Origin of the sequence: uncultured Tateyamaria sp., assembly GCF_947504105.1 — a bacterium.
Classification (GTDB): Bacteria; Pseudomonadota; Alphaproteobacteria; order Rhodobacterales; family Rhodobacteraceae; genus Tateyamaria.
Genome location: NZ_CANNGP010000011.1, coordinates 1 through 104,186, shown reverse-complemented (window position 1 = coordinate 104,186; position 104,186 = coordinate 1). Strand labels below are relative to the sequence as shown.

Annotated in this window: 106 protein-coding genes and 1 riboswitch; of the genes, 46 read left to right on the top strand and 60 right to left on the bottom strand. The window is 59.2% G+C overall.

Translation table 11 applies throughout. The features are described 5' to 3' along the window. Positions 1 to 507, top strand: a 507-nt coding sequence (locus Q1A75_RS09670; RefSeq protein WP_299592086.1) for a hypothetical protein, incomplete at its 5' end; no start/stop codon positions are given. Positions 508 to 558: 51 nt separating this feature from the next. Here the strand turns inward: Q1A75_RS09670 and trpB are convergent. The 5 genes from trpB to rpsA all read right to left on the bottom strand — a co-directional run bounded on the left by trpB (position 559) and on the right by rpsA (position 5,105). Continuing rightward, positions 559 to 1,806, bottom strand: a complete 1,248-nt coding sequence (gene trpB, locus Q1A75_RS09665) for a tryptophan synthase subunit beta (RefSeq protein ID WP_299547261.1) — start codon at positions 1,804 to 1,806, stop codon at positions 559 to 561. Between the two features lie 57 nt (positions 1,807 to 1,863). Further along, positions 1,864 to 2,511, bottom strand: a complete 648-nt coding sequence (locus tag Q1A75_RS09660; RefSeq protein WP_299547260.1) for a phosphoribosylanthranilate isomerase — start codon at positions 2,509 to 2,511, stop codon at positions 1,864 to 1,866. 9 nt (positions 2,512 to 2,520) lie between these two features. Continuing rightward, positions 2,521 to 2,871 (bottom strand): LapA family protein, encoded by a 351-nt coding sequence (locus Q1A75_RS09655; RefSeq protein ID WP_299547257.1) that lies wholly within the window; start codon positions 2,869 to 2,871, stop codon positions 2,521 to 2,523. Then, positions 2,871 to 3,155: an integration host factor subunit beta gene (gene ihfB, locus Q1A75_RS09650; protein ID WP_039682822.1), complete on the bottom strand. Its 285-nt coding sequence runs from the start codon at positions 3,153 to 3,155 to the stop codon at positions 2,871 to 2,873. The genes Q1A75_RS09655 and ihfB overlap by 1 nt, the downstream gene beginning before the upstream one ends. Before the next feature lie 273 nt (positions 3,156 to 3,428). After that, on the bottom strand, positions 3,429 to 5,105 hold the full coding sequence (gene rpsA / locus Q1A75_RS09645; RefSeq protein WP_299547254.1) for a 30S ribosomal protein S1: 1,677 nt from the start codon (positions 5,103 to 5,105) through the stop codon (positions 3,429 to 3,431). A gap of 459 nt (positions 5,106 to 5,564) precedes the next feature. Between rpsA and Q1A75_RS09640 the strand changes: the two genes are divergently transcribed. The 3 genes from Q1A75_RS09640 (at position 5,565) to Q1A75_RS09630 (ending at position 7,262) form a co-directional block, all read left to right on the top strand. After that, a complete protein-coding gene (locus tag Q1A75_RS09640) occupies positions 5,565 to 6,194 on the top strand; it encodes a hypothetical protein (RefSeq protein WP_299547252.1) in 630 nt (209 codons plus the stop codon). Between the two features lie 120 nt (positions 6,195 to 6,314). Continuing rightward, entirely contained in the window at positions 6,315 to 6,635 is a 321-nt protein-coding gene (locus tag Q1A75_RS09635; protein WP_299547249.1) for a hypothetical protein, read from the top strand. Positions 6,636 to 6,668: 33 nt separating this feature from the next. Continuing rightward, positions 6,669 to 7,262 carry a hypothetical protein gene (locus Q1A75_RS09630; protein ID WP_299547246.1) on the top strand — a complete coding sequence of 198 codons (594 nt, stop codon included), beginning with the start codon at positions 6,669 to 6,671 and terminating at the stop codon, positions 7,260 to 7,262. Positions 7,263 to 7,277: 15 nt separating this feature from the next. Here the strand turns inward: Q1A75_RS09630 and Q1A75_RS09625 are convergent, their stop codons facing one another. From Q1A75_RS09625 to miaB, 9 genes are all read right to left on the bottom strand, one after another. Continuing rightward, on the bottom strand, positions 7,278 to 7,877 hold the full coding sequence (locus Q1A75_RS09625; protein WP_299547243.1) for a hypothetical protein: 600 nt from the start codon (positions 7,875 to 7,877) through the stop codon (positions 7,278 to 7,280). Positions 7,878 to 7,995: 118 nt separating this feature from the next. Then, positions 7,996 to 9,177, bottom strand: coding sequence for a methionine adenosyltransferase (gene metK / locus Q1A75_RS09620; RefSeq protein ID WP_299547240.1), 1,182 nt, complete (start codon positions 9,175 to 9,177; stop codon positions 7,996 to 7,998). A gap of 3 nt (positions 9,178 to 9,180) precedes the next feature. Next, positions 9,181 to 9,230: riboswitch (SAM-SAH riboswitch) on the bottom strand. 9 nt (positions 9,231 to 9,239) lie between these two features. Continuing rightward, positions 9,240 to 10,754, bottom strand: a complete 1,515-nt coding sequence (lnt, locus tag Q1A75_RS09615; protein WP_299547237.1) for an apolipoprotein N-acyltransferase — start codon at positions 10,752 to 10,754, stop codon at positions 9,240 to 9,242. Then, positions 10,751 to 11,638 carry a hemolysin family protein gene (locus tag Q1A75_RS09610; protein WP_299547235.1) on the bottom strand — a complete coding sequence of 296 codons (888 nt, stop codon included), beginning with the start codon at positions 11,636 to 11,638 and terminating at the stop codon, positions 10,751 to 10,753. The genes lnt and Q1A75_RS09610 overlap by 4 nt, the downstream gene beginning before the upstream one ends. A gap of 42 nt (positions 11,639 to 11,680) precedes the next feature. Continuing rightward, positions 11,681 to 12,175, bottom strand: coding sequence for an rRNA maturation RNase YbeY (gene ybeY, locus Q1A75_RS09605; RefSeq protein WP_299547269.1), 495 nt, complete (start codon positions 12,173 to 12,175; stop codon positions 11,681 to 11,683). A gap of 62 nt (positions 12,176 to 12,237) precedes the next feature. Next, positions 12,238 to 13,203, bottom strand: coding sequence for a PhoH family protein (locus Q1A75_RS09600; protein ID WP_299547267.1), 966 nt, complete (start codon positions 13,201 to 13,203; stop codon positions 12,238 to 12,240). Positions 13,204 to 13,375: 172 nt separating this feature from the next. Next, the gene (locus Q1A75_RS09595; RefSeq protein WP_299547232.1) at positions 13,376 to 13,690 is read right to left on the bottom strand and encodes a hypothetical protein; all 315 of its coding nucleotides are present in this window, start codon (positions 13,688 to 13,690) and stop codon (positions 13,376 to 13,378) included. Between the two features lie 10 nt (positions 13,691 to 13,700). Next, positions 13,701 to 14,297, bottom strand: coding sequence for an OmpA family protein (locus tag Q1A75_RS09590; RefSeq protein ID WP_299547230.1), 597 nt, complete (start codon positions 14,295 to 14,297; stop codon positions 13,701 to 13,703). A 199-nt stretch (positions 14,298 to 14,496) separates the two neighbouring features. Beyond that, positions 14,497 to 15,819, bottom strand: a complete 1,323-nt coding sequence (miaB, locus tag Q1A75_RS09585) for a tRNA (N6-isopentenyl adenosine(37)-C2)-methylthiotransferase MiaB (RefSeq protein ID WP_299547227.1) — start codon at positions 15,817 to 15,819, stop codon at positions 14,497 to 14,499. 127 nt (positions 15,820 to 15,946) lie between these two features. Here miaB and Q1A75_RS09580 point away from each other — a divergent pair, with 127 nt between their 5' ends. Then, positions 15,947 to 16,813: a hypothetical protein gene (locus Q1A75_RS09580; RefSeq protein ID WP_299547225.1), complete on the top strand. Its 867-nt coding sequence runs from the start codon at positions 15,947 to 15,949 to the stop codon at positions 16,811 to 16,813. A 258-nt stretch (positions 16,814 to 17,071) separates the two neighbouring features. Further along, the gene (locus Q1A75_RS09575; protein ID WP_299547223.1) at positions 17,072 to 18,412 is read left to right on the top strand and encodes an MFS transporter; all 1,341 of its coding nucleotides are present in this window, start codon (positions 17,072 to 17,074) and stop codon (positions 18,410 to 18,412) included. A gap of 87 nt (positions 18,413 to 18,499) precedes the next feature. Here the strand turns inward: Q1A75_RS09575 and irrA are convergent, their stop codons facing one another. Next, positions 18,500 to 18,919, bottom strand: a complete 420-nt coding sequence (irrA, locus tag Q1A75_RS09570) for an iron response transcriptional regulator IrrA (RefSeq protein WP_299547222.1) — start codon at positions 18,917 to 18,919, stop codon at positions 18,500 to 18,502. Between the two features lie 73 nt (positions 18,920 to 18,992). Further along, the gene (locus Q1A75_RS09565) at positions 18,993 to 19,778 is read right to left on the bottom strand and encodes a 2OG-Fe(II) oxygenase (RefSeq protein WP_299547220.1); all 786 of its coding nucleotides are present in this window, start codon (positions 19,776 to 19,778) and stop codon (positions 18,993 to 18,995) included. A gap of 128 nt (positions 19,779 to 19,906) precedes the next feature. On the opposite strand from Q1A75_RS09565, the gene fabA reads away from it, so the two are divergent. The 4 genes from fabA (at position 19,907) to Q1A75_RS09545 (ending at position 23,670) form a co-directional block, all read left to right on the top strand. After that, positions 19,907 to 20,416 carry a bifunctional 3-hydroxydecanoyl-ACP dehydratase/trans-2-decenoyl-ACP isomerase gene (fabA, locus tag Q1A75_RS09560; protein WP_299547219.1) on the top strand — a complete coding sequence of 170 codons (510 nt, stop codon included), beginning with the start codon at positions 19,907 to 19,909 and terminating at the stop codon, positions 20,414 to 20,416. Between the two features lie 338 nt (positions 20,417 to 20,754). Next, complete coding sequence (gene fabB / locus Q1A75_RS09555) at positions 20,755 to 21,984, top strand: beta-ketoacyl-ACP synthase I (protein ID WP_299547217.1); 1,230 nt, start codon at positions 20,755 to 20,757, stop codon at positions 21,982 to 21,984. A 9-nt stretch (positions 21,985 to 21,993) separates the two neighbouring features. Continuing rightward, positions 21,994 to 22,785, top strand: a complete 792-nt coding sequence (locus Q1A75_RS09550) for an enoyl-ACP reductase (RefSeq protein ID WP_299547215.1) — start codon at positions 21,994 to 21,996, stop codon at positions 22,783 to 22,785. A gap of 516 nt (positions 22,786 to 23,301) precedes the next feature. Then, entirely contained in the window at positions 23,302 to 23,670 is a 369-nt protein-coding gene (locus Q1A75_RS09545) for a hypothetical protein (protein WP_299639697.1), read from the top strand. A 45-nt stretch (positions 23,671 to 23,715) separates the two neighbouring features. On the opposite strand, the gene Q1A75_RS09540 is transcribed toward Q1A75_RS09545, so the two are convergent. Next, on the bottom strand, positions 23,716 to 24,150 hold the full coding sequence (locus Q1A75_RS09540) for a peptidylprolyl isomerase (protein ID WP_299547209.1): 435 nt from the start codon (positions 24,148 to 24,150) through the stop codon (positions 23,716 to 23,718). A gap of 131 nt (positions 24,151 to 24,281) precedes the next feature. On the opposite strand from Q1A75_RS09540, the gene Q1A75_RS09535 reads away from it, so the two are divergent. The 9 genes from Q1A75_RS09535 to Q1A75_RS09495 all read left to right on the top strand — a co-directional run bounded on the left by Q1A75_RS09535 (position 24,282) and on the right by Q1A75_RS09495 (position 33,760). Then, a complete protein-coding gene (locus tag Q1A75_RS09535; RefSeq protein WP_299547206.1) occupies positions 24,282 to 24,968 on the top strand; it encodes a haloacid dehalogenase type II in 687 nt (228 codons plus the stop codon). Beyond that, positions 24,965 to 25,783, top strand: coding sequence for an alpha/beta hydrolase (locus Q1A75_RS09530; protein WP_299547203.1), 819 nt, complete (start codon positions 24,965 to 24,967; stop codon positions 25,781 to 25,783). Before Q1A75_RS09535 ends, Q1A75_RS09530 begins: the two co-directional genes overlap by 4 nt. Continuing rightward, a complete protein-coding gene (locus Q1A75_RS09525; protein WP_299547200.1) occupies positions 25,762 to 26,751 on the top strand; it encodes a threonine/serine dehydratase in 990 nt (329 codons plus the stop codon). Before Q1A75_RS09530 ends, Q1A75_RS09525 begins: the two co-directional genes overlap by 22 nt. Next, entirely contained in the window at positions 26,748 to 27,938 is a 1,191-nt protein-coding gene (locus tag Q1A75_RS09520; RefSeq protein WP_299547197.1) for an endonuclease/exonuclease/phosphatase family protein, read from the top strand. The genes Q1A75_RS09525 and Q1A75_RS09520 overlap by 4 nt, the downstream gene beginning before the upstream one ends. A gap of 4 nt (positions 27,939 to 27,942) precedes the next feature. After that, positions 27,943 to 28,731: a 3-oxoadipate enol-lactonase gene (gene pcaD, locus Q1A75_RS09515; RefSeq protein ID WP_299547194.1), complete on the top strand. Its 789-nt coding sequence runs from the start codon at positions 27,943 to 27,945 to the stop codon at positions 28,729 to 28,731. A gap of 3 nt (positions 28,732 to 28,734) precedes the next feature. Beyond that, complete coding sequence (locus Q1A75_RS09510; protein ID WP_299547191.1) at positions 28,735 to 30,057, top strand: lyase family protein; 1,323 nt, start codon at positions 28,735 to 28,737, stop codon at positions 30,055 to 30,057. Continuing rightward, entirely contained in the window at positions 30,054 to 31,289 is a 1,236-nt protein-coding gene (locus Q1A75_RS09505; RefSeq protein ID WP_299547188.1) for a TCR/Tet family MFS transporter, read from the top strand. The genes Q1A75_RS09510 and Q1A75_RS09505 overlap by 4 nt, the downstream gene beginning before the upstream one ends. Before the next feature lie 74 nt (positions 31,290 to 31,363). Then, on the top strand, positions 31,364 to 32,458 hold the full coding sequence (locus tag Q1A75_RS09500; RefSeq protein ID WP_299547185.1) for a Zn-dependent alcohol dehydrogenase: 1,095 nt from the start codon (positions 31,364 to 31,366) through the stop codon (positions 32,456 to 32,458). 69 nt (positions 32,459 to 32,527) lie between these two features. Further along, a complete protein-coding gene (locus tag Q1A75_RS09495) occupies positions 32,528 to 33,760 on the top strand; it encodes a mandelate racemase/muconate lactonizing enzyme family protein (protein WP_299547182.1) in 1,233 nt (410 codons plus the stop codon). Here Q1A75_RS09495 and Q1A75_RS09490 read toward each other — a convergent pair. From Q1A75_RS09490 to Q1A75_RS09400, 19 genes are all read right to left on the bottom strand, one after another. Beyond that, positions 33,757 to 34,242 carry a CIA30 family protein gene (locus tag Q1A75_RS09490; protein ID WP_299547179.1) on the bottom strand — a complete coding sequence of 162 codons (486 nt, stop codon included), beginning with the start codon at positions 34,240 to 34,242 and terminating at the stop codon, positions 33,757 to 33,759. The genes Q1A75_RS09495 and Q1A75_RS09490 overlap by 4 nt on opposite strands. A gap of 41 nt (positions 34,243 to 34,283) precedes the next feature. Beyond that, the gene (locus Q1A75_RS09485) at positions 34,284 to 34,976 is read right to left on the bottom strand and encodes an RraA family protein (RefSeq protein WP_299547176.1); all 693 of its coding nucleotides are present in this window, start codon (positions 34,974 to 34,976) and stop codon (positions 34,284 to 34,286) included. A gap of 3 nt (positions 34,977 to 34,979) precedes the next feature. Then, complete coding sequence (locus Q1A75_RS09480) at positions 34,980 to 36,104, bottom strand: cobalamin-independent methionine synthase II family protein (RefSeq protein ID WP_299547174.1); 1,125 nt, start codon at positions 36,102 to 36,104, stop codon at positions 34,980 to 34,982. Positions 36,105 to 36,115: 11 nt separating this feature from the next. Continuing rightward, on the bottom strand, positions 36,116 to 36,715 hold the full coding sequence (locus tag Q1A75_RS09475; protein WP_299547171.1) for a class I SAM-dependent methyltransferase: 600 nt from the start codon (positions 36,713 to 36,715) through the stop codon (positions 36,116 to 36,118). Then, on the bottom strand, positions 36,715 to 37,680 hold the full coding sequence (locus Q1A75_RS09470) for a cupin domain-containing protein (RefSeq protein WP_299547168.1): 966 nt from the start codon (positions 37,678 to 37,680) through the stop codon (positions 36,715 to 36,717). Before Q1A75_RS09470 ends, Q1A75_RS09475 begins: the two co-directional genes overlap by 1 nt. Further along, complete coding sequence (locus tag Q1A75_RS09465; RefSeq protein ID WP_299547165.1) at positions 37,677 to 38,213, bottom strand: DUF6653 family protein; 537 nt, start codon at positions 38,211 to 38,213, stop codon at positions 37,677 to 37,679. The genes Q1A75_RS09470 and Q1A75_RS09465 overlap by 4 nt, the downstream gene beginning before the upstream one ends. Next, entirely contained in the window at positions 38,210 to 38,824 is a 615-nt protein-coding gene (locus tag Q1A75_RS09460) for a pyridoxamine 5'-phosphate oxidase family protein (RefSeq protein WP_299547162.1), read from the bottom strand. Before Q1A75_RS09460 ends, Q1A75_RS09465 begins: the two co-directional genes overlap by 4 nt. 3 nt (positions 38,825 to 38,827) lie before the next feature. Further along, a complete protein-coding gene (locus Q1A75_RS09455) occupies positions 38,828 to 39,796 on the bottom strand; it encodes an ester cyclase (protein WP_299547159.1) in 969 nt (322 codons plus the stop codon). Beyond that, complete coding sequence (locus Q1A75_RS09450) at positions 39,793 to 40,812, bottom strand: LacI family DNA-binding transcriptional regulator (RefSeq protein ID WP_299547156.1); 1,020 nt, start codon at positions 40,810 to 40,812, stop codon at positions 39,793 to 39,795. The genes Q1A75_RS09455 and Q1A75_RS09450 overlap by 4 nt, the downstream gene beginning before the upstream one ends. Beyond that, entirely contained in the window at positions 40,812 to 41,573 is a 762-nt protein-coding gene (locus Q1A75_RS09445) for an SDR family oxidoreductase (RefSeq protein WP_299547153.1), read from the bottom strand. The genes Q1A75_RS09450 and Q1A75_RS09445 overlap by 1 nt, the downstream gene beginning before the upstream one ends. Further along, entirely contained in the window at positions 41,570 to 42,205 is a 636-nt protein-coding gene (locus Q1A75_RS09440; RefSeq protein WP_299547150.1) for a glutathione S-transferase N-terminal domain-containing protein, read from the bottom strand. The genes Q1A75_RS09445 and Q1A75_RS09440 overlap by 4 nt, the downstream gene beginning before the upstream one ends. Then, a complete protein-coding gene (locus Q1A75_RS09435; protein WP_299547147.1) occupies positions 42,202 to 43,248 on the bottom strand; it encodes an ester cyclase in 1,047 nt (348 codons plus the stop codon). The genes Q1A75_RS09440 and Q1A75_RS09435 overlap by 4 nt, the downstream gene beginning before the upstream one ends. Before the next feature lie 51 nt (positions 43,249 to 43,299). Continuing rightward, positions 43,300 to 44,628, bottom strand: coding sequence for a histidinol dehydrogenase (gene hisD, locus Q1A75_RS09430; RefSeq protein ID WP_299547144.1), 1,329 nt, complete (start codon positions 44,626 to 44,628; stop codon positions 43,300 to 43,302). A gap of 9 nt (positions 44,629 to 44,637) precedes the next feature. Continuing rightward, positions 44,638 to 45,168, bottom strand: coding sequence for an ester cyclase (locus tag Q1A75_RS09425; protein WP_299547141.1), 531 nt, complete (start codon positions 45,166 to 45,168; stop codon positions 44,638 to 44,640). Positions 45,169 to 45,246: 78 nt separating this feature from the next. After that, positions 45,247 to 46,398, bottom strand: coding sequence for a carbohydrate ABC transporter permease (locus tag Q1A75_RS09420; protein ID WP_299547138.1), 1,152 nt, complete (start codon positions 46,396 to 46,398; stop codon positions 45,247 to 45,249). Further along, positions 46,398 to 47,426 (bottom strand): sugar ABC transporter permease, encoded by a 1,029-nt coding sequence (locus Q1A75_RS09415; RefSeq protein ID WP_299547135.1) that lies wholly within the window; start codon positions 47,424 to 47,426, stop codon positions 46,398 to 46,400. Before Q1A75_RS09415 ends, Q1A75_RS09420 begins: the two co-directional genes overlap by 1 nt. Positions 47,427 to 47,641: 215 nt before the next feature. Beyond that, positions 47,642 to 48,862: an extracellular solute-binding protein gene (locus tag Q1A75_RS09410; protein WP_299547132.1), complete on the bottom strand. Its 1,221-nt coding sequence runs from the start codon at positions 48,860 to 48,862 to the stop codon at positions 47,642 to 47,644. A 94-nt stretch (positions 48,863 to 48,956) separates the two neighbouring features. After that, complete coding sequence (locus tag Q1A75_RS09405; RefSeq protein WP_299547129.1) at positions 48,957 to 50,003, bottom strand: ABC transporter ATP-binding protein; 1,047 nt, start codon at positions 50,001 to 50,003, stop codon at positions 48,957 to 48,959. A 219-nt stretch (positions 50,004 to 50,222) separates the two neighbouring features. Further along, positions 50,223 to 51,446 carry an acyl-CoA dehydrogenase gene (locus Q1A75_RS09400; protein ID WP_299547126.1) on the bottom strand — a complete coding sequence of 408 codons (1,224 nt, stop codon included), beginning with the start codon at positions 51,444 to 51,446 and terminating at the stop codon, positions 50,223 to 50,225. A 227-nt stretch (positions 51,447 to 51,673) separates the two neighbouring features. Between Q1A75_RS09400 and Q1A75_RS09395 the strand changes: the two genes are divergently transcribed. Then, positions 51,674 to 52,024: a hypothetical protein gene (locus tag Q1A75_RS09395; RefSeq protein WP_299547123.1), complete on the top strand. Its 351-nt coding sequence runs from the start codon at positions 51,674 to 51,676 to the stop codon at positions 52,022 to 52,024. On the opposite strand, the gene Q1A75_RS09390 is transcribed toward Q1A75_RS09395, so the two are convergent. Together Q1A75_RS09390 and Q1A75_RS09385 are read right to left on the bottom strand one after the other, a co-directional pair. Further along, positions 52,021 to 52,692, bottom strand: coding sequence for an SOS response-associated peptidase (locus tag Q1A75_RS09390; RefSeq protein WP_299547120.1), 672 nt, complete (start codon positions 52,690 to 52,692; stop codon positions 52,021 to 52,023). The genes Q1A75_RS09395 and Q1A75_RS09390 overlap by 4 nt on opposite strands. 167 nt (positions 52,693 to 52,859) lie before the next feature. Continuing rightward, positions 52,860 to 54,419 carry a bifunctional metallophosphatase/5'-nucleotidase gene (locus Q1A75_RS09385; protein ID WP_299547117.1) on the bottom strand — a complete coding sequence of 520 codons (1,560 nt, stop codon included), beginning with the start codon at positions 54,417 to 54,419 and terminating at the stop codon, positions 52,860 to 52,862. Positions 54,420 to 54,561: 142 nt separating this feature from the next. Between Q1A75_RS09385 and Q1A75_RS09380 the strand changes: the two genes are divergently transcribed. Genes Q1A75_RS09380 through Q1A75_RS09370 form a run of 3 tightly spaced genes read left to right on the top strand, consistent with a single transcriptional unit; the run spans position 54,562 to position 56,374 of the window. Continuing rightward, positions 54,562 to 54,909 (top strand): DUF952 domain-containing protein, encoded by a 348-nt coding sequence (locus tag Q1A75_RS09380; RefSeq protein WP_299547115.1) that lies wholly within the window; start codon positions 54,562 to 54,564, stop codon positions 54,907 to 54,909. Further along, complete coding sequence (locus Q1A75_RS09375) at positions 54,906 to 55,334, top strand: DUF1330 domain-containing protein (protein ID WP_299547113.1); 429 nt, start codon at positions 54,906 to 54,908, stop codon at positions 55,332 to 55,334. The genes Q1A75_RS09380 and Q1A75_RS09375 overlap by 4 nt, the downstream gene beginning before the upstream one ends. After that, positions 55,331 to 56,374, top strand: a complete 1,044-nt coding sequence (locus Q1A75_RS09370) for a quinone-dependent dihydroorotate dehydrogenase (protein ID WP_299547111.1) — start codon at positions 55,331 to 55,333, stop codon at positions 56,372 to 56,374. Before Q1A75_RS09375 ends, Q1A75_RS09370 begins: the two co-directional genes overlap by 4 nt. A 53-nt stretch (positions 56,375 to 56,427) precedes the next feature. Here the strand turns inward: Q1A75_RS09370 and Q1A75_RS09365 are convergent, their stop codons facing one another. From Q1A75_RS09365 to Q1A75_RS09355, 3 genes are read right to left on the bottom strand one after another with little or no spacing between them, the layout of a single operon-like run. Then, complete coding sequence (locus Q1A75_RS09365; protein WP_299547108.1) at positions 56,428 to 57,759, bottom strand: MATE family efflux transporter; 1,332 nt, start codon at positions 57,757 to 57,759, stop codon at positions 56,428 to 56,430. Beyond that, the gene (locus tag Q1A75_RS09360; RefSeq protein WP_299547105.1) at positions 57,760 to 58,260 is read right to left on the bottom strand and encodes a PaaI family thioesterase; all 501 of its coding nucleotides are present in this window, start codon (positions 58,258 to 58,260) and stop codon (positions 57,760 to 57,762) included. It lies immediately after the preceding gene. Continuing rightward, complete coding sequence (locus tag Q1A75_RS09355) at positions 58,257 to 58,685, bottom strand: PaaI family thioesterase (RefSeq protein WP_299547102.1); 429 nt, start codon at positions 58,683 to 58,685, stop codon at positions 58,257 to 58,259. The genes Q1A75_RS09360 and Q1A75_RS09355 overlap by 4 nt, the downstream gene beginning before the upstream one ends. 125 nt (positions 58,686 to 58,810) lie before the next feature. Here Q1A75_RS09355 and Q1A75_RS09350 point away from each other — a divergent pair, with 125 nt between their 5' ends. Further along, entirely contained in the window at positions 58,811 to 59,182 is a 372-nt protein-coding gene (locus Q1A75_RS09350; RefSeq protein ID WP_299547099.1) for a MerR family DNA-binding transcriptional regulator, read from the top strand. 48 nt (positions 59,183 to 59,230) lie between these two features. Here Q1A75_RS09350 and Q1A75_RS09345 read toward each other — a convergent pair whose 3' ends face one another. Continuing rightward, the gene (locus Q1A75_RS09345) at positions 59,231 to 59,677 is read right to left on the bottom strand and encodes a universal stress protein (RefSeq protein ID WP_299547096.1); all 447 of its coding nucleotides are present in this window, start codon (positions 59,675 to 59,677) and stop codon (positions 59,231 to 59,233) included. A gap of 227 nt (positions 59,678 to 59,904) precedes the next feature. Between Q1A75_RS09345 and Q1A75_RS09340 the strand changes: the two genes are divergently transcribed. From Q1A75_RS09340 to Q1A75_RS09310, 7 genes are all read left to right on the top strand, one after another. Beyond that, entirely contained in the window at positions 59,905 to 60,306 is a 402-nt protein-coding gene (locus Q1A75_RS09340; protein WP_299547093.1) for a MerR family DNA-binding transcriptional regulator, read from the top strand. 58 nt (positions 60,307 to 60,364) lie between these two features. Next, the gene (locus tag Q1A75_RS09335) at positions 60,365 to 62,146 is read left to right on the top strand and encodes an acyl-CoA dehydrogenase C-terminal domain-containing protein (RefSeq protein WP_299547090.1); all 1,782 of its coding nucleotides are present in this window, start codon (positions 60,365 to 60,367) and stop codon (positions 62,144 to 62,146) included. Positions 62,147 to 62,197: 51 nt separating this feature from the next. Next, positions 62,198 to 62,410 (top strand): hypothetical protein, encoded by a 213-nt coding sequence (locus Q1A75_RS09330; RefSeq protein WP_299547087.1) that lies wholly within the window; start codon positions 62,198 to 62,200, stop codon positions 62,408 to 62,410. A 21-nt stretch (positions 62,411 to 62,431) separates the two neighbouring features. Continuing rightward, on the top strand, positions 62,432 to 63,589 hold the full coding sequence (locus tag Q1A75_RS09325; protein WP_299547084.1) for an acyl-CoA dehydrogenase family protein: 1,158 nt from the start codon (positions 62,432 to 62,434) through the stop codon (positions 63,587 to 63,589). A 308-nt stretch (positions 63,590 to 63,897) separates the two neighbouring features. Next, positions 63,898 to 64,530 (top strand): glutathione S-transferase family protein, encoded by a 633-nt coding sequence (locus tag Q1A75_RS09320; RefSeq protein ID WP_299547081.1) that lies wholly within the window; start codon positions 63,898 to 63,900, stop codon positions 64,528 to 64,530. 96 nt (positions 64,531 to 64,626) lie between these two features. Next, positions 64,627 to 65,838: an acetyl-CoA C-acetyltransferase gene (locus Q1A75_RS09315; RefSeq protein ID WP_299547078.1), complete on the top strand. Its 1,212-nt coding sequence runs from the start codon at positions 64,627 to 64,629 to the stop codon at positions 65,836 to 65,838. A gap of 15 nt (positions 65,839 to 65,853) precedes the next feature. Beyond that, complete coding sequence (locus tag Q1A75_RS09310) at positions 65,854 to 68,052, top strand: 3-hydroxyacyl-CoA dehydrogenase NAD-binding domain-containing protein (protein WP_299547075.1); 2,199 nt, start codon at positions 65,854 to 65,856, stop codon at positions 68,050 to 68,052. A gap of 80 nt (positions 68,053 to 68,132) precedes the next feature. On the opposite strand, the gene Q1A75_RS09305 is transcribed toward Q1A75_RS09310, so the two are convergent. Further along, positions 68,133 to 68,627: a GNAT family N-acetyltransferase gene (locus tag Q1A75_RS09305; protein WP_299547072.1), complete on the bottom strand. Its 495-nt coding sequence runs from the start codon at positions 68,625 to 68,627 to the stop codon at positions 68,133 to 68,135. Positions 68,628 to 68,828: 201 nt separating this feature from the next. On the opposite strand from Q1A75_RS09305, the gene Q1A75_RS09300 reads away from it, so the two are divergent. Continuing rightward, positions 68,829 to 69,221, top strand: a complete 393-nt coding sequence (locus Q1A75_RS09300) for a GFA family protein (RefSeq protein ID WP_299547069.1) — start codon at positions 68,829 to 68,831, stop codon at positions 69,219 to 69,221. Further along, the gene (locus Q1A75_RS09295) at positions 69,218 to 69,844 is read left to right on the top strand and encodes a LysE family translocator (protein WP_299547067.1); all 627 of its coding nucleotides are present in this window, start codon (positions 69,218 to 69,220) and stop codon (positions 69,842 to 69,844) included. Before Q1A75_RS09300 ends, Q1A75_RS09295 begins: the two co-directional genes overlap by 4 nt. A gap of 9 nt (positions 69,845 to 69,853) precedes the next feature. Here Q1A75_RS09295 and Q1A75_RS09290 read toward each other — a convergent pair whose 3' ends face one another. The 3 genes from Q1A75_RS09290 to Q1A75_RS09280 form a co-directional block, all read right to left on the bottom strand. Next, on the bottom strand, positions 69,854 to 70,417 hold the full coding sequence (locus Q1A75_RS09290; protein ID WP_299547066.1) for a Hint domain-containing protein: 564 nt from the start codon (positions 70,415 to 70,417) through the stop codon (positions 69,854 to 69,856). A gap of 273 nt (positions 70,418 to 70,690) precedes the next feature. Next, a complete protein-coding gene (locus Q1A75_RS09285) occupies positions 70,691 to 71,335 on the bottom strand; it encodes a sulfotransferase family 2 domain-containing protein (protein WP_299547064.1) in 645 nt (214 codons plus the stop codon). Continuing rightward, a complete protein-coding gene (locus Q1A75_RS09280) occupies positions 71,332 to 72,264 on the bottom strand; it encodes a DMT family transporter (protein WP_299547062.1) in 933 nt (310 codons plus the stop codon). Before Q1A75_RS09280 ends, Q1A75_RS09285 begins: the two co-directional genes overlap by 4 nt. Positions 72,265 to 72,340: 76 nt before the next feature. On the opposite strand from Q1A75_RS09280, the gene Q1A75_RS09275 reads away from it, so the two are divergent. Together Q1A75_RS09275 and Q1A75_RS09270 are read left to right on the top strand one after the other, a co-directional pair. Further along, positions 72,341 to 73,960 carry an AMP-binding protein gene (locus tag Q1A75_RS09275; protein WP_299547060.1) on the top strand — a complete coding sequence of 540 codons (1,620 nt, stop codon included), beginning with the start codon at positions 72,341 to 72,343 and terminating at the stop codon, positions 73,958 to 73,960. A 283-nt stretch (positions 73,961 to 74,243) separates the two neighbouring features. After that, positions 74,244 to 75,806 (top strand): DUF427 domain-containing protein, encoded by a 1,563-nt coding sequence (locus Q1A75_RS09270; protein ID WP_299547058.1) that lies wholly within the window; start codon positions 74,244 to 74,246, stop codon positions 75,804 to 75,806. On the opposite strand, the gene ileS is transcribed toward Q1A75_RS09270, so the two are convergent. From ileS to Q1A75_RS09240, 6 genes are all read right to left on the bottom strand, one after another. Then, positions 75,803 to 78,790: an isoleucine--tRNA ligase gene (gene ileS, locus Q1A75_RS09265; protein ID WP_299547055.1), complete on the bottom strand. Its 2,988-nt coding sequence runs from the start codon at positions 78,788 to 78,790 to the stop codon at positions 75,803 to 75,805. The two genes, Q1A75_RS09270 and ileS, sit on opposite strands and share 4 nt — an antisense overlap. 283 nt (positions 78,791 to 79,073) lie before the next feature. After that, on the bottom strand, positions 79,074 to 81,785 hold the full coding sequence (locus Q1A75_RS09260; RefSeq protein WP_299547052.1) for a DUF2339 domain-containing protein: 2,712 nt from the start codon (positions 81,783 to 81,785) through the stop codon (positions 79,074 to 79,076). 114 nt (positions 81,786 to 81,899) lie between these two features. Continuing rightward, a complete protein-coding gene (locus tag Q1A75_RS09255; RefSeq protein WP_299547049.1) occupies positions 81,900 to 83,519 on the bottom strand; it encodes a cyclic nucleotide-binding domain-containing thioredoxin-disulfide reductase in 1,620 nt (539 codons plus the stop codon). A 2-nt stretch (positions 83,520 to 83,521) separates the two neighbouring features. Further along, a complete protein-coding gene (locus Q1A75_RS09250; protein ID WP_299547046.1) occupies positions 83,522 to 84,535 on the bottom strand; it encodes a TIGR01620 family protein in 1,014 nt (337 codons plus the stop codon). Then, the gene (locus Q1A75_RS09245) at positions 84,535 to 84,978 is read right to left on the bottom strand and encodes a GNAT family N-acetyltransferase (RefSeq protein ID WP_299547044.1); all 444 of its coding nucleotides are present in this window, start codon (positions 84,976 to 84,978) and stop codon (positions 84,535 to 84,537) included. The genes Q1A75_RS09250 and Q1A75_RS09245 overlap by 1 nt, the downstream gene beginning before the upstream one ends. Continuing rightward, the gene (locus tag Q1A75_RS09240) at positions 84,975 to 86,387 is read right to left on the bottom strand and encodes a YcjX family protein (RefSeq protein WP_299547042.1); all 1,413 of its coding nucleotides are present in this window, start codon (positions 86,385 to 86,387) and stop codon (positions 84,975 to 84,977) included. The genes Q1A75_RS09245 and Q1A75_RS09240 overlap by 4 nt, the downstream gene beginning before the upstream one ends. A 138-nt stretch (positions 86,388 to 86,525) precedes the next feature. Here Q1A75_RS09240 and truA point away from each other — a divergent pair, with 138 nt between their 5' ends. Beyond that, entirely contained in the window at positions 86,526 to 87,293 is a 768-nt protein-coding gene (gene truA, locus Q1A75_RS09235) for a tRNA pseudouridine(38-40) synthase TruA (RefSeq protein WP_299547039.1), read from the top strand. Here the strand turns inward: truA and Q1A75_RS09230 are convergent. The 4 genes from Q1A75_RS09230 to Q1A75_RS09215 all read right to left on the bottom strand — a co-directional run bounded on the left by Q1A75_RS09230 (position 87,290) and on the right by Q1A75_RS09215 (position 91,670). Further along, complete coding sequence (locus Q1A75_RS09230) at positions 87,290 to 87,784, bottom strand: hypothetical protein (RefSeq protein ID WP_299547036.1); 495 nt, start codon at positions 87,782 to 87,784, stop codon at positions 87,290 to 87,292. The two genes, truA and Q1A75_RS09230, sit on opposite strands and share 4 nt — an antisense overlap. Before the next feature lie 2 nt (positions 87,785 to 87,786). Beyond that, positions 87,787 to 89,430: a hypothetical protein gene (locus Q1A75_RS09225; protein ID WP_299547033.1), complete on the bottom strand. Its 1,644-nt coding sequence runs from the start codon at positions 89,428 to 89,430 to the stop codon at positions 87,787 to 87,789. Positions 89,431 to 89,518: 88 nt separating this feature from the next. Next, on the bottom strand, positions 89,519 to 90,754 hold the full coding sequence (locus Q1A75_RS09220; protein WP_299547030.1) for an acyl-CoA dehydrogenase family protein: 1,236 nt from the start codon (positions 90,752 to 90,754) through the stop codon (positions 89,519 to 89,521). Positions 90,755 to 90,839: 85 nt separating this feature from the next. Continuing rightward, positions 90,840 to 91,670, bottom strand: coding sequence for a 3-keto-5-aminohexanoate cleavage protein (locus Q1A75_RS09215; RefSeq protein WP_299547027.1), 831 nt, complete (start codon positions 91,668 to 91,670; stop codon positions 90,840 to 90,842). 232 nt (positions 91,671 to 91,902) lie between these two features. Here Q1A75_RS09215 and Q1A75_RS09210 point away from each other — a divergent pair, with 232 nt between their 5' ends. From Q1A75_RS09210 to Q1A75_RS09195, 4 genes are all read left to right on the top strand, one after another. Beyond that, positions 91,903 to 93,330, top strand: coding sequence for a circularly permuted type 2 ATP-grasp protein (locus tag Q1A75_RS09210; RefSeq protein WP_299547024.1), 1,428 nt, complete (start codon positions 91,903 to 91,905; stop codon positions 93,328 to 93,330). A 4-nt stretch (positions 93,331 to 93,334) separates the two neighbouring features. Further along, on the top strand, positions 93,335 to 94,276 hold the full coding sequence (locus tag Q1A75_RS09205) for an alpha-E domain-containing protein (protein ID WP_299547021.1): 942 nt from the start codon (positions 93,335 to 93,337) through the stop codon (positions 94,274 to 94,276). A 4-nt stretch (positions 94,277 to 94,280) separates the two neighbouring features. Further along, complete coding sequence (locus tag Q1A75_RS09200; protein WP_299547018.1) at positions 94,281 to 95,081, top strand: transglutaminase family protein; 801 nt, start codon at positions 94,281 to 94,283, stop codon at positions 95,079 to 95,081. Between the two features lie 84 nt (positions 95,082 to 95,165). Then, positions 95,166 to 95,957: a peptidase gene (locus tag Q1A75_RS09195; protein ID WP_366142193.1), complete on the top strand. Its 792-nt coding sequence runs from the start codon at positions 95,166 to 95,168 to the stop codon at positions 95,955 to 95,957. Here the strand turns inward: Q1A75_RS09195 and Q1A75_RS09190 are convergent. Then, a complete protein-coding gene (locus Q1A75_RS09190) occupies positions 95,922 to 96,620 on the bottom strand; it encodes a TetR/AcrR family transcriptional regulator (RefSeq protein ID WP_299547012.1) in 699 nt (232 codons plus the stop codon). The genes Q1A75_RS09195 and Q1A75_RS09190 overlap by 36 nt on opposite strands. A gap of 90 nt (positions 96,621 to 96,710) precedes the next feature. Here Q1A75_RS09190 and Q1A75_RS09185 point away from each other — a divergent pair, with 90 nt between their 5' ends. The 4 genes from Q1A75_RS09185 to map all read left to right on the top strand — a co-directional run bounded on the left by Q1A75_RS09185 (position 96,711) and on the right by map (position 99,129). Further along, on the top strand, positions 96,711 to 97,166 hold the full coding sequence (locus tag Q1A75_RS09185) for a nuclear transport factor 2 family protein (protein WP_299547010.1): 456 nt from the start codon (positions 96,711 to 96,713) through the stop codon (positions 97,164 to 97,166). Next, the gene (locus tag Q1A75_RS09180; protein WP_299547007.1) at positions 97,159 to 98,001 is read left to right on the top strand and encodes an ergot alkaloid biosynthesis protein; all 843 of its coding nucleotides are present in this window, start codon (positions 97,159 to 97,161) and stop codon (positions 97,999 to 98,001) included. The genes Q1A75_RS09185 and Q1A75_RS09180 overlap by 8 nt, the downstream gene beginning before the upstream one ends. 140 nt (positions 98,002 to 98,141) lie before the next feature. Then, positions 98,142 to 98,348: a ParD-like family protein gene (locus tag Q1A75_RS09175; protein ID WP_299547004.1), complete on the top strand. Its 207-nt coding sequence runs from the start codon at positions 98,142 to 98,144 to the stop codon at positions 98,346 to 98,348. A gap of 1 nt (position 98,349) precedes the next feature. After that, positions 98,350 to 99,129: a type I methionyl aminopeptidase gene (gene map / locus Q1A75_RS09170; protein ID WP_299547001.1), complete on the top strand. Its 780-nt coding sequence runs from the start codon at positions 98,350 to 98,352 to the stop codon at positions 99,127 to 99,129. Between the two features lie 79 nt (positions 99,130 to 99,208). Here map and Q1A75_RS09165 read toward each other — a convergent pair whose 3' ends face one another. After that, on the bottom strand, positions 99,209 to 100,129 hold the full coding sequence (locus Q1A75_RS09165; protein ID WP_299546998.1) for an SDR family oxidoreductase: 921 nt from the start codon (positions 100,127 to 100,129) through the stop codon (positions 99,209 to 99,211). A gap of 38 nt (positions 100,130 to 100,167) precedes the next feature. Further along, positions 100,168 to 100,908: an SDR family oxidoreductase gene (locus Q1A75_RS09160; protein ID WP_299546995.1), complete on the bottom strand. Its 741-nt coding sequence runs from the start codon at positions 100,906 to 100,908 to the stop codon at positions 100,168 to 100,170. A 123-nt stretch (positions 100,909 to 101,031) separates the two neighbouring features. Here Q1A75_RS09160 and Q1A75_RS09155 point away from each other — a divergent pair, with 123 nt between their 5' ends. Continuing rightward, on the top strand, positions 101,032 to 101,928 hold the full coding sequence (locus Q1A75_RS09155; protein ID WP_299546993.1) for a LysR family transcriptional regulator: 897 nt from the start codon (positions 101,032 to 101,034) through the stop codon (positions 101,926 to 101,928). Between the two features lie 90 nt (positions 101,929 to 102,018). On the opposite strand, the gene Q1A75_RS09150 is transcribed toward Q1A75_RS09155, so the two are convergent. Further along, positions 102,019 to 102,921, bottom strand: a complete 903-nt coding sequence (locus Q1A75_RS09150) for an SDR family oxidoreductase (protein WP_299546990.1) — start codon at positions 102,919 to 102,921, stop codon at positions 102,019 to 102,021. A 184-nt stretch (positions 102,922 to 103,105) separates the two neighbouring features. Between Q1A75_RS09150 and Q1A75_RS09145 the strand changes: the two genes are divergently transcribed. Next, the gene (locus Q1A75_RS09145; protein WP_299546987.1) at positions 103,106 to 104,032 is read left to right on the top strand and encodes an AraC family transcriptional regulator; all 927 of its coding nucleotides are present in this window, start codon (positions 103,106 to 103,108) and stop codon (positions 104,030 to 104,032) included. Positions 104,033 to 104,186 lie beyond the last annotated feature (154 nt).

Sequence of the window (104,186 nt, the reverse complement as noted above, 5' to 3'; positions counted from 1 at the left end):
TCGAACTCGCAAATGCATTGGTCAAAGCAGACAGGCTATGGATGCAAAACCGTACTTGAACAAGACGGATACTCACTTTTCGATGACCGGCTGCGTGGGCAGGAAGGCAACGATTCGTTGGAAGGCTTTGCAGGCGACGATTGGCTCAAAGGCGGCCGCGGCAATGACCAATTGCTAGGCGGAGATGGTGCCGACCGACTTGAGGGCGGGCGCGGGAACGACCGTCTGTTCGATGGCAAGGGACAGGACACCCTCATCGGAGGGCGAGGATCAGATGTGTTTGTCTTTGCCGCAGACGGCGATACAGACAGGATCGACTCGTTTGAGGAAGGTCGAGACTTGATTGATCTGTCCGCATGGGGCGTGACATCTTTCAATCAACTCAATGTCCAACAGTCGTTCTGGGATGATGTGACCGTGCGCTTCGGTAATGAAACGCTTGTGGTCGATTCCGCAAGCAACAGCGTCTGGTTCAACCTCGAACAAAACGACTTTATCTTTGCCTAAGCAAAAAGGCCCCCTGCGAAGGGGGCCTATATCGACGCTTAAGCGCCGGGCTTAGTCTGTCATTCGCCCTTCTGGCCCTGACATGTCAAAGCCAAGGTGGCGAGCGACCGTGAATATGTCCTTGTCGCCGCGCCCACACATGTTCATGCAAATGATATGGTCCGCTGGCAGGTCCGGGGCGATCTTCATCACATGTGCCAACGCGTGGCTCGGCTCCAGCGCAGGGATAATCCCTTCGGTTGTGCAGCACAGCTGGAACGCTTCAAGAGCTTCGACATCCGTGATCGAAACGTATTCCGCCCGGCCGATGTCGTGCAGCCACGCGTGCTCGGGTCCAATACCGGGATAATCGAGACCTGCTGAGATCGAGAACCCTTCGAGGATCTGACCATCATCATCCTGCAGCAGATACGTCCGATTGCCGTGCAGCACACCGGGCCGACCGCCAGTCAGGGACGCGCAATGCTCCATCTTTGCATTCACACCCTTGCCACCGGCTTCGACGCCGATGATGCCCACATCCTTTTCGTCGAGGAAGGGATAGAACAACCCCATTGCATTTGATCCGCCGCCGATGGCCGCGATCAGGGTATCCGGAAAACGCCCTTCGGCTTCGGTCATCTGTTCGCGGACTTCCTTGCCGATGATGCTTTGGAAGTCGCGGACCATGGCCGGGTATGGGTGCGGACCCGCGACGGTACCGATGCAATAGAATGTATCGCGTACATTGGTCACCCAATCGCGTAAGGCATCGTTCATAGCGTCTTTGAGGGTGCCACGCCCGGAGGTTACAGGGATCACTTCGGCGCCCAGCAACTTCATACGGAACACGTTGGGGGCCTGACGTTCAACATCATGTGCACCCATGTAAACCACACATTTCAAACCAAATTTTGCACAGACGGTTGCCGTAGCCACACCATGCTGCCCTGCCCCGGTTTCCGCGATGATCCGTGTCTTGCCCATACGGCGGGCCAGAATGATCTGACCCAACACATTATTGATCTTGTGCGCGCCCGTATGGTTCAGCTCATCCCGCTTCATGTAAATTTTGGCACCACCCAGATGGTCGGTCAGGCGGTCGGCAAAATAGAGCGGGCTGGGACGGCCAACATAGTGCTTCCACAGGTGGTCCATCTCTGCCCAAAAGCTGTCGTCGGTCTTGGCCTTTTCGTATTCTTCTTCCAGTGACAGGATCAGCGGCATCAGTGTCTCGGACACAAAGCGCCCACCAAAATCACCAAAGCGACCGTTTTCATCCGGGCCGGTCATGAAGGAGTTGAAAAGATCATTGGCCATCGCGCACCTCGCTTGCAGAGCCTTTGACCTAGCGGGGTTAGAGGGCCGGGTAAAGGGTCAGTCGACCGCGCGCGCGGCGGCCATAAAGTCGCGGATCAGGCCGGAATCCTTCTGCCCCGGCGCCGTTTCCACGGCCGAGCTTAGATCAATTTGCCGCGCCCCTGTCGCGGCCACTGCCTGCGCCACGTTGTCCCGGGTCAGCCCACCGGCCAACATCCATGGGACAGGCCAGCGCCGACCGGCAATCAGGCTCCAGTCAAATGCCTGCCCATTCCCACCAGGTCGGTCAGCTTCCTTGGGAGCCTTGGTATCGACCAATAGCTGGTCGGCCACGCGACCATAGGCATCCAGAGACACCAGATCAGAGGTATCCGCCACTCCAACGGCCTTCATCACCGGCAAACCATATCGTTTCTTGATCTGCGTTACACGCTCGGGAGTCTCATGACCATGCAACTGCAACATGTCCAATGGGACCGTCGTGGTCAGCTCATTCAAGAACGCATCATCCGGATCGACCACCAGGGCCACCTTTGCAACGCCCGGCGGTACAGCCAAGGCTAGGGATCGAGCGGTTTCCAAAGTCACATTGCGCGGAGATTTGGGAAAGAAGACAAAGCCAATATACGTCGCACCGGCATCCACGGCGGCAGCAACATGCTCCGGTCGGCTAAGGCCGCAGATTTTCACAGACAACTCTGACATGAGGCAGGCTTAGCTGGCTTCGTCCAGAAGGGCCAGCACCTCATCCTTGCCTTCATGCTTTTCAGACTTCAGACGCTTCACTTCGCGTCCAAGCCGACGCACTTCCCGAGCGTTGCGAGAGTTCTCGGCGCGCACAGCGTGTTCGCGCATCCATTCCCAAACGAACCCAACCAACAGGCCTGCGATAATGCCACCAAATATCACCACAAACAGCGGCAACTCGACGGTCGGGGCGACGGCAAACAGCCCCGCAATCTCGGTCGGCAACAACTTGAGTGTCACCATACCACGATTGGCCAGCGCAACGGCGATCAACGCCACGGCAAAGACAGCTATGCAGGCATAGCGAATGTAACGCATCAGGCTTTCCCGTTCAGACGATCACGCAGCAACTTACCTGTCTTAAAAAACGGCACGTGTTTTTCTTCAACATCGACAGTCTCGCCCGTGCGGGGGTTGCGCCCTGTGCGCGCGTCCCGTTTCTTGACCGAGAAAGCGCCAAAGCCACGTAGCTCGACCCGGTCACCACGCGCCATCGCGTTGGTCACTTCATCGAAGATGGTGTTTACGATCCGCTCCACGTCTCTTTGATACAGGTGTGGATTTTCGTCTGCGATCTTTTGGATCAGCTCTGACCGGATCATTTCAAATTCCTCCCGAAGGACTCTGTTTTTTTCTTTATGCGTCCCGTAACTATAAGAACAAACGGGCCTTTCGGGAATAGGCCCAATCTTGGCGAAGTCAGTTTTTTTACTGTCTCAACCGGGTCATGGCACGAAAATCAGCATTGAACCGCTGTCCCGCCCGACCATGCAGCATTGTGCATAGCCCAACCACAGAATGATTCGACAAACTATTCCGCGCAGCAAAAGGGGCCCCGCAGGGCCCCTCGCTTACTCGCCAAATCAGCGAAGTTCTTATTCGTCGCCCTTGAGCGCAGCGCCGAGGATATCGCCCAGCGATGCACCGGAGTCTGACGAACCGTACTGTTCCACGGCCTCTTTCTCTTCCGCGATCTCGCGCGCCTTGATCGAGACGCCCAGGCGGCGGGTCTTGCCGTCGATGTTGGTGATGCGGACATCAACCTTGTCACCGACAGAGAAACGCTCGGGGCGCTGTTCGGCACGGTCACGCGACAGGTCGGAGCGGCGGATGAAGGACTTCATGCCTTCGTATTCCACTTCCACACCGCCATCTTCGATGGCTGTCACTTCGACGGTCACGATCGAGCCGCGCTTCACGCCGCCCACGGCTTCGGCGAACTTGTCACCACCAACCGCTTTGATCGAGAGCGAGATGCGCTCTTTCTCGACGTCCACTTCGGACACAACTGCGCCGACCATATCGCCCTTGCGGTAATCCTGAATGGCTTCTTCGCCACGCTGGTCCCAAGACAGGTCGGACAGGTGCACCATGCCGTCGATGTCGCCTTCGAGGCCAACGAACAGACCGAACTCGGTGATGTTCTTGACTTCGCCTTCGACTTCCGTGCCCTCGGGGTGCGTTTCTGCAAACACTTCCCATGGGTTGCGCATGGTCTGCTTCAGGCCCAGAGACACGCGGCGCTTGGCACCGTCGATTTCCAGAACCATGACTTCGACCTCTTGCGAGGTGGACACGATCTTGCCGGGGTGCACGTTCTTCTTGGTCCAGGACATCTCGGAGACGTGGACCAGACCTTCGACACCAGGCTCCAGCTCGACGAACGCACCGTAGTCGGTGATGTTCGTGACGCGGCCTGTATGTGTGCTTTCCAGCGGGTACTTCGCAGCCACCAGATCCCATGGATCTTCCTGCAGTTGCTTCATGCCCAAGGAGATGCGGTGCGTCTCTTTGTTGATCTTGATGACCTGCACCTTGATCGTCTCACCGATGGTGAGGATCTCGGACGGGTGGTTCACCCGGCGCCATGCCATGTCGGTGACGTGCAGCAGACCGTCGACGCCGCCCAGATCAACGAACGCGCCGTATTCGGTGATGTTCTTGACCACACCATCGACGTTCTGACCTTCGGTCAGGTTGCCAATGACTTCGGCACGCTGTTCGGCACGCGATTCTTCAAGGATCGCACGACGCGACACGACGATGTTACCACGGCGACGGTCCATTTTCAGGATCTGGAATGGCTGCTTCAGACCCATCAGCGGGCCTGCGTCACGCACGGGGCGGACGTCAACCTGAGAGCCGGGCAAGAAGGCCACGGCACCGCCGAGGTCAACAGTGAAGCCACCTTTGACGCGGCCAAAAATGGCACCCTCGACGCGGGCGTCGTCGGCATATGCTTTTTCCAGGCGATCCCAGGCTTCCTCGCGGCGGGCCATCTCGCGCGAGATGACGGCTTCGCCACGGGCATTCTCGGCGGCGCGCAGGTACACTTCGACCTCGTCACCGACCGAAATTTCAGGCGCTTCACCAGGATTTGCGAATTCTTTGAGCTCGACGCGGCCTTCCATCTTGTAGCCTACGTCGATGATGGCTTGACCCGCCTCGATGGCGAGGACCTTGCCTTTGACAACCGACCCCTCTTCGGGCGTGTCCATTTCGAAGCTTTCTTGCAGGAGGGCTTCGAATTCCTCCATCAATTTATCAGCCATGTGGCGTCGTTTTCCTAACTATGTTCAGTTTTACGGGCCGCGCGGTTGTCTCCGCCGGTCTTGTCGAATTTGAGCTATTGGCCAAAACGTCGTGTAGGGAGAAACGAGTTAAGGGCCACCGATGATCGGGGCCCTATTTTCCTCGTGACTCGACACGGCGCGTCAACACGCGGGGTATAGTGCAGGTCAGTCACAGAGACAACCCACATAGGAAGCTCTGCCTTAAAGTTCCTCACAGCGCTCGCTTCGCGAGACCACTTTCCAAAGAACCTTCGACTACATGCTGATACCAATCTAAGCCCAGCACCCACCAGCATGAAGACAATTATTGACAACCCTGAATTAAAGTCATTATGACTACACTCATTGGTAGATGACCTCTAAAACTCCATAAAAACAAGGGGCCATAAAGGCTCCTCCCGAACCACTATTTTCACATAGACTGCCCTGGGGAAGAAGATGGATTATGAATCGGGATTTGGGCCGGACAATGCTGACTTTTCCAGCGGCTATGGCCACGAAGATTTTTCGACAAGTACGCATGCGCCATCAACATTGGATATGCCCCGCCGGGACAACGTTGTAACTTTTCCTGGTACTGCAAGACAGAGCGGACATCCACTTCGGGATGCACCTCAAGACGTCGACCATCGGGGGTTACTGGGTGCTGACAGCGATCTGTGGGCACGTGATGTATTCCTCATTTGCGAGAATGGTTCGGCAGAATCGTCCACAATGACTGGGCTGTCCGAAAGCATGCAATCTCTGACAATCCTTTACCAGTTTCCATCAGCGCTCCATTTGGCGGCACGCTGTGACGGCTCAGAAGCGTTGCTAGCAGTTAATCTCGACATGATCGAAGATCTTGACGATACCATCGAGCAACTCTCAAAACTCCGAGAGACCAACAGCACACTCGCCGTACTCATAATGTCACGTTCCTTTGCTCAAACAGATTTTCATCCGAAGAGGTCCCACATAGCGGACGCAAGCCTGCGCCTCCCCGCATCAAAATACGAAATGTCGGTTGCACTGCACTTTGCCGTAACAAACGCGTTCTTTCGCACATCGTATGATGGCAGAGACTGAAGTGTTGAACTTTGACTACAAAATGGCAAGAGACGCGGTTTTTTGCCGATTTTTCATTGTCAGGGTGACTATGAGTCGACTAGAATTCCAAGGCGAGGCAGTACGGTATTAAGGTGTAGCGTGGATACAAAAATATTGAGGCAAATAGCACAACTGCGTTCCCTGCTCGAAGAGATGGAAAAGGATTTTGGCATGCACGAGCTGTCACGCAACGAGCGTGACATTGTGTTGGCTTTCTGTGCATGCATCAAAGATAACAAAGCCGGTGATGAAATGTGCTCGACGGAAGTTGTTAGAGCAAATCCGATCGTCAAGAAAATTTCACAACCGACTTTTCACAGGACTCTCAAACAGTTGATCAAACGGGGATTGATTGAGCGGTGCGAGGGTTTTCCAATGGGGCTTTATCGGCTCTCTGATCGCGTGTCAGGCCAGGTTTGAGGGGCTGACTGCCCAAACAACGAAGCAAATCGCTTGTCAAAATCCCTGTATCATTCGAGCCGTCTGACCAACGATTTCGTCTTAAAAACCGCTTTGCACAGCGGCGTTTTAATCATTGCCTACGTCGTTACGTGGGAATTGATCATGCCAGGTCAAAAGCTGTTCATGACGATGCTGCCAACGCTGGCAACATTCTTTTATCTACCCTTCGGAATAAAAGTCATCTCAGCGTTCTTTGAAGGATGGCGTTCAATAATCTACATGATGCCCGGTGTCTTCATCGGCAACCTATTTTGGGTTGGGATGCCTTTTGATACGGTTGTCACCTATATGACGTGGGCAGCCAGCTACGGGACCGCTCCGGCAATGTTCGCGATGTTGGATTGGACGATTCGAGATGACCGTCGCAATGTAACGGCCGGGCAGGCTTGGCGTACCATGATTGCAGGCGGCGCGGCCGCATCAGTGGTGATATCTGTTCTGGTCCATATGATACGTCATCGAAACATCCCGCAGGAGGATTTCATCGCAAGCATGCTCAAGTATATGGTGGGCGACATGCTTGGCCTCTTGGCCATTCTTGCGTTGCTGATGGGTGTCTTCCGTTACATGCGCAAAGCGCGGTAGAAAGTCACGCAAGGTTCAGATCTCTTCACCCAACTCCTGCAGCTCTTTCAGCAGCTCCTGATAGATGCCGTTACTGTCGCCGCCACCAAAAACAGTCGCGCCTCCCGAGTAGGTCTGACCATAGGTCCGTGCCACGTTGATCGTCTGAACCAACGCGGACAACAGTTGATCTTTCTCGAGCGGGCTAAGGGGGTGGATGAAGACACCCCAAAGCCGTCCCTGAGCCACAGCGTAACGCGCGTCGAGCGCGCTATCGAAATTTGCCTGCATCAAACGCATCAGTTCATCTGCGCTTAGTCCATCGGCCGAACGGATCGGCACCATGGCACGCATCCTGTCGGCCACGGGATCGGCGATGACAATCAAGGGGATATCATCAATGGTGAATTGAATGGCATTGCCTGAAGGGACCGCCTCAGGATCAATGGCCCGAATGATCTCGGCCATACGCAAAAGCGTCATTGGCGGTTCAACTGGCGCTTTTGGCAGTGCATCGGCGTCCGGTAGGGCCTCTGCCTCGGAGCCAGTCTCAGGGGTTGTTTTCGCCTGTGCGGCCCCGAAAACAGCCATGCCAGCCAGAACAATTGCCATCAATGAGGTGCGAAGAAGTGCCATGAACCAATGCCTTTTAACTGCGAACAGATCAAAGCTAAGTCAGGGTGCCTTCAAATTCCAAGCAACGTTTGGTGATCAAATGAAACAGGCGCAGTTATTGGCTGCGCCTGAGTAGCATTCAAACAGCAGCCTTCAACGCATCGGCCAAATCAGTCCGCTCCCAGCTGAAGCCGCCATCGGCATCAGGCGCGCGACCAAAATGACCGTAGGCCGCCGTACGCTGATAGATGGGCTTGTTCAACGACAGATGTTCGCGAATACCCCGAGGGGTCAGGTCCATGGCCTGCGCCACGGCCGCCTCGATGGCAGCATCCTCGACCTGACCGGAACCAAAGGTGTCACAATAGATCGACAGCGGTTTCGACACACCAATGGCATAGCTCAATTGAATGGTGCACTTGTCCGCAAGCCCAGCGGCCACGACGTTCTTGGCCAAATAGCGTGCGGCATACGCGGCCGAGCGGTCCACCTTGGTTGGATCCTTGCCCGAGAATGCACCACCACCGTGGGGTGCCGCACCGCCATAGGTATCCACGATGATTTTGCGCCCGGTCAGCCCCGCATCACCGTCGGGGCCGCCGATAACAAACTTGCCGGTTGGGTTTACGTGCCATTCGGTGTCTGCGGTAAGCCAACCTTCTGGCAGCACCTCTTCGATGTAGGGTGCGACGGTGGCGCGGATGTCTTCGCTGCTCAGGCTTTCATCAAGGTGCTGTGTCGACAACACGAGCGAGCTGATGCCCACGGGCTTTCCATCGCGGTAAACGACCGACAGTTGCGACTTGGCGTCAGGGCCAAGTGCTGGCTCGGTGCCATCTTTGCGCACCTCGGCCAGACGACGCAGCATCGCATGCGCGTAGTGGATCGGGGCCGGCATCAACTCGGGTGTTTCATTGGTGGCAAAACCAAACATGATTCCCTGGTCGCCTGCCCCTTCGTCCTTGTCAGCCGCCGCATCGACGCCTTGGGCTATGTGGGCGGATTGTTCGTGCAGAAGGTTCGTCACTTCGCAGGTCGCGTGGTGGAACTTGTCCTGCTCGTAACCGATATCCTTGATGCAGGCGCGGGCGATCTCATCGATCTTGCCCATGTAGTCGTGCAGTTTGTCTTGATCACTAAGGCCGACCTCGCCGCCAATGACAACGCGATCAGTGGTCGCAAATGTCTCGCAGGCGACACGGGCTTCGGGTTCTTCGGCAAGGAAGGCATCAAGCACAGCATCGGAAATGCGGTCGCAGACCTTGTCTGGGTGACCCTCGGAAACGGACTCCGAGGTAAAGGTATAGTTCTGTCGGGACATAAGCGCTCCAGTAGGTTTATCCGCGTCACGTCAGGAAGCCGTTGTGACGGGTCCAAATGGGATTACGCCCCAAGCGCGGGCGCGTCAATGGGCCGAGTACGACGGGTACGTGAACGATGCAATACCGATGCAATTAAGCCAGCCAAGGCCAACAAAACCCAAGGTAAATCGCCTGTCAGACTGTAAAACGTCGGGGTCGAAGGAGCTGGAAGTGTCGCATCCAGATAACCAGCTTGGTTCAATCCAAGTGACGCAATGACGCGACCTTGTGGATCAATCACGGCAGAGATGCCGGTGTTGGCCGCCCGGATCAGGGGCAGCCCCTGCTCAATGGCTCGCATCTGCGCTTGAACAAGATGTTGTTGCGGTCCGGAACGCGTGCCGAACCATGCGTCATTTGTCAGTTGCATCAAGAATGTCGGCCGCTCGGAGGTTCCACCGACGTCATGGGCAAACACGACCTCGTAACAAATCAGCGGCAAGGCCGATCCCAGGGGTCCCATGTCCAGAAGCTGCGGCCCTGGTCCGCGCGTATAGCCTGTGTCCACCCTATCAGCCAAAGCACGAATGCCAAGGACGCGAAACAGGCCCGGCAAAGGCATATATTCCCCGAAAGGGACCAGATGATGCTTGTCATAGGTCTGCGTCACCTGCCCGGCTGCATCCAGCGTGACAAGACTGTTGAAGTATTCTCCATCGCTGCGCCTCTGAATGCCCAGGACAACCGGCGCGCCACGCGCCGCATCGGCAATCACTTCAAAGACGGGTTGTGCGTTTTCAGCCAGGTAGGGCAAGGCCGTCTCCGGCCACACAATCAGGTCAGGCACTGGTCCAGCACCGGTGTAATCAATCTGGCGATTGATGAAGATCGGAATACGTGCCGGATCCCATTTCTCGCTCTGCGGCGCGTTCGGTTGGACCAAACGCACCGTTTGGTCAGTTAACGGGCTTTGGTCGGCCATAGGTGGCAACAGGATCGGCATAAGAACAACGACCAAAAAAGCCGCCTGCAACCACATCCACCTGACACTAAACACCAACGCCATTACCACCAGCAGTGCCAGCATCAATCCGTGCGGACCCCCGAAGGCCAGGGCCTGCCCGGCAAGGCTGCCCACCAATGCTTGCGGTGGCGCGGCCCACGGAAAGCCGGTCAACAGGTAAGCCCGCAGGATCTCGGCCCCTGCCCAGCCGAACACCAGAACCCACAGCTGCCCGCCGCACCACTTCGTCAGCGCAAGCGCTACAGACCAGAACAAGCCAAGCAAGAGTGACAACAAGACAAGCGCAAAGGGTGCCATCCAACCCGTATTGGCCGCGTCGACCTGAAACGGCTCTGTGATCCAGTTGAGCGTCGCGGCAAAGTAACCAACCCCAATGGCCAGTCCCAGCAGGGCGGCATGGCGCGTGCTACGCGCCGCTTTTAGCAGCAGGAACATGACCATGATCGGGACTGTTATAGCCGGGGCAAAGTTCAAAGGCGCATGGGCCAACGCACCGAAAGCGCCGGCTGCCAAGCCCAGTACAGCCTGCGCCCAGATCGGCCATGCCGACACACGGATGCGGGACCCTTTCATTCAGCGGACTCCAGCCCCTTCAAGCGCACGCGCATCCGCTTGATGCGACGGGGATCGGCGTCGATGACTTCGAATTGCGGGCCATCCGGGTGCAAGACCACCTCACCCCGCGCAGGTACCCGCCCCGCCAACATAAAGACCAGACCGCCCAACGTATCGATCTCTTCCTCATCAACCGCGTCGTGGGTGGTTAACGACACACCAATCTCCGCCTCGAATTCGTCTAGCGGCGTCTTGGCAAGTGCAAGGTAGCACCCTGACTTTTCCCTAGTGAACAAAGCGCCTTCATCAACATCGTGTTCGTCCTCGATCTCACCCACCACCTGCTCGATCAGATCCTCAATCGTGACCAGGCCGTCCACCCCGCCATATTCATCAATGACCAGAGCCATGTGGCGCCGTTCGGTCTGCATCTTGGTCAGCAGGACACCGATGGTCATCGAAGGGGGGACGAACAGCAGCGGGCGCAATCGTGCCCTCAAATCAAAATTCGCCGCTCCGCCGTTAAAGCCATGTTGCAGTGCCACATCCTTGAGGTGAGCAAACCCGATGGGTGTGTCCAACGTTCCTTCGAACACGGGCAGCCGGGTGTAACCACTGTCCTTGAATACCTGCACCAATTCATCCAGCGACACAGTGTCGGGTACTGCGGTGATGTCGGCCTTAGGAACGGCAACATCCTCAACCCGCAAACGCCTCAGGTTGATCATTCCGTGGGATTGTGGCCGGGGGCTAGGCGCCTCGGACATTTGAGGAGTGTTGTCTGATGGGCTGAGGGCGCCAATCACGCGCGCCAAAAATCCACCATGCGGCGTAGGTTCGGTCCTGTCAGTGTCTGACTGCGCGCGCTGCGCCGCGTCAGACGATCCGTCGATGTCGCCCATTGGCTCCTATCCAGTTGGTTTGGGCATTGCCCGTATTGCGCCCTAATATGGGTCAGGGACCCCCAGTTTGCCAAGTATTTCGACCTCAAGTGCTTCCATCCGCGTGGCATCCCGGTCACGGATATGATCGTAACCAAGCAAATGTAACGTTCCGTGAACGAGCAAATGCGTCACATGGGCGACAAAGGGCTTGCCCTGCTCGGCGGCTTCCCGCGCACAAGTGTCGTAGGCGATGGCAATGTCACCAAGGCTGATTGCACCAGCCGGGTTTGGCCGCGGCAGTTCGGGTGCGGCGCCATCAAGGACTGGAGACAAATCCTCTTCCGGCCAACTCAGAACGTTAGTCGGCGTGGGTTTGTCGCGGAAATCAGCATTCAAGATCGAAATGCGCGCGTCGTCGCAGGCCAATACGGAAAGTTCCGCCTGCGCAATTCCAAGAACGGACAGGGTTTCGCTCACTGCTGCGTCAGCAAGTACTTCCAGACCCGCATCTTGCCAGCGAGTATCTTCGATCAGGATGTCGATGTCGTGTGGCAGCTGTCAGAACCTGGGGCCAGCCCCCGGCCCCCCCGCGGTTTGTTTAGCGAAACGAAGCAGGATCACGACGTTTCCGTGTCCGCTTCATAGGCTTCGATGATCGCAGCCACAAGCGGGTGGCGTACGACGTCTTTTGATGTAAAGTAGTTGAAGCTGATATTGGGGATGGACGCGAGCAGCCGTTCAGCATCAGCAAGGCCAGAGGCAACGCCGCGCGGCAGGTCAATCTGGGTGCGGTCACCGGTGATGACCATGCGCGATCCCTCACCCAAACGTGTCAAAAACATCTTCATCTGCATGGTTGTGGCGTTTTGCGCCTCATCCAGTACGACAAATGCGCGCGATAGTGTGCGACCACGCATGAACGCGAGCGGTGCAATCTCGATCGTCTTTTCCTCTTTCAGCTTGGCCAGTTGCTTGCCGGGCAGAAAGTCATTCAGCGCGTCATAGAGCGGTTGCATGTAGGGATCGACCTTTTCCTCCTGCGTGCCGGGCAGGAAGCCCAACCTTTCACCCGCCTCAACCGCAGGACGGCACAAAATGATCCGGTCAACATGGCCCGAGATGAACATCGACACGCCCACCGCCACGGCCAGATAGGTCTTGCCAGTGCCCGCCGGCCCGATGCCAAACGCCATCTCATTCTCAAACAGCGCCTGAACATAGGCTTTTTGCGCATCGGTCCGCGGCTCGACCAGTTTCTTGCGGGTCTTGATCTCGATCCGGTTGCCGACGGGCATCTCAAGTTGATCGCCCTGCCGGGTGCCCGTGCCCTCTTCGGATTGGCCCATGCGTAACTCGCGGTCCACATCTGCAGGCTCAACATCCTTGCCACTCTCGAGCCGAAGATAAAGCGCGTTCAACACATCAACGGCGCGCTTCTGTGCGCCCTCCTCACCCATGATCGCCAACACGTTTCCCCGTCTCACGATCTGCACTTCAAGGGCGGACTCGATGGCCGTCAGATGACTGTCATATGGACCACACAGGTCAATCAGCAGACGGTTGTCGGGAAATTCCAGGACCATCTCCTGGGACGGTTGGTCTAGGGTCAAATGCTACTCCTTGAGTCTGTGTTTCTCCCAGCGTGGCAAGTTCAGCTTGGGGGTGCAACGGGATCTTCCGCGTTTTCACGCAATTGAAACAAAAAAGGCCGGAGCGCTCTGAACGCTCCGGCCCTTCCGAGTTTGAAGCTCTGGATCAATTGGGATCGTTAATCTTCGATCCACCTTTGAAATCGCCGACGGTTTGAGTCGGTGGAGCGACACCTGAACAAACGGGCTTTCCATACCGGTCCAAGCGTGCAGACAGATATCCTTCGACACCGTCATCGATAATCCAGTGATCGCAGCCGTTCGGGTCAACCCAGATACCAGCCTGAAGCTGGCTCAGATCCTTCTTATCGCTCCCTCTGTCAACGGTCTTGTCCGCTGGCAGGCCATCGCCGAAGCCATCGGAACAGGCCGTGAGGAACAGACCGGCAACGGCAAGCGGGACGAGTTTCAACTTTGTCATGATACGCCCCTTATTGAATGCAGATGATTTCGACACGGCGGTTTGCAGCCATGCCTTTTGCGGTGTTGTTGGGTTGCGCTGGTAGGCGTTCGCCGTAACCGCGAACGTCGGCGATCCGAGCACCAGATTGCTGCGCGACAGCGGCGACTGCATTGGCACGGTTCAGCGACAGGCGCAAATTATATGCGTCGCTGGCGCGGCTATCGGTGTGCCCGGTGACGATGAAGCTTGTGGCAGTCGAGCTTTGAAAGAATTGTGCCAGGCGTTCGCGCCCTGCCTTGTGGATGCGGAAGCTGTCAGTCTTGAAGAACTGATCCGTATTCATCACGCCGCAGAGGTTGCCACGCCGACATACAGGTATGCCCTTCCGGTTGACGTGGGGCGTCATGTAGCCCTCGGCTCCGTCATCCATTACCCAATGCTCGCAGCCATCAGGATCCACCCAGATGGTCGGAATGTATTGCCCTTTGTCGCGTCCCTCCTGCGAACGCGTTTGCCCGAAGGTCTGCGCAGACACGTCAGACACCATCAGCGACGTCAGTGCCACAGCGGTGGCAGCCGCCGTAGTAAGAAGCTTACTAACTGTTTTCGAAAATATTTTCGCCACAGCCCTGTCCCTTTTTTGTTGGTCCCCCGCAAGGATCACCAACACGCCCGGAACAGGCTGACCCTCGCCACACTGCGAGAAAGGGTAGGCAATTATTAACAGTCTGTGAACCCGCTTTTCACCATATATTGTGCCTAAATTGCGCGGAGTTACAATTGAACCGAGCAATTTGTGCACATTTTTCTGGCAGTTGTCCGGATCAGTCGATCACGCCAGCCAGAGAGTTTGTTCCGGCCTCCACGATTCTCACTGATGCAATGTCGCCCGCCTGCACCTTGGCATCGGCAACGTGGACGGCGTGCAGATAATCGCTTTTGCCACCCATCTGCCCGGGCAGGCGCCCCGGCTTTTCGAAAAGGACGTTCACTGTGCGACCCACCATACCCTCTTGTATGGCGCGCTGTTGACGGGTGATCAGAGCTTGAAGTCGTTGCAGCCTATCATCCGCTTGGGCCGGGTCCACCTGCGACCGCTCAGCAGCGGGTGTGCCGGGTCGGGTCGAATACTTGAAGCTGTAGGCGTAGCCGTAATTCACCTCTTCCACCAGATCGAGCGTGGCCTGGAAGTCCGCCTCGGTTTCCTCCGGGAATCCTACGATGAAGTCACCCGATACGAGGATATCGGGTCGTGCTTGTCGGATGCGTTCAATCAGGCGCAAGTAGCTTTCGGCGGTGTGGCTGCGATTCATGCGCTTGAGGATGCGATCGCTGCCCGATTGCACGGGTAGGTGCAGGTAGGGCATCAGTTTCGAGCACGTGCCGTGCGCCTCGATCAAGTCATCGGTCATGTCGTTGGGATGGCTGGTGGTAAAGCGAATGCGCTCAAGCCCATCCACCTTGTCCAGATCCCAGATCAGCTGGGCCAATGTGTGGTCCGATCCATCAGGGCCGGTTCCATGATAGGCGTTGACGTTTTGGCCCAGCAGCGTGATCTCACGCACTCCGCGTTCAACAAGATCCCGCGCCTCTGTCAAAATGCGATCCACAGGACGACTGACTTCCGCGCCGCGGGTGTAAGGTACTACGCAGAAGGCACAAAACTTGTCGCAGCCTTCCTGCACCGTCAGGAAAGCCGTGGGGCCACGTTGCGCCTTGGGGCGTCCCTTGAGCTTTTCGAATTTGTCTTCTTCAGGAAAATCCGTATCAAGCGCCTTTTCGCCCGCTTGAGTCTTCGCCTCCATCTCAGGCAGACGGTGGTAGCTTTGGGGGCCGACAACCAGATCGACCAAGGGCTGACGGCGCATGATCTCTTGACCTTCAGCCTGTGCCACGCAGCCCGCCACACCTATCTTGAGGTCGGGCTTTTCCGCCTTGAGACCTTTAAATCGACCCAACTCGGAATAGACCTTTTCCGCCGCCTTCTCGCGGATATGACATGTGTTCAACAGGATCATGTCGGCATCGTCTGGCGACTGGGTTTCGACATAGCCCTGCCCACCCAGCGCCTCGGCCATCCGTTCGCTGTCATAGACGTTCATCTGGCAGCCATAGGTCTTGATAAAGAGCTTCTTCGGCGTCGTCATGGGCTTCGGTCTCGGATGATGCGGATGGAATGCGGGCTGTACCAGCCTGTCCAACATCTTGCAATGCGGCGCGGATTAACCGAAATTTGACAGCAAGCAAGCCACAAGAAGCCAACCGGGGCACATTATGCAGTTCGACAGTCTGAGCAGTTTCCTCAAGAACAAGGAGGCGGTTCCCCAAAAGGGGCCCGTGGCCATCGTTATAGCCGAAGATGATGTCGAGGTGGACACGACCCTTCGGCACCATCAGCAAGCCGGATTCAAGCAGGTCATAGCGTTTATGCCCAAGCGGTTCGATCTGGCCCGCGACTTGGCTGAGACCATAATACGGGTGGATTTTGATACATCGGCACCGGACGCACTTGCAACGTCAGTGAACGGTATCATAGGCGCAGTGCCTCCAGGCACTTGGATGTACTACTGCTACAACGCAGAATTCTTGTTCCACCCATTCTGCGAAACCCGTTCAGTTGGGGAAATGCTGACATTTCATACCGAGGAACGTCGCGATGCGATGTTGACCTATGTGGTTGACCTGTATGCAGACGATCTTTGGTCTTCTCCAAACGCTGTGTCACTGGATCGAGCGCATCTGGACCGTTCAGGCTATTACGCGCTGGCCCGTCAAGGTGAAAACGGGCATCCAAAGGAGCGACAACTGAACTTCTATGGCGGTTTGCGCTGGCGGTTCGAAGAACATGTCCCTGAAACACGACGAAAGATTGACCGGATATCGCTGTTCAAGACCAAGCCGGGTCTGGCGCTGCGAAACGACCACACCTTCAATGACGAGGAATACAACACCTATGCTTGCGAATGGCACCATAACCTGACCGCGGCGATCTGCTCCTTTCGGACCGCCAAGGCGCTGAAGCTGAACCCCGGCAGCACCTACGACATCGACACGTTCAAATGGCACAACTCGGCCCCGTTTGAATGGCACTCAAGGCAGTTGTTAGACCTTGGCTTGATGGAGCCGGGGCAATGGTTTTGAAGCCCGGCTTACCACCCATCAGCAACCGTCTGATTTACTAGGCATTACTACTCAAAGCACAGCGAAACGTACGATCACCCAGCTCCATCACTGGCGCATCTGAACCTGCACTTATCGCGTTGGTGCCGTTTTCGAATTGGGCCATGAGACACATCTCGCCTCATCCGCTGGCGATATGCTTTCGCCACCAACGTGGCCCGGTCGCGCTGAGTTGGCAGCCGCAATCTTAGAAAATGAATTGTACAAGCATTGCAGGTCATGGGTCTGCTCGTCACTCTTGCATCCCCCTCCCTTCATGCCGATGCTACACCCATGGCGTCCGACATAGAATTTTCATTCCGGCGACTTACACCCGCCGCTCAGCGGCACATTCGCGTTTTTCAAATACATCAATTCCTGGACCGGTTCGCGATGGGCCTAACCGTGTCTGTGGTTGCGCTGGCATTGGTAGATCGAGGGATGGACTTGTTCCAGATTTCGCTGCTGTTTGCCGCCTATTCAGTCACAGCACTGATCATGGAATTGCCATTCGGTGGATTGGCGGACAACATAGGCCGAAAGCCTGTTTTCCTCACCGCTGTGAGTGCAAGCCTGATATCCCTCGCTCTGTTTCTTTCATCGAGCGATTTTTATGTACTATCCCTTTCTTTTGCCTTCATCGGTTTCGGGCGCGCACTTCGCTCGGGCACCCTCGATGCATGGTTTGTTGAACACTTTCGGGAAAAGGCTCAAAACGTTGATGTACAACCTGCACTCGCGAAGGCGCAGTGGGCAAACGGAATGGGGTTAGCGTTTGGTGCGATTGTCGGAGGTTGGTTGCCCGACGCTTTCGGCACCGTCGCAACTCAATTTGGCTTCAGTGCCTATGACGTCGCCTACATGGCCAGTTTTGCCATGATGACGATGGTTTTGCTTTATACCGTGTTCACCATCACCGAAGAGCCACGCCCGCTGCATCCAAAGGCGCTCTGGCTGGGGTTTACAAACGTTCCGGTTGTTGTAAGAAATTCTGGTTTTCTCGCGCTAAGACATCCCGCACTTTCACTGCTTTTGGCAGCGCTTGGGCTGCTGTTGATGGCAACAAACCCGGTTGAAGTACTCTGGCCAACTCACCTGAAGCCGATGCTGGAAGGCGACCATGCCAACACCGTGATTGGTATGTTGACGGCGGCCTGTTTCTTCTCAATCGCCGTTGGTGCATCATTGTCCCCCCATATCAACCGGCTATTCAAACGTCGGGACGCCGTGACCCTTTCAGTCGCCTTAGTATGCCTTGCTGTCCTTCAGATCGCATTGGCTTTGCAAGGCGACATCGTCGGGTTCGCTTGTATTCTGGTCCTATACTTTGTGTTTCTTGGCGTTGGCGAAACACCTGCCAGCAGCATTCTGCATGCCAGCGTAGAGAACCATCAGCGGTCGACAATGCTATCGCTACGCTCGCTCGTGCAGCAACTGGGGGCAACCATTGGCCTTATCTTTGTCGGCGCCATCGCCGAGGGCTACTCGACCCCGGTTGGCTGGATGGTCGGAACAGCATTTGTTGTCAGCGCCCTGCTTCTGACAGTCCTGTTAGCCTGGAGATTGAGGGAAAGCGGCTGAAAGCGGACATTGGCATGCGCTGCGCCACCGCGGCACCATGCACCATCTCGCGGGGTGCAGGCTAAGTTATTATTCAATTTGAGAGGCTTAACCTTTGCGGCGCAACCGGATGACGACGTCGACCGACGCAATTTCGGCACCTTCGGGCGCGTCAGGCAGTTGTGCGATCACAAGCTGATCAGACGGTGCGTCGGTCAGTTTTGCATCGTCTTCCCAAAAGAAGTGTGGATGATCGTGAGTATTGGTGTCGAAGTAGCTTTTTGAGCCATCTACTGTCACTTCCTGCATCAGTCCGGCATCGCAGAACGCCCGCAGCGTGTTGTAGACGGTCGCAAGTGACACCGCCTCGCCCTGATCCTTGGCTGCTTCGAACAGGCTTTCGGCCGTGACGTGGCGATGCTGGCCATCGCCGATCAACAGAGCAGCGAGCGTCACACGTTGACGTGTCGGGCGCAGTCCTGCCCCCGCGAGCCATTCGGTTCCTACATCATGCTGCGTGTCGGTCATCGGATCCTCTTACTTCCATATCACTTATAAAGGGCCATCGTCCTGCAATTCAATCGCAAAAGGGGATCGTGCATTATGCAACACGACCAAAAAAGCCCATTTGTTCCTTTGCGGAAAAGGATCTGCCGGGGGTGTCGTAGTGCGACAGCACCGCAACGATGCGCGATGTGCCGGGCCCCACTGTCGACACCCGGTGCGCGGTATTGACACCCAAAAACACGTTCAGCGTACCCGCGCCCTGGGTCAACCGAGCAGGCGTGACCCGTCCGGCCAGCAGCTCGGAGATGCCTTCATGATTGGGGTCTTCATCGCTGCGCAGATCCTTGGCATATTCGAACAACCCGCCTTCAGTTGCCTCCTGTAACAACAGGGTCGTGGTGAAGATCGAACGGTCGAAATGCCAGTTCAACGCCTCGCCCTGCCGGTATTCCAGCACATTCAGCCCGGCCAGTGCATCGTCCATCGTATAAAGCTGCGGCTTGTCCATGACCGAGGCCAGAAAAGTGGCAAAGGCAGGCCACTGGTAAATGTCGTCAAGCGCTGTACCTCGCATCTGGTCATGACAGAGCGTGTGATTGGCCGTCTCGACCTTGGTCAGCGCCGGATCATCGGCGGCAAGGCCATCGACGGTGTCCTGAAAATAGATATTGTGCCACCGGCTGTGATGAAAGCTCTCGGCCTTCATCCGCGGGTGCACGTGGTCAAGGACCGAGGTTAGTGCCTGTGGCTGCATGAAGCCCGGCAGATTGAACAGGCCGTCGCGCGCCAAGCCAACCTTCGCCTGAGCGACCAACGCACCCCACTCGGGCGTATGGGGACGGTGCAACGGGTAGCGGTCGAGATCGATAACATCTTGCATGGCGTGACCCTGCCCCAAGCGCCCGGACCTGACAAGGGACGCCCCGCCCTTGCGCCCTTTGCCCGGCCGATGCTAGACGGGCCGGAGCCCCCTGACGGGACCAGACCCACGATCAATACGAGGCCCGAATGGCAGACTACCCCACCAGTTTCGACAAGGACGAATTGTTGAAATGCGCTCGCGGCGAGCTGTTTGGCGTCGGGAATGCGCAGCTGCCCGAGCCACCGATGCTGATGATGGACCGGATCACGGAGGTCTCCTCGGACGGCGGTGCCCATGGCAAAGGGCACATCGTGGCCGAGTTCGATATCACGCCGGAACTTTGGTTCTTTGACTGCCATTTCCCCGGCAACCCCATCATGCCCGGGTGTCTGGGACTTGATGGTTTGTGGCAGCTGACAGGTTTCAACCTTGGCTGGCGCGGCTGGACCGGGCGGGGTTATGCTTTGGGTGTGGGCGAGGTGAAGCTCAAGGGTATGGTGCGGCCAGACCGCAAGATGCTGACCTACAAGATCGATTTCACCAAGGCCATCCAGACCCGCCGACTGACCATGGGTGTCGCCGATGGCATTGTCGAAGCCGATGGCGAAGTGATTTACGAGGTCAAGGACATGAAGGTGGCACTGAGCGAAAGTTGAGTGCACCGTGGTAACAGCCCACTGACCTTTAATCTCCTGGCCGCAGACGACAGTTGCTTTGTAAAACATCCAGTTCCAACAAGCGCGTGATTGCGTATTTGGACGTGCCAGCGCCAGACGATCAACTGGCCGAAACCAAAGCCAGCGACGTGGCGGCGCGGGATCTTTTGTGACCCCTTTGCTTTTCTGATAAGATGTAGTTGCACCGATTTCGCGCAACCCAGATCGCTTTTTAGCGCGATTTAAGGCCGGGCGTGCTTTGACTTCTAAGCCAAGGCGGTTGCACCCACCTGCCCCCCCGTCCTACATACGCCTGACTACAACGAAGGAGTACGCGCATGCGACGCGTCGTGGTGACCGGCCTTGGTATCGTATCATCCATCGGGAACAACACCAATGAGGTGCTGGCATCGCTGAAGGCGGGGCGTTCGGGAATTGAGTCCAGCGCCGAGATGGCGGAGCATGGCTTCCGCAGTCAGGTCGCCGGCACACTCAAGCTGGACGTCAAGGAACACGTGGACAAGCGCGCCTTGCGTTTCATGGGCCCAGGTGCGGCCTATGCCCATATCGCCATGACACAGGCCATTGCGGATGCTGGTCTTGAGGAAAACGATATCGTGAACCCGCGCACCGGGCTGGTCGCGGGCTCGGGTGGGCCTTCTACTTCTGCCATGTTGACGGCGCATCAGACAGTGCTGAAAACTGGCGCCACCAAGCGTATCGGTCCATTTGCGGTGCCCAAGTGCATGTCCTCGACCATAAGCGCGAACCTGGCGACCGGTTTCAAGATCAAGGGCATCAACTATTCCATCACCAGCGCATGCTCGACATCGCTGCACTGTATCGGCAACGCGGCCGAGCAGATCATGTTGGGCAAGCAGGACGTGATGTTTGCCGGTGGCGCAGAGGAACTGGACTGGACACTGTCCTGCCTGTTTGATGCGATGGGCGCGATGTCATCCAAGTACAACGACACCCCAGCACGGGCGAGCCGTGCCTTTGACGCCGGCCGCGACGGATTCGTCATTTCCGGCGGCGGCGGCATGGTTGTGCTGGAAGAGCTGGAGCACGCCCGCGCTCGGGGTGCAAAAATCTATGCTGAAGTGACCGGATACGCTGCTACATCCGATGGCCATGACATGGTCGCCCCCTCGGGCGAAGGTGGCGAGCGGGCGATGCGCGCCGCCCTCGAGACGCTGCCACAGGACCGCTCAGTCAGCTACATCAACGCGCATGGCACATCGACGCCAGTCGGCGATGTCGGCGAGATCGAAGCCGTTCGCCGCGTCTTTGGCGAAGGCACTACACCGCCCGTCAGTTCGACCAAGTCGATGACCGGCCATGCACAGGGCGCGGCAGGCGCGCTGGAGGCAATCTTCAGCTTGCTGATGCTGGATCATGATTTCATCACACCGTCGATCAATGTCGAAACACTGGACCCAGGGCTGAACCCGTCCGAGATCGCGACAGAGATGCGGGCTGATGCGGGTCTTGATTCGGTGATGACCAACTCGTTTGGCTTCGGTGGCACCAACGGATCGATGATCCTTTCAAAGTTTGACGGGTAAGAATTCAATATGACGGCATTGCTCAAAGGAAAACGCGGCCTGGTGATGGGCGTGGCGAACGAAAGGTCCATTGCCTGGGGCATCGCCAAGGCAATGCACGAGGCTGGCGCCGAACTCGCGTTCAGTTATCAAGGTGAAGCATTTGGCAAACGACTTGAACCATTGGCCGCAAGTGTCGGATCTGACTTCATGGTCGATGTCGATGTGACCGATGACGCGTCGCTGGATGCCGCATTTGAGGCGCTTGAAGCACGCTGGCCAACGATCGATTTTGTGATCCATGCGGTGGCCTTTTCCGACAAATCCGAGCTGACCGGCCGATTCCTGAACACCAGTCGTGCCAACTTCAAACACTCCATGGACATCTCGGCCTACTCTTTCATCGAGGTTGCGCGCCGTGCACACCCCATGATGATCGAGAACGGCGGCACGCTGCTGACGCTAACCTACCAAGGATCAAACCGGGTTGTTCCAAACTACAACGTGATGGGTGTCGCCAAGGCGGCACTCGAGTCCGCGACCCGATATCTGGCCAATGATCTGGGTCCCGAGGGGATCCGAGTCAACGCCATTTCACCCGGTCCGATGAAGACCTTGGCCGGATCAGCGATTGCCGGAGCCCGTAAAACCTACAAGCACACGGACCAGAACGCGCCGATGCGTTCTAACGCCACGCTGGAAGCAGTGGGGGGTACCGCCGTCTACCTGTGTTCCGAGGCCGGAGCCTGCACCACAGGCGAAATCATACGTGTCGATGGGGGCTTTCACGTCCTGGGCATGCCGCAACCGGATCACCTCTAGGGGTCAAGGCAACAAACAAGTTGCACCTAGCACGTTCCGTTCAGCTGTGACTCCTGGTGTTGTCATGTTCCGTGCATGCAGCACGACAGGAATGGACAGTATGAGCGCAAATTAAACCGTGTTGAACGGAAACTGCCACTGCTGACGGGTAGGCCGGACGCTCGAAAAACTGCAAAGTCCTTCGCTGCCCACAATTGCGCCATCTGTCCGTGCTACGAGGTCGTACGAGACCAATGCTATATCGCAAAGAATGTTAAACGATCTGGTAACCAAGCACTTGTGAGAGTTGCGATCACAGCGATAGCTTTAAAAAATGCATAAGACATGGTCGACGGGTGGAGGACAGGTGGTTTTGAGACACGCCCACACAACCGCCCCTGAAACTTTATAAATGAATGAATGGCGAACCTGGCTCTACGCTCACAACCTTGGGTCATTAATGAGTTTGTAGCAGAATTCGGCAAAACATGCGCAAAGCGCCCAAAAATCGCCAAGATGCCCATTTATCTTTTATCCATGGCACGCAACCAAACCGATCCCGCACGTCACGCGCGCATTCTGGAACGACGTGAAGCACGCACGCGGCGATCCAAGTGGTTGGGCCGATTGCTGTTTTCGTTGATGGGCATGGGGCTTCTATTGGCGTTGCGGATGAACCCAGGTGTTGTGGAAACGGTTGTAGCCATAGCCCATGATGTGCAGCCGCAGGCACAATTATCAGACTTCGAAAAATCAAAAGATGTACACATTCGGCAGATGCCGCGCGATGTCGTGCCGGTACGCAGAGGTGGCACTTTACCACAAACGAAAACGACCCATGATGACACGCAACAGCAGGCTGATGCGGTTGCAAACGCCTTGCGCGGATTGGCACCCGGAGGCTGATGGAAAGGTGGGCGGGCCGTCGTTGCGCGGCAGCGCCAACGCGCGTCAGCCAGCGTTGACCGACACCACTTCGAAGTCAAATGTGAGATCCTTGCCCGCAAGCGGGTGGTTCGCATCGAGCATTACTTCCTCTTCGCCGACTTCAGCCACCGTCACAGGCATCGGTTGGCCTTGAGGCGTCTGCATCTGCAATTGCAGGCCAATTTCAAGCGGGATTTCATCCGGGATTGCGTCGCGCGGCACACCTTGCATGAGCGCAGGATTGATCGGTCCATATGCCTGGTCGCAGGGGATGTTGACCTTTTTCTTGTCGCCCTCGGCCATGCCGGGCAATGCCTCATCCAGGCCGGGAATGATCTGGCCTGAACCAACAACGAACTCGAGCGGTTCGCGCCCGTCCGAGCTATCAAAGACGGTACCATCCAGCAAAGTCCCCGTGTAGTGGATGCGCACGGTATCGCCGTCCTTGATCGAAGTCATTGTTATCTCCCAACATGCCCGCCTGGCTGACGGATGCCACACCCTGCCCCTCTGCAGCAATGGGGTAAACCCCACCTCGCCCCTTTTCGTTCGTTCCCCTCCGTGCCAGTCTGCACCTCAAGGAGTATCTTATGCCCATAACCACCTGTATTTTCGACGCCTACGGTACGCTTTTTGATGTCGCCGCCGCGGCCCGGATCGCGGCAGCGGAGCCCGCATTTCCGCAACTGGCTGATACATGGCCTGCGGTGGCCGAGCATTGGCGGCTGAAGCAGTTGCAGTACACGTGGCTGCGCGCCATCACCGATGCGCACACCGATTTCTGGCAGGTCACACAACAGGGTCTGGATTGGGCGCTGGAGCGCAACGGGTTGGGAGGCGACGTCGCCATGCGCGAGCGCCTTCTTGCGCTATACTGGGAATTGCAGGCCTATCCGGAGGTGCCCGCGATGCTGCACGCATTGAAAGATGCCGGGATGAACACTGCGATCCTGTCCAACGGGTCTCCCGAAATGCTGAACGGCGCCGTTCAATCAGCGGGCATTGGCGATGTGCTGGATGATTGCCTGTCCGTTGAAAGCGTTGGAATCTTCAAACCAGACAGGCGAGTGTATGACCTTGTCGGCCTACGCTTTGACTGCGCGGCGACCGAAGTTCTGTTCGTGTCCTCGAACGGGTGGGATGCGGCAGGTGCGTCCGGCTATGGATTTACCACCGCCTGGGTGAACCGCGCAGATGAACCGGTAGACCGCTTGCCATGGACGCCACACCACATTCTGAGCGACCTGACCGGTATCCCGGAGCTGTCGCAGGCATGAGCACGTTTGAAACGTCGGATAGCCTGTCTCTCTACTTCGAGGATCAGGGCGATGGCCTGCCGCTGCTGTGCCTGCCCGGCCTGACACGCACCATGCAGGATTTCCAGTACGTCACACCACATCTTCCACCCTGCCGCCTGATCAAGCTGGATTACCGTGGTCGCGGGCAGTCACAATGGGATGACAACTGGCGGAACTACTCTCTGGCGGTCGAGATCCGCGATGTGATGGAGTTGATGGATCGTCTATCTTTGTCTGCACTTGCCATTCTTGGCACGTCACGCGGTGGACTAAACGCAATGGGATTAGCTGCCACCGCACCTGATCGCCTCTTGGGTGTGGCCCTAAACGACGTGGGGCCGGAATTGGACCCAACGGGACTGGCGGGCATCATGACGCATCTGGGGCGCCGCCCTGCCGCCCGCACATATTCCGAGGCAGCCGCGGCGCTGGCCTACGTGCTGAAAGGGTTTGATGACGTGCCACCAGAGCGCTGGATGCAGGAAGCACAGACACACTTTGTCGAGGCTGATGACGGCCTCAATATCACCTATGATCCGGGCCTGCGCGACGCGGTCGAAGCAGGCGGTGACGTGCCGGACCTGTGGCCATTCTTCGATGCATTGGAAGGCAAGCCGCTGGCCCTGATCCGCGGTGCCGGTTCGGACCTGCTGAGTGCCGAGACAGCGCAAAAGATGCAAGATCGTCGCCCCGACATGATCTATGCCGAGGTCCCCGGACGTGGTCACGTGCCATTTCTTGATGAACCCGAAGCCTTGGCGGCGATACGGGAATGGATGGAGCAGCTGAATTGAATATCGAGATGATCCGCGCCGCAGCAGCGCGGTTGAACGGCCATGCCCGCAAGACGCCATTGCTGAATTCACCTTTCTTGGACGAAATCGCTGGTCGTCGTATCTGGATCAAGCCAGAATGCCTGCAACACACCGGCAGTTTCAAGTTCCGTGGGGCATGGTCTGCCCTGTCCGCCTTGGACAAGAACACGCGTAACGCCGGCGTGATTGCCTTTTCCAGTGGCAACCACGCCCAAGGCGTGGCCCTCGCGGCGCGGATGCACGGCGTACCGTCCGTTATCGTCATGCCCAGCGATGCACCAAAACTGAAGATCGAAAACACCAGCGCGCTCGGGGCCGAGGTTGTCCTTTATGAACGCGGTTCGGGCGACCGTGATGCCATCGGCGCGCAATTGGCCGAGGAGCGCGGCCTGACGTTGATCAAACCCTTTGACGAACCACAAGTCATCGCCGGGCAAGGCACGACCGGCCTTGAGATTGCGGAACAGGCGGCGGCAGTTGGTGTGGAGACTGCAGACGTGATCGTGTGTTGCGGTGGCGGCGGTTTGACCAGCGGTATTGCCCTCGCGCTTGAGGTGGAGGCGCCCGGCCTGCGTGTGCGCCCGGCTGAGCCGGAAGAGTTTGATGATGTCGCCCGGTCCCTGCGCTCAGGCGGCATTGAGCGGAACAATGCGGTTTCGGGCAACATATGTGACGCCATCATCACCCCTCAGCCCGGCGATCTGACCTTTCCCATCATGAAACGCCTGTGCGGCCCCGGTCTGGTGGTGAGCGAGGGTGAGGCTTTGTACGCCGTGGCGCAGGCTTTCGTGCGTCTGAAAGTTGTCGCCGAACCCGGCGGGGCGGTGGCCCTTGCTGCCGCCATGTGTCGACAGGACCAAATAGAGGGCGACGACGTGATCGTCACAATCTCTGGCGGGAACGTGGACCCTGACATTTTCAAACGCGCATTGGACACACTTGCATGACCGACTTCACCATCGCCAGTTTCAACGTCAAGAACCTGATCGGTCCGGATAAGGAATACTACCGGTTCCAACAATACACGCCCGAGGAATACGCCTGGAAGGTAGATTGGCTGTCCGAGCAGGTGCAAACCATGGACGCCGACATTGTGGGCTTTCAGGAAATCTTTGAAGAAGGCGCCCTGCAAGAGGTGATCGATGCCGCAGATGCCGAGGGCATCGCGGACAACGCTCAGCACATCCCCGGCCCCAACAAGCGCTATCGGCGCAAGGCGATCTTTCGCAAGCTGGCCTACCGCCCCTACACAGACGCCGCGTTGGCCGTCGCCACGAATGTAAACGATGGCGAGCCCGGGCAGCGCCGTCCGGGTGTGGCGATCCTGTCACGCTTTGGCTTCGAAGGTCAGCCCGAGATCATTCAGGATCTGCCGGAACCCGTGGACATTGACTTTGGCCCCATGGGGCCAGATGGCGGCGGCAGCTTTCGCCTCACACGTCTCAGCCGCCCGATCCTCAAGGTGCGCATCCCCATCGGCAATCATGTCATCACGGTGTTCAACTGCCATCTGAAGTCGAAGCTGGGTGAGTTTGTCACGCCCGAAGGTTCCAACTTTCCGCCGGAAGTGGACTTGACCCGCTATGATCCGGTCGGGCGGGCGCTCGGCGGCCTGCGCGCTTCATTACGCCGCATGGCCGAGGCATGGGTGCTGCGCCGCGCCATTGTCGCCGAGTTACAGGCCGGTTACCCGGTGATGGCCGTGGGCGATTTCAATGACGGCGAACATGCCGTCAGTTCAGAGATCATCAGCGGTGAGCATCCGTTCAAGAATTACGCATGGATGCTGCGCCACGACGCTGAAACCCCGCGCGATCGGTATTCCGAAGATGAAGACGCGCAGATCCGCGAGGCCATTGAAGCTGTACGCCTACACTCGGCTGAAAAGCAGTTTATCCGCAAATCGTCCCGAGACATGGTGTATACGGCGGCGTTTGGCGGTGTTTATGAGAGTATCGACCAGATTTACATGTCCCGTCATTTCCTGCCTGACGCAAAGGGAAGCATCGGGCAGATGGACTATTTCAGCGTGTTGAACGATCATCTGACCGATGGCAGCCATGCCGAGGCCCCGTACAACAAGCTGGCTTCGGACCACGGGCAGATCATCGCGCATATGCGGTTGAAGGATTAAGTTCATGCACATGGCTGATTTGGGTGACGTGCGCCTGCACTACCGTATTGACGGCCCGGACGATGGCGCGCCGGTCGTCTTCGTGAACTCATTGGGTACGGATATGCGGTTGTGGGATCCGATCTTGCCCTTGTTGCCCGATGGTCTGCGCATCCTGCGGTTCGACAAACGTGGCCATGGCCTGTCGACCTGTCCATCTGGGCCTTATTCGATGGGGCTGCTGATCAATGACTGCGAGCAGTTGATGGACCTGCATGGCTTCAAGGATGTGATGTTTGTCGGCCTATCCATTGGTGGCATGATTGCGCAGGGATTGGCCGTGAAGCGGCTCGACCTAATGCGCGCCATGGTGCTGTCAAACACCGGGGCCAAGATCGGTACCAAGGAGATGTGGGCCGACCGCATTCGGGACGTGAACTCCGGCGGGATCGAGGCGCTGGCTGACGCTGTCATGGACCGTTGGTTTTCAAAGGACTTTCATAAAAACGCGGACTTGGAGCTATGGCGAAACATGTTGGTTCGGCAGGAGGATGCAGGATACACTGGATGCTCTGCAGCGATCTCGGGTACTGATTTCTTTGCCACTACGGCAACGCTGCGCCTGCCTACGCTGGGCATTGCAGGGTCGGAAGACGGATCGACTCCACCCGATCTCGTACGTGAAACCGTCGATCATATCCCCGGCAGCCAGTTCCACCTGATCCGCAAGGCGGGCCATTTGCCATGCGTCGAGCGACCCGATGAATTCGCCCGCGTATTGACAGACTTCATGCGCGCGACGGGGCATATCTGATCCATGGCGGCGTCTGTCTTTTCTTCTTCCCTCTACGGGCAGTTGTTCCCCACAGGTGAAGTGGCGCGGTTGTGGTCCGACAGCGCGGAAGTTCGGGCGATGCTGCTGGTTGAAGGTGCCCTGGCCAAGGTGCAAGGCGCACAGGGTCTGATCCCGGAGTTGAGTGCCGCCTTTATCCATCGTTCGTCGCTTGAGGTCCAAATTGATCCAGCGGGTCTTGCCAAGGCGACAGGTCAGAATGGCGTCAGCGTTCCTGCCCTCGTGGACGAGTTCCGCAAGGCGATGGAAGCGCCGGAACATGCGCAATACGCGCACTGGGGCGCGACCAGCCAAGACATCATAGATACCGCGCTGATGCTGCGCCTGCGCCAGACGTTGAACGCCCAGCAAGACGTGTTGAACAATGTACTCAAGGCGATGGGCGCTCAGGCCGAGATGTACGCAGAAACGCCGATGGTTGCCCGTACCTATGGGCAGCATGCGACGCCCACCAGCTGGGGGGCCGTGTTGGCGCAATGGGGGCAGCCCTTGGCCGACGCGATGCAGCAGTTGTCGGCGTTGCGCCAGGGGTCTTTGTGGGTGTCGTTGAGCGGTGCGGCAGGGACGGCATCTGCCTTGGGACCGAGCGCGGATAAGACACGCGCCGAGCTGGCCGACGCATTGAAGCTAAGCGATCCCGGTCGGAGTTGGCATACTGATCGTGGACCCATCCTGCGCATTGCAGATTGGATGGCACGGATCGTGGCGACCTTTTCCGCGATGGGACAAACCGCCGTTGCGCTGGCGGCCACGGAATGCCAGGAAATTGCTCTGGACGTGGCAGGATCATCCTCGACCATGCCGCAGAAGGAGAACCCGGTGGGACCATCGACGCTTGTGGCGCTGGGTCATCAGATGACAGGTCTGAGGGCATCGTTGCAGGCGGCATCAGCGCACCAACACCAGCGCGATGGGGCCGCGTGGTTTACCGAATGGATGGTGATGCCGCAAATTGCGTTGTGTTGGGCTGCATCGACCAATGTTGCCCATGCGCTTGTGCAAAGCTGGAGCCCAAACTTGGATGCCATGTCATCCAAGTTCGACGGCCTGGGGGGTATTCATGCAGAAGCCCTGAGTTTTGCTCTGGCACAACAAATGGCCCGACCTGACGCACAGGCGGCCACCAAGGCATTGATTGCCAAAGCCATCGCATCCGAGCAATCGCTGGAGACTGTTGCACGCATCGCGCATCCTGACTTACCAGAGAGCCTGTTTGATCCTTCTGCCCAAATGGGCGCCGCACCGTCAGACGCACGCGCCTTTGCCAATCGGATGAAACCCCTGTGAAGCTGCCCGTCATTTTCATCCTGCTGACGGTCATGATCGACGCGATGGGCATCGGCCTGATCGTGCCGGTCATGCCCGACCTGATCCAAGAGGTGCAGGGGATGGGGCTGGGGCTGGGCACCGCAGCCCTGTGGGGCGGAGTGCTGTCGACCACCTTTGCCGCCATGCAGTTCCTCTTCGGTCCACTTCTGGGCGCGTTGTCTGACCGCTACGGACGCCGCCCCATTCTACTGGTGTCATTGGTTGTGCTGGCGTTCGATTATTTGGTCATGGCCGTCGCGGGCACCATTTGGTTGTTGTTTTTAGGTCGGATTGTCGGAGGCATCACCGCTGCCACCCAATCCACGGCAAACGCCTATATGGCCGACATCTCGAAACCCGAACAGAAGGCCGCGAATTTCGGATTGATCGGCGCGGCTTTCGGTATCGGGTTCGTGCTGGGCCCGGCCATGGGCGGCCTTCTGGCCGAATATGGCACACGCGCGCCGTTCTACGCGGCAGCGGGACTTGCCGCGGCAAACGCTATCTTTGGCTATATAGTTCTGAAAGAAACTGTCGACGATCGCATTCGCCGCCCCTTCACATGGGCGCGCGCAAACCCGTTTGGTCTGTTCCGCCACTTGGCAAAGTTGCCCGGACTGGGGCCGCTTCTACTGGTCTTTTTCATCTATCAGGTCGCCTTTATCGTCTACCCGGCTATCTGGGCGTATTACACGACCGAACGTTTTGACTGGTCACCTGGCATGGTTGGCCTGTCGTTGAGCCTGTTTGGTTTCTCCATGGCGGTGGTTCAGGGCGGATTGATCCGGCCCATGTTGCGAGTGCTCGGGGAACGTGGCGCAGTGGTCTACGGCCATATCGCGGATGTCGGAGTATTCCTGCTGATCGGCTTTGTCAGTTCCGGGACATGGCTGTTGATCCTGACCCCTCTTGCCGCCCTGCCGGCCGTGATAACGCCCGCATTGCAGGGCATCATGTCCAAAGCAGTTGGCGACGATGAACAGGGCGAATTACAGGGCGCGCTGACCTCTATCGCAGCCCTCGCCATGATCGTGTCACCGATGCTGATGACATCTGTGTTCCACACCTTTACCACGCCGGAGACGGGCGTGTACCTGCCAGGCGCACCGTTCCTTTTGGCTGCCGTTCTGATTGCGGTGGCACTGATGGTCTTTGTTCGAGGCGCGAGGACAGCTGCCTCACCCCGAGTAAGTGGGTCAACTGCGCCCTAGTTCTGTCGTTTTCCGACTTGCCTGCGCACTGTTGCTGCGTCACCGTCACCGGAAAGAGAGGCAGAGGGACGGATATGCAAACAATCAAAGCCGCTGTGTGCCATGAATTCGGTACGCCCCTTGTGGTTGAGGACATTCTGATCCGCGCGCCTGAAACGGGCGAGGTCGAGGTCACGCTTGATGCCGTTGCAATCTGTCATTCCGATATCTCCTATGCCGATGGGGCCTGGGGCGGCAGCCTGCCTGCCGTTTACGGGCATGAAGCCGCGGGTGTGGTGAGCGCAGCCGGTCCCGGCGTGGTGGGCCTGTCAGAGGGCGACAGTGTAGTTGTGACTTTGATCCGGGCTTGCGGCACGTGTCCTTCCTGTGCCAGCGGCAAACCAACGGTGTGCGAGACGCCCTACGACGGGGACAAGGGTCCGATCCGCACTGCCGACGATGGCAAGCTGCATCAGGCGATGGCCTGCGGGGCCTTTGCCGAGAAGGTCGTTGTGGATCAGAAGCAGTTGGTGAAGATTGCGCCCGACATCTCGAAAGAGGCGGCAAGCCTGATCGCGTGCGGTGTCATTACCGGGGTCGGTGCCGTGGTAAATGCAGCCGGTCTGCGCGCCGGTCAAGATGTTGTTGTCATTGGAGCGGGTGGCGTCGGCTTGAATGCCATTCAAGGCGCGCGCATAGCAGGCGCCCGTCGCATCGTCGCTGTTGATATGACCGAGGAGAAGTTGGAGGACGCCAAGGCCTTTGGCGCAACGCATGGTGTATTGGCAACTGGCAAATCGCCGTGGCGCGCCAGCTACAAGGCCCTTGGCGGCAAAGGTGCCGAGGCGGTTATTGTCACCGTCGGCGCCATTCCTGCCTATGAGCAGGCACCCAAGTATCTGGGTCGCGGTGGCAAGGTTGTCATGGTCGGTATGCCCCATTCCGGCGATACCGCCACATATGAACCCGTCATTCTGGCAGCAATTGGTCAAGGCATGGTCGGATCCAAGATGGGTGACGTGGTCATCCAGCGCGATATCCCGTGGATGGTGGATCTTTATCAGCAGGGCCGATTGCAGTTGGACAGTTTGATTTCCAGGCGGTGGTCTCTGGATCAAATCAATGAAGCGATCGCAGATACGAAATCGGGCGCGGCAAGACGAAACGTGATCCTGTTTGACAGGTCGTAAGGGGGCCAGCCCCCTCGGCCTTTGGCCTCGCCCCCGGGATTTTTTGAAACAGAGAAGAGGGACTTTAGGATGAAACTCAAGGACCTCGATATCATCGTTACAGCCCCCCCGGCACCCGGTTGGGGTGGCAGGTACTGGATCCTGGTCAAGGTCACGACCGATGACGGGATTGTCGGGTGGGGCGAATGCTATGCCTCGTCCGTTGGACCGGAAGCGATGCGGGCCGTCATCGAGGATGTCTTTAACCGGCACATGCGTGGGGAAAGCGCGGAAAACATCGAGCTGATGTTCCGCCGGGCCTATTCTTCGGGCTTTACCCAGCGGCCAGATCTGACCGTCATGGGGGCGTTCTCGGGCCTTGAGATTGCGTGCTGGGACATTCTCGGCAAGGCGCGCGAGCGACCTGTCTGGGCGCTGTTGGGCGGTCGGATAAATGACCGCATCCGGGCCTATACCTACCTGTATCCTCTGCCCCATCATGGGCTCGATGCGTTCTGGACATCGCCCGAGATGGCCGCCGAAGCTGCCCTGGATTGTGTGAATCGCGGCTACACCGCCGTGAAGTTTGACCCGGCAGGCCCCTATACCATGCGTGGTGGACATATGCCGGGAATGCGGGACATCTCGCAATCCGTGGCGTTCTGCAAAGCGATCCGAGAGGCCGTGGGAGACCAGGCTGATCTACTGTTTGGCACCCACGGACAGTTCACCACAGCGGGCGCGATACGGCTTGGGCAGGCGTTGGAACCGTACTCACCACTATGGTTTGAAGAGCCGATCCCGCCGGATGCGGTCGAAGAGATGGCCAAGGTGGCGCGCGCGGTGCGCATTCCCGTTGCCACCGGCGAACGGCTCACCACCAAGGCAGAGTTCGCGCCCGTCTTGCGCAGCGGTGCCGCCACCATCCTGCAACCGGCTTTGGGTCGTGCCGGTGGCATATGGGAAATGAAGAAGGTCGCGGCCATGGCCGAAGCCTATAACGCACAGATGGCCCCGCATCTCTATGCAGGGCCCGTAGAATGGGCCGCAAACATTCATCTGGCTGCCTCGATCCCGAACCTGTTGATGTGCGAAACGATCGAGACGCGGTTCCATGACCAACTGATTAAGGGGAGTATTCGCGTCGAAGGTGGGTTTATCACTCCGCCCGAAGCTCCCGGTCTCGGCATTGAGGTAGACGAGGGTCTGGCCCGCGCACATCCATATACTGGCGACGGACTGCATCTGCAGATGCGGGACGCGCCTTGCGATTATGAACAGGGAAACAACTTCGAAGGAGGCGCCCCTGCCCCGCGCGACTAGCGATACAGGCGCACACCCGACACTGCGATGTCTGCCTGCATCTCGCGCCCGATGGCGAGGATGCCCACGCGGCGCAATCTTGCCGCGTTAAATGTGGCATCTGTCCGGTGTGCGCTGAATGCGGCGAAGGGAACTTTGATCATTGTCCACTCCGCGGGTGCGGTGAAATCGGTCCTGAATGATTGCCATGGCTGTGTCAGGGCATCGGTACGCAAGCGCAGATCATAGGTTTCACCGTTGCCGTACACATCGAGCGCGATACCGGTGAACGCGCTGGCATCGAAAACCTCCCCCTCGGCAAGGTCGAACGCGATCTGAACGAAGCCGCCATTGTTGTCGAGGGACACGGTACCAATCAGGCGCGTAGCGTCTTGGCTCTGAATCACGCCGTGAACAGCCTGCCCTTTCGAGACACCGCCCATGACCGTATCGGCCACGTACTCCCATTTGGGGTCTAGATCGAGGGTTTGCGCATGTGTCATTGCTGGCAAACATAGCAGCGCAAATGTCGCCGCCCAGCGTATCATGTGCGCGCAGCCTCGAATGCGGTCCAGGCGATTTCAAAGTCCTCGAAGCTGATCCGCTTGCCTTTTACCGCATCGAACACAGTTTTCTCAGACCGCATAAGCGACGCGATGGCATTTGCCAGCTTGGGCGTCACATCCACCGGCACCACAACTGCGCCGTGCCGATCGGCATGCACCAAATCGCCTGGTTGGATATCGAGACCACGAATGCGAACGGGCTGATCATAGTCGACCACATGCACGAAGCCGTGGCTTGGACCTATGGAACCTGCAACAACCGGATAGCCCTCCGCCAAATCGCCGAGATCCCGCATCACACCGTCAGTGAGCGTGCCGGAGAGGCCAAATGCCCTGTGAATATTCGTATTCACCTCGCCCCAGTAGGCACCGATGGCGTTTGGAACGTCGAGGTCCTGCACGACACAAACCGAGGGGCGATCTCCTTCAGACATGTATTTGTAGTACGCCATACGCCGCGCCTTGATCACCTCCGGCGCTTCTGTTGGCTGGGCCAGTGCACGGATGCGGGCAGTGCGGGCATAGCCGACCATCACACCATCAGGGTCCGAGGCAAGCAGGGTGCCACGCGTGAACGCGTTAAAGCCGCGCTTACCCTGCGCGACTTCGATCGCGTTGCAAACCGTAGGTGTATCGACCGATTTCAAAAGGTCGTGCAGCGCGTCTTCCATGAGTTAACCTTTCACCATCGCCGCACCTTCGCTGAGGGCAGTGAGCTTGGCATAGGCAATCTCGGGATCAACCGACCCAAAGCCTGCAAACGTGCCAAAGCCACAGTCACTGCCGGCAATCACGCGGTCCAATCCGACGATGCCAGTGAACCGTTCGATCCGTTGCGCAACGACCTGGGGGTGCTCGACAAAGTTGGTGGTGGTATCCACGACACCGGGTACCAGCACCTTGCCGTCGGGAATTTCAGTTTTGCGATCACGGAACACCGTCCATTCATGCGCATGGCGCGGGTTCGAGGTTTCGAACAGCAAATAACGCGCTTTGGTGGACATCAGCGTCGGAAACACCGTGTTCATTGCGATATCGCAGGTGTGCGGGCCTTCATAGTTGCCCCAACAGATGTGTATGCGGACCTTCTCAGCAGGGACATCGGACAGGGCGTGGTTCAGCGCCTCAACATGGGCATCGGCGATCTTGATGAACTCCGCATCGCTCAAATCGTTGAACAGCATGTGCCGCGACAGGGCAAGGTCGGGGCAGTCGAGTTGAAGGTCCAGCCCAGCGCCCACGATGGTTTCATATTCCGCTTTCATCGCATCCGCGAGGGCCCCGAGATAGGCGTCACGGGTCGGATAGAAGTCGTTTTGCAGAAAAAGCGAGATCACACCGGGTGAGGCCGCGTTCATGAAACCGCGTTCGACCCCATGCTTGGCCATTGCTGCCTTGAGGTTGGCGATGTCCTTTTCCAGCTCGCCCTGCCCTTTGCTCTGCACCTCGCCCGTACACATGGGCCGCGCATACTTCGGCGTGCCACCATCATCGGCCAAACGCTTGAGAAAACTCGGGAACTGCTTGAGGTCCGCAGGTGCATTGCGCGGGCTGTCGCCAGAAAAACCGGTATAGCGGTCCTTGACGTAGGTCGCGTAGCTGATCTTGGACGTCTCGCCATCGCTGACGATATCCACACCCGCCGCCACCTGCTTGGCGACGGTGTCATCCACGGCATCAGCCATCGCCGCATCAAATGCAGCTTGATCATATGCTTCTTCCCGCTCACGGGCAAAGATGAAGTCGACGACCTTTTGTGTGCGGGGTAATGATCCCACATGGGTGGTGGTGACAGGCATGACGGTCTCCTTCAAGTCTTGCGCGCCATCAGGACAGAATGGCGGTTGGTCTCGGGGTCTTCGGCTAAAAAGCCGGTCAGACGCAAGCCATTTGCCTCAAGGCACGTGGCATAATCGGCAGGCGACAAGGAGGCATGGAACACGGGTTCACCACCGACGGTCCCCTGCACTTCGCCCGCATCCGGGCCAACCGTAAGCATTAGCACGCCATTGTCCTCAAGGTGCTGCGCCATACGCGCGATACAATCCCGATGGTCACTTTCGGTTAGATGGAAAAAGCTGTTCCACGCGATGACGCCATCGAAACGCTCACCCAAATCGAAGTCGCGCATATCACCCTGCCGCCAATCCCCGTCGGGCCAGCGAGAACGGGCGATGTCGAGCATCGGTTGGGAAAAATCGACGCCCGTTACGTCAAACCCCTCGGCCTTGAACCAGCGGGCGATCGGCTCGCCCGTGCCGCAGCCAAGGTCCAGAACCCGTGCGCCAGGTGCTAGTCCAACGGCGAACCGCGCCAGCCAGCGCGCCTCGAACAGTGCGCGCGAGCGTTGCGCGTCGTAGACCGCCGCCTGACGGTCATAGACGCCGCGGATATCATCGGGGTCAGTCATTATCCCATCCAGGTGGGGCCAGCGGGATCATCGGTACCAACGATGTGGTAGAGTGACGCCTCGCCGGTCATCGAGGGCACAACACTGTGCGGCAGGCTTTCCGGCATGCTCATCGTGTCGCCTGGGGCCAGCGTCGTGTGTCCGCCATCCCACGTCACACGCCAATGTCCACGCATGGGCATCAGGACAGAAGGTTTGTCATGAGTATGCATCGTATCCTTGGCGCTGGAACGGGTGATAAGATCCACCTCGAACCCAGGCTTGTCACGGATGATGCCCGTCTCGCCGATCACCTTGCACGGCGCATCCTTGGCAAGGCACACAATGTCCCAATACCGGCGCACGCCCATACCCACGACCTGCATAGGGGACATCTCGGGATACTCTTTCAGCTCTTCGTCCGTCAGAAGCGGCATCGGTTTTACACCATCGGGCAGGCTTTCGCCTTTCTTGTTGTCATATAGACTGCCGTTTTCGCCCAGCACCAGACCGTGATCGGTGGCATCCTCAATGACCTGCGGCGCCCAGATCACGCCGCCTCCCGCGTCATCACCGCCAAGGATCGCCATGATCATTCCGTAGTCGGTGCCGATGTTCTCGAACCCGCGAAAGATGCCCGTGGGAATGTTGATGATGTCGCCTTCTTCAAGGATTACTTCGCCCGCATCCCCCCAACGACCCCAGAAAAAACGCCAGCGGCCAGACAGGACAAAGAACACCTCGGCCGTACGGTGGCTGTGCAAGGAGTTCCGGCACTTCGGCGGCTGGCCTGCGGCTCCGATGTTGAAGCCATGCGGAATCGATATGTGCACGTGCTGGTCCGGGCTTTCCGACACACCACCGCCGATGATGGTGAAGTTTTCCTTTTGGTCCGAACCCGGCGTGTGCGCATCGATGAACGCGGTCTTGCAGGGCATCAGGTCGCCGTAACGCACGATGCGCGGCTCCATCTCGGCGGGGGTCATATGGGGGTCCTTTCATGTGGAAGGGTTGGATCGAACAACGGATCGCCCGGTGTGGTATTGGTGATGTCAGCGTGGACCCAGACCATACGGTCGACGAACCAGACCTTGGGCAGGATGGTCGCGACCAAACCAAGAGCTGCGGCCCACGGGTTCAAAAAGATCAGGCCGTAAATGAGTGGCAACACCCCCAAAGCGGCCAACGTCGTCAGCACATTGGCCGCACGCATGTGATGGGCTGGAACCTCATATTGGCCGCGGGCCAGAAAGATGCGTTCGCCCAAAGTGCCACGCGACGCCCAAGATCCGAAATCGGTGGGTGGCGGAAAGGCGCGCGGATTGATCCATGTCCAAGCTATCGCGAGCAAGATCAGCGGTACGCACCACCCGCCAATCCACTGGCGGGCGTAGATAGCCAAAACAATCAACGGCAGGCACGAGAACCGCGTCCAAACGCTCAACGGATTTGCGTGACGCCGCCAATCGGCATCCTGCATCCCCATCAGGCGTTCGGCGGCACGGTACAGATCGGTCATCCTTGCCCTTTCAGCTTCGCGTTCTCGATTTCCAATTCAGCAATTCGCGCGGTTAGCTTGTCCATCTCCGGGCCAACCAGTTGCGCAATTTCGGCCGCATCAAAACGCGGCGTTATGAATTGAGGACAATTCCAGTCGAAGGCCTCAAGCCTGATTGTCACCAATCGTTCAACACGGCCTTGCCCTTCCACGGCCAGTTGTCCGGCAAGATCAGGGTTGTCCTGCGCCTGCACAAATGTCGCCCGCCCTTGCAGCTTCATCCGCGCCTTGCGCGGGTAGTCCATCAGGAACAGCGACACGCGATCATCGCCTGCAAGGTTGCCTTCGCTGATGTGCTGCTTGTTGCCACGATAGTCCGCAAAAGCGAGCGTGTGGTCATCGAGTACATTGAGAAAGCCCGAAGGCCCGCCCCGATGCTGGATGTAGGGCCATCCGGTCTCGGACACAGTCGCGATGTAGAAAGAGGTGCGCGATGTGACGAAAGCCACCTCGTCCGCTGAAAGGGCATGCGTGCGCGGGCCGTAGCTGCGCGCGTACATGTCGGCAGATCCGTCTGCCTCTTGCAGCGCCTTCACTGCATCGGTGAACATCAGGTGATCGTAGCGATCCATGGGTCACCCCGTCTGTAGCAGGATCTGTTTCCAGATCGCCGTTTCATCAAACAGTGTATATTCCCGGCGGAGCCCCCAAGGCCCGAACTCGGCATGGGAAATGCCCAGCACATAGACCTCTGCCCCCGTAGGAGCACCGAAATAGCCCCAACCGTCGTGCTTACCGTGCAACGCCCAGCGGATGGCGGCGCGAGGCGGCATCATGTCATCGTCTCGTCCAATCTGGTGATTGATGGTGAATGTAGCGTCGGGAAAGGACGCGCGAAGGCCCATCCAGAACCGATCCACCGGGCCGATGCCATGGCTGGTTATGCCTCCGGGATATTCAGATTGCACCGCACGATCATATTCCGATGGGATGGCCGCCATGTCCGCTCCCATGATCCGGTTCAGGATGTCGGCGTATTTTGCACCCCATTCATTGTCATTGCCGCGCCCTTTGTAGGGGCCGGGCCGGTCTGTGGCCGGGGTCAGCGGACACGCGGCCTTTTCCATCCCACCTTCGCGTTCGATCAGGTCAGCGGCATAAGCCTTCGTCTCCCACCCGATTTGGTTCACGATGGCGGTCTGGTCTCGGATCAGCCATTCATCGTCAATCTGATCGTTGATCGCGTGGCAGTCGGCGATGATGCGATACTGCAGGGTCTTTCCGCTGGCCTTGCCATAGACCCCATCAGCCATATGCGTCGCGGTCGATAAGATGCGGTGCGAAGACAGCATTCCCTCTTCCGGCGTCCCGGACCAGATCACGTCCTCTCCCAACAAGGTACGATCCGGAAACTCGGCCAGCGTTGCCATGGTGGCACCAATGACCTTTTCATTTCCAATGACAACCGATCCGGGCGAGCGCACCACGATGTCCGGGCTGTAGTAATGGTGCAGGGTCGCAATGCCGCGATCTTCCCAGATTTCCTTGGTGATACCGATGATGTAGTCGGGGAAATCCTTCCACCGGTTCGAAAAACCCTTCATGAGGTCCATCCTTTGGGAATATGCGCCGACCCGCGCAGGACCAGCGGTCCATCCAGCGCGACGCGGCGGGGTTTGGTGTCGGGATCAGCAAGGCGATCCATCAGAATATCTACCGTGGCGTCGGCCATCTGACCGGCAGGCTGGCGCACGGTGGTCAGGTCATAGCTGGGCCAGGCGGCGAGGGTCACATCGTCGTAGCCGACGACGGACACGTCACTCGGCACGCTGAGGCCCAATTCAAACCGCAGCACGTCCATCACGGCAAAGGCCATGTGGTCGTTCGCGCAGAACACGGCATCAGGGTTTTCAGGCCCTGCAAACATCTCGCGGGCGACAGATTTGGCCTTTTCAAAATTAAAGTCGCTGACGCCACGGGTCGCAAGATGCTGCCCACCCGCTTCAAGCCCTGCAACAAATCCGGCCTCACGGTCGCGCTGGGTGGAGGCGCCTTCCCAGCCAGCAATATGCGCGATGCGACTGTGGCCGCCTGCCAGCAAAAACTCGGCCAGCTTTCGGCCCCCATGGTAGTTGTCAGAGGTCACCGCCGACAAACGGTCATCATCCTGCGCGCGGTTAAACAGGACAATGGGAATACCAGCCGCCTCGCACCGTTGCGTTAGATCGTTGGACATGCCCACGCTCGCCGCGATGATTCCATCCACTTGGTAGTCAAGCAGCTCGGCCATGACCTCATCCGCCTCTTCGCCGCTGTTCGATGAAAGAAAGACAAGCACGTGATAGCCCTGCTCTTGCAGCTTGCGGCTGAGCCTCTCGATGGCCTCGGGGTAAAAATGGTTTTCCAGATAGGCGACAACCAATCCGATGATGCGGCTCCGCCCCGTGATCAGGCTGCGCGCCAGCACGTTTGGGCGGTAACCCAACGCATCCGCCGCCTGCCGGACCTTGTCTGCCGTGCGCTTGGACACGGATGCACCCGGCGTGAACACACGGCTGACCGCCGAGCGGGATACACCCGCCCGGGCCGCTACGTCGAGTGCTGTCACCTTGTCGGGCATCAGTCAGCCGTCCAACCTCCGTCAATCAGCATCGAGGTGCCCGTGACCATCGCCGACGCGTCGGACGCGAGGAAGAGGACTGCGCCCATGATATCCTCGACCTCTGCCACGCGTGGCAACTTGATCTTGTCCATGATCCACGCGTAACGGTCGGGGTCCTGAAATGACTTCTCGGTAAAGGCCGTGCGCACGAAGGTCGGACAGACCGTGTTGATCCGAATATTGGCCTTGCCCCACTCAATGGCCATCGATTTGACCATCCCCTCGACCCCGTGTTTCGTGGCGCAGTAGACGGCCCGGTCGATGCCCCCCACATGGCCCATCTGGGACGAGATATGGATGATCGAGCCCGGTTTGCCGACCATGGTCAAGGCGCGCGCGGCGGCGGTGGACAGGAAGTAAGCGCCCTTCAAGTTGATCCCTACAACGGCATCGAAGTCATCCGGTTGCGTCTCTATCGAAGGACCATGACGCGCCAGCCCTGCCGAATTCAGGACGATATCGTACGGTTGATCAAAGGCCGCGTTGACTGCTTCTATATCAGACTGATCAAGCGGCATCGCCTCGGCGCTCCAGCCTTGCTCAGTCATGGCGTTGACCACATCGGCCAAGGCGTCAGCGCGGCGGGCAGCGCAAACAACGTGTGCGCCTGCCTCGGCCAAAGCCACGGCACAGCCAAGGCCGATACCAGACGACGCACCGGTCACAAGCGCACGCTTTCCCGACAGATCGAATGATGGGGTACGGGGCAGTTCGGTCAAAACGACAGCCTCCCTTTCAGTTCGGAATAATCCACCATCACATGCGTCCGATACCCAGGCCGCGCGGTCAAGGCGTCGTAGTAGTCTTGCGCACCGGACGGCACCCGCCGTTCAAAGTCCAGCGTGAAGTAGCGATAGAGAACATGGCCAGCCCAGATATCAGCAAGACCGGGAGCGGACCCGGACACCCAATCGCGCGTACGTCGTTCCGCCATCGCCATGGAAAGATAAGTTTCGAATTGGCGCAGGGCCGCTTCAACGGCCACCATGTCCCGCTTCGCCTCGGGCGTCCGGTAGAACGTCCAGAACAGCGGAACAGTGAACGACCGACAAAGCGTGTTCTTCGTCCATTCCGCCCACATATCGTCGCGCGGCGAGGTCTTTAGGCCAGCTGCACCATCTTTGGAAACAAGATACCGCAGGACTGCGGCGCTCTCGAACATCACGGTGTCGCCATCTTCCAGCACTGGTACCAGCCCCATCGGATTCATCCGTCGAAAGGCAGGCGTGTCGGCTCCACCAAACCGCCCCCCTACGTCCTTGCGCTCAACGACAAGGCCCAATTCAGCCGCAGCCCACATCACCGCCTGCACATTGGATGACGTCGCGCGCCCATGAACGATCAGGGTCATATCGCCCGCCCTGTTTCAGGATCGAAGCCCACGCGCGCCTTGTTGAACTCTCGCATACGAGCCAGAACGTCGACGCCAATCTGGTCATACATGTGCAGCAGGTCCACCATGACCCAGTTCTCGCGGATCAACCCGTTTTCCAGGCGCCAGAAGTCCAGACTGCGCATCTCGATCCGCTTGTTCACGGGCGGGATGCCTAACCATCCATCGTGGGTAATGGTCTGGTACATATCCGGCCAGCCTGTCACCCCGGTATACGCACCGTCACCAAAGAAGTGGAACGTGATCTCGTCCACGTATGTTCCGCGGTCGGGCATGCCGTTCAGGAACGGGATTTGATGCCAGTTGCGGAACCCCGCGATACCGCGCCCTGACCCGATACCGCTTGGCCCATACCACATCATCTTGGGGTGCCAGAACCGCTCCATCTCCATCACCTCGGGCCCACCCTGGCTGGGGTGCTTCTTGAGATGGTCCAGCATGTCGATGATATGCTGACAGGATGCATCACTGGTCATGTCATCACGCGGCCCTTGCACAAGACCGTCGCAGGTTGCAGGTGCCGGCACATGCCATTCGCGTCCCAATGATGGTACCATAGGCCAAGCACCCGCCTGCATCATGACCTCGGGGATATCCCACAGGGCCTGCATCTCGACAATCTTGTTGTCCTCGAACCGATAGAACTCGTGGAATCGCACATGGACGATATGACCCGTGGGCGGGATATCGAGCCAAGGTGCCCTGAACGTTCCGGTGTAATAACCGCCGCAGCCCACCCAATCCGCGCCTTCGGGTGTCGGGCCCGCGATCACGATGTAATCCCTGCGCTCGAGGTCGGGCAAGGCTGCGGCCAATGGGTCATAGGCGCGGTCCACATACGCATCCACGCCCACGATACTCTCAAACGGAAAAGCGAGACGGAACACCGCGTCTGGCGTACATAACGCATGAAGCTGCGCGCGCACGGTATCCATGTCAAAATCATACAAGGCCCGCCTCAAAGGTGCGATCAAGTCCTTGTGCTGTGAATGGGTATCCATTTATCCGTTTCCAAACATCATTGCCAAGGCGTTGATGAGAGGCACCTGCCCCTATTCCGCAGCATCACGTGCAGGCGCGCCTTCGCCATACGGCACGTTTATTCCGCCATAGCGACGCACACGCAGGTTGCACTGCTCCGCATGACCCACGAAGCCTTCGAGCATACAGAGCCGTGAACCGTAGGCGCCGATCTCTGCCGCAGCCTCGTCCGTCGTGACCTTCTGGTAGCTGTGCGTCTTGAGATACTTGCCAACCCACAGGCCGCCCGTATACCGCCCCGCCTTCTTGGTGGGCAGGGTATGGTTGGTCCCGATCACCTTGTCGCCATTCGCCACATTGGTGCGAGGGCCAAGGAACAGCGCGCCATAGCAGGTCATGTGTTCGAGGAACCAGTCGTCGCGGTCTGTCATCACCTGCACGTGCTCGGACGCCACATCGTCGGCCATTTCCAACATCTCGTCATAGGTATCGCACAGGATAATCTCGCCATAATCCTCCCAGCTTTTTCGGGCGGTGTCAGCGGTCGGCAGAATGCCGAGGATGCGCTCAATCTCGGATGCTGTTTCATCCGCCAGCTTGCGCGAGTTGGTGAGCAGCACAGCAGGTGAGTTGTAGCCATGTTCGGCCTGCCCCAGCAGGTCCGTGGCACACATCTCGGCATCGACGGTTTCATCCGCGATCACCATCGTCTCGGTTGGCCCTGCAAACAGATCAATGCCCACGCGACCAAAAAGCTGGCGCTTGGCCTCGGCCACGAAGGCGTTTCCGGGGCCAACAAGCATGTGGACCGGGTCAATCGTTTCGGTCCCAATGGCCATGGCGCCCACCGCCTGAATGCCGCCCATGACGTAGATCTCGTGTGCGCCACCCAAGTGCATGGCGGCAATCACAGCCGGGTTCGGCTTGCCCCGCCACGGTGGAGTGCAGGCGATGATGCGAGGCACGCCCGCCACGCTCGCCGTCGCCACCGACATGTGGGCAGACGCGACCATTGGGAACTTGCCTCCGGGCACATAACAACCCACGGATTGCACGGGGATATTCTTGTGACCCAAGATGACGCCTGGCATCGTCTCGACCTCTATATCCAGCATGGAGTCCCGCTGTGCCTGCGCGAAGTCGCGGACTTGCTGCTGCGCAAACTTGATGTCCTCCATCTCGCGTGAGGTCAGCTCTGCCATTAGTGCGTCGATGTCGGATTGTGTCAGGCGAAAACTCTCGGGGCTGTAATTGTCGAACTTTTCTGACAAGTCACGCACCGCCACATCCCCACGCGCCTCAATGTCCGCAAGGGTGCTTTCCACGATGGCGCGCGTCTTGGCATCGTCTTCGGCCCGCTCGGCTTCAGGCTTGCCGCGTTTCAGGTATTCAATCGTCATCTCGTCACCTCATGCATCGGGTCGCGGTGGGGTCTTGTCGCCGCGATCGAAGGCCTCCCAGCCTTCACCATCAAAAACGTCGCGCCTCAACTGGGCGAGGACGTGGGGAAAGTCGACCATCACGTAGTTGTCTGTGATACGACCATCTTCGACCTTCCAGAAATCCATGTACCGAATCTCGATCCGCTTGCCGGTGGGGGCAATGCCCATGAATTCACCGGCATGGGTCGCCTCTTGCCGTCCAAAGGCCGCAGCCCATTCGCCCATGTAAAGACGGGCTTCATCCACGCACACCTTGTCGGAGAAGGCGGCCTGGAAGGGGCGTTGCCAGTTGTCCTGAAACTCTTGCAACCCGGTCTTGGTGCCGCAGCCGGTGTTGCATATCCAGCGGAAGCTTTCGGCAAAGAACTGGCCAATGTCGTCAATGCGATGGTCGTTCAGCCCATCCACCATTCCTTCGATCACCGCTCGGGTGTCTTCGGTCTTTGTCATGTCGGTGCCTCGGGTCAGCACCGCTTGTTCCGGTCGGGAACCTTTCATCAGCGTTCTTTCTTTTTTGACAGGGCAGAACCGGGGCTCTGCCCCGGACCCCGTGGTATTTTCAGCCAGAAGAAATCATCAGCCCTTCACCGCCCCTGCCGTCAGGCCCGACACGATCTGCCGCTGGAACACCATGACCAGCAGGAACAGAGGTGCGGTGATCGATACAGCTGCCGCGACCGCTTCAACCTGATCCGTCGTGGTGGTTTCGCGGTTGAAGTAACCAGCGATGGCCGGAACCATCGTCTGGTTTTGCGCGTCCAGCAGCAGGGCCGTGACCAGGAAGTCGTTATAGCCCAGCAGGAAGCTGAACAGGCCTGTGGTAATCACCCCCGGCCACATGACCGGCATGATCACCCGGCGGAACGCCTGAAAGTGGGAACAGCCGTCAACACGTGCCGCCTCGTCCAGTTCGGAGGGGATATTCTGGAAGAACGAGCGCAGCATCCAGATCGTGAACGGCTGGTTGATCGCCACCAGCACCGCGATAATCGCCCAGGGCTGGCCGTAGAGCGTGGGGCTCAGATCACCAAGGATGGGGCGCAGGATTTCAGCCGAATTGATGAACCATGGCAGGTAGCCCGCCACCAGCACCGAGTGTGGCAAGGCGCGGAACACGAGCGCAATGATCAACAGCCAGAACGCCAGGTTCGACCCGGACCGGGCAAGGCCATATCCCGCCAAGGTGCCCACGGTCAGGGAGACAGTCACCACGCCCGCCGTCACGATCATCGAGTTGATGAAGTTGCGGTAAAACTCGTTCTCGCCCCAGACGGCCACATAGTGCTCCGTCGTCAGGCCAAGGATTGGGGTGCCCAATGGACCAGCGATGCTGTTGAGTACGCCAAAGACTACGGGCAGCGCACCAAAGAAGATCAGCACGAACAGCAAGCCATACACTGCCGCACCCACAAGCCAGCCCAGCACGATAAAGCCAGCAGGCGAGTACTGCTCGACCAGTCCGGGCAGGCGTGTAAATGCCCAGCGGATCGCGAAATAGAGAACGACCAACCCCAATGCGATGTCCAGAAAGCTCAACCCATTGCCAGCGGCCCGCGTGGCCGGCCCCGTGATCACATTCCATGCGCTCGCGTCAAAGGCATCGCGCGGGGACTTCACGCTCATCACCGCGATCCACGCTATGGGGAAGGCAGCGATCAGGCACCAGAAGGCGAGGAACGCCCCCGATGCAAGCTTGAGCGACAGCGGCTGTGCGGTGGCTTTTGACATCAGTGTGCCCCTCCTTTGTGGTCACGCCAGGTGCGGCGCAGCGGCAGGATCAGCAGGATCACGATGCCCACCATGGTCAGCATGGCACTGGCCGCAGCCCGGCTGATGGCCCGGTTGCCCGCGTCATCCGGCGTCAGGAAATCGAAGGTCAGCCATTGCAGCGAAATGACATGCGCCTGACTGCGGAAACCGATGATCTCGTCGAAGACGCGGTAACAGTCCATGAGGTGGATGAGCGCGATGAAGATGATCAGTGGCATCAGGTGCGGCACGATAACATAGCGCAGCCGTTCAAAGCGGTTGGCTCCGTCGATAATGGCAGATTCCAGTGTGTCCATGTTCACGGTTTGCAGGCCCGCATAGAAGATCACAAAGGCAAAGGGGGCGACGTGCCAGACCCGGTAGAAATACATCAACAGCTCGATCGTCCACGCCTGCCCGAACATGGCAATGTCCCGATCCAACCAGCGTTCGAGCGTGGCCGTCAGGATGCCGTCCCCCACGAACAGCCAGTAAATCGACAGTGATCCAATCACCGGCGTGATGATGAACGGCAATAGCGAGATGAAGATCACTGGACCGCGCAGCGCCTTGGCTGCATTGTTGACGGCCAGCGCAATCATCAACCCGACACCAACCACAAGCGGCAAGGTGACAAGAGTGAACATCAAGGTAAAACGCAGCGCCTTCCAGAAATCGATCTGCAGGATCTTACCCCAGTTGCCAGACCCAAGGGCCGACCAGACCTTGTCCATCTGCAGAACGTTTCGGTAGCTCTGAAACCCCACCCATTCTGTTGTGGTCTGGGCACGCCCTGTCGCCTCATCAATGACCGGAACGGTCTTGACCTCGGTCGTGCAAGTCTGTGTCAGGAAACCGGGTGTGCAGGTTTCAACCTCGATCTGTTGCATGACCGGTTGTGTGATCTGAAATGATTGAATGAGCACCGAGATCAGAGGTGCCGCAATGAACAACAGCATCATGAAGACCGATGGGGCGACGAACCAGAAGAAGGTTTTGAACTTCATGCTGCTTTCCTTTGTACGGTGCGCAGGGTGCCGCCGATCTTGCATCGCGTCATCATGTACAATGCGCTCGGGCTTGCGTCCGGTCGTTCGGCAAGACGCGCGACCGTCGCGCATCCAGCAGAGCCACCGCCCGCAACCAAATGATCTGTCGTAGGTATCATCTATCCCCCAAAGACATGCGGCTGGCCGGGGTATGCCCGGCCAGCCCAAGGTGCTTACTTGAGTACGCCAGCCTCTTTCGCCGACGTGGTGTAGGCTTCTTCCACAGCGGCCAGAGTGGCAGCCCCGTCGCGATCCCCAGTCAGGAAGGCTGGCAATTCATTGCCAAGTGCGGTGTGCAGCAGGCCCATCTGTGTGGTTGAAGGATAAGCAGGCGGTGCCGGATTGGCGGTTGCTGTCGCGACTGCTCCCTCGGCCAGCGGACCGGGTTGGTAGCCGTTCACAAGCCAGATGGCAGCCTCGTTGTTGGCGGTGACCATCTCGCTGTCCAACCCTTCCATCGCCAGACGGAAGGCCGCATCCGCTTCCTCGTCAGTGATGTTCGTCGCGATCACGATACCGTCCCACCACAAGGTCGTGGCAGGCGCACCACCATCCATCGCGATCGGCGCCGCGGCCATCGAGACCTTGCCGACAACCTGGCTTTCGTTCTCGTCGTTCATCGCGCCTGCGCGTGACGCCCACAGGTTCGCCATGGCGATCTTGCCCTGCTGGAACTGCTGCTGCACGTAAGTCGAGTCGCTGACCAGAACTTCTGGATCCGTATAGTCCAGCGTCTTCTTCATGGTCTCGAGCGCCTTCATCCCGGCGTCAGAATTCACGGCAGCGGTGTTGTCGGCATTGAAGAACGCCCCGCCAAAGCCGGGATACATGTTCACGAATTCCTGGGCCAGGTTCCAACCGGATTTCATGGTCGCGCCAATGGCATGATCGACAACGCCCGCTTCCTTGATCTTGTCCGCAGCGGCGAAGACCTCGTCCCACGTGGTCGGTGTATCGATACCAAGATCAGCCAGAATATCACTGCGATACATCAGGTGCTGGGTGTTCACCATCATCGCCACAGCCATGATCTTGCCATCCACGCGGATCAGCTGGTTCGGCGACAGGTCCTGACCGTACTTGGCAACCAGATCATCCAACGGACGAATGGTTCCCGCGTTCAGCAGCGGCGTAACGGTGCCGTTGGATACACCACCGATGTGATACAGCGACGGGTTGGCTTCGAAGGCCGCAGGTTGCTTGGTGCGGAATTCCTGATCCAGCTCAGCCTGGAAGTTCCCGCACTCAGCCATAGCGTCAGTTACGGCTTTCCATGCCTCGAACCCGGCTGTGAGCGACTTCAGCGGCACGTCGTTTTCGTAAGAACACGCAGCAAACGCTGTAGTCCCCAGAAGCGAGACAGCGCCCGCCAGTGCCAATTTCTTTAGATACATTTACAAACTCCCTGTTGTGTTAGACGCCAGTGCATCTTGCAAGGCTGCACTGGCCGGATTGGTCCGCCCGGGTGCCCCCGGACCGACGGGTCCCTCAGACAAGACGCTCGCCCGAAGAGGAATCGAATGCGTGGCAGATGCCCGCAGGAACCGAGAACGACACGGTGTCGCCAATCTCGGCCCGGAATTCTTTGTGCGTCTTGATCGAAACAAGCTGCCCGCCGGCACGAACGGTCAACATTGTCGCATCGCCAAGCAGTTCGATCGTGTAGATGGGCGCCGTGATTTGGCCACCACTGTCGGCCAGCGCCGCGTCTTCGGCACGGAACCCCAATGTTGTCGGACCGTCTGGCGCGGTCAGGCCACTGATCGTGACATTGTCACCGGTGAATGTGCCACTGCTGACAGTTCCATCCATCAGGTTCATGGCGGGTGAGCCGATGAAACTGGCGACGAAAGTGTTGGCAGGCTGGTCATAGATGTCGGTTGGCGTGCCCACTTGCTGGACCTTACCCTGCTTCATGACGACAACGCGGTCGGCCAGTGTCATTGCCTCGATCTGATCGTGCGTCACATACACAGTGGTGACCTTTAACTCATGGCTCAGGTTCTTGATCTGCGCGCGCGTCGACACACGCAGCTTTGCATCAAGGTTCGACAGCGGCTCGTCCATCAGGAAAACATTGGGTTCGCGCACGATGGCGCGGGCCAAGGCCACACGCTGCCGCTGACCACCAGACAACTCTGCAGGTTTGCGGTGCAGGAACTCGTCCAACTCGACCATGGCGCTGGCGCGGCGCACCTTTTCATCATGCATGGCGGGATCGACTTTCCGAACCTTCAAGGGGAAGCGGATATTCTCGTAGACATTCAGATGCGGATAAAGGCCGTAGGACTGGAATACCATCGCCACATCGCGGTCCTTGGGGTCCAGGTCATTGACGCGCTTGCCATCGATCACGATGTCCCCGTCTGTGGCGTCCTCTAGGCCCGCAATCATGCGCATGGTCGTGGTCTTGCCGCAGCCCGACGGGCCAAGCAAAACGAGGAATTCCTGATCGGCGATGGTCAGATCGAAATTGTCGACCCCGACAAAGCTTCCCCAGCGCTTATTGATGTTGCGTAGCTGAATCTCGGCCATGGCATCCCCCTTGTCCCATCACGGTAAGGGCCGGATTGCTGCTGTGGCAAGACATTTTTGCACACGTGTGCAATTTCGAAGATATGACGCTTTCAGATCCGAAAAGGTGGCTGAAATCGATGCGATTTCAGGCGCTTTGCTCAAACGTCTGGCACAAGCGACGGATTTCGCGTCGAAATCCTGCCGGAAGCCGCGTGGGTTTCCGGTGCTGATTCAGTCTTAGAAAAACGCCTGCAGACCGGTCTGGGCGCGCCCGAGGATCAGAGCGTGCACATCATGCGTACCCTCATACGTGTTCACCGTCTCGAGGTTCATCAGGTGGCGCATGACTTCAAACGCACCACTGATTCCATTGCCGCCATGCATGTCGCGCGCATGCCGGGCGATTTCCAGGGCCTTGCCACAGTTGTTGCGTTTGACGATGGAAATCATCTCGGGCGCCGCTTGCGCGTTATCCATCAAACGGCCCACCTGCAGCGAAGCTTGCAAGCCCAGCGCAATTTCGGTTTGCATATCCGCCAGTTTTTTCTGGAAAAGCTGCGTTTGTGCCAAGGGTTTGCCGAATTGCTTGCGGTCCAGCCCATATTGACGCGCCGCGTGCCAGCAGAACTCGGCCGCCCCCATCGCACCCCACGAGATGCCGTAGCGCGCCCGGTTCAGACAGCCGAACGGCCCCTTAAGACCCTGCACGTCCGGCAGCAATGCATCTTCACTCACCGCGACATCCTGCATCACAATCTCGCCCGTGATGGACGCACGTAAACTCAGCTTGCCCTCGATCTTGGGGGCTGAAAGGCCTGACATGCCCTTTTCCAGCACAAAACCACGGATCTTGCCGCCGTGTTCCTCGGACTTGGCCCAAACCACGAAGACATCCGCAATGGGCGCATTCGAAATCCACATCTTTGACCCGTTCAGCACATAACCGTCTTCGGTCTTCCTGGCGGTCGTCTTCATACCCGCTGGATCACTGCCCGCGTCAGGCTCGGTCAGGCCAAAGCAGCCAATCCATTCGCCTGACGCCAGCTTGGGCAGGTATTTCTTGCGCTGCTCCTCGGAGCCATAAGCGTAGATCGGGTAGATCACGAGTGACGATTGCACAGACATCATTGACCGGTAACCGCTGTCGATGCGCTCAACCTCGCGCGCCACAAGGCCGTACGACACATACGATCCGCCAAGGCCACCATACTCCTCCGGTAAAGTCACGCCCAGCAGCCCCATATCGCCCATCTCGCGGAAAATACCCGGGTCCGTCGTCTCATCTGCAAATGCGCTGACAACACGCGGCGCCAGCTTTTCCTGGGCATAGGCATGGGCCGAAGCCTGAATCATCCGTTCGTCTTCGGTCAGTTGATCGGACATGCGCAGCGGGTCGGACCAGTCAAAGGACCCAAGGTCCGGCGCATCCTTGGCCTTCAAGATCTTTGTCTCGGCGTTCATAGGGCCCTCCATCCATCTGCGTGTGCCGGATCGGCACGTCTGTTTACCGATATGTAGTGCGATGGGATTGGCAAAGCCATGCGGCATCGACACCTTGGGTTTCCCAAATTCCGGTCACATGTCGCAAGCTGGACGCAGACGTGCCCCATTTCGGCCTCATTCTCCACGCATAGACAACAGATACGATTCTGTCTTCCGGGTGGGGCCGAAGCAAAAGGAGTGCTGGCATGAAGCGCGCGATGCAAATTGGGGCCATTCTGGCCACGCTGACGGCTGCGACCGCCGTCTCGGCAGCCGAACACGAAATCCTGATCCTGCCGGACGCCTATTTCCCGTCGATCCTGTATCTTGACGACGGCGACACAGTGAAATTCACTAACTTGACTGGTGTTGAACACAACATCATTTCCAAGCATGAAAGCTGGGCACTTGGTCCCATTGCCGATCAAAGCTCGGTGACGATGGTGATCGAACAAGGTATCCAAACCGAATTCTATGACGCCAACGCCGTATCGGAGGAGGATGGCTCCTACCTCGTCGAAGGGCGTATGAGCTTCGCAGCAGCGCCGCTCGACTAGTCGTCGACAGGTTCGATGAGCACCGGGCCGGTTGCCCGGTTCGAATTGACCGCTTTATCAACACGGTGCCATGTCAGTGCATCATCCGGGGCGGCCCGCATCAGCGTGGCCGCCCCCTTTCCCATTTCACCAAGCCACAGCGCCACGTCGTCCGGTTCGAGGATCACTGGCATGCGGTGGTGGATGGCCGACATCGGCGCGTTGGCGCCCGTTGTGACAATGGCCGCGGTGCGAAAAAGATCGCCTCCCGTTCCTTTTGCGCGCCATTCTTGCCAAACGGCGGCAAAGGCAAGCGGAGCGGCATCCGCTCGCGTGATGTACCACGGTAGTCGCGTGTCCCCCTCGCGCGTCCATTCGTAAAAACCCGAAGCGATGATGACGGCCCGCCGCTCCCGGCAGGCAATCCGGAAGGCGGGTTTTTCCGCAATCGTCTCGGCCCGTGCGTTGATCAGAAGCGGGCCATCCGTTGGCGTCTTGTACCAATTTGGAATAAATCCCCAGCGCATCGGTGCCAGCCATCGCTGCCCGCGCTGATAACTAAGCGTGTGCACGGCATCGGTCGGGCATACATTGTAGTTCGGCACATCCGGCGTGTCATTCACGGCTACGGCCTCGAAGAATTGCGACATGTCTTCAGGCGCAAGTGATATTGAAAACCGTCCACACATGCGGGTGACGCTATCCTGTAAAAGATGAGACCGTAAGACGGATTTTGATCCGTCTTTTGCACTGGGTGGCGGATCAAAATCCGCCTGACAGGTAAGAGACAAAAAAGGCGGAGCAGCAGCTCCGCCTTACTTGGCTCTCGTAAGGTGCAGGTGTCCTGCGCCCCCGGTTACTTCACGGTGATCCGACCATCGATATACGGCGTGAACGGTCCTTGCGCAGCCAGGTATTCTGCCAGCACATCCGCCAGATCAGGACCAAAGTCATAGGCATTGTCCGCGGTGGTGAACATCGCATAACCGTCGCCGCCGTTGCGCACATAGTTGTTCGACACGACGCCATAAACCTTGGCGGGATCAATAGGTGCACCGCCCACCATCACGTCGCTCACACGCTCGCCCGCGGGCTTCGATCCGTCAAAGGCAAAGCTCATACCGGCAACCTGTGGGAAGCGACCCTTGACCTCTTCGATCTGGCTGACACCGTTTTCCAGCGCGTCGATCATCGCCTGACCAGACACCTGGAATGTGGACAGCGTGTTCTGGAACGGCAGTACCGTCAACACTTCGCCCATCGTGACCTCGCCAGAATCGATCGAGGCGCGGATGCCGCCACCGTTTTGAATGGCGATCTCGATGCCCTGATCTTTCACCCGGTCCAGCATCGCATCAGCGATAAGCGAGCCCATCGGGCATTCCTGAACCCGGCAAACCGAACGGTCGCCTTCAATGGCTTCTGCCGCCTCAGCAACGACACGTGTCTTCATCTCCTCGATGGGCGCGCCCATCTCGGCGATGCGCTCCGCAAATGCCGCGTTTGGTTCCACCGACGCGTCAAGCAGCATGGGATCACCCATGGCAGCCGTCACGTTGCCATCATCATCAAAGGTCACGGTCAGGTGGCCCAGATACTTGGTGTAGGCATAGGCTTGTGCCACAGCCGCATCGCCCACCATCGTCGGATAAGCGGGCGTCTCGGCGTCATCATTGGACATCAGTGTATGGCTGTGCCCGCCGATCACTACATCAATGCCATCCACGGCTTCGGCGATATCAAGATCCTTGGCCAAGCCAACGTGGTTCAGCGCGATGATGATGTCGACGCCCTCGCCCTGCAGTGTGGCCACATCGGCAGCCAGCGCATCAATCTCATCTTGGAACACAACATTCGGACCGGGGCTAGATGTTTCGACAGTGTCGGTTGTCAGGGCCGAGATCACACCGATCTTCTTGCCACCTACCTCAAGCACAACATGATTGTCGACCTTGCCATTCAGCGTTACCTCAGCCGAGAGATCGAGGTTGCCAGAGATCACAGGGAAGCTGACCTTCTCGATAAAATCGGCCAAGCCCTGCGGCCCATCGTCAAACTCGTGGTTGCCGACGGCCATGGCGTCATAGCCCATCTGTTCCATGAATTCAGCCTCGGCGGCACCCTTGTACGTGGTGTAGAAAAGCGAGCCCTGAAACGGATCACCCGCATCCAGCACTACGACATTCTGGTTGTCGAGGGATGCTTTCTTGGTATCGATGGCTGTCTTTACACGGGCCACACCACCAAAGCAGGACCCTTCGGCCTCGCCTTCTGCATCGCACGTCGAATCGTACTTGTTGATCGATTCAATGCGGCTGTGCATGTCGTTGGTGTGCAAAATGTGCAGTGTGTATTCGGCCGATGCCATGCCCGCGCTCAGCGCAAGAGCGGCGGTGCCCATCAGAAATCGGGTCATTCTGGTGTCTCCCTTGTTGGTTATGTGCGTATCGTGACAACAATATGCGGGACGAGTCAAAGCGGTTCCTTACGGAATGCACGCAACGACAACATGACATCGCGCCCTTGACCAGATGACAGGCAATCGGCATCACGCACCCATGCTGATCTACAAGATTTTTCGTGGTCCCGAATGGGCCACCCTGCGCGAAAACGGTGTAACACCGGGTGCGCCCATCGATGTGGCCGACGGCTATGTGCACTTCTCGACAGCCAAACAGGCGGCAGAAACGGCGGCGAAGCATTTCGCTGACGAGGACAACCTGTTCCTGATCGCAGTCGACACAGATTTGCTGGGCTCTGATCTGAAATGGGAGGTGTCGCGCGGCGGGGCCGAATTCCCGCATCTGTATCGAGAGATGCGGCTGGCCGACGTACACTGGGCGCAGCCATTGCCCTTGGAAGGCGGCGTCCACCAGTTCCCGGCGGGCGCAGGATTTGACACATGAGCCATATCGATCCGACAGCAGAGCAGTTTCAAACTTTCAAGGACCTGCCCCGCGATACCCCGATCGAAATGCTCAACCTCGTCCGTTTCAACGATCTCGCCAACTATCCCGGCGACCACGAACTTGCCCGTGATGGGCTGACAGGCGCACAGGCCTATGGGCTTTATAGCAAGCACTCCGGCCCCGTATTGGGAAAGGTTGGCGGTTCGATAATATGGCGTGGTGGGTTTGAAACCATGCTGATCGGCCCCTCGGACGAGGCATGGGATGCGGTCTTCATTGCCCGCTATCCAAACACCGCTGCCTTCCTCGCCATGGTCACCGACCCTGACTACCAGCGCGCGGTGGTGCATCGACAGGCGGCGGTGAAAACCTCGCGCCTGATCCGGTGCAAACCGGCGGATGGGGGCACGACCTTCGGATGAAACAGGCATTGGAACGGATCGGAACACGAACCCTCCGCAAGCTCGACCCCGAGATTGCGCACGGGCTGGCACTCAAGGCGCTGCACACCCCACTGGCCCCCTTGCCAGGACCGGTGACAAGCGACCGACTGCGCACAACGCTTGCGGGTATGACGTTGCCCAACCCCGTAGGGCTCGCCGCCGGGTTTGACAAGAACGCCACCGCCATCGCCCCGCTCAGCCGCGCTGGTTTCGGCTGGATCGAAGTGGGCGCGGCCACCCCCCTTCCCCAACCTGGCAACCCCAAACCGCGCCTGTTTCGACTGGCCAGGGATGCAGCCGCCATCAACCGCTTCGGCTTCAACAATGATGGGATGGAAGCGATTGCGACTCGGCTTGCCAAGCGACCAAGGGGCGTGCCCGTCGGCCTCAACCTTGGCGCCAACAAAGACAGCGCTAATCGGGCGGAGGATTTCGCCCGCGTTCTGCAGCACTGCGCGCCTCATATCGACTTTGCCACGGTGAACGTCTCCAGCCCCAACACCGAAAAGCTGCGGGACTTGCAAGGTCCAATGGCGCTTGCTGCGTTGCTCGACGGCGTGATGCAGGTGCGCGGCGACATCCCGGTGTTCCTCAAAATCGCGCCGGATCTGACCGACCTGGACCTCGCCGACATTGCCAAGGTGGCGGAGGATGCACGCGTAGCCGCGATCATTGCCACCAATACGACGCTGGATCGTGACGGGCTGCAAAGCCCGCATGCCGGGGAAAAAGGTGGCCTGTCCGGACAGCCACTGTTCGAAAAGTCCACCCGCGTGCTTGCAAAGCTGCACCAACTGACTAAGACGCCGCTGGTCGGTGTAGGCGGTGTCGCATCTGCCGAACAGGCCTATGCCAAGATCAAGGCGGGGGCGTCGGCCGTGCAGCTCTATACGGGTCTCGTCTTTGGCGGTCTCAGCCTCGCTGCGCGCATCGCCGAGGGTCTGGATCTGCAACTGGAACGGGATGGCTTCCAATCGGTCAGCGAAGCCGTCGGAACGGACACTGCCGACTGGCTTTGATCCTCTTTCATCTTGCCGGGTAAACTCCGGGGTCTGGGGCAGCGCCCCAGTCCTCAACCCGCTGCCCGCTCCAACGCCGGATAGCGCACTCCAAGCGTCACACCGCGCGCAATGAACGACACAAGCAAGGCCGCCCAAAGGCCGTGATTTCCCATCAGGGGCAGCAGCGTCAGCACGGCCAGCCAATACAGAACAAACGATATCGCCATCATGTTGCGCATATCCCGCCCGCGGCCCGCACCGATGAAAATGCCATCGAACATCCACGCCGCACAGCCCACCAAGGGTGCCGCCACCATCCACCACAGATATTCCCGCGCCACCAGTTGAACATCCGCGTCCTTGGCCATCACGTCGATCAGCCACGGGCCTGCCAACAGGAACGCAAGGGCCGTCGACGCGCAAATCACCATGCCCCACATCCCCGTCATCAATGATGAGCGCCGCACCCGTGCCGGATCGCGGCGACCATAAGCCCGGGCGATCAGGGTTTCGGCTGCAAAGGCAAAACCATCCATGGCGTAAGCCGTGATGTACATGAACTGGATCAACACCTCGTTCGCCGCCAGCGTCACATCGCCAAACCGCGCGCCCAGAAACACGAAGCTGGAAAAGATGATCATCAGCATGGCCGAGCGCAGCAGGATATCCGTGTTCAACAGCGCCATCTTGATCAGTTGGGCGCGGCGCAGCACACGGGGCCAGTCGCACCACGCCGGACGGGCAAAGGCGGCCCGGCAGAACCACAACCCAAGTGCCGCGCCAATCACTTCCGCGATGACCGTCGCGATGGCAACACCGGAGACCCCCCAGCCGAACCCCAGAACAAAGACGAAGTTGAGCGCAATGTTCACCCCGTTCATCACCAACTGGACCCAGAACACGCCGCCCGTCCGCTCCATTGCCACAAGCCAGCCGGTCAGCGCGTAAACAGCGATGGCCGCGGGGGCTGTCCAGATGCGGATGAACAGGTAGTCGCGGGTCAGGTTTTCCACCTCGGCGCTTGCAGGCGACAGTTGGAACGCAACCCAGAAGATGGGGATTTGCAGCAGGATCAACCCGGCACCGCCGATCCCGGCAACCAACAATGCACGGGTGAGCCAGGCCGACACTTCATCATTGTCCCCAGCACCGGCGGCCTGCCCCACAAGGCTGACAGTGCCCATGCGCAGGAAACCGAAAATCCAGTAAATCGTGGTCAGGATGATCGCCCCCATGGCGACGGCGCCAATGGGGGCCGCTTCGCCCAACTGCCCCACTACGCCCACGTCGACGGCCCCAAGGATCGGCACCGTCGCGTTCGACAACACGATGGGCAGCGCAATCCTCAGCACCCGCTTGTGCGTCAGCGGGGCGGGAGGTTCGGTGGGCGCTACAGCCTCCATCTACCGCCGTTGCGGCATGACAAAATGCCCGGTGGCCTGTGCGAACAGGCGGTCTCGGTTGTCCTGCCACCCCTCGACATGAACCGACGCATAACGCCGCCCCGAGCGGTTGATGCGCGCCCGCGCATAGGCGTCACGGGGCAGCCCCGAGCGCAGGTAGTCGACAGAGAAGTCGACCGTTTTGGGCAAGCGAGGCAGTATTGGCGCAGCGCTCGGATCAAAGTCGAGTGCACCGCTTTCGATGTCTTCCCAAAGATAGGACCAGGACAGGGTGATGACCGCCGTCGCCTCCAGAAAGGCCGCTGTTACACCGCCATGTAGCGCAGGCAGCAGCGGGTTGCCGATCAGCTTTTCGTCAAAGGGCAGCACGCCCGTCAACTCATCCCCCCGTCGATCAAAGGTCAGACCAAGATACTGGATGTAGGGCACACCGCCCACCAACGCGGACAGCGCAGCATCGCGCCGTTGCTTGACGACCTGCACGGGCTCGGGGCGTTTCATACCTTGCCCTCCACCGTAAAGGCGCCCGTGGCGCTGGCCACCGGGTTGTCGCTGTCGTCATCACAGGCCGTTGCACGCACGAAGGCAACCGAGCGCGTGACATGATAGCACGTAGCGCGGGCCGTGATGGCTTGCCCCGGGGTCGCGGCACGCATGTAGTCGATGCGCAGATCAAGCGTGGCTGTTCCGCCAAGGTTTTCCGGATGGCTCATCACAGCCGCTCCGCAACAGGTGTCCATAACAGCCGACACCGCCCCACCGCTGATGACGCCCGTTTCCGGGTCCCCGATCAGCCTTTTGTCATAAGGCATTGTGATCACCGCCACACCATCGTCCATCTCGGTCAGTTTCATGCCAAGATCGCGGGAATGTGGAATAGCTTCGATGAATTGTCGGGCAAGCTTCAGTTTATCGGGGTCGGACATAAGGCCTCGTCGCGCGGTCTTGGGCCTACGTTATGGGTCTTGTCCGCCGCTTGGGCAAGGCACCTGTTGCGCGCCGCGCGCACGCGCCTTAGGCTTGAAGTCCAGGGATGGAGACAAAGGAAGTCATGGCAGACGACCGCTTGAGCTTTAAAGAGATGTGTGCGGAATTTGATGTGACGCCGCGCACGCTGCGCTACTACGAATATATCGAGTTGCTGCAACCGGACCGCGAGGGTCGATCACGATTCTATGGCCCACGCGAATGCGCACGCATGAAACTGATCCTGCGTGGACGCAAGTTTGGCTTCCAACTGGAAGACATCCGTCAATGGTTGCTGATCTACGAACATGAAGGGACCGAGGCACAGATGCGCACCTGGGTCGAAATGGCTGACGGGCAACTGAAAGAGTTGGACGAACAGCGCAGGCAGCTGGACGAAGCACGGGACGAGTTGCAAGGGCTACGCGACAGCGTCGCCACTGAACTCAAGAATTGAACAGGCAGCGACGCATACCGTCGCTCCCAAGCAATTCACTGCAATGTCTTAGATCACAGACAAAGTAGCGCATTTTGCCAGGTGATTGACCTGCTGGCTCGTGCTGCCCTGGACCAGGGAACCAATACTACCCAAACCACGTCGTCCCGTTACAATCAGGTCCGCGCCAACATCCTGCGCGCACGCCGTGATCTTCTGGGCAGGGTCGCCCTGATCCGTGCGCGCCTCTGCGATCTCCCGACCGCATTCCTTGGCAACGGCCTCTGCGCTTTCCACGATCTTGTTTGCCGCCTCCACCACTTCGTCCTGGCTCGGCATCGTGGTGACGGCGTGATAGCCGGCAACGGCTCCCATGGCAAAAGCAACCGTCTGCGGTTGCGGGGTGTGCACCAGATAAAGCGCACTGTCGTACTTACCCGCCAGGTCGCAAGCAATGCGCACCGCATTGTCCGATGTGCTCGAGCCGTCGACGCCCACTACAATTCTCTTGAACATGTCATGCACTCCCTTTGACTGCACGGGCAGCCTAGCGGCAGGGTGAACGTGTCACCTTGATATGCATCAAGACGCGAAATTCCGACGCAATCGCAGTTGACGTGCCCCACAAGCACGTCAACTCACTTCGTGACGCAACGTACAACTTACGTCAACGTCACCTGCCGGTTGCATCGAATCTGCGTCTCCACCATGTGGTGGGCGTAACAGGATATGCGAGCGATCAGATGAGTGACAAATCGATGACCATTCGCGAGATGTGTGACGTTTATGGCGTGACACCGCGAACACTGCGCTTTTACGAAGCGAAGGAATTGCTGTTCCCGATCCGCGAGGGTCAGAAACGCCTCTTTACCAAACGCGACCGCGCCCGGTTGAAACTGATCCTGCGCGGCAAACGCTTTGGATTCAGCCTTGAGGAGATACGTCAGCTTCTGGACCTTTACGACATGGGCGACCAGCAGCAGACCCAATTTGCGCGCACATATGAAATAGCGCGGGACCGGTTGTCTGATATGGAACGGCAGCGCGACGAGCTGACCGAGGCGATCGACGACCTCAAGAACCAGTTGAAATGGGGCGAAAAAATAATCGCCTCGATGAACACCACGAAGAAGGCCGCTGAGTAAGCGGCAACATTGAATAGCGCGGTCCCCGCGATCGCGACGCAGTAAGGGAGAGAAACCTATGCCCAGCTACACGCCCCCCACCAAGGACATGCAATTCATCCTGCACGACGTGCTCAACGTCACCGGCAGCGACATCCCCGGCTATGACGAGTTGGAAGCGGATTTCACCTCGGCCATTCTGGACGAAGCAGGCAAGCTGACCTCCGAAGTTCTGGCACCTCTGAACGTCGTGGGTGACAAGGAAGGCTGCCGGTTGGAAAACGGTGTGGTCTACACTCCCACAGGCTTCAAGGACGCGTTCGAGCAGGTGAAAGAAGGCGGCTGGCCCGGACTGGACATGCCCGAGGAATTCGGCGGCCAGAACATGCCCTACGTCATCGGCACGGCGGTGGGCGAGATGTTTTCGTCCGCCAACATGGCCTTCACCATGTACCAGGGTCTGACGCACGGCGCGGCTTCGGCCATTCTGGCGCACGGCAGCCAAGCCCAAAAGGAAACCTATCTGCCCAAGATGGTGTCCTGCGAATGGACCGGCACCATGAACCTGACCGAACCGCATTGCGGTACCGATCTGGGCCTGATGCGCACCAAGGCAGAGCCTCAGGACGACGGCAGCTACAAAATCTCCGGCCAGAAGATCTTTATCTCAGCCGGTGAACACGACATGGCGGACAACATCATCCACCTGGTGCTGGCGAAGATCGTCGGCGGTCCCGAGGGGATCAAGGGTGTGTCGCTCTTCATCGTACCGAAGTTTCTGGTGAACGAAGACGGCTCACTCGGGGCGCGCAACGGTGTGGCCGTCGGCAACATCGAAGAGAAGATGGGCATTCACGGCAACTCCACCTGCGTGATGAACTATGACGGGGCCGTAGGCTACCTGATCGGGGAAGAGCACAAGGGCATGCGCGCCATGTTCACCATGATGAACGAAGCGCGTCTGGGTGTAGGCATGCAAGGCCTGTCCCAAGCCGAAGTTGCTTACCAAAACGCCGTTGAGTACGCCAACGACCGTCTGCAAGGGCGCGACGTGACCGGTGCCAAGGCCCCTGAAAAGCCCGCCGATCCGCTGATCGTGCACCCCGATATCCGCCGCTCACTGATGGAACAGAAGTCGTTCGCAGAAGGTGCGCGTGCCTTCATCCTGTGGGGCGCCACAATGATCGACGCCGCCCACCGGGCGGGTGACAAGGACGCCGACGGCATCGTGTCGCTGCTGACGCCGATCATCAAAGGCTTCCTCACCGACGTGGGCTATGACAACACCATCAAAGCCCAGCAGGTCTATGGCGGTCACGGCTACATCGAGGAATGGGGCATGTCGCAATACACCCGCGACGCCCGCATCGCGATGATCTACGAAGGGGCCAATGGCGTGCAGGCGCTGGACCTCGTGGGCCGCAAGCTGGCGCAGGACGGTGGCAAGCACGTGATGGCGTTCTTTGATCTGGTGAAGTCCTTCATCAAGGACAACGCGGGGCAGGACGAGGCCTATGACGCTGAGTTCCTGGAGCCGCTCAAGGCCGCCTCCAAGGACCTGCAAGCCGCGGGCATGTACTTCATGCAGAACGGCATGACGAACCCGAACAACGCGCTGTCTGGGTCCTACGACTTCATGCACATGTTCGGACATGTCTGCCTGGGCCTTATGTGGGCGCGGATGGGCAAAGCCTCACTTGAAGCCTTGGCCAATGGCACGTCGGATCCCGAGTTCCACGAGACCAAGCTGGCGACGGGCCGCTACTACATGGCGCGCCAACTGCCTGCCACCGTGCTGCACCTGACGCGCATCCAGACCGGTGCCGACACTGTGATGGCACTGGAAGCGGCAAACTTCTAAAGTCAGTGGGGCGGGCAATTTGCCCGTCCCACTCATTTTTCAGGACGGCTTATGCCCAAACGCTTCCGCCTCACCCGCCGCTTTCCCGTCGCCATGACAGAGGACGGGTATCGCCGCCTCAAGCGGTTTGCCGCCGAAGCGAGTCTGGACGAGGGCGAGGCCCTGTCGTTCCTGTTCGAGAACTTCGATAGCGTGATGAACGAGGAAAATCTGACGGCCCGGTTGCGGCTGTTCAATTCCGAGTTGGAGGCGCGCAAACGCTAACATCTCCTGGGGAGGAGACACATGAAAGACATCGCTGCCGCATCATCCAGCTGGATGACCGAAGAACATCAGATGATCGCCGACATGACGGAGCAATTCATCACCAATGAATGGGCGCCGCATTTCGAACGCTGGCGCAAGCAAGGCGAGATGGACCGCTCGACCTGGGCCCAAGCGGGCGAATTGGGCCTTCTCTGTCCTTCAATCCCCGAAGAATATGGCGGCGCAGGCGGCGACTTCGGCCACGAAGCCGCGATCCTTATCGAAGCTTCGCGGGCCAATCTGGCTGCATGGGGTCACGGCATCCACTCGGGCATCGTTGCACATTATGTGCTGGCCTATGGGACCGACGATCAAAAGCAGCGCTGGCTGCCCAAGCTGGTCACCGGCGAGTTGGTGGGTGCTTTGGCGATGACCGAACCGTCCACCGGCTCTGACGTGCAGGCGATCAAGACCCGCGCCGTCAAAGATGGCAACGCCTACAAACTGACAGGCTCCAAGACCTTCATCACCAACGGCCAACACGCCAACCTGATCATCGTCGCCGCCAAGACAGACCCTTCGCTGGGATCGAAAGGCGTATCGCTGGTTGTGGTCGAAACGGATGGGGCCGAAGGGTTCTCGCGCGGCCGCAATCTGGACAAGATCGGGATGCATGCCTCGGACACGTCCGAGCTGTTCTTCGACAATGTCGAAATCGCACCTGAGAACATCCTGAGCGGGGCGGAAGGTCAGGGCTTCTACCAGCTCATGCAGCAACTGCCGCAAGAGCGCATGGTCATCGCCTGCGCCGCCGTGGGCGCCATGGAAGGTGCCGTAGAACGTACGCTTGCATACTGCAAGGAACGCGAAGCCTTCGGCGGCAACCTCCTGCAATTCCAGAACACCCGCTTCAAACTGGCAGAGGCCAAGACCAAAACAATGGTGAGCCGGTCGTTCTTTGACGACTGCATGGCTGAACACATCCGCGGCGAGTTGACCGTAGATAAAGCCGCCATGTGCAAATACTGGACGACCGATACGCAAGCCTGGGTGCTGGACGAATGCCTTCAACTGCATGGCGGGTACGGGTTTACGCAGGACTACGACATCGGCGGCATGTGGACAGACGCACGGGTGCAGCGGATCTACGGCGGCACCAACGAAATCATGAAAGAGCTAATTGCGAGGGCGTTCTGATGCGCCAAACGGTCGCTCATGTGATGGATCGGCCCTCCGGGGGGAGTTTTTCTGGCAAGATGAAGAACGGATCAGAATGCAAGATCCACCCCACCATCCGGCCTCAAAGGACGGGACGTTGGGGCTTCACCTTGCACATGGCTCAGATCTCCAGCCTGCCACGCATCCTTTCAATAGGCGCGTTAACCTTAATGCATGGTGAACAGATCCAACTTCATCTTGCTAAGTAAACTCCACGGGGGGTCCGGGGGGTGTGAAACCCACCGGTCCTGCCCTCCAAAACCTCACGACCGGAAAGGCCTGCGCCCATGACCTTCAAACTGCACTGCTTCGGCGAAAGCGGGAACTCCTACAAAGCGGCGCTTGCCCTGCAACTCTCCGGCCTCGACTGGGAACCCGTGTTCGTTGATTTCTTCGGCGGAGCATCCCGCACCGACGAGTATCGCGCCCTCAACCCCATGGGCGAAGCGCCTTTGCTGCAAGATGGCGACCGCTGCATCAGCCAATCCGGCGCAATTCAGCAGTACATCAGCGACAGAACCGGTAAGTTCAGCAGCGACGGCGACGATAAGTACGAAGTGCTGCGCTGGGTGCTGTGGGACAACCACAAACTCAGTTCGATGTGTGGCATGACCCGGTTCCTGATGAACTTCCTGCCCGAAGACAAACGCCCACAAGAGGTTATTGCTTTCAACCAAGGGCGCCTCAAGGCGGCCTACACTGTACTGAACGATCATCTTGCAGGCCGCGATTGGATCGTGGGCGACGGTATCACCAATGCCGACCTCAGCTGCTGCGGCTACCTCTACTACCCTGAACCCTTCGGCTTTGACCGCGCCGACTGGCCCAACATTGACCGCTGGCTCAGCAATGTCTCCGACCTACCCGGCTGGAGGGGCCCCTATGATCTGATGCCCGGCTCACCCGCAGACCGTGCATAAGTTTACCCAATACGCCGCAACGTCACCCTTGATTAGACCATACGGTCTACCCCACCTAGAGACCAAGAACACGCCCCCGGCAAAAGGACGAATACGATGACCGAAGCCTATATCTATGACGCGATCCGCACACCGCGCGGCAAGGGCCGCAAGGACGGTGCGCTGCACGAAGTGACTTCGCTGCGCTTGTCGGCACTGACCCTGAACGCACTGAAAGAGCGCAACAATATCGATGGCCACGTGGTCGAGGATGTGATCTGGGGCAACGTCACCCAAGTTATGGAACAGGGCGGCAACCTCGCGCGGACGGCCGTTCTGGCCTCGGACCTCGATGAGGCCATCCCCGGGATCGCCATCAACCGTTTCTGTGCCTCTGGGCTTGAAGCCGTGAACATCGCTGCCAACCAGGTGCGCGGTGGCGCCGGTGACGGATACATCGCTGGCGGTGTCGAGATGATGGGCCGTGTCGCCATGGGCTCCGATGGCGCCGCCATTGCTGCGGATCCTTCCATCGCCATGGAAAGCTACTTTGCCCCGCAGGGCATCGGCGCCGACCTGATCGCCACCGAATATGGCTTCTCCCGCGATGACGTCGATCAGTACTCGGTCGAAAGCCAGCGCCGCGCGAAAGAGGCATGGGACGACAAGCGTTTTGCCAAGTCGATCATCCCGGTCATGGACCAGAACGGCCTGCCGATCCTGGATCACGACGAATACATGCGCCCGCAGACGGACATGCAGTCGCTGGGCAGCCTCAACGCAGCCTTTGAAGCCATGGGCAAGGTCATGCCCGGTTTCGACAAGGTCGCGCTGATGAAGTATCCGCACCTTGAGCGTATCAACCACGTGCACCACGCAGGCAACTCGTCGGGCATCGTTGACGGCGCCGCAGCCCTGCTGATCGGCAACGAGGAACTGGGCGAGAAGCTGGGCCTCAAGCCCCGCGCTCGTATCAAGTCCACCGCCAAGATCGGCACTGATCCCACCATCAACCTGACCGGCCCCGTGCCCGTCACCGAAAAGATCCTGCGCGACAACGGCATGAACATCGGTGACATCGACCTGTTCGAAGTGAACGAAGCCTTCGCCGCCGTCGTCCTACGCTTCCTGCAGGCATTCGACGTCGACCACGGCAAGGTGAACGTCAACGGCGGCGCCATCGCCATGGGCCACCCGCTGGGCGCCACCGGTGCCATGATCCTCGGCACGCTGCTGGACGAGATGGAGCGGACCGACAAGGAAACCGGTCTTGCCACACTTTGCGTCGCCTCCGGCATGGGTGCGGCCACAATCATCGAACGCGTGTAAGCAGGGAAGAGAACAATGGCTGACTTTACACTGACCAAAGACGCCGACGGCATCGCCACCATCACATGGGACGTGCCCGGCAAGACCATGAACGTCATGTCTTTCGAAGGGCTGGAACTGCTCAACGACATGATTGACGACGTGCTGGCTGACGAGGCCGTCAAGGGCGTCGTCATCACATCCGGCAAGGACACCTTTGCCGGCGGCATGGACCTGAACCTACTCGCCAAGATGAAGGAAGAGGCGGGCGACAATCCCGCCAAGGGCCTGTTCGAAGGCACGATGAAAATGCACGGTCTGCTGCGCAAGATCGAACGCGCGGGCATGGATCCCAAGACCAACAAGGGCGGCAAACCGATTGCCGCCGCCCTGCCCGGCACCGCCGCTGGCATCGGTCTGGAACTGCCGCTGGCGACCCTCCGCACCTTCATCGCCGACAACCCCAAGGCCAAGGTTGGCCTGCCGGAAATACTCGTCGGCATCTTCCCCGGTGCCGGTGGCACAACCCGCCTTGCGCGCAAGCTGGGCGCGATGGACGCCTCGCCCTTCCTGCTGGAAGGCAAGATGGTCTCCCCTGCCAAAGCCAAGGGCAAGCTGGTGGATGAGGTCGTCGCTGACCCCGTTGCCGCCGCCCGCGAATGGGTGCTGAACGCGACCGATGCGGACCTTGTGAAACCCTGGGACCAGAAGGGCTACAAAATGCCCGGCGGTGCCCCCTACCATCCCGCGGGTTTCATGACCTTCGTGGGTGCGGCCGCTATGGTGAACGGCAAGACCCAAGGCGTCTATCCCGCTGCCAAGGCGCTGCTGAGCGCTGTCTATGAAGGCGCGCTTGTGCCATTCGATACCGCGCTAAAGATCGAAGCGCGCTGGTTCACCAACGTGCTTCTGAACCCTTCCTCCGGGGCCATGATCCGCTCGCTCTTCCTCAACAAGGAAGCGCTGGAAAAAGGCGCTGTGCGGCCCCAAGGCATCGAAGACCAACGGGTCAAGAAGCTCGGCGTGCTGGGCGCGGGCCTGATGGGCGCGGGCATTGCCCTTGTCTCCGCTCAGGCGGGCATGGAGGTCGTGCTGATCGACCGCGATCAGGAAAGCGCGGATCGGGGCAAAAACTACTCCGAGAAGTACGTCGAAGGCGGCATCAAACGCGGCAAGACCACGCAGGAAAAGGGCGACGCGCTCCTGTCCCGCATCACCGCGACGCCTGATCTTGACCAACTCAAAGGCTGCGACCTGATCATCGAAGCAGTCTTCGAAGACCCCAAGGTCAAGGCAGAGATCACCCAAAAGGTCGAGGCGATCATCCCCGACGACTGCATCTTTGCCTCCAACACCTCGACCCTACCGATCTCCGAACTTGCGAAAGCCTCGAAGAACAAGGACCAGTTCATCGGCATCCACTTCTTCTCGCCCGTCGAAAAGATGCTGCTGGTCGAGATCATCAAAGGCGCCAACACCGGCGACCGGGCCGTGGCCAAGGCGCTCGACTATGTGCGCCAGATCCGCAAGACGCCCATCGTGGTCAACGACGCGCGCTTCTTCTATGCCAACCGCTGCATCATCCCATACATCAACGAAGGGACGCGGATGGTCACCGAAGGGGTCGAACCTGCACTGATCGAAAACGCCGCCAAGATGGTCGGCATGCCGCTGGGTCCGCTGCAATTGACGGACGAAACGGCCATTGATCTGGGCGCGAAAATTGCTCGCGCGACCAAGGCCGCCATGGGCGCCGACTATCCCGACAGCCCGTCCGACGACCTGATCTTCTGGTTGGAAGAGCTGGGCCGCATGGGCCGCAAGGCGAACGCAGGCTTCTATGACTACGATGAGAAGGGCAAACGTCAGGGCATCTGGCGCGGCGTGCACGACAAGTATCCGCTGCTCGACGAGCAGCCCGAACTGGGTGAGGTGCAACACCGCCTGCTGTTCTCCCAAGTGCTTGAGGCCGTCCGCGCATTGGAAGAAGGCGTGCTGATGGACATCCGCGAGGGTGACGTGGGCGCAATCCTCGGCTGGGGCTTTGCCCCGTGGTCCGGTGGGCCTCTGTCCTGGCTCGACATCATCGGTGCACCCTACGCCGCCGAACGCTGCGACCAGCTCGAAGCCAAATATGGCGAGCGGTTCAAGTGCCCCGCCCTGCTGCGCGAGATGGCCGAGAAGAACCAGAGCTTCTATGGCCGCTTCGGTCCAAAGGAAGCCGCGGCTGCCTGATCGGCATCCAAAGGCAATCATTCAAGGGGCTGCGTTCTGCGCGGCCCCTTTTGCATTGAAGCGGTCCGTTTGGAGTGTAATCACGCCAGTTGCAGGCGGTACAACAGCGCGTCCTCAGACGTCCCATTCTCCCTGATCGCATCCGGTAAAACGCCAAACTGCTCATATCCCTGCCGTTCATAGAACGCGATCGCGCGAGTGTTCTCGGGTGCAACGCTCAGTTCGATCTGAACCACACCTCCCACGCGCGCTTCATCCAGAACGCCACGCATCATGGCCTGCGCCGCACCGGTCCCTTGGAAATCCGGGGTCACATAGAACGGCCCAAGCTCGGCCCGGTGCCGCGTGCGCTCCGTGCGTTGCGGGCGATACCCGCAAAAGCCGACCAGAGCATCGTCATCGAACACGCCGCGCAGTCCGCCATATGCGAGTACATTGCTTGCCATTTCGACAGTCATTGCCCTGCTTTCCGCTTCCGTCACCAGAAATCCACTTGGCGCAATGGTTGCACCTTCCTGACGCAGGACAAGCCATGCCTGTGCGTCTTCGATCCCAAGCAGGCGGTATGAAAACAACGGTTGAGGCTCCCATTCACATTGTGCACGCCACGACCATAGGGCCTGCCTTGCGGGGTTGCACCGGACCAACCGGCAAAGCGCTTGAACCAGCGAACATCGGCCTTCACGGGTGGGGCGCTCTGCTGTCTCATGTTTTCGATTGTGGACGCAGTTACTGCGATGGGCATACTGCGGCAACGATCGGATAGGAGAAGTCGGGTGGATCAGGTGACAGCCGGGTGTGTCTGCGGCGCCGTGCGCCTTGTCGCCAAGGGGCGGCCTGATCGCGTGGGCATCTGCCATTGCCTTGATTGCCGCAAACACCACGGCGCGCTGTTCTTTGCCGCTGCCATCTTCCCGCACGAAGCCGTTGAAATCATGGGCGAAACGCAGGTTCACGAGGGGCGACATACCTGCCCCACCTGCGGATCATCCATCTTTGCCGTCAGCGGGGACGAGGTCGAGATACACCTGGGTGCGATTGACGAACCGGGGCGTTTCACACCAACCTACGAACTTTGGACCATCCGCCGGGAACCCTGGCTGCCCGCCTTCCCCGGCATGACCCAATACGCGCGTGGGCGCGACACACCAGCATCGGAGAAGACATGATGGACCCGACCCTGCTCATCGCCTTCATCACCACGACACTGCTGTTCGTTGCGGCCCCCGGCCCCTCTGTGGCCTTTGCCACGGCGCAGGGGCTGAAACACGGGCGTCGTGGTCTGTTCATCACCGTCGCCGGGGATGGTCTGGGCACCATCGTTCACATCGCGGTCGCGGCCAGTTCGCTGGCCACGCTGCTCGCCTTGTCCGACGTCATCCTGCCACCCCTGCAAATCGCCGGTGGGGTCTTCATCGTCTGGATGGGCCTGAAATCCTTTGCGGCCATGCGCAATGGCACCACGTTTCGGGCAACAGCGGCAAACAAGGTGACGTTCTGGGCAGGCTTCTTTGCCTGCGTCTCAAACCCGAAAGCCATCGTGTTTTTCGTGGCACTGTTTCCGGCGTTCATCTCTGCGGATCACAGCGTGCTGGTGCAAACCCTGATCTATGGGGCGATCTTTCTGGTGCTCGACGCCCTGTCGATCATCGGTTACGCCCTTTTGACAATGCACACCGTCAACCGCGCGGCCTCACGCTGGCTCAACCCTCATGTGCTAACCGGGACCGGGCTGACGGGCGTGGGCCTGACAATGATTGTCAAAGGCTACCGGGCGCTGCCCGGCACCTGATCCCCAGGATCAGGCCGCAGTGCCGTACCGCGCGTCTTCGACCTTCATGCATTCGACCAGGAACGCCGCATCGCGGGTCGGGATAACGTCATAGCCGGGCATGGCCGCCCCAAGATCATCAAGGTGCATTATGTTCCGGGGGCAATGAAGCAATGCGCCACCCTCGGCATAGACGACCTGTTCCTCGGCAAAAACGAGCGTGATGATTTCGATTTGGGTGCGCGGTGCCACGCGGCGAATGCCCCGATACCCTTCCAGCGACTTGGCCGCGATAACCGCGAACGGATCGCCGAAAGCGTCGCAAGCGGCATCACTTTCCACCAGCACGCCCTGATCAGGCAAAAGTTCCAGATCGGCGCTGTTGCCCAATGTCCCCGCAGGGACAAACACGGAGTAATAGGCAGAGGGCACTGCCGCGTTAGCGGTCCAGAAGATATCGCGGCGCACCTCGACGAGCGGCTGCAGGCCTGCGTCGAATGTCAAAATCAGATCGTCGACGGCCAAAGCATCAACAGCGCGCCACCCCATCGACGTCGCAACTCGTGTGCCCGCCAACAGCCCGCGTGTTGTCATGACACCCCCATCCCAGGCCGCTGTTGATTCCGCCATCCGGCGTGGCGCTTGCGTCTTTGCCCATCCAAACATCTTTTCCATCCCCATGGTGCGGCGCTGGCAGCGCGCCGGTTCGTTTTGACAGGGCCAGTTGTAGTGATTCCCAAGGCCAAGACGGGTCCCGATCTGGGCCGAAATTGGGCATTGTCGTCTGCCTGCACAACAATGACTTTCGTGCTGTCAAACTGATTACAATTCACGAACAATTTTCGACACATACGGGTAGGTCCCGTGTCATTCGAAGGTATAGGCGAATCTTTCGATATCCTCGGCGCACGCCTCGGCGACGGCAGAACGCGCAGTGTCAGAATAGTAGGCCCGGTAGTCGGCGGACCGTTCGGACGCGTTGATGTCTGGCGGCAAATGCAACCGAAAGCCCAAATGATCCCAAAGGGGATCGGCATCCGTGTCAAAGTGCTCAAGCCGTATATACAGATCGCAACGCTCGTCCCCATCGGCATCCGTCATGTAGTGCCGCGCCGGGCTGGCCTGCATTGAGGACCGTATCAGGGCAGCACAGGCAAAATCACAAAACTCCATCTGAGCGGCCAACGCGACGGCAGGATGATCAAAGGCCTGTTCTCGCAGCCAGTGATAGTAACTGACCATCCGATCCCAAGGATTGCGGACAAGCGTGAAGGCAAACAGACCGTCCAGGCTGGGAACCAGCCCATTTATGTCTGCAAGCGTCGAATGCTTCCACAACCGACCCCGCGTCTCGACGCCTTGCACCCTGTGCCGCCGTTTCAGTGCCTTGGGCGTGTCACCCAGCATGATATCATCTTTCATCGCGCGCGCCTCAAGCGCCAGCGCCATGGCTGTGCCTCCGGTCTTGGGGGCATGGACAAAAACGTATTTGCGACCGGCACTCAGGATCATGTCGGAAGCTTAACGGCACTTTCCCGGCTGCGCACCGCAATGATAACACCGGCCAGCACGATCAACGCGATACCGGCGCCTTGCAGCCAAGTGACAGGCTGTCCCAGCAACAACCAGCCAAAGAAGGGGCCAAAGATCATGATCGAGTATTCGAACACTGCAACATGGCTTGCCTCGCCAAGCTGATAGGCCCGGTTCAAAAGGCCAACGCCCAGCACGGATCCGAACACCTGCACCAGTAGATACGGCCACGCCTCGCCAATGGGCCAGATCCAGCCACGGGTCAGAAAGGCCATACCTCCTGCCCCGACCTGCGGATCAAGTAAGGTGATGACGCCAAGCACGACGGTCCCTAACAGCCCTTGGGCAACGAAGATTCCAAGAAGCAGCGTGAGCGTGCTTTCCCCGTCGCAAAGTGCCCGCGTCGCAACAACGCCAGAGGCATAGAGGATCCCACCCAGTACAGGCAGCATTGCGATCCACCCGAGACTGCCACCCGACGGGCCAAGAACCACAAGGATCCCCACGAACCCCACTGCCACTGCCACAATACGCCACGCGCCGATCCGCTGGCGCAGGACACAGGCGGTCAAAAGGAGGACAAAGATTGGCGAGGTGAAGAGCCCCGCCAATGCCATGGCGATAGGCATGAAGGCCAGCGCCCCGAAGTAACAGAACATGCCCGTTGCAATCAGCGTCGACCGAAACGCCACCGCCCCGACCCTGCGGGGACGCAATGTGCCGAAACCAAGCGCGGACAGGGCCAGCACGATGGGGGCCGCCAGCAGCAGCCGCATGATCAGGAATTGCCACAACGAAATTGTCTGCGCGATTACGGCCACATAGATGTCGATGGCGCCGATCACGCACATCGCACCCACCATGTTCAGCGCGGCGGCCATGGGGTGGTAGGTTGGGGTGACTGCCATGAGGCCTTTCCATTGCTTGCGCCCCTCGCCATAAGTACGCAACATCGCTGCGCGAAAAGACACGGGGAGGACCGATATGGGTTGGATGGCAGATGAAACCGGCCTCGGCAAGACGGCTGCGAACTACGTACCGCTAACGCCTTTGTCACACCTGCGGCGCGCGGCAAGCGTCTTTGCCAACCGGGTGGCTGTCACCTATGGCGCGCACCGTGTGACCTACGCAGAATATCACGAACGGTGCACCCGTCTCGCCTCGGCCCTGGCATCCATGGGTGTCGCACCTGGCGACGTTGTGGCGACCCTGATCCCAAACCTGCCCGCCCAGGCCGAAGCCCATTTCGGCGTGCCCGCATGCGGGGCCGTCCTGAACACGATCAACACCCGTCTCGACGTGGATACCGTCGCCTATATATTTGACCACGGCGGCGCCAAGGTCGTGATGGTGGACGCGCAGTTCCTTGAGTTGGCCGAAGAGGCCGTCGCCGCGATGGAAGGTCCGGCACCGCAAATCATCGAAGTGCCAGATGCGGCCAATGGATGGCCCACCTCCGGGCGTCACCCGGTCTATGAAGACCTGTTGGCCGGCGCAGATCCCACCTTTGACTGGATCATGCCCGAGGACGAATGGGAGAGCCTTGCGCTCAACTATACCTCTGGCACAACGGGGCGCCCCAAGGGCGTCGTCTATCATCACCGGGGGGCGTACCTGATGACCATGGGCACGGTCGTGTCCTGGCGGATGGTCCTGCATCCGGTGTTCATGGCCATCGTGCCGCTGTTTCACTGCAATGGCTGGAACCATACATGGATGATGCCGTTGGTAGGTGGCACACTGGTGTGCTGCCGGGACGTGACAGCCACGGCCATCTACAACGCGGTCCACTACGAAAACGTCACCCATTTCGGCGGCGCGCCCATTGTGCTGAACATGCTGGTCAACGCGCTGGATGAAGAACGGCGCAGCTTTGACCACGTGGTCGAGGTCTTTACCGCCGGTGCGCCCCCTGCCCCGGCGACGCTGGCCAAGATCGAGGCGTTGGGGTTCAACGTCACACAGGTGTATGGCCTGACCGAAACCTATGGCCACGTGACCGAGTGCCTGTGGCAAAGCGACTGGGACCGGGCCGAGGATACAGCCGCCATCAAGGCGCGGCAGGGTGTGGCCTTTCCGATGATGGAGCACATCACCGTCATGGACGGCGACATGGCCCAGGTGCCAATGGACAGTGCGGCGCAGGGTGAGATCATGATCCGCGGGAATTCGGTCATGAAAGGATACCTCAAGAACCCGGGTGCCACGGCAGAGGCGTTCGAAGGCGGGTACTTCCATTCCGGAGACATCGCGATCCAGCACCCCGACGGCTACATCCAGATCGCGGACCGGGCCAAGGACATCATTATTTCCGGGGGCGAGAACATCAGTTCCGTCGAAGTGGAGGGCGTGTTGATGGCGCACCCGGATGTGAACCTTGCCGCCGTGGTGGCCAAGCCGGACGAGAAATGGGGCGAGGTGCCATGCGCCTTTGTCGAATTGAAGCCCGGGACAAACCCGAGTGAGGCTGACCTGATTGCGTTCTCCCGCGAGACTTTGGCGGGCTTCAAGGCTCCGAAAAAGGTGGTGTTTCAAGAGCTGCCCAAGACCTCGACGGGCAAAATCCAGAAGTTTGAATTGCGGAAGACGGCTGCGGAATTGTGAGGGCTGAACAAGCCTTTTCTGACGCCGTTTGAGCCAAAACACCTGTCCCCGTGGGATTTGTCCCCGCGGGGACAGCCTGTTCTGCGGGCCAACGTTTTCTTAATCGTTTTGCGATTTGTGTCTGCTTTCAGGGACCTAAGCCATCGGACGGTCCGTTCAGCCGAATTTCATCAAAAAACTTCAAACTGACGGCCAAGGGGCTGTGGTTTTGCCAAATCGCCCGAACCCCTTGGTGGTTTAGCCCGGTACGCCCATGTAAGGTGAACGCTTAGGGGGACCTGCCATGAGCCTTGATGACCTGCCCATTCCCAATGGCTACAGCATCGACGTAGAGCCGCTGACGCACCCGGTGCGCATTTGGCACAATGACGTGCTGTTGGCCGACACCACCCGCGCCCGCGCCATGTACGAAACCCGGCTGCCCACCGCCATCTACGTCCCGCACGAAGATATACGGGTGCCGCTGGGGCCGCAGACCGATCTTCAGACGTTTTGCCCGTTCAAGGGCACCGCAAGCTATCACGATGTGCTGCTGGAGGGCGAAACCCTTGAAAACGGGGTGTGGAGCTACGTGTCGGCCTTGCCGGAAAGCAAGGGCATTCAGGGATATGTCGGCTTCATGCCCAATGCCGCTACGCGCATTGAATTGGGTGAGAACCAGTTGCAGACAGAGCGGGATGGCAACATCACCGGCCCGTTGGTCGATTGGCTGATGCGCGAGGCGGGCGCGTTGCCCAGCCCCGAAGAATTCACGCGTGCCCTGGCGCAGAAGATGCGGGAGAACGGGATTGCCGTGTCGCGCCTTGCCGTGCTGATCTGGTCGCTGCACCCGATGATCGCGGGCAAGAACTATATCTGGAGGGCGGGGACGGACGAGGTGACGATCTATGCCCCATCCTATGACATTCATCAATTCCCCGGTTTCCTGAACAGCCCATTGCAGCATGTATCCAATGGGCTTGGCGGCGTGCGGCAACGGCTGGCCGACACGGACGAGGCGTCGCGCTTTCCGATCATGGATGATCTGCGGGCCGAAGGGGCGACGGATTACGTGGCCATGCCCCTGCCCTTTTCAGATGGGCGGACGAATGTGTTGACACTGACCTCGGACCACCCAGAGGGGTTCACGACAGAGAACCTTGGGCTGGTCTTTGAATGTGCGACTGTCATCAGCCGGTACTACGAGGTGTTCATGCAGCGCGAGAACGCGCAGGCGTTGCTTGAGACTTACGTGGGCAAGCGGTCGGGCGCACGGGTGCTGGGCGGAGAGATCCGCCGCGGTGACGGGGACGAGATCGACGCCGCCATCATGTTTTGTGACCTGCGCGGGTCGACCCGGTTGGAGCAGGATTTGCCACGGGATGAGTATATTGCCCTGCTGAACGCGTTTCTGGACATCACCTCGACCATCGTGGACGCGCATGGGGGCGAGGTGTTGAAGTTCATTGGCGACGCTGTGCTGGCAGTGTTCCCGGCCGGAGAGGATGCGGCGGCCGCTTGTGCGGCGGCCCTGGATGCGGCGCGTGCCGTGGTGGAACAGGTCGCGGCGGACGAAGTGACGGCACAGACATCCTGCGCCATCGGCATCGCCTTTGGCCGCGTGACCTATGGCAATGTAGGATCCAGCACACGTCTGGATTTTACGGTGATCGGGTTGGCTGCGAACGTGGCCGCGCGTCTGTGTGATGTTGGCAAGCGCCACGACCATGTGATCATGGTCACCGACGAGGTTGCAAAGGGCCAGACCGGATTGTCCGATCTGGGCCCGGTTGAGTTGCGCGGCGTGAGCGCGCCCGTGCATGCCTTTGGATGCACCGACTGTAATGCGGAGGTGTCCTCCGCCTAGCCCAGAGCATTCTCACATCGTCCACAGACGCCCGCATGACTGTGCTGCCCTACATCCGGCAACACCTTCCAGCAACGCGCGCATTTGCTGCCATCGGCCCGTTCGAACACCACACCGATGTCCGCAACCTCAGGCAAGCGGAACGCTTCGGCCGGCAACGGATCGGTGGTTACGCTGATCTGTGACGTAATGCAGATATCGGCGAAGGGCAGGCCCTGCAAAGCTTTGGCAAGCTCAGCGTCCTCGACATGGACAACCGGGGCCGCTTCAAGCGATGCACCGATAACCTTGTCCGTCCGCTGGATTTCCAGCGCGGCCGTCACCACGCGCCGCGCGCTGCGTACGCCGACCCATTTTACGGCCAACGCGTCGTCGCGCCATGCGGCGGGTGTTTCGGGAATGTCGGTCAGGTGGACCGAACTGTCATCACCGGGATAACGTTCCAGCCACACTTCTTCCATCGTGAAAACCAGGATCGGGGCCAGCCATGTGGTCAGACGGTGATAAAGCAGGTCAAGCACCGTGCGCGCCGCCCGCCGTTCGGGCGTATCGCCGTCGCAATAGAGCGCGTCCTTGCGGATATCGAAGTAGAACGCGGACAGGTCCACGGTCGCAAAGGTGAACACGGTTGAAAACACGCGCTGGAAGTCGAAGGCGGCGTAGCCTTCGCGCACGGTCTGGTCCAGCTCCGCCAGACGGTGCAACACCCAGCGTTCAAGCTCGGGCATGTCCGCCGGATCAGTGCGATCAGCGTCCGTAAAATCCGAAAGCGAACCCAACATGAACCGCATCGTGTTGCGCAGGCGGCGATAGCTGTCGGCGACCCCTTTCAGGATCTCCGGACCGATCCGCTGGTCGGCGGTGTAATCCGTTTGCGCCACCCAAAGCCGCAGGATGTCGGCGCCATACTGTTTGACCACCTCGTCCGGCACAATCGTGTTGCCGATGGACTTCGACATCTTGAAGCCCTTTTCATCCAACGTCATGCCGTGCGTGACCACGTTACGATATGGCGCACGGCCCGTAGTGCCGACCGATTGCAGCAGGGACGAGTGGAACCAGCCGCGATGCTGGTCGGTGCCTTCCATGTAGACATCGGCGATGCCGTCTTCGGTCCCATCTGTGCGGTCACGCAGGACAAAGGCGTGGGTGGAGCCGGAATCGAACCACACGTCGAGGATGTCCATCACCTGTTCGTAATCGTCCGGGTTCACGATCCCTTCAAGGAAGCGTTGTTTGGCATCTTCATCATACCACGCGTCGGCCCCTTCCGCCTCGAAGGCGGAGGTGATGCGGCGGTTGGCCTGCGGGTTGCGCAACAGAAAGTCGTCATCCGTAGGCAGTGCGCCCTTCTTGGTGAAACAGGTCAGCGGCACACCCCAGGCGCGCTGGCGCGAGAGCACCCAGTCGGGCCGCGCCTCCATCATCGAATGCAGGCGGTTACGGCCCGATTTGGGCGTCCAGTTGACGTTGTCGATCTCGGTCAGCGCCCGCTGCCGGATCGTGGTGCCATGCGTGTCCTGTCCGTCGCCCACGGGCTTGTCGATGGCCGCGAACCATTGCGGCGTGTTGCGGTAGATCACAGGCGCTTTCGACCGCCAGGAATGCGGGTAGCTGTGTTTGATTTTGCCGCGGGCGAGCAGCCCGCCCACTTCGGCCAGTTTGTCGATGACGGCAGCGTTGGCGTTGCCCTCTTTCCCGTTGGGTTTCAGGATCGCCTTGCCGCCAAAGAACGGCAGGTCATCGCGGAAACGCCCATCGGGGTTCACGTTGTAGGTGATGACCTGTTCGAGCATGCCCAGTTCGCGATAGAGTTCGTATTCCTCCATACCGTGGGACGGAGCGCAGTGGACAAAACCGGTACCTTCGGTGTCAGTGACGAAGTCCGCGGCGCGGAAGTCGCGGATGTCGTCCCATTCGCCTTGTGAGTCGTCGGCACCTTTCAGTGGGTGGGTCAGGCGCACTTGGCTCAACTCATCCGACGTCACATCACGCAGACGCCGGTACATGGTGTCATCCAACCGGGCGCGACCAAGCACATCCGACGCGAGGTTGTCGGCGAGGATGTAGCGATCACCGATGTTTGCCCAGCATTCCTCGGGCCGCCCCGTGACTTCGTACAGGCCATAGGAGATGTCAGCGCCATAAACGACAGCCTTGTTCGACGGCATGGTCCAAGGCGTCGTGGTCCAGATCACGACATGCGCACCCTCGAGATCGCCCAAAGGCGCGACGTGGCCCTTAGTGTCTTCCAGCGTGACTGCTGGCAGATTCTGCGCGGCGACCACCTTGAACTTCACCCAGATCGTGAAGCTGTCCTTGTCGTGATACTCGACCTCCGCCTCGGCCAGCGCTGTCTGTTCGACAGGCGACCACATCACGGGCTTGGACCCTTGGTACAAAGTGCCGTTCATCAGGAACTTCATGAACTCTTCGGCAATCACCCGTTCCGCATGGAAATCCATGGTCAGATAGGGGTGATCCCAATTGCCGGTGATACCCAGTCGCTTGAATTCCTCGCGCTGGATCTCTACCCAGCCGGCGGCAAAGTCACGGCACTCGGCACGGAATTCGTTGATCGGAACCTCGTCCTTGTCGCGACCCTTCTTGCGGTACTGTTCCTCGATCTTCCACTCGATGGGCAGGCCGTGGCAGTCCCAGCCGGGGATGTAACGCGCATCGCGGCCCATCATCTGGTGCGAGCGGACAATCATGTCCTTGATCGTCTTGTTCAGGGCATGACCGATATGCAGGTGGCCGTTGGCGTAAGGCGGGCCATCATGCAAGGTAAACGGATCCCGCACTTTTTCTTGTCCGGCCCCCTTTCGGGCGAGGTCAGCTTTCTCCCGCAGGCGGTCATACACCCCGATCTGAGCCCAACGCTCCAGCCAGCCGGGCTCGCGTTTGGGCAGGCCTGCGCGCATGGGGAAATCGGTTTTGGGCAGGTTCAGGGTGTGTTTGTATTCGGGCGTGTCGGCGCACATGGGTGGCGTCCTTTGTCGGTCGGGTGTCTTGCAATTGGCGGAGGTGCGGCGCGAGTGGTCTCAAGCACCTTTACCCGGCGTCTCAATGGTTCGTCAGAGCGCCGGGGTTATAATTCGCTGAATGATGATCATGTGCATCATGCGCGCGTTATATGCAGGGGCCTTGCGGCTCACAAGTCCCCGTCTTCTTCTGCCTCGAAATACCACGGAGCGCGAGGCAGAGCCTCGCCCTACCGCAGCTGCGGAACGCAGATGCAAAATTCGCGTGCGTGCGACAGCGCGCTCAATTCTGAGGATTGCGCATCTGCGCCCAACGGTTGAGCCACGCAAGCCCGGCCAGCGACAGGCCCAGGACCACCAGCGACAGCACACGTACCAGACCGTCGAGACCAGAAATATCGATCAGGAACACCTTGGCAACCGCAAGGCCAATCACGGTCAATCCTGCTCGGCGGAGGACCGTCGCGTTGCGCGCAAGCGACTGATAAAACAGCACTGCGCCCGTCAGCAAGATCGCCACCGTGTAGCTGTAAAGCTCGGGCTGCAAGAAGCCTTGGTTCAAATCCATACCCTCTGCACCCTGCCACAGATGCCGCACGGTCGCAAAAGCCCAGTAAACCGCGGTCCCTACCGCCACGCCCCCCAGCCCCCAGCGCAACAGCCGGTGCCGCAAGCGCCACGCACCGAAAGCCAGTAAAAGCGCAGGCAGCAAGTAGGCCGGGATCAGCGTGTTCAAAACCGGCGGGCCAGCCACATCATCGGCCCATGAATTCAGGAGCGGCGACAAAATAGTGAAACCAAGGCCCAAAGCGCCAAAGCCGATCAGCCCAAACACAACGGCCAGCCCGGCCCGCACGATCGCTGCGGCACCACCCAGCCCCTCGATCCGCAGAAGCTGTACCAACATCAGGCCCAGCCAGATCACTGCGAACAGACCCATCGCCCAATGTGCATCGGTGTGGTGTCCGGGCAGAACGTCGTCCAGGAACCGGATCAGCAGCAGCGACACCAACATCCCACCGGTGGACCATGCGGCGGTGTCCAGCATGATGCTCGCCGTCTTTCGCGCCATTCCGCGCAACAGGACCAGCGCTGCGACAAAGGCCGCAAGCGCCCCACCATAGGCCAGAACCATCTCCCACAACGGGGCATCAAGCGCCCAGAACAGGCCCGGATCACCCACCAGACGCGCACCAACAGCTGCAACGCCAATTGCGATGAACACCTGCATGAGCGGCAACTTGAACTGCCGGTCCAGCCATGCGGCGACCAGCACGGTCACGGCCAGCGCGACGGTCAGAGCCGCCAGCGACAGGATAAGCACAAGAGCAAAGGTGATTGAGGCCAGCGACGAAAGTACGAATACCGACGCGCGCGTCCGATCCGGCGTATCTGCGCGGGCAAAGCGCAAAGCAAAGCTAACCATCATGGCCGCCATTGCGATGGCGTGCAGCGCCCAAACATATGCGCCAATCGTTTCTGCGGGCACCCATGTCAATTCCAGCACAACCGCGAGAACCGGTGCGTTCAAAGCAGCCCCAAGCCCCCATGCCAGAGACAGCCCAGGACGCAGGGCACGCTGCGCGGCGACAGCACTCAGGACCATGCCAACGCCCCACATAAGTGAAACGGCCAACGGGAAATCGGCTTCGGGGTTTGTGTCATATGCCTCAAGGAACGTGGTGATGACGGGGCCCAGGTGCACCCCCTCGATTGCGACCACCGCAACCACGGCCGCAGCGGGAAACAGGGCCAATTCCTGCAATGCAGGCGCAGACAACGACCAGTAGGTGATCGCGACTGCAAAGATCACAAGACTGACGATCGCCATGCAGAACGGCTCAGTTCCTGCACCTGCGCTCCACACGACAGAGGCGGACGCAGCGATCACGGCGGCACAGGCCAGCAGCGTCGGGAGTGCCGGTTTCTCGCCAGTGGCGTCCAGCAAAAAGCGCGAAATGAGAACGCCACCGTGGTCCGGTCTGAAAGACCGTGCCGGGATCAGGATCGCCAGCACCGCCAGGACAACCACATGGGCCTGAAACCCCAGCACCATGGATTGATCTCCGCCCAGAACGGTCAACCATCCCATAACAAAGCCCAGAACAACACTCAGCGCCGAAACCCACGCCCAACGCCGGATCGTATCGATACCAAGACCAACCGCGGCAACTACACCGAAGTAGACAAAAAGCCAGGACGTCGCCGGTACAGTGCTGCCCACCAGAAGCGGCGCAGTAAACGCACCGATGACACCGACCGCCGCTAAAAGCGGGCCATAGAGCCAACCGAGCCCGACGCCAAGAAGACCAACTGCGGCCATCCCCGCAAAGGCAACCTCGACCCCGATCAGTTCATAAAGCAACCGCGCTGCCGCAATCCCGCCAAACAACGACACAAGGCCTGCGCCTGAGAACACGGACGGGATGTAGGCTGTGGCCGCGTCTGGACTGTCTCCGAACCGGCGGCGGATCACCTCGCCTCCTCCGATCAATGCCCCGCCAAAGGCGAGGGCAGCCAGAACCCGTGCGGTTGGCGGGAACAGATCGTTCTCGATCCCGTATTGCACCAGAAACAACCCGGCGAGGGCCAGCGACACAGCAGACACCGCATAGAACCAGTTCGCGACCAGCCACGTGCCAAAGCGTTGCGGCAATGTTGGCCCAGCAGGCTCCGTTGGTGCAGCGGCCTTCCGCTGCGCGATGACCCGTGCAGCAGCGGATTCGGCTGATTTTGGCGCGGTGCCCTTCGGTTCGACCGATGCAGTCGCGGGTTCGGAAGCCTCCGCGGGCTTTGTAGGCGTCTCCCAAGGCGCCGGATCGGTCTTCTGGGCCACGTGACCGGCGGCAGTTGGCGCGTCGGGTGAGCGATCCGCTAAGGCGCTTTCCAGGTCAGAAATGCGCCGACGCAGGCCACCAACTGCAACTAATAAGTAAACAACAGCCACCGGGATCGCGAGGACCACAAATCCACCAAGGACAAGCAACGCTTCCATATCCACCCCTCGCATACGTTCAAGCGACAGGATAGACGACGGTTGTCCAACACAAAAGGCAAGGATTTCCAGACCTTTGCAGACCGACATTGCGCGCCAATGAACTGGTGCGGGTCAGTCGTCGGCGATATGGGCCCAAACGGCCGACATCACGACCGATCCTTCGCCCACCGCACTGGCGACTCGCTTGACCGAACCTGCGCGCACGTCACCCACGGCAAAGATGCCCGGTCGCGAGGTTTCGTATCCGCTGACAGCGCCCACATCAGGTCCGGTTTTGACAAAGCCCCTGTCGTCCAGTTCGACCAGATCGGACAGCCACTTGGTATTGGGCGCAGCCCCGACCATGATAAACAGTGCCTTCGTGTTCAGTTGCCAGCTCTGCCCGCCGCGACGGTCATGGATCGTGATGGCATCAAGCCGGTCCACACCATGCAGTTCCTTGACCTCTGTACAAAGGTGGATCGTGATCCTTGGATGGCTTTCCAGACGCTGCAACAGGTAGTCCGACATTGAGGATGACAGGGTTTCGCCGCGCACCAGCACGTGCACGTGCTTTGCCGTCCGTGCCAGGAACATCGCCGCCTGCCCGGCCGGATTGCCGCCGCCGATCACAGCCACCTCGGCATTCTTGCAATAGCGCGCTTCGACATCGGTCGCCGCATAGTACACACCATTGCCTTCCATCTCTTCCAAACGGTCCAGCGGCAGGCGGCGGTACTGCACGCCTGTGGCCACAACAAGCGACTTGGCCGATACCCAGTCGTCATTGTCCAGCTTGATATGGAAGAGATGCTTTTCGCATTGCATCAACTCTTGGGCGCGCACTGGCACAGCAAAGCGTGTACCGAACTTCATCGCCTGCACCTCGCCCCGGCCCACAAGGTCACCGCCCGAGATGCCGGTGGGAAAGCCCATATAATTCTCAATCCGCGACGACGTGCCTGCCTGCCCGCCGATGGCGAGATCCTCGAGCACCACGGCGCACAAGCCTTCTGCTCCGGCATAGACTCCGGCAGCCACGCCAGCAGGTCCGCCGCCAACAATCGCCACGTCATAAACGTCTTCCTTGCGCAGCGACATATCAAGGCCCAGTGTCGCGGCGACCCCACGGGGTGTGGGCGGATCAATCACCTGATGCTTGGCAAAAACCACCGCCGGATGGGCGCGATTGATGCTGCATGTGTTGGCAAGATCGTTGCCCTCGGTACTGTCAATCTCGACCTCGACAAAGGGGATGCGGTTGCGTGAGGCAAAGCTGGCAATACGCCGCACATCGCGGTTCACTTCCCCGCCCACAAGTGTCAGTCCGCCTTCAGACATGTCCAGCATGCGGCGACGGCGCGCGGCAAAGACGGTGATGATAATGTCCGACAACTCGGGGATGTCCGACATGAGTTTCAGCATGTCATCGCGCCGCACGCACAATAGCTGCGTATCCTGTACCGCTCGCCCCCCCATGAAGGCATGGCCACCGTTCAGGAAGGCCAGCTCTCCAAAGAATTGACCTGGGCCAAGCGTGGCATTCCCGTACCGCTTGCCGGTCGACGAGTTTATTGCTTCGGTTTCGCCAGACAAAAGATAGTGGAAAGTGTCGATACGCTCACCTGCCCGTTGGAAGTATTCGCCCGCCTTGACCTCCATCACGGTTCCAACACGGCGCAGCGCATCCACATGCTCATCGGTCAGTGGTGTGCGCACCATTGTGGCAAGGTCGGGGGCAAAAGTTTCCATCGTCAGTCGTTTCCTTTGTCTCTCTGGCTCTGAAATAGACCACCCAGCGCCTGTTTCACGAGGCGGCGCGCCTTGGGCCTGTCACCAGGGAGATAGGTCAGTGGTCGACACACTTCCATGGCCGCCACACCAACGCGGGCTGTCAGGGCGCCATTTACCAGACCTTCGCCGAAACGACGTGATAATTTGCCTAATATTGAACCTCCCAACACGGGTTCCAGCATGTCATCGCCGACGGCCACCGCACCTGTGGCAACCAGGTGCGCCATCACGGCCCGGGTCAGCCGCCAACTGCCCAACAGCCCGCCACGCCCGCCGTAAATCTCGGCAATCCGTCGGATCATGCGCAGGTTGGCCGTGAGCGCCGCGACGACATCCGCCAGCGCCAGCGGCACAAGGGCCGTGACCGTTGCGACTTGGCGAGCGGCGGCTTCCACTTCGCGCTCGGCGGCCTTGTCCAACGGGGTGACAAGGGCGTCTTCTGCTAGCTTGAGCAACCCAGTCGCATCCATCTGATCACCCCGCAGTTCAGCAAGGCGCGCCCGCCCCCATTCCGTGTCAGGCCTTGCACGGTACAGGACATCAAGTTGGTCGACGACGGCACGGGCGGCGGCAAGATCGTTATGCTCGGTTGCCTGCGCAGCCTGATGGCGCAGACCGTCCAGCCGGGCGAGCCGCCGAAGCGCAGCCAGTTCCCGCAAGCAGACAACAAGCAACGTCAGGACCAAGGCACCAAGCAACGCAGTAAAGGCCCAACCCACAATCGGCGCCCGGGTGATCCAACCGGTCACAAAATCCCACGCCGCCGCGCTCAGGATCGCCGTCAGCAGTGCACCGGTAAGGCCCCAGAACAGGCGCCCGATCCGCGACGGCGTACGCGCCGCGACACGGGCCGCCATTTGCATCGCTTCACCCCTCGGGGCTGCAACCGAGGCCATGTCTGGAACGGGTGGTGCATCTGCCACCTTGGGGACAGGTTCTTCATCGATCTCGATCAGTACCGGGCCTTTGGCCATCACGTATTCCCTTTGCGCCAGTCGTAGCGAATGTCGGGCAGACCTTCGTCGTTGCGCGCACCGTCTGTGCGCTCCATCTCGGCAAAGCCGTGCCTGAGGTAAAACCGCTGTGCGCCGGTGTTGGCCTGAAAAGTCCATAGCGTCAGATGGGCCGTTGCCGCTTGCATGCGCGCCAAAAGATCGGTGCCAATCCCCTGACCTTGCGCCCTCTTGTCAACATAGAGTGCGTGTACATCGGCCCCGCTGCGCGCGGAAAAGGCGCGGACCTGCCCGCCGTCGTCGGCCACAGTGACCCAACCGCGTTCGATCATATGTCCGGCAAAAGACAGATCCTCGGCCCGCGTATGAATGCGCGGCATCCAATCCGTGCCGTCGATAAAGCCGGACAGGATGGCCCCCACCGCACCTGCGTCCGTTGGATGCGCGGGGCGGAACACGGTCACAGTTTATCTCCAAACAAGAACTGTGCGGCGCGGTCGAGCCGGATGTGCGGCGGGCCATCGCCCGGGCGCAGGGTCAGAGGCGCCGGGGCAAACCGCATCACCTTGTAATCACCATCCAGCCAATCCTGCGCCCCGTTCGCTGCCGGCGAAAGGATGTGCGCCGGGTCATCCGGCAACGCACCGGGATAGAAGGCCGCCTGTTTTCCTGTGTCGAGCAGTGTGCCACGCACAACGTCGAGCGGGCTGCCATCATGTTGCACCGTGTCCTCTGTCGTGGCGCGCAGCCCCGCAAGTGCCAGTGCCTGCGTGTCTGCCCCAGCAAAGCGGGCACGGTCACGCGCCTCGCGGGTCAACGCCTCCATGATGGCCGTCAGACGGGCGTGTTGGCTGTGATGCAAGTGATCGGCCTTGGTCGCGGCGAACAGGATCTTTTCCACCCGTTTGCCCCGGAAAACCTGGGTCAGGAAGGCATTTCTGCCGGGACGGAACGCGGCCAGAATTTCAGACATGGCGGCGCGCATATCCTCGACCGCGGCAGGGCCGTTGTGGATGGCACCCAGCGCATCCACCAGCACAACCTGCCGATCGATGCGGGAAAAATGGTCGCGGAAGAACGGACGGACCACCTGCGATTTGTACGCCTCAAAGCGCCGTGCCATTTCACGACGCAGGGACCGGCGCGGGGCATCCCCGGGTGGCAACGGCGCAAAGGTCAGAACCGGCGACCCGGCCAGATCGCCCGGCAACAGGAACCGGCCTGGCGTGCAGTCATAATAACCGGCTGCGCGCGCCGCATGCAGGTATTCGGTGAACGCGGCCGCGAGGGCCTTGGCCTGCACTTCGTCCAACTTACCCGCGCCATCCACCGGGGCGAGCGCTGTGCGAAACTCTGCGGCGCTGTCGCGACTTTCCAAGCGCGCCAACACCGCCGCCGACCAGTCGTCATAGCTCTGATCCAGAAGCCCAAGGTCCAGCAGCCACTCGCCGGGATAGTCGATGATATCCAGATGCACGGTGCGCGGCCCCTGAAGGCCCGCCAACAGGCCGTTCGGCTTGACCTTGAGCGACACGCGCAGCTCGCTCACCGCGCGCGTGCTGTCGGGCCAGTTGGGCGGGTGACCGGTCAGCGCGCCCATATGCGTCTCGTAGTCGAAGCGCGGCACCGTATCATCGGGCTGAGGTTGCAGATACGCAGCGGCAACCCGTCCTTCACTGGCGGCCAGAAGGTGCGGCATCCGTCCCTGATCCAAAAGGTTGGCGACCAGCGACGTGATGAAAACCGTCTTGCCCGACCGCGCAAGCCCGGTCACCCCCAGCCGGATGGTCGTGTCGCCAAACAGGTCCGCCCCGGTGTCGTAAATGCCCTGGGCCACATCCAGCACCCCATCGGCAATCGTCGTCAGAACCACGTGCGGCCCCCTTTGTGTCTTGAGGCCTATGTAGGGTGTTGCCTCTGGCATCGCCAGCTTGGCGTTTCATACGTAGCATCGAAAGATGCCTTCACCGTACCGTTGCAGAGATATGCATTTGCAGCTAGGTCGGCGTTCATGCCGCGCTACGCCCTCAAAGTCGAATACCATGGTGGCCCGTTTGCCGGATGGCAGCGCCAGGCAGATCAACCGTCAGTGCAAGGCGCAATCGAGGCTGCGCTGGCCAAGCTTGAACCGCGCGATCACACCATCGCCGCCGCAGGCCGCACCGATGCAGGTGTCCATGGGCTGGCTCAGGTCGCCCATTGCGACATGGAAAAAGACTGGGATCCATTCCGGCTGTCCGAGGCGCTGAACCATCACCTGAGGCCACATCCTGTTGCGATAGTCGCCTGCACCCGCGTGGCAGAGGACTGGCACGCACGCTTTTCTGCCATCGAACGTCGATACCTATTTCGCATCCTGATGCGCCGCGCCCCTGCCACGCATCTTCGCGGTCTGGTCTGGCGGGTGAACAACCACCTTGACACGGACGCCATGCAAGCCGGGGCGGATCACCTGATTGGACGGCACGATTTCACCACCTTTCGCTCGTCCATCTGTCAGGCCGACAGCCCCTTGAAGACGCTGGATCGGCTGGATGTCACCTGTGTCGATGGTGTCCACGGACGGGAAGTACATTTCGACGTGCGGGCACGGTCCTTTCTCCACAATCAGGTACGCAGCTTTGTCGGCACGTTGGAGCGTGTCGGCGCCGGGGCTTGGCGCCCGGACGACGTCAAGAATGCGCTTGAGGCCTGTGACCGCTCGGCATGTGGGCCCGTTTGCCCCCCGGACGGATTGTATCTGGCCGGGGTCGGCTACCCGGACCATCCGTTCAGTTAGTCCAGTTCCATAAGCCCAGCCCCCGCACCACCGGCGCGTGAGGCATCACTGTCGGGGACATAGGTCTTCGCAGCTAGTATATTCAACTGTTCGGAGAGTGACGGATTGAGGTAAAGCCGTTCGGGTCGGCCCCGCGCACTGGGTTCCGAGAGCGATAGGCTGACGCGCACCTTGGACCCGGCAATCTCCAGCTCGGATTTGCACGGCAATGCTGTAAGCCAACTGACAAGCATAGAGCGGGTGCCAGCATCTTTTTCCGTGGCGCTGACGGGTTTGTTGTTCACCGACGCCGCTTCCACAATTGTTTCAACCCGGTGCGCCAGCGCGACGATACGCTCAGGCTCGGACAAAACGGCCTCAACTGCCCCTTGGGGACCATCGTCAGCCACGTGTCGGGCCAGCATCGCACCAAAGGCCAGGGCCTGCGCAGGAGGCACGCCCGCACCGCTGGCGGCCTTGACCCCCAGCGTCTGTATTTCAGTCCATGACATGTTCATCGCTCCATCGCCGGAAGCCACCAATCATCCATCTCGGGACGCAGTTCGTCCCCAAGCGGCGCGCCCTGCGCCAACGTGATACGTGTCCACAGGTCAGACTTGGGATCAAACTTTGTTGCCCCAAAGAAACTGAGCTTGCAACGAAGCATATCAATGGGGCGACAGGTCGCAGCAATCAGGTTGTCGCGGATTTCCGCATAAGGATAACGGCTTAGAAGGGCGACGCGATTGATGGCATGTGCGTGATCGGGGTGGTGTGCAGTGAATTCCGACACTGGTTGCGCACGATCCGGAAGGTCGGCATGCAGGCGCGCAACACGGCGCGCGATGTCGAGCGGCGTTTCCAATTCCGCTCCTGGCTCGGCAAAGCGATCGCCTAGCCGTGGTTCCAACTTGGCCTCACTCACATACCAGAAACGGCGGCACTGCTCGGTGTCTTCATAGTCATGGGCGAGGGCCCAAGCCCAGTCGGCCTTAATCGCGGCCCGGAGCACGTCCGTGTCTGCAAAAGGGACGATGAGAGGGCCAAATCGATCCCCCATGCCGTCGACCAGATCGTCAACATCCTCGGGGCAAACTTCGATCAGCAGTGCGGCCAGTAGTTCTTGCAAGCTGGCCATTTCATCTCGGGCTGCCTCCCAGAGCGCGGCAAAGGGGCGATGCCCTGGCAAAGCATCAAAGTGCATCAGGAAGATTGCCCAATCCTCTTCCAGTCGCCGCAGCACGTTGTCGTGATCCTCTGCCGGGACATGCCAATCGGCCAAATGCTTTTGTGCCCGTTGCGCGAGGGTCTTGATCCGCAGCGCCTGTGCCTTTGTCATCGTTTCGCGTGCCAGCACCCGTGCGAGGGCCGTTTCGCGCGCCTGTATCCAGTTGTTCAGCAACACCGGGTGGTTGACCAGGAAAGGGGCCATACCGAGCCCCGTGGCATTGCCAATGCCGATGTGCCGCGCAAGGTCTGGATCAAGTGTCCCACCGCCCACGTGCTGCACCAGATCCAGAGTGAAATGCCGGATCAGGTAAACCGTCAGCATTTCGGCAGCAAAGGGTCCCTCGAGCCCCGGACGGTCCGCGATCAACGTGCGGTCCGCGATCCCGAACTTGCCATTCCCGTAGACCGCGGTGGTGCGCATCAAATACCCGATGTCGCGGATCATGCCACTCTCAGGTTGCTGCCCCGTCCGCAATGCGGCCACCGTCGCTTCCCACATCCGCACCGATTTGTTGGCACGGCTGAGGACAAGGTCGCGCGGGCTGAACCGGCCTGCCTCTTGTTTCGGGGCCTGTTCGGCGATGCGGGCAATATCGGTTGGCGTCGCGATTCCATCAAACAGGACAAAGGCGGCGTCCCACGCCGTTGCGATCACCCTGTCGCTGCGTTGATCGGCTGGCAGGTCATTCGAGATGGCAACCAGGGAATAGGTATGCCCCCCAAGGTCAACAGCATAGGCCGCTTGCCCATGTCCATCGGCCGACATCTTCCAGTGAATACGCCGGATAGTGGCGTGCTCGGCGCAGAGGCGCCGGACTAGAACCCGCAAAAAGCTGAGCCGCGTGGGCATCATTTGTCCCATGCGTGCAAGGCGCATCACCGTTTCGGGTGGGCGCAAAGGCTCTGTATACGGGACATGATCTTTCATGCCTTCAATAGGGCCAAGAGTCGGCCTTGTGGCAAGTCATTTTGCGCAATTCGGCCCGTTCATGCAGGCCGTTGCATGGCTCTGACAATCACATCGCCTGTTGCGTGTATTTCTTCAGCTCGGCCCGTGCCACCTGACGGCGGTGCACAGCATCCGGTCCATCAGCAAGACGCAAGGTGCGCTGGTGCGTCCATGCAATGGCCAGCGGTGTGTCCTGACTGATCCCCTGCCCACCATGCATCTGCACCGCCTCATCAATGACCTTGAGCGAGACACGCGGAGCGACCACCTTGATCTGGCTGATCCAAGGGGCAGCGGCGCGTGCATCGCCCTGGTCCATCATCCACGCGGCCTTGAGGCACAAAAGACGCGCCATTTCGATCTCCATGCGGCACTCGGCGATGATGTCGTAGTTGGCACCAAGTTGCGCCAGTGGCTTGCCGAACGCTTCCTTGGACAGCGACCGCTTGCACATCAGCTCAAGCGCTGCTTCGGCCTGACCGATGGCACGCATGCAATGGTGGATGCGGCCCGGCCCAAGGCGCCCCTGCGCGATCTCGAACCCGCGCCCCTCGCCCAGAAGGATGTTTTCGGCGGGCACGCGGACATTGGTGAACCGGATGTGCATGTGACCGTGGGGGGCGTCGTCATGGCCATAGACCATCATGGGGCGCAGCACCTCGATCCCTTCAGTCCCCGCGGGGACAACGATCATCGACTGGCGTTTGTGCTTGGGCAGGTCGTCACCGCCTGTTTTTACCATGACGATGTAGACCTTGCAGCGTGGATCTCCGGCACCGGAAGCCCAGTACTTCTCTCCGTTCAAGACATACTCATCGCCGTCACGTACACAGGACATCGAAATGTTGGTCGCATCGGACGAGGCCACGTCGGGTTCCGTCATCAGATAGGCGGACCGGATTTTCCCTTCCAGCAGGGGCGCCAACCAGTCGGATTTCATCTTGTCGGTGCCGTAGCGCTCGAACACCTCCATGTTGCCGGTGTCGGGGGCGGAGCAGTTGAAGACCTCGGCGCCAAGCGGTGTCTTGCCCATCTCCTCGGCGAAATGAGCATACTCCACGGTCGACAGGCCAAACCCCTTGTCGCTGTCGGTCAGCCAGAAATTCCACAACCCAGCTGACTTGGCCTTGGCCTTCAGCCCTTCAAGGATTTCGGTCTGCCGGTCGGTGTATTGCCACCGGTCCCCTTCGGCGACTTCGGCGGCATATTCCTCTTCGAGCGGAATGATCTCATCCCGGATCATGGCGGCCATCCTGTCCAGAAGGTCACGGTTCTCGGGGCGTAGCGTGAATGACATGTCCATGGTGATCTCCTCCTGCTTTCCATCAGGGTGGCGGATCAACCGGACCGTGTCCACCGGGTCATGGACGTGACGCTAGGGCACTTGATCACGCGGCGCGCAAACCAAGGATCGCACGGGCCTGCGCTGAGGTTGCGACAGGACGATCATGCTTGGCGCAAATACAGGCCAACCGATCAACCAAAGCCGCGTTCGAGGGTGCAAGAGTCTGCTTGTCCAGACGCACATTGTCCTCAAGCCCGGCTCGCGCATGTCCACCCGCGGCAACGGCCCATTCATTCAGAACGATCTGGTTCGCCCCGATCCCCGCCGCACACCACGGCGCGTCCGGAAACAGGCGTTGAACGGTTTGCACATAGAAATCAAAGACATGCCGATCTGCGGGCATGGCGTTCTTCACTCCCATCACGAACTGGACATAAGGCGTATCCTTGATCTGTCCCTTGGCGTGCATCTCGGCCGCTTTCAGAATGTGGCTCAAGTCAAATGCCTCGATCTCGGGCTTCACGTCATAGGTGATCATCTCGGACGCCAGCCAATCAACCAAGTCCGGCGGGTTCTCGTAAACCCGTGTCGGAAAGTTATTCGACCCTACAGACAGCGACGCCATGTCCGGACGGAGCGGCAGCATTCCGCCGCGCGCCTTGCCCGCACCAGACCGACCACCCGTCGAAAGCTGCACGATCATGCCCGGACAATGCTTTTCCACGCCCTCTTTCAACAGCGCGAACTTGTCGGGGTCGGATGTGGTGGATCCATCATCATTCCTGACATGCGCGTGACAAATGCTAGCGCCTGCCTCGAACGCGGCGTGGGTGCTTTCGATCTGTTCCGGCACCGTGATTGGCACGGCAGGGTTATCCGACTTCTGAGGAACCGAGCCGGTGATGGCGACGCAAATGATGCAGGGGTCGGACATGAGGCGCCTTAATGTGAATGCTTTGCGATATCGTCCCTGAAACCCGGCGAAACGTCCAGTGCGCCCGCGCACGGAGCCTGTTTGCACGCAGCTGCGCCACTATTGGCACAAGGTAGCCCAAACGAGACATCTGCTGCGACAAATGCCTGATTATTCGACAGTATTTCAGGCAAACCACGGCATTTACGCCCTTTTTGTTGCGACCACGCCAAGAATATACAGGCTAAAGGTCATGGCAGGAAGACCCACGTATTTTGACGAGATGTTTGGCCATGGCACGGCAGCACGTGCCCCCTATGCCGATTATTGCGATTGGTTCCAACACGAGGACACGGCGCGCCTGCTGTCCAAGTCAGAGGAAGCCGAAGCGCTGTTCCGATTGATCGGCGTGACCTTCAACGTCTACGGCGATCCAGACGCCACCGAACGGTTGATCCCTTTCGATCTGGTCCCGCGCATCATCGCCGCCCGCGAGTGGGCCAAAGTCGCCAAGGGGATAGAACAACGCGTGCGGGCATTGAACGCGTTTCTGCATGACATCTACCACCGACAAGAGATCGTGCGCGCAGGCCGCCTGCCGGCCGAGATGATCGCGCGCAACGATGCTTTCCTGCCTGAGATGATCGGCGTCTCGCCCCCCGGCGACATCTATACACATATCGTTGGCACCGATCTGGTGCGCACCGGGGATGACGAGTTCTTTGTTTTGGAAGACAACGCGCGCACCCCTTCGGGTGTGAGCTACATGCTCGAAAACCGCGAGACGATGCTGCACATGTTCCCGGAGCTGTTCAGCAAGATCAAAGTGCAATCTGTCGGCCAGTACCCCCGTTCATTGCGCAAGTCTCTTTCAGCCTGCGCGCCGGATGCCTGCAACGGTCGTCCAACCATCGCGGTGCTGACGCCGGGCATCCACAACTCGGCCTATTACGAGCACGCGTTCCTTGCCGATCAAATGAGCGCCGAGCTGGTCGAAGGGCATGATTTGCGCGTCGTAGACGGGCGCGTGGCGATGCGGACCACGCGGGGCTACAAGCCCATCGATGTGCTGTATCGCCGGGTGGACGATGAATACCTCGATCCGCTGAACTTCAACCCGGACAGCGTTTTGGGTGTACCCGGCATCATGGATGTCTACCGCGCCGGCGGGATCACAATTGCCAACGCACCCGGCACCGGCATTGCCGATGACAAGGCGATCTACAGCTACATGCCGGACATCGTCGAATTCTACACCGGCGAAAAGGCAATTCTGCAAAACGTACCGACGCATCGCTGCTCGGAACCGCAGGCCCTGAAATACGTACTCGACAACCTTGCCGATCTGGTGGTGAAAGAGGTGCACGGCTCGGGCGGTTACGGGATGCTTGTCGGCCCTGCGGCATCGAAGAAAGAGATCGAAGAATTCCGCGCCAAGCTAGAGGCCGCCCCCGGTAACTACATCGCTCAACCGACTTTGGCCCTGTCTACCGTGCCGATCCTAACAGATGCGGGCCTTGCGCCGCGCCACGTGGATTTGCGCCCCTTTGTCCTTGTCTCGCCTGACCGGATCGACATCACGCCCGGTGGACTGACACGTGTAGCCCTGACCGAAGGGTCGCTGGTCGTGAACTCGTCGCAGGGCGGCGGGACCAAGGACACCTGGGTGCTGGAGGAGTAGCGCGATGCTGGGCAAGACCGCGGGCGGGCTCTTCTGGATGTTCCGCTATCTCGAACGGGCCGAGAACACCGCACGTATGATTGACGCGGGGCTGCGCATTTCGCTGACGCGATCGAGCGCTGCAGAAAGTGAATGGACGTCAATCCTGTCCTCAACCGGCCTGAGCGCAGCATATTCCGAGATACACGGCGCGCCCGATGGCCCAAAGGTGATCGACTTCCTGCTGCGCGACCCGAACAACCCCGGCTCGATCATGGCAGGGATCGAAGCCGCGCGCATGAATGCCCGGGTTGTGCGCACGGCGCTCACCCGCGAGGTGTGGGAGGCGGTGAACGAGTGCTACATGGTGCTGAAGCGACTGTTGGCTCAGCAAGTCCAAGACCGCGATCTGCCGCGGGTGCTGCAAGTGATCCGTCAACGCAGCGCTTTTGTGCGCGGGGCGCTGCACGGCACGATGGTGCGCAACCACATCTATAACTTTGCCCGGATCGGCACCTTTTTCGAACGGGCTGACAACACGGCGCGCATCCTTGATCAGAAATACTACATCCTGCTGCCCTCGGTCCGGCTGGTGGGCAGCCCATCCGACAACGTGCAGTGGGACACGATCCTGCGCGCCACATCAACGACACGGGCCTACCAAACCCTGCACGACGGAGAGGTGGACCCCAAAGCGATCGCAAAGTTCCTGATCCTTGACGGTCGCCTGCCGCGCAGCCTAGCCTTTTGCTATGGCAAGATCGGCGACAACCTCGGCTATCTGGAGCACGAATACGAGACCCGCCACACCTGCCAGTCCCTTTCCGATGCCCTGTGCTCGAAGTTCAAGGCGCACGACATGAACGCCATCTTTGATTATGGCCTGCATGAATTCATCACGGATTTCCTGCGGGACAGCGCGGCTCTGGGTCGCCAGATCGAAATCGACTACCGGTTTATTGAATGACCCCATGCGCCTGAACGTTCTTCACAAAACCCACTACACCTACGACGCGCCTGTTCCATACGGGCTGCAGCAGGTCCGCCTGCGTCCCAAGTCCCGCCTTGGTCAATTGGTCGAAGAATGGCGTATCGATGTGACCGGGGGGCAGGTAGAGGTGTCGTTCGAAGATGAACACGCAAATGCAGTTGATCTGGTCAGCTTCGCGTCGGGCCAGACCGAGATTGAGATCACTTGTGCCGGCATTGTCGATGTCGAAGACAAGGCGGGTATTGTAGGACCGCAAGGCGGATATGTTCCCTTGTGGCTGTTCCGGCGCAGTACGGTGCTGACCACACCGGGTGAGCACGTGCAGGCGTTGGCAGACAGGGCGCCCGCAAACTGCAGCGATCTGGATCGGCTGCACGCCCTGTCCGCCCATGTTCTTGAACAGGTGCCTTACTCAACTGATCAGACGGCCTCTGACCTCACGGCAGAAGCCGTGATGCAGGCAGGTCATGGTGTATGCCAGGACCATGCCCATGTGTTCATCACGGCGGCCCGCCTACTCGGGTTTCCTGCCCGCTATGTTTCGGGATACCTGATGATGGATGATCGGGTCGATCAGGACGCCAGCCATGCCTGGGCAGAAGCGTATGTGGAAGGCTTGGGTTGGGTGGGGTTCGACATTTCCAACGGCATCTCGCCCGACGCACGTTACGTGCGTGTCGCCACGGGCCTTGACTATCGCGGGGCCGCCCCGATTTCCGGCTTACGCTATGGTAACGCCGGGGAAGATATGTCTGTGACCTTGCAGGTGCAGCAGCAATAGCGCAGATTTGCCGCGACTAGAGGCGGGGACACACAAGATATGACCTATTGCGTAGGGATGCGGTTAGATGCCGGACTGATTTTTATGTCCGACACACGCACCAATGCGGGCGTCGACAACATATCAACCGTGAAGAAGATGCACACTTGGGAGGTGCCAGGTGAGCGCGTCATCGTGATCATGACAGCCGGAAACCTTGCGACCACGCAATCCGTCATCTCGCTTCTGGATGAGCGTTCTAAGGCCCCGGAAGATCGCAGCCCGTCGATCCTTGAAGCGCCGTCTATGTTTCAGGTCGCGAGAGAGGTTGGGCGGACGCTGAAAGAGGTGATCCAATCCAACGCCACAACGGGCATGGAAGCCGATGGCGCGTTTGGCGCAACCATGATCATCGGCGGGCAGATCAAGGGATCGCCGCCCCGCCTCTTCCTTGTCTATCCCGAAGGGAACTTCATCGAAGCTTCGGATGACACGCCGTTTTTCCAGATTGGCGAAGCGAAGTACGGCAAACCCATCATCGTCCGTGCGCATGATCCGACCATGCGTTTTGAGGATGCGGTAAAGCTGCTCATGGTCAGCTTTGACTCTACCATCAAGTCGAACCTGTCAGTGGGCCTGCCACTTGATTACTTGACCTATGATCGCGACAGCCTGTCTATCACCCATGCCGAGCGGATCGAAGCGGATGACCCATATTTCCAGACGGTATCGAATGGATGGGGCAGGCGCTTAAGGTCGCCTTTGATCAATTGCCTGAATTTGCCTTCAAGTGATCCCGCAGGCGCTGCGCGACAACGTGTTTTAGGGGGCTCCGCCCCCGCCCTGTGGGCTCCCCCGAGGTTATGCGTATTCCATTGCCTCTGTTTTATTCTCTGAGAAGATAGGGGCGGTCGGTTTCCTTGATGGCCATCGGGGAGGCTGGTGGCGGGCGGGCGTCCCCGAGGAATGACCCGATCTGCGGTCGCGTAATATCTTGCCACCCGTCACGTCTGTCCGGCCATCCGAACGGTAGAAGGGCCTTCGCGGCCGAGCATAAAGGATGCTTGCAAGCGCATCGTTGGCAAGGTCTCGGTCCGCGCATGCGGGTAACTCACCACGCGCGATGGCCCGATCAACGATAACCTTGCCGCGTTCGCGGCGCTCATATTGCAGAGTGTCCCTTATCTCGGCGCTCAATGCGCTGGTTCTGGCCATCTCGGCATGCAGGTCAGGCAGAATGCGCCTGATCAGCGGATGGCGAAGCGTCCGGCGCAGGGACAACAGGATCAACCGCAGGTCCTCCAATAACGAACCGCTGTCGGGGATTGGTGTAAGGTTCAGGCCAACCGACTTGATCAGGTCGATCGCCATGTCCTGTTTTGACGACCAGCGGCGATAGAGCGCCGCTTTTCCGACGCCCGCCCGCTTGGCGACCCGTTCCAGGCTTAGCGCACCAAGACCGGTCTCCGCCCATTCCTCGAAAAATGCTCGGGCGAGTGCATCGGTCACGGACGGGCGCATCACGGCCGCTCCACTAGGCGCACGGGTGGACGCGCTCATCGCCAAATTTCGTCGGAACGGTTACGTTCCATCCATTTATCTCCTATATCGTCGATACGACACCGTTCCGTCCAAAAGGGAGACTTGTCAATGACTGCCCAACAAACCCGTTTCGAAGGACTTGCCGATATCCTGCGTGAAGGGCTAGGCACCCGGATTGCTCCGGGGGCGGAGGATTTCCTCGACATGTTCGCAGAGGACTGTGTGTTTGAGGCGCCTTATGCGCCGCCAGGATTCATTGTTCGCATCGACGGCCGCGATGCGTTGGAGCGTTACCTGATGGTTTTGCCCGACCTGATCCGCATCGACGATTTCTTTAACCTGCGGGTCAGTGAAATGGCGGACCCGAACAAGGTTGTGCTGGAGTTTCGCGGCAGTGGCGAAGGCAGAACCGGTGCCTCCTACGATCAGAAATGGATTTCGGTGATCGAAACGCGCGACGGCAAGATTGTCCATTACGCTGATTACTGGGACCCCCGGGTTACACTCGCCGCGACGGGCGATGCTGTTCCCCAGCCGGAGGGGGAGGGTTTTACCCGTGCGTGATACAATCCTTGTCACGGGCGGTACTGGCACAACCGGGCGTCGTGTATCCGCCCAGCTTTCGGAGCGCGGTTTTCGTTATCGCGTCGCAACACGCAATCCGAGCGCCAAAGACCACATCCGCTTCGATTGGATGGATGAAACCACTTGGGCAGCAGCGCTGGAAGGCGTCAAAGGCATTTACCTCGTCGCGCCCAGCGGTGTTGCAGAGCCTTTGCCCGTGATGATCCCGTTCATGGAACTGGCGATCCGCAATGGCGTCAAACGCTTTGTATTGCTGAGCGCATCCTCATTAGAGGTGGACGGCCCAATGATGGGTGCAGTGCATGCCTGGCTGCGCGACCATGCGCCAGAATGGGTCGTTCTGCGTCCAACGTGGTTCATGCAGAATTTCTCTGAGGGCCAGCACCTTGCGACCATCCGCGATGAGGGCGCGATCTATACCGCAACAGATCAGGGCCGGATCGGGTTCATCGATGCAGAGGATATTGCAGCCGTTGCAGTCGAAGCACTGACCCAAACAGAATGTGTATCAGGTGACATGATCCTGAGCGGACCTGCGGCGCTCAGTTACGATGCTGTGGCGCAGACGCTCAGCGACGTGCTGAAGCACCCGATCAAGCACCATCACCTGAGCGTCGATGAACTTGCCGCGCGATATATGGCCCAGTCCGGCCTGCCAGAAGCCTATGCCCAGACCCTCGCACAGATGGATGCAGACATCGCAGGGGGTTCGGAAGACCGCGTCACTGACGCCGTGGCGCGCATGGCCGGACGACCAGCGCGCGCGTTGGAGGAGTTCGTCGCCGCCAATGCGGGCGTTTGGAGCAAGAGGTGATGCGCGGCATCGCCCATCGTGGGGCCCGAACGACTCGATGCTTTTCGTGACCCCACGCGACTATGATTCTCAACATCAGATTGACCAATGACTAGACGAAACGTATACGTTTCGTACATTTTGAACTGGAGGAGACGCAGATGGGCATCGTGAAAATCAACGACGACCTGCATGAACAGGTTCGTCGGGCCAGCGCCGTCTTGTGCAGATCCATCAACGCCCAGGCAGAGTTTTGGATTAAAATCGGCATGTTGGCCGAAGCCAACCCGACCCTGACCTTCAACGACATCGTGAAGATGCAATTGGAAGCAGCGCAGGTGCGTGTCGCCGAGGTAGCGGCAGCCTAAAATGGTAAAGACACCCGACGAGTTGGATCTGATGCGGGTATCCGGCAGATTACTGGCGTCGGTATTCGAGATGCTGGACAGACAAAATCTGGAAGGCATGTCGACCTTGCAGGTCAACGATTTGGTCGACCGTTTCATCACCGTTGACCTCGAAGCCCGCCCAGCCAGCAAGGGGCAGTATGATTTCAAATATGTCCTGAACTGTTCGATCAATCACGTTGTTTGCCACGGCGTACCAAACCCGAACGAGATCATCCGCGACGGCGATATCGTCAATTTCGATATCACGCTCGAAAAGAATGGCTACATTGCGGATTCAAGCAAGACTTATCTGGTCGGCAATGCACCACCTCCTGCGAAACGACTGGTACGGATCGCCCAGGAGGCGATGTGGCAAGGCATAAGACAGGTGCGACCCGGAGCACGCCTGGGAGATATTGGCTTCGCGATCGAAAGATACGCCAAAAAGAACGGTTGCTCGGTTGTACGGGAATATTGCGGCCACGGCATCGGTCGCGAAATGCACGAGGAACCGCAGGTGCTGAACTTCGGACGACCGGGAACGGGCTTGAAGCTGCGCGAGGGCATGGTCTTCACCGTCGAGCCGATGGTCAACAAGGGCAGTCGGATGGTCGCCACCGAAAGCGATGGATGGACGGTCGTGACCAAGGATCGGAAGCTCTCTGCACAGTTCGAACATACAGTCGCAGTCACGGAAACTGGTGTGGAGGTTTTGACCCTGCGCAGCGACGAGACGCCCATGATAGAGCGAATGCAATGATCTGGCAGGTATCTTGTGCAAAACCCAATGCGGCATTGCCGAAGCAACCATCGGCAATGCCACAGCTTTGGCTCATGGATTAGTTTGCTGCCTGTTCAACCGGAGACAGCAAGTCTTCCAGACCGATCCGCCGGAACATCTCGGCCCGGACCCGATCAGCCACACCACTCAAAACCTCAGACCCGTCTTGGGATGGATCGACATGGACCCGGAACGGTCGTTTTCCAAACGGTGCATTCACAATATCGACGATGCCTTGTGCCACGGCGGACGGGTCTGCGTCGGCGGGTTCGAGCGATCGTAGCCCTTCAAGCGCCATTGAAGGAACGTCACCATAGGGACCGGTCAGATAGGCGTCGGCAACCGACTGGTCGTCCGGATGGCCAGCATGGGCAAAGTGATTGGTGCCAGCAGTGAAGGCACCGGGAACCATGATCGCGGTTTCGATCCCCCAGCGGGCCAGCTCGGACGCATAGGATACGGCAAGCGAATCCATGCCTGCCTTGGCGGCAAAGTAAGGCGACAGGAACGGCGGCGTCCCACCACGCGCGCTGCTGGACGACACCCAGACGATCAGCCCTTGGCCTTGTGCCCGCATCCTTGGCAGCGCCGACCGCATCACGCGTTGGGTCGATAGCACATTGATGTCGTAAAGCTGCGCCAGCTGTTGTGGGGTGAACGCCTCTGCCGGGCCGAATGACATATGGCCTGCGTTATGGACAATTACGTCAAGGCGGCCAGCCTCTTCAAAGATCTGATCGATCCCGGCGGCGACGGAGGCGTCGTCCACCACGTCGATCTCGGCCACGCGCAGATCGACATTGTTCTTGCGGGCGTAGTCCTTGGCCGCCTTAGCCTTCTCTGCATTGTGGCCGTCGGTTGCGCGCATGGATGCATAAACGGTATGGCCCGCATCAGCGAGAGCGTAGGCGGTCATCTCGCCAAAACCACTTGATGCGCCGGTGACGACGATGATTTGTTTTTCTGCTTCCTTTGTCATTTGATTGCTCCTTTACTACGAATGGAGGGTTAGCCCGTTCAGACCAACCCGCCGTTTGCGCGCAACGTCTGTCCGTTGACCCAAGCGCCGTCCTGCCCGGCCAGAAACGACACGACATTGGCAATGTCGCGGGGTTCCCCGAGCCGTTCTAGCGGGACCATCTTTGCGAAGCGTTCAATCAGCTCTGGCGACTTGCCATCAAGGAATAGATCGGTCGCGGTTGGCCCCGGCGCCACGGCATTGACCGTGATGTTGCGACCACGCAGTTCCTTGGAAAGTATGCCGGTCAGCGCCTCGATAGCCACCTTGGTCGCAGTATAGACGCCGTAGGTTTCCAGCTTGGTACCGACGACACTGGTAGAGAAGTTGACGATCGCCCCACCGCTTTGCAGTCTATTCGCCGCCTCGCGCAGCGTGTTGAATGTGCCTTTGAGGTTGACCGCGATATGCGCGTCAAACAGGGTATCGTCGCTGTCAGAGATCTTCGCCAGCTTCATGATGCCCGCGTTGTTCACGAGCACATCAACACCCCCAAAGGCGGTTTCAGCTGCATCGAACATGCGTCGCACGGCACCCGCATCGGACACATCCGCTTTGGCAGTGATGGCTTTACCACCCGCAGCCTCAATCTTGTCGACGACGGCAGCCGCCGCGTTTTCGCTGCCGGAATAGTTCACGATGACGTTGAAGCCATCCGATGCCAAACGTTCGGCAACGGCGGCCCCAATTCCGCGTGAAGCGCCGGTGACAATTGCAGTTTTAGATTTTGTATCGGTCATGAGACTTCCTTTCTATTTGCCAGCACCATGCTGGCGATGACCGACAGATATGCCGTTGATGGAGTGGGATAATGGGGTGTATTCTGACATGACTATTCGCTCTATACGAATAATGAGGACGCAATGGACCGGCTTGACGCAATGCAGCTTTTTGTGCGGATCGTCGAACGCCGCAGCTTCACGGACGCCGCCCACGATACCGGTACACCGCGATCCACCGTCACCGAAGTGATCCAGCAGATGGAGCAAAGACTTGGGGTGCAATTGCTCCACCGCACGACGCGCGTCGTGCGCCCGACCCTTGACGGGCAAGCCTACTACCAGCGATGTCTTTCGATACTTAATGACGTTGAAGAAGCCGACAGTGCCTTTGTCGGCGCCCCACCGAAAGGCCACCTGCGGATTGAGGTCCAAGGTACGCTAGCCAGACACTTTCTGATGCCCGGTTTGCCGGATTTCCTAGCCCGATACCCCAAGATCGAGATATCCATCAGCGAAAGGGATCGGTGGGTCGATCTGGTCGAGGAAGGTGTCGATTGTGCAGTGCGGTGGGGCGAGCTGCCCGACAGCGATCTGATCGTGCGACCACTGGGCATGGCAAAACGGATTACCTGCGCTTCACCGGACTATCTGGAGAAATTCGGAGAACCGACGTCGCTCAGCGATCTGGAGACCCACAAAATGGTCGGTATTTGGCCTATGTCTACGGGAGCGGTTCTTCCGCTCGACTTCATTGTGAAAGACCAAATCAAGAGCTTGAGGCCGCCCAGCCAAGTGTCGGTCAACGGCCCGGAGAGTTATCGCCTATCCACCCTGCTTGGTTTTGGTTTGGCGCAGATGCCGCTATTCCATATTGACGAAGATCTCCGGCTTGGAAGCCTCAATCAGGTTCTGGCAAAACATGACGTTCCGTCTGTGCCTGTCTCGCTTCTCTATCCGCGAAGTCGCCAGCTTTCAGCGCGTGTGCGCGTGTTTATCGACTGGGCGGTGAGGTCGTTTCAGGATGACAGGTTCATGTAGGGCGTCTTCCTATACCAACGGTGCTTTGTCATCTGGCGTAACGTCCGCGATTTGATCAATCGAGGTATTCCTGTTTCGCACCATTCCTCCTCAGACCGCAGTCGGAGCGTACAGGCCCGCTTCGATATCTGCGATCAGAGACGGTTCGGAAGGGCACCAGTTCAAGACTTCCCGTGTCCATGCGCCAGAGGCCGGGGTGTCGGAGGTCGCCATAAAGTGGAACCAATCGAAATAGGCCTGGGCCTCTTCGCCGGACTTGGGCGATACCGGCAGATTGAGGCTTTGGCCGAGCGCCTCCGCGATATCCTTGAACGGCACGGCTTCTTCGGCCACGGCATGGTAGTGGACGCCGCCTTCGCCCCGCTCCAAGGCTAGTCGGTAAAGGCGCGCGGCGTCCAGCCGATGCACGGCACACCAGCGGTTTTGCCCTTCATCTACATAGGCAGCCTCGCCATTCTGTACCGCTATGTCAGTCAGCATGCGCACAAAACCGTGGTCTCCGGCGCCGTGGACAGAAGGTGCTAGTCGTACGGCGGCAATCTTGACGCCTTTCCGCGCCATCTCTGCGCCCGCATGTTCTGTTGCCACGCGGGGGTTTGCCATATCCCCGGTGGGTGCGAGGTCGGTCTCGGTCGAGAATGCCCCAGGTGACAGAATTGCAGTGCCCGACGTCACAAGGAAAAGCCGGTCCGATCCAGCCAGTTCCGCACCAATGGCACGCACAACCTCGGCGTCATGGGCGCAGTTTTCGGCGAACTTCGAGAAGTCGTGATTGAAGCCAAGATGGATTACGGCGTCGGCCTTGACGGCCCCTTGCCGCAGGCTGACCAGGTCTTCGAGGCTTCCCTGGTGTGGTTCAGCACCAGCCTGATTAAGGGCATCAGCTGAGGCTTCGGACCGTGCAAGCCCAATGACCGAATGGTTGTTGTCCAACAGGTCGCGAACGACGGCCGAACCGACGTAGCCTGTTGCTCCGGTTACGAATACACGCATAGCTATCTCCTTTGTTGCACTTGGGTTGGTCGTCCAACCCAAATCTCATGAGACTAGATATAAGAGCGCTTCTGATACGTTGAATTTGTGATGGTCGCTAAAATGTTCGCAATCGTCCCAATTTGTTGTTTTCCGATGACCGGTTCGGTATTCTCAGCCAAAGCTGATTAACCGACTGGACCCCATGGACCCCCTGTCTGACATTCTTTCGATCCTGAAGCCGCAGAGCCACCTCGCAGGCCTGATCGACCTGGGCCACCCATCCGCAGTCGCCTTTCCGGGTCAGGCCGGGGCGCTGAAATGCAATACGATGCTTTCGGGGCAGTGCTGGGTGGCCGTCGAGGGAAGTGACACGCCGGTTCTGGTTGAGCAAGGCGACTTCTTTGTTCTTCCAAGTGGTCGACCATTTTCGATTGCAACAGGCCCTTCCTGTGTTCCCGAACCGCTGGAGCGCCTCTTTTCGACGCCTCTTTCCGAGCAACCTGCTGTCGTGAATGGTGGAGGTCACACAACGATCGCAAGCTGTCGTTTTACGGTGTCACAGGTCCAACCGGCGCATTTTGTCTTTATGCTGCCCCCGATCATCGTGATCCCCGCCGAACAGGCTGCCGCAGCGCAGTTGCAGTATCTGGTCGAACGCATTCTGGATGAAGTGGCTGCAGCCCGTCCCGGAGGGTTGTTGATTGCCCAACATCTGTCCCATGTCCTTTTGGTGCAGACGCTGCGGCACCGACATGATGCAAAGGATGGTGGCTTGGGCTGGCTGGCCGCGCTGGCGGATGCACAGCTCTCTCTGGCGTTGGCCGCGATCCACGCAGACATCGGACGTAAGTGGACGCTCACGGCTCTGGCGGAACACGCTGGTATGTCCCGGTCCGTATTTGCACGGCGCTTTCATGACGTATTGGGTGAGACCCCAATGGACTATCTGACAGACTTACGCATGGCCAAAGCGAGCGATCAACTCATGACTTCAAGCGATACGATTGCGGAGGTTGCCGAACGCGTCGGGTATAAATCTGAAAATGCTTTCAATACTGCGTTCAAACGTGTCGTGGGCAGCCCACCCAGACAGTTCGCAAACCAGTTTGAATCGTCGCTTGCAGTATAAGTAATAAGGCTTTGTCCTGAAACGGATGTCCGCTTATGGCGGATTGCGCGCATTCGTGAAAGCTGCAGCACTTGTGGGTTTGGGCTTGTCTTATGACTTCTGCATCGATCTGCGATGATTGATCCAGTGTTCTCTCGACTTTGGGGGGCATTGG

Bases quoted from the DNA above. Each gene is read 5' to 3' on its own strand.
- trpB (WP_299547261.1), bottom strand. From the start codon at position 1,806: ATGGCCAATGATCTTTTCAACTCCTTCATGACCGGCCCGGATGAAAAC.
- Q1A75_RS09660 (WP_299547260.1), bottom strand. From the start codon at position 2,511: ATGTCAGAGTTGTCTGTGAAAATCTGCGGCCTTAGCCGACCGGAGCAT.
- Q1A75_RS09655 (WP_299547257.1), bottom strand. From the start codon at position 2,871: ATGCGTTACATTCGCTATGCCTGCATAGCTGTCTTTGCCGTGGCGTTG.
- ihfB (WP_039682822.1), bottom strand. From the start codon at position 3,155: ATGATCCGGTCAGAGCTGATCCAAAAGATCGCAGACGAAAATCCACAC.
- rpsA (WP_299547254.1), bottom strand. From the start codon at position 5,105: ATGGCTGATAAATTGATGGAGGAATTCGAAGCCCTCCTGCAAGAAAGC.
- Q1A75_RS09640 (WP_299547252.1), top strand. From the start codon at position 5,565: ATGGATTATGAATCGGGATTTGGGCCGGACAATGCTGACTTTTCCAGC.
- Q1A75_RS09625 (WP_299547243.1), bottom strand. From the start codon at position 7,877: ATGGCACTTCTTCGCACCTCATTGATGGCAATTGTTCTGGCTGGCATG.
- metK (WP_299547240.1), bottom strand. From the start codon at position 9,177: ATGTCCCGACAGAACTATACCTTTACCTCGGAGTCCGTTTCCGAGGGT.
- lnt (WP_299547237.1), bottom strand. From the start codon at position 10,754: ATGAAAGGGTCCCGCATCCGTGTGTCGGCATGGCCGATCTGGGCGCAG.
- Q1A75_RS09610 (WP_299547235.1), bottom strand. From the start codon at position 11,638: ATGGGCGACATCGACGGATCGTCTGACGCGGCGCAGCGCGCGCAGTCA.
- Q1A75_RS09600 (WP_299547267.1), bottom strand. From the start codon at position 13,203: ATGGTCCTGGAATTTCCCGACAACCGTCTGCTGATTGACCTGTGTGGT.
- Q1A75_RS09595 (WP_299547232.1), bottom strand. From the start codon at position 13,690: ATGACAAAGTTGAAACTCGTCCCGCTTGCCGTTGCCGGTCTGTTCCTC.
- miaB (WP_299547227.1), bottom strand. From the start codon at position 15,819: ATGACGACGCCGAAGAAGCTCTTTATCAAGACCTATGGCTGCCAGATG.
- Q1A75_RS09580 (WP_299547225.1), top strand. From the start codon at position 15,947: ATGCAGTTCGACAGTCTGAGCAGTTTCCTCAAGAACAAGGAGGCGGTT.
- Q1A75_RS09575 (WP_299547223.1), top strand. From the start codon at position 17,072: ATGGGTCTGCTCGTCACTCTTGCATCCCCCTCCCTTCATGCCGATGCT.
- irrA (WP_299547222.1), bottom strand. From the start codon at position 18,919: ATGACCGACACGCAGCATGATGTAGGAACCGAATGGCTCGCGGGGGCA.
- Q1A75_RS09565 (WP_299547220.1), bottom strand. From the start codon at position 19,778: ATGCAAGATGTTATCGATCTCGACCGCTACCCGTTGCACCGTCCCCAT.
- fabA (WP_299547219.1), top strand. From the start codon at position 19,907: ATGGCAGACTACCCCACCAGTTTCGACAAGGACGAATTGTTGAAATGC.
- fabB (WP_299547217.1), top strand. From the start codon at position 20,755: ATGCGACGCGTCGTGGTGACCGGCCTTGGTATCGTATCATCCATCGGG.
- Q1A75_RS09550 (WP_299547215.1), top strand. From the start codon at position 21,994: ATGACGGCATTGCTCAAAGGAAAACGCGGCCTGGTGATGGGCGTGGCG.
- Q1A75_RS09545 (WP_299639697.1), top strand. From the start codon at position 23,302: ATGGCACGCAACCAAACCGATCCCGCACGTCACGCGCGCATTCTGGAA.
- Q1A75_RS09540 (WP_299547209.1), bottom strand. From the start codon at position 24,150: ATGACTTCGATCAAGGACGGCGATACCGTGCGCATCCACTACACGGGG.
- Q1A75_RS09535 (WP_299547206.1), top strand. From the start codon at position 24,282: ATGCCCATAACCACCTGTATTTTCGACGCCTACGGTACGCTTTTTGAT.
- Q1A75_RS09530 (WP_299547203.1), top strand. From the start codon at position 24,965: ATGAGCACGTTTGAAACGTCGGATAGCCTGTCTCTCTACTTCGAGGAT.
- Q1A75_RS09525 (WP_299547200.1), top strand. From the start codon at position 25,762: ATGGATGGAGCAGCTGAATTGAATATCGAGATGATCCGCGCCGCAGCA.
- Q1A75_RS09520 (WP_299547197.1), top strand. From the start codon at position 26,748: ATGACCGACTTCACCATCGCCAGTTTCAACGTCAAGAACCTGATCGGT.
- pcaD (WP_299547194.1), top strand. From the start codon at position 27,943: ATGCACATGGCTGATTTGGGTGACGTGCGCCTGCACTACCGTATTGAC.
- Q1A75_RS09510 (WP_299547191.1), top strand. From the start codon at position 28,735: ATGGCGGCGTCTGTCTTTTCTTCTTCCCTCTACGGGCAGTTGTTCCCC.
- Q1A75_RS09500 (WP_299547185.1), top strand. From the start codon at position 31,364: ATGCAAACAATCAAAGCCGCTGTGTGCCATGAATTCGGTACGCCCCTT.
- Q1A75_RS09495 (WP_299547182.1), top strand. From the start codon at position 32,528: ATGAAACTCAAGGACCTCGATATCATCGTTACAGCCCCCCCGGCACCC.
- Q1A75_RS09490 (WP_299547179.1), bottom strand. From the start codon at position 34,242: ATGACACATGCGCAAACCCTCGATCTAGACCCCAAATGGGAGTACGTG.
- Q1A75_RS09485 (WP_299547176.1), bottom strand. From the start codon at position 34,976: ATGGAAGACGCGCTGCACGACCTTTTGAAATCGGTCGATACACCTACG.
- Q1A75_RS09480 (WP_299547174.1), bottom strand. From the start codon at position 36,104: ATGCCTGTCACCACCACCCATGTGGGATCATTACCCCGCACACAAAAG.
- Q1A75_RS09475 (WP_299547171.1), bottom strand. From the start codon at position 36,715: ATGACTGACCCCGATGATATCCGCGGCGTCTATGACCGTCAGGCGGCG.
- Q1A75_RS09470 (WP_299547168.1), bottom strand. From the start codon at position 37,680: ATGACCCCCGCCGAGATGGAGCCGCGCATCGTGCGTTACGGCGACCTG.
- Q1A75_RS09465 (WP_299547165.1), bottom strand. From the start codon at position 38,213: ATGACCGATCTGTACCGTGCCGCCGAACGCCTGATGGGGATGCAGGAT.
- Q1A75_RS09460 (WP_299547162.1), bottom strand. From the start codon at position 38,824: ATGGATCGCTACGATCACCTGATGTTCACCGATGCAGTGAAGGCGCTG.
- Q1A75_RS09455 (WP_299547159.1), bottom strand. From the start codon at position 39,796: ATGAAGGGTTTTTCGAACCGGTGGAAGGATTTCCCCGACTACATCATC.
- Q1A75_RS09450 (WP_299547156.1), bottom strand. From the start codon at position 40,812: ATGCCCGACAAGGTGACAGCACTCGACGTAGCGGCCCGGGCGGGTGTA.
- Q1A75_RS09440 (WP_299547150.1), bottom strand. From the start codon at position 42,205: ATGACCCTGATCGTTCATGGGCGCGCGACGTCATCCAATGTGCAGGCG.
- Q1A75_RS09435 (WP_299547147.1), bottom strand. From the start codon at position 43,248: ATGGATACCCATTCACAGCACAAGGACTTGATCGCACCTTTGAGGCGG.
- hisD (WP_299547144.1), bottom strand. From the start codon at position 44,628: ATGACGATTGAATACCTGAAACGCGGCAAGCCTGAAGCCGAGCGGGCC.
- Q1A75_RS09425 (WP_299547141.1), bottom strand. From the start codon at position 45,168: ATGAAAGGTTCCCGACCGGAACAAGCGGTGCTGACCCGAGGCACCGAC.
- Q1A75_RS09420 (WP_299547138.1), bottom strand. From the start codon at position 46,398: ATGTCAAAAGCCACCGCACAGCCGCTGTCGCTCAAGCTTGCATCGGGG.
- Q1A75_RS09415 (WP_299547135.1), bottom strand. From the start codon at position 47,426: ATGAAGTTCAAAACCTTCTTCTGGTTCGTCGCCCCATCGGTCTTCATG.
- Q1A75_RS09410 (WP_299547132.1), bottom strand. From the start codon at position 48,862: ATGTATCTAAAGAAATTGGCACTGGCGGGCGCTGTCTCGCTTCTGGGG.
- Q1A75_RS09405 (WP_299547129.1), bottom strand. From the start codon at position 50,003: ATGGCCGAGATTCAGCTACGCAACATCAATAAGCGCTGGGGAAGCTTT.
- Q1A75_RS09400 (WP_299547126.1), bottom strand. From the start codon at position 51,446: ATGAACGCCGAGACAAAGATCTTGAAGGCCAAGGATGCGCCGGACCTT.
- Q1A75_RS09395 (WP_299547123.1), top strand. From the start codon at position 51,674: ATGAAGCGCGCGATGCAAATTGGGGCCATTCTGGCCACGCTGACGGCT.
- Q1A75_RS09390 (WP_299547120.1), bottom strand. From the start codon at position 52,692: ATGTGTGGACGGTTTTCAATATCACTTGCGCCTGAAGACATGTCGCAA.
- Q1A75_RS09385 (WP_299547117.1), bottom strand. From the start codon at position 54,419: ATGACCCGATTTCTGATGGGCACCGCCGCTCTTGCGCTGAGCGCGGGC.
- Q1A75_RS09380 (WP_299547115.1), top strand. From the start codon at position 54,562: ATGCTGATCTACAAGATTTTTCGTGGTCCCGAATGGGCCACCCTGCGC.
- Q1A75_RS09375 (WP_299547113.1), top strand. From the start codon at position 54,906: ATGAGCCATATCGATCCGACAGCAGAGCAGTTTCAAACTTTCAAGGAC.
- Q1A75_RS09370 (WP_299547111.1), top strand. From the start codon at position 55,331: ATGAAACAGGCATTGGAACGGATCGGAACACGAACCCTCCGCAAGCTC.
- Q1A75_RS09365 (WP_299547108.1), bottom strand. From the start codon at position 57,759: ATGGAGGCTGTAGCGCCCACCGAACCTCCCGCCCCGCTGACGCACAAG.
- Q1A75_RS09360 (WP_299547105.1), bottom strand. From the start codon at position 58,260: ATGAAACGCCCCGAGCCCGTGCAGGTCGTCAAGCAACGGCGCGATGCT.
- Q1A75_RS09355 (WP_299547102.1), bottom strand. From the start codon at position 58,685: ATGTCCGACCCCGATAAACTGAAGCTTGCCCGACAATTCATCGAAGCT.
- Q1A75_RS09350 (WP_299547099.1), top strand. From the start codon at position 58,811: ATGGCAGACGACCGCTTGAGCTTTAAAGAGATGTGTGCGGAATTTGAT.
- Q1A75_RS09345 (WP_299547096.1), bottom strand. From the start codon at position 59,677: ATGTTCAAGAGAATTGTAGTGGGCGTCGACGGCTCGAGCACATCGGAC.
- Q1A75_RS09340 (WP_299547093.1), top strand. From the start codon at position 59,905: ATGAGTGACAAATCGATGACCATTCGCGAGATGTGTGACGTTTATGGC.
- Q1A75_RS09335 (WP_299547090.1), top strand. From the start codon at position 60,365: ATGCCCAGCTACACGCCCCCCACCAAGGACATGCAATTCATCCTGCAC.
- Q1A75_RS09330 (WP_299547087.1), top strand. From the start codon at position 62,198: ATGCCCAAACGCTTCCGCCTCACCCGCCGCTTTCCCGTCGCCATGACA.
- Q1A75_RS09325 (WP_299547084.1), top strand. From the start codon at position 62,432: ATGAAAGACATCGCTGCCGCATCATCCAGCTGGATGACCGAAGAACAT.
- Q1A75_RS09320 (WP_299547081.1), top strand. From the start codon at position 63,898: ATGACCTTCAAACTGCACTGCTTCGGCGAAAGCGGGAACTCCTACAAA.
- Q1A75_RS09315 (WP_299547078.1), top strand. From the start codon at position 64,627: ATGACCGAAGCCTATATCTATGACGCGATCCGCACACCGCGCGGCAAG.
- Q1A75_RS09310 (WP_299547075.1), top strand. From the start codon at position 65,854: ATGGCTGACTTTACACTGACCAAAGACGCCGACGGCATCGCCACCATC.
- Q1A75_RS09295 (WP_299547067.1), top strand. From the start codon at position 69,218: ATGATGGACCCGACCCTGCTCATCGCCTTCATCACCACGACACTGCTG.
- Q1A75_RS09290 (WP_299547066.1), bottom strand. From the start codon at position 70,417: ATGACAACACGCGGGCTGTTGGCGGGCACACGAGTTGCGACGTCGATG.
- Q1A75_RS09285 (WP_299547064.1), bottom strand. From the start codon at position 71,335: ATGATCCTGAGTGCCGGTCGCAAATACGTTTTTGTCCATGCCCCCAAG.
- Q1A75_RS09280 (WP_299547062.1), bottom strand. From the start codon at position 72,264: ATGGCAGTCACCCCAACCTACCACCCCATGGCCGCCGCGCTGAACATG.
- Q1A75_RS09275 (WP_299547060.1), top strand. From the start codon at position 72,341: ATGGGTTGGATGGCAGATGAAACCGGCCTCGGCAAGACGGCTGCGAAC.
- Q1A75_RS09270 (WP_299547058.1), top strand. From the start codon at position 74,244: ATGAGCCTTGATGACCTGCCCATTCCCAATGGCTACAGCATCGACGTA.
- ileS (WP_299547055.1), bottom strand. From the start codon at position 78,790: ATGTGCGCCGACACGCCCGAATACAAACACACCCTGAACCTGCCCAAA.
- Q1A75_RS09260 (WP_299547052.1), bottom strand. From the start codon at position 81,785: ATGGAAGCGTTGCTTGTCCTTGGTGGATTTGTGGTCCTCGCGATCCCG.
- Q1A75_RS09255 (WP_299547049.1), bottom strand. From the start codon at position 83,519: ATGGAAACTTTTGCCCCCGACCTTGCCACAATGGTGCGCACACCACTG.
- Q1A75_RS09250 (WP_299547046.1), bottom strand. From the start codon at position 84,535: ATGGCCAAAGGCCCGGTACTGATCGAGATCGATGAAGAACCTGTCCCC.
- truA (WP_299547039.1), top strand. From the start codon at position 86,526: ATGCCGCGCTACGCCCTCAAAGTCGAATACCATGGTGGCCCGTTTGCC.
- Q1A75_RS09230 (WP_299547036.1), bottom strand. From the start codon at position 87,784: ATGTCATGGACTGAAATACAGACGCTGGGGGTCAAGGCCGCCAGCGGT.
- Q1A75_RS09225 (WP_299547033.1), bottom strand. From the start codon at position 89,430: ATGAAAGATCATGTCCCGTATACAGAGCCTTTGCGCCCACCCGAAACG.
- Q1A75_RS09220 (WP_299547030.1), bottom strand. From the start codon at position 90,754: ATGGACATGTCATTCACGCTACGCCCCGAGAACCGTGACCTTCTGGAC.
- Q1A75_RS09215 (WP_299547027.1), bottom strand. From the start codon at position 91,670: ATGTCCGACCCCTGCATCATTTGCGTCGCCATCACCGGCTCGGTTCCT.
- Q1A75_RS09210 (WP_299547024.1), top strand. From the start codon at position 91,903: ATGGCAGGAAGACCCACGTATTTTGACGAGATGTTTGGCCATGGCACG.
- Q1A75_RS09205 (WP_299547021.1), top strand. From the start codon at position 93,335: ATGCTGGGCAAGACCGCGGGCGGGCTCTTCTGGATGTTCCGCTATCTC.
- Q1A75_RS09200 (WP_299547018.1), top strand. From the start codon at position 94,281: ATGCGCCTGAACGTTCTTCACAAAACCCACTACACCTACGACGCGCCT.
- Q1A75_RS09195 (WP_366142193.1), top strand. From the start codon at position 95,166: ATGTCCGACACACGCACCAATGCGGGCGTCGACAACATATCAACCGTG.
- Q1A75_RS09190 (WP_299547012.1), bottom strand. From the start codon at position 96,620: ATGAGCGCGTCCACCCGTGCGCCTAGTGGAGCGGCCGTGATGCGCCCG.
- Q1A75_RS09185 (WP_299547010.1), top strand. From the start codon at position 96,711: ATGACTGCCCAACAAACCCGTTTCGAAGGACTTGCCGATATCCTGCGT.
- Q1A75_RS09175 (WP_299547004.1), top strand. From the start codon at position 98,142: ATGGGCATCGTGAAAATCAACGACGACCTGCATGAACAGGTTCGTCGG.
- map (WP_299547001.1), top strand. From the start codon at position 98,350: ATGGTAAAGACACCCGACGAGTTGGATCTGATGCGGGTATCCGGCAGA.
- Q1A75_RS09165 (WP_299546998.1), bottom strand. From the start codon at position 100,129: ATGACAAAGGAAGCAGAAAAACAAATCATCGTCGTCACCGGCGCATCA.
- Q1A75_RS09160 (WP_299546995.1), bottom strand. From the start codon at position 100,908: ATGACCGATACAAAATCTAAAACTGCAATTGTCACCGGCGCTTCACGC.
- Q1A75_RS09155 (WP_299546993.1), top strand. From the start codon at position 101,032: ATGGACCGGCTTGACGCAATGCAGCTTTTTGTGCGGATCGTCGAACGC.
- Q1A75_RS09150 (WP_299546990.1), bottom strand. From the start codon at position 102,921: ATGCGTGTATTCGTAACCGGAGCAACAGGCTACGTCGGTTCGGCCGTC.
- Q1A75_RS09145 (WP_299546987.1), top strand. From the start codon at position 103,106: ATGGACCCCCTGTCTGACATTCTTTCGATCCTGAAGCCGCAGAGCCAC.